This is a genomic window from Acinetobacter sp. TR11 (genome assembly GCF_027105035.1).
Classification (GTDB): domain Bacteria; phylum Pseudomonadota; class Gammaproteobacteria; order Pseudomonadales; family Moraxellaceae; genus Acinetobacter.
The window spans coordinates 3,054,517-3,169,859 of sequence record NZ_CP114256.1; the positions used below are offsets into that span (position 1 = coordinate 3,054,517).

The following is a 115,343-nucleotide window of genomic DNA, read 5'->3' on the forward strand; positions in this document are numbered from 1 at the left end:
CAAGAATGGTTAAAACACCAAACCACGCTTATTAATGAAAAACGACTCAATGTATTCGAACCCGATGCGAAGAAGTTTCTTGAAGAGCAACGTGAGAAGTTCTTCAACAATGACGAAAGTGTTGAAAAAGCAGAAGGTTGGACGGAACAAAAGTAAATCATTTCAACTAACACTACTGAATAAAAGAGAGCTGAATATAGCTCTCTTTTTACGTGACATTTACATAAGCAATAAAGGATTACAGAGTATACACAGTTGTCTACATGACAGATCGACACTCTCCGCTTATATTGAATAACAGAAACACAAAGAGATAGTTAGATGTCTCAGGCAACACATGATATTTCTCTCCCAGACTTTCCCCCGAAGTCTGGGATTTTTTTATTTGTATGATATAAATTTATATTCGCGATTATATTGGGACAATACTTTGCCTCAGCAACGTTGTTCAAATTACGCCTATCCTACAATAAAAATACCTTAGGATTTTGAGAAATTATTGAATGACTACTCTTGAAATTTACCTAATGATTACTTCATTTCCGATGACTTTATGCAACGTATCGGGATAAAAAAAGCTGCTCATTATGTAGCAGCTTTAAATCTTTATTTGGTGATTATTTTTGATTCACTTTTTGTTCAATTTCTTCAATACTGGTATGACGTACATCCATACCTTTTGCCATATAAATCACTTGCTCTGAAATATTACGGGCATGATCGCCAATTCGCTCTAACGAACGTAGCACCCACATTACATTAATCACACGTGAAATATGGCGTGGATCTTCAATCATATAGGTCATTAAAGTGCGCGTTGCCGACTGATATTCACGATCAATGTCTACATCCGCCATCACCACTTTTAAAGCCTGATCAACATCTAAACGCGCGAAAGCATCTAAAGCATCATGAATCATAACGCGCACTTGGTTACCAATATGGCGTGTTTCCATATAACCGCGTGGTGACTGACCTTCTTCACATAAATTTTGCGCAATACGAGCAATCTTTGCCGCTTCATCACCAATACGCTCTAAATCGGTATTGGCTTTACTCATGGCGATTACCATACGTAAATCAATTGCAGCTGGATGACGACGAGCTAAAATTAAAGTTAAGCCTTCATCAATATCACGCTCATATTGATTAACAACGTTATCTTTAAATTGCACATCAATCGCCAAATTTTCATCCGTGTCTAATAAAGCATGAATTGCATTCGCAACCTGTTGCTCTACCAAACCACCCATGGTCATAAATTTAGTATGTACATCTTGTAAGTCTTCATTAAATTGTGAAGAAATATGGTGACTTAAGACAGGATTGCTTGGACTCACAGTATGCCTCCACTAGACACATGGGAAAATGATTGGTGATTAAAACACAGCAATGATGAAACTTTTATGACAATAACACAGCTGAGTCAAAAGTCGATTGGTGTGAATTGATAAAACAAAAATCTAAAAATCTGTTAGTCTAAATATATAGCTTGACGGAGCGCAGTTAATTAACTGCTGAGATTATCTTAATCGCAAGATTTAAAGATGAGTACCGTTGAACCTGATCAGGTTAACACCTGCGTAGGAATCAAGCCCAACAAAAGCCTCGCCTTTATTTATCAAAGAGATAAATTCGCTATCGTTTTTGCTCGTGCTTGATTCGTTAATGTAATACATAAGGATCATGCCATGAACCAATTAACGAATCTTCCCTCTGCTGATATTTCCGCTCAACATGAGCAAGATGCTAAAGATTTAACCCGTATTTTACCTGCTTCACGCAAGGTTTATGTTGAAGGTTCTCGCCCCGATATCCAAGTTCCATTTCGCGAAATTAGCTTGACAGAAACACCGACAGGTTTAGGGGGTGAATATAATCCTCCTGTTATGGTTTATGACACATCAGGTGTTTATACCGATCCTGATGTACAAATTGATTTAAATCAAGGTTTACCTTCTGTCCGCCAAACTTGGATTGAAGAACGTGATGATACCGATGTACTCTCAAGTTTAAGTTCTGATTTTGGTCAAGCCCGCTTAAAAGATATTCGTACGGCTGACATTCGTTTTGCTCATATTCAAAACCCTCGTCGAGCTAAGGCAGGGAAAAATGTTACGCAAATGCATTATGCGAAACAGGGCATAATTACGCCTGAAATGGAATATATTGCAATTCGTGAAAATCAACGCCAAGGTGACGGCGTAGACATGCGTCAGCATGCAGGACAAAACTTCGGTGCGCAAAATCTAAGAGAAATTACGCCTGAATTTGTGCGTCAAGAAGTTGCCGCAGGTCGTGCGATTATTCCTGCCAACATTAATCATCCTGAAATTGAACCAATGATCATTGGTCGTAATTTCTTGGTTAAAATTAATGCCAATATTGGTAACTCTGCACTTGGTTCTTCGATTGATGAAGAAGTCGCTAAGATGACATGGGCAACCCGTTGGGGCGCTGACACCATCATGGACTTATCGACAGGTAAGAATATCCATGAAACCCGTGAATGGATTATCCGTAACTCGCCTGTTCCAATCGGTACTGTGCCTATTTACCAAGCTTTAGAAAAGGTGGATGGCGTTGCCGAAGATTTAACTTGGGAAATCTTTAAAGACACTTTGATTGAGCAAGCTGAACAAGGTGTTGATTATTTCACCATTCATGCAGGTGTATTACTACGCTATGTCCCAATGACCGCAAACCGCTTAACAGGAATCGTATCTCGCGGCGGTTCAATCATGGCGCAGTGGTGTCTAGCCCATCATGAAGAAAATTTCTTGTATACACACTTTGATGAAATCTGTGAAATCATGAAAGCCTATGACGTATCATTTAGTTTAGGCGATGGTTTACGTCCAGGTTGTATTCAAGATGCCAATGATGAGGCTCAATTTAGCGAGCTTAAAACCTTAGGTGAACTCACACATCGTGCTTGGGAACATGATGTACAGGTCATGATTGAAGGTCCCGGTCATGTGCCTATGCATATGATTAAAGAAAATATGGATCTACAACTTGAAGTATGTAAAGAAGCACCATTCTACACACTTGGCCCACTCACCACGGATATCGCACCAGGTTATGATCATATTACTTCTGCAATTGGTGCTGCAATGATTGGATGGTATGGCACAGCAATGCTCTGTTATGTCACACCGAAAGAGCACTTAGGTTTACCAAATAAGAAAGATGTTAAGGATGGCATTATCACTTATAAGATTGCAGCACATGCAGCAGACTTAGCCAAAGGTCATCCGGGTGCTCAAGTTCGTGATAATGCATTGTCGAAAGCACGTTTCGAATTCCGATGGGATGACCAGTTCAACCTCAGCTTAGACCCTGATACAGCACGTAGCATGCACGATGAGACTTTACCCAAAGAAGCACACAAATCTGCACATTTCTGTTCTATGTGCGGACCAAAATTTTGCTCGATGAAAATCACGCAGAATGTGCGAGATTATGCCCAAAATCAGCACAATGCCAAACAATCAAATGATGCTGGAACAGATGTTGAAGCAGGTCTCAATGCGATGAAAACCGCTTATCAGGAACATGGTCAAAAATTGTACCACAAACTGTAAATCGACTAAAAAAAGATTTGCCCACGAATCATTCTCGGTTAGGATGAGATATGTACAATCTCATCCTGATTGAAGATGAATATTCTTGACCACGCCAGCTATTCAGCATCCGACGTTACGATAGAATCTCGAGAGTTTTTATTCCGAGGATTCATTCAAGTTGAGAAAGTGAATCTTACGCACCGACTATTTCATCGATCTGAATATTCACGAGTTATTCAGCGTGAACTTATACATCGTCCAGAAGCTGCTGGCGTTTTACTTTATAACAATCAGCAACAACGTTTCGCACTGATTGAACAATTTCGTGTTGGTGCATTAAATGACTCCGAGTCAGCATGGCAACTTGAGATTATTGCTGGTGTACTGGATGGAAATGAATCTCCAGAAACCTGTATTCGTCGTGAAAGTCTAGAAGAATCAGGCTGCGAAATTAATGAATTGCAGCATTTATTTAGTTTTTATCCTTCTGCTGGCGCATGCGCTGAGTTTTTTCATTTATATGCTGCAGAAGTTGATTTACCAAGCAGTGGGGGCATCTTTGGCATTCCAGATGAAGGAGAAGATATTCAACTCCATTTGTTTGATTACGCTGAAATCACGATGTTATTCAAAAATAATCGCTTGAAGAATGCCCCTGTCATCATGGCATTACAATGGCTTAGTCAACATATACAACGACAATAAATCTGAAAGGGGTAAGACGGTGACTTTTCAAGTCTCAAAATTATCACAAAAAGATTTTGTGATTATACAAATTACTGATACTCATCTATTGGAGTATCCGCATTTAGAGTTTGTCGGGATGCACCCTGAACAAAGCTTTCATGCAGTAATTGACTTGATGCGCCAACAACATCCGCAGATCGATATGATTGTACATACTGGGGATTTAGCACAAAACCCAACAACTGTGACTTATGATCGCTATCTTAAGCATATGCAGAGTATAGGTATTCCCTTTTTTCAGACGCCTGGCAATCATGATGATGTATCTCACTTCCCTTTTCATGGAGCAGATCCACATCAACCTACTGTGGTAGAAATTGGCGATTGGTGCATTATTTTACTTAATAGCGCACAGCCAACAAGAATTGATGGCAAAATTGCAGTGGCTGGCCTTGAACAATTAACAGAATTATTAAAAAAACATCATGATCGGCATATTATGATTGCCTGCCATCACCATCCTTTTGCGATGGAATCTGCTTGGATTGATCAACATAAACTAAAGAACTCATCTGATTTACTCGAAACGATTCGACCTTTTTCAAATATCAAAGCCATTATCTGTGGTCATGTCCACCAAGACTCTATTAACACATGGCAAGATATTCAATTTTTATCAACGCCATCAACCTGCATACAGTTCAAACCTAAAAGTGATAAGTTTGCACTTGATGAAGAACATCCCGGTTACCGCTTTATTAAACTCAAAGCAAACGGAGAAATCGAAACTCAGGTCTATCGTTTATCAACTTCACAGCGAATGAATAGCTCTGAAGTCTTGGGATATGACTAAACTTTTGATTACAAAATACATTATCGTTTTCTCACAAAATCTGGACGGGAATGACTACCATCTTGCTGAAAAACTCTATATGATGTCGACCCTTGATGGAAAAAACCATCTTAGGTTTCTATAAAAACACTTGCATATCACCATATTTTTTGCGTATAGATAGTACGTGTAAGATGAGGAATGCCCTATATGGCGAATGACAACCAAAATCAAGTCTTGGACGAACAGACAGAAGTGATCGACGATCAAAAATCGGCTGTGAAACGCGTACGTAAAACCAAATCAAAAGCTTCAGAAGGTGGTACAACTGCAAGCTTATTTGGAATTGCACCTTATCAGCCGAAGAAAAATGAAGAATATATGTCTGAAGGACAACTTGAGCATTTCCGCCAAATTTTGAATGCATGGAAAGCTGAGTTAATGTCTGAAGTTGATCGTACATTGAACACAATGCAAGATGAATCAAGCGCACTTCCTGATGTCAACGACCGAGCAACGCAAGAGGAAGAGTTTGCGATTGAATTACGCACACGTGACCGTGAACGCAAACTCATTCGCAAAATCGAACAATCACTTGAAACAATTCAAAACGAAGATTACGGTTTCTGTGAAACATGTGGTATCGAAATTGGCTTGCGTCGTTTAGAAGCACGTCCAACAGCGACTTTATGTATCGATTGCAAGACTTTGGCTGAAATCAAAGAAAAGCAAAATAACGGTTAATAATCCCTCCCAACCTCCCTTTGAAAAGGGAGGAATACTACGAATTGAAAGATTTATGATATTCGAGTATTTCCCTTCCTTTATAGGAGGGACTGGAGAAGGATTGAAATACACAACCATAAAATCTTTATGCCTTACATCGGACGATTTGCCCCCTCTCCAACTGGCCCATTGCATTTTGGCTCCCTACTCACCGCAGTCGCAAGTTACTGTGATGCCAAAGCCAACCACGGCAAATGGCTAGTTCGAATTGAAGATACCGATATTCCTCGTATCTATCCCAATAGTGAAAACCATATCCGATCTTGTATTGATGCCTTTCAGTTTGAACCCGATGCAGAAATTATTTGCCAAAAAGATCGTTTAGATATTTATGCACAAGTTCTTGAGCAGTTAAAACACTTAGATGCGATCTATGCCTGTCAATGTACCCGTAAAATGCTCGGTTCAAATCATATTTATGTTGGTACTTGCCGCGATTTACATCTGGATTTCAATGATCAAGCTATTCGCTTGAAAGTTGCTGATCAATTGATTTGTTTTGAGGATCGCTTACAAGGTCAGCAATCTTCCAACTTAAAACATGATCTAGGTGATTTCGTACTGAAGCGCCGTGATGGCATTATGAGCTATCAATTGGCTGTGGTCGTAGATGACGATCTACAGGGCATTACTCATGTGGTACGTGGCGCAGATCTATTGGATAACACCGCTCGACAAATCTGGTTGGGTTCTTTACTCAATTATCCTAGTCTCAGCTATATGCATTTACCGCTTGCAATAAATGATCAAGGGCAAAAACTGTCTAAACAAAATCTGGCACAAGCACTAGATATCAGCAAAGCATCAAACCTATTACAGCAAGCCATTTTAGCTTTAGGGCAACCGTTGGTTGAACTTGACCAGCCACGTATCATGCTGCAACAAGCTGTTCAACAATGGGATATCAATTTAATTCCTAGAGGCATCCATCTCACAGGTACTTTCTTATAAGCCATAAAAAAGCCCTACTTAAAGTAGAGCTTTTTATTTTCGATACGATTAGAAATTTGATTCTTCTTTAACTGGATTGAGTTCTTGCGTTGATGCATCAATTTTCAGGATTAGACTAATCATTGCAGCACACATCATTAAAGATGTTCCCCCATAACTAATGAAGGGTAAAGTCAGACCTTTGGTTGGCATCAAGCCCATATTCATCCCCGCATTTACCAAAATCTGCATGAGAAAAATAATACTGATACCGTATGCCAAATAGCCTGCACGCAAGTAATTATGTTGCAAAGCACGATGTCCTATTCGAATACAGCATGCCAGCATAGTAAAGGACAGAACCATCACCAAGGTCACACCAACAAAACCAAACTCTTCACCAAGGACAGCCAACATAAAGTCCGTATGTGCTTCAGGAAGATAGGAAAGTTTTTGCACACTATGACCTAAGCCTGTTCCAGTCCACTCTCCCCGCCCAAATGCCATCAAAGCATTTGATAACTGATAACCGACTCCTAATGGGTCTGCCCAAGGGTTTGTAAAAGAAATTAATCGCTGGAAACGGAAAGGCTCAAATAAAATAAGTGCTGTAATCCCTGCAAGAATTGCTCCTAACATAATTAGGAATTGTGTTGCGGGTGCGCCTGCCAAGAAAAACACACCAACCATCATGAGTACAATTACAACTGTTGCCCCTAAGTCTGGTTCTGCGACAATAAATCCAACCGTTAATGCCATTACTCCACTCAAACGCAATAAACCTTTCCAATGCGTTCGAACTTCTTTAGCACGGCGAACCACATAATCTGCGGTAAAAATTGCCATCACAATTTTAGCAATCTCTGTTGGCTGCAATGTAAAACCACCAACCTTAATCCAACGGTGAGCACCATTCACTTCTGAGCCAACAACCAGTACAGCCAACAACAAGACCATCGTTACTAGCCATAAAGGAAAAGCATTCTTGAACCATAAATTCAAAGAAACTCTATAAGTTAAAAATGCAACGATGGAGGCAACAACAATCGAAATACCATGACGAACCAAGAAATAAAATGGGTTCTCATGAATATATTCGGCATATGGCATCGATGCGGATGCCACCATGACCGAACCGAAACACAGCAAAGAAATGACGCAAAAAATGAGAATATTACGTGCTGTCATTTCTGCAGGAAGCTTGGGCAACCGATTCAATAATTGCGAAATCTTTTGTACCGTATTTTGGGCTAAATCAGCCATAAATCTGTTCCTAATTTTTATTTTCATTCAGGGCATGTACACATGCCACAAATTGCTGTCCGCGATCATTATAGCTTTTAAACATATCAAAGCTCGCACAGGCAGGTGATAATAAAACCACATCTTCAGCTTGTGTGCCATTCTGAGCGAGTGCAACGGCTTCTTTTAAACTTGCTGCATGTTGAATCAAGGTTGTACCTTGAATTGCTTGTTCAATTACAGCGGCATCTTCGCCAATTAAAATCACTGATTTAACATATTTTTGAATTGCACCACGTAAAGCTTTGAAGTCTTGCCCTTTGCCTTGCCCACCCAAAATCAATGCCAGTTTGCCTTTTTTCACCTCAATTGCAGCACCTAGACCATCAATTGCAGCAAGAGTCGCACCGACATTGGTTCCTTTAGAATCATTGTAATAACGTACCCCTGCAACTGTTTTGACGTATTCGCAACGATGTTCCAAACCTTTAAAGTGTTTAAGTGTTTCTAACATAGATGCCGTTGCTAAACCAATCGCCTCACCGAGTGCCAAACATGCAAGCGCATTGGCAACGTTATGCATGCCTTGAATGTACATTTCAGAGGTTTGAATCAAACGCTCTCTGCCACGCGCTAACCACATCGTGCCATCTGCATCACGCAACACACCATATTGATTTAAATCAGGCGCATTCAGACCAAAACTTTGCATTGGTGTAACATCAGGTACAAGCGGACGACTCAAATTGTCATCACGATTATAAACAACCTTTTTTACACCTTGGAAAATTCGATGTTTGGCTTTGTGATAGCCAAACATATCACCGTGACGATCCAAATGATCTTCACTCATATTCAACAAAACAGCCACTTCTGCATTTAAATGTGAAGTTGTTTCCAACTGAAAGCTCGATAGCTCTAAAACAATCAACTCAGGCTGATCTTTGAGTAAATCCAATGCTGGACGTCCAAGATTGCCTCCAACCGCCACTTTTTTACCTGCATCCTGCGCCATCAGCCCAATGAGAGTGGTGACGGTACTTTTTGCATTTGAGCCTGTAATTGCGACAATGGGTACTTCTGTAGCACGGCGTAGCAGTTGAATATCACCAACAACTGGAATACCTTTTTCTATCGCCTGTTGAATTTCAGGCAACTGAGGTGCAAGCCCTGGACTAAGAATAATTTCTTCTGCTTGTAATAAAAGTTCTGTATCTAATTTCCCAAAACTGGTACGCACACCTGTAGGGATTTGATCATGCCCTGGCGGTGTTTCCCGAGAATCCGTTACTGCAACTTGGTAGCCTTGTTCATGTAGGAAGTTGACTGCTGAAACACCCGAAATTCCCAAACCAGCCACAACTTTTAATCCACCACGTTGTATTAACATTTTTGCCCCATTTTTTGCAGATTACAGAATGGCAAAAATGTTAGCACTTTACTGTTTTAAATGCTTTTTCAGTTTTCGTTTTATTCAGGCTTTTTTGTGTCAGTGCGTAAAAGTGAATCTATATCGTGTATAGGGAATTGTTCACATTCAACAGATGTTTGCAATATGAACCGTATAGCGCAAAATTTTTAGATAAAAATACGTTTCGTGAGATTTAGTCATTCTGAATGAAGAAAGATAACGCAGTGACAACAACAATGGTTCTCTGTAGGGCTGTGACTAAAATGCTCACCATTCCCAATTAATCAGGGATAAAATAAGAAAATACCCATAAGATGATCGCAACATACATTATCCCATCAATTTTCTTGGCTGTGGCATTTCGTAGCTGAAAATGAATAATCTCAGGTCTTAACCTTGACATCCTCCCCGACCTGAGAAGCGACTAAAGCTTCGCAAGACTGGGGATTCCTCCTCCGAGACGCTCATGTCCGAGCGCAAGAATATTCAGTGCCGAGTTTATATCTCGATCATGGAGTGTACCGCACTCCATGCACTGCCATTCTCTTATTCCAAGTCCTACTCTACCTTTCGGACTACTGGAGCGTGAGCCACAGCACGAACAAGTTTGGGTGGTATAGGCTTCATTGACTTCTTCAAACCATACCCCTGCGTTCTCGCATTTATACTTGAGCATGGTTCTTAGTGTTGTCCAACTCGCATCTAATACAGACTTGGCTAATTTTGTCTGTGCTAGTGCTTTGGCATTCACATTGCCAACGAAGATGGCTGCATGTTCATTTACCAGTTTATGGCTGAATTGATGCAGCATATTTTGACGTATATTTTTAATCTTGGCGTGGATTGCTTTGACACGCTTTTTATTTCTTGCACGCTGTGCAATTCCTAGTTTTTGTTCATATTGTCGATAGATTTTAGGAGCTTTAAGTTTTACGCCATCTGAACAAGTGGCTAAATCTTTTAAGCCTAAATCTATGCCTATTGAGGTTTTAGCAGTGGTTTTTTCTGTTTTGACGGCATCAACCACAAGACATACATACCAATGCCCACGACTATCCTCTACAAACGAGCCTGTTTTGACATTGTATTTTGATAGTCCGTAACTATCCCATAGTTTGAATTGATGCTTGCCATATTGAACATAACCATCAGCATACTTCACAGCAACTTTTTTGAAAGGTATCCAACCAAGTGAGCATCTTGCTGATTTCTTATTGCTGACACGCCATTTTAATTTAGCTTTTTTAAACTGCTTACGCCTTGTGATGAGTTCTTCTGTCACTGCCTGTATGGTTTGGCTATGCAAGTTACATTCTTTTGATGTGCCTTTGGTGTATTGAGCAATATCGTATGCTGAAAAGAATTGTTGTTTACGCTGTAGGTGCTTGAAACACAAATCATTGACATAGTTCCAGACAAAATTAACTTCGGATGCTAGTTGGTCTAGCATCTTGCAATGTTTGTCTTTTATGCGGAATTTAAGTGTTTTCATAACGTTATTTTAGCAATTATTGTACTAAATCATCAATCTAAAACACACTAATACGACACCAGTTGACGTGTTAACACAGACACCGCATTAGCAATCCTCTTGCGGAACTTTAATCGTTCCTCACCCTCACAAGGGGGACTAGCGGATTGCAGCCTTATATCCCCGCCCTGAAGGGCGAGGTTTTACGGCTATTTGGATAAAATTGCTTTTAAATGATGAGTTTCCGACCAATTTAGAATAGCAAAAATATTCAGCAACACGATGAAACCGAACAAAATTAACTTATGTTTAAGGCTTAATACTTTTGTTTCTATATTTTCTAGTTGATTCATTCGATGACTCTTTATTTTAATTCTTAGGTCATTAAAAAATTGCCCATACCCTAGAATATGAGCACTCATTATCTTTTAACGCCATTTGACCGCTTGAATGGTTTCTTGTTTCTTGGGTTCATTATTATCATCGACAGCACAGCCGCAACCTCCGCCACAACCCACCACGATTTTAGGCTTTAACCACATTGCCAAACGGTGCCAACCCAAACGCTGACAGAGATTCGATAAGGCAAGAAAGCTTGAACTTGCGGTTTTAGGGAACACTTTTTTAAAGACAACAAGCGCGCTCCACAGCACCAATACAGCAATAATCAAGTATTCAAACATAAACCACTCTCCAATCATTAGCTCCCGTTTTAAAGGGATGAGCTACCGTTATGGCAACTCACGGTGAGATTGCTTGCTTAACCCCAAATGCGTGATGCAATTTGGTAAGTAAAGAAAGACATTAAATACGCTAAACCAAATAAATAAGTCGTCATCACTGCAACATGTTTCCATGAACCCGTCTCACGGCGTACCGTTGCTAAGGTTGCCAAACAATGTGGCGCATAAATAAACCAAACCAATAAAGATAAACCCGTTGCCAGCGACCAACCTGTACCATCCATACTGATCAGATGTGATAAGCCTTGTGCCACTGCATCATCATCAGCGCCAGATAAAGCATAGACTGTACCTAATGCTGCAACGACTACTTCACGTGCTGCCATTGCTGGAATCAATGCAATACAAATCTGCCAGTTGAAACCAATTGGGGCAAAAATTGGTTGTATCAAGTGACCTAACATTCCCGCAAAACTATAATCAATTGCAGGTTGTGTCGCACCCTCTGGCGCTTGTGGGAACGTACATAAAAACCAAAGTAAAATCGAAAGGGCAAAAATAATCCCACCCACACGTTTTAAAAAGATTTTGGCACGATCAAGTAAACCAATCCCAACGCTCTTTAAATCTGGAATACGATAACTTGGTAACTCAAGTAATAGCGCATGTTGTGATTTATCTTTTTGTAGAAATTTCATCACAATCGAAACACACAATGCACTTACGATCCCTGACATATATAAGCCAAAGAGTACCAAGCCTTGTAGATTAAAAATCCCCCATACCATTTGACTTGGAATGAAAGCAGCAATCAATAAAGCATAGACGGGTAATCGTGCTGAACAAGTCATTAATGGTGCAACCATAATCGTGGTAAAACGATCACGCGGATCACTAATACTACGTGTTGCCATAATGCCCGGCACTGCACACGCAAAGCTTGAAAGTAACGGAATAAACGCACGACCACTGAGGCCTGCTTTAAACATTAATTTGTCGAGCAAAAAAGCTGCGCGTGGTAAATACCCAGACTCTTCCAACACTAAAATAAAGAAGAACAGAATCAAAATTTGGGGCAAGAACACAACAACGCCACCTGCACCCGCAATAATCCCGTCAACAACTAAACTATGGAGTAAAGGCTGTGAAATATGGGCACCAAGTGTCGTACCTAACCATCCAAAAAGACTTTCAATCCCATCCATAAATGGAGCTGCCCAAGCAAATACAGCTTGGAACACAATAAACATCATCACAGCAAGGCTTAATAAGCCCAATACAGGATGCAAAAATATTTTGTCGAGAAAATCAGTACGCTTATCTTCCTGATCAACAAAGTGAACGACATCTTTAAAAATAACTTGAATTTTCTGATGATGCTCGCCCGTTAATCCGCTGAGTTCGGTATGCGGCACTGTATATTTTTGTTGATCTAATGCGTGCAGTAAGTTCTCAATACCTGAGTTACGCACAGCGACTGTCTCGACCACGGGAACGCCCAATCGCTCTGATAATTTTTGAGTATTGATTTGAATTCCACGACGACGTGCTTCATCCATCATGTTTAACACGACAAGGATGGGACGACCTAACTCAATAATTTCTAGCACCAATCCGAGATGAAGCTTTAAATTAGTCGCATCAATGACACATAAAAATGCATCTTGCTGCCCTTCTTCAGCAATCTTGCCTTGACACACATCACGGGTAATTTCTTCGTCAGGGCTTGTTGCCTGTAAACTATAAGTGCCTGGCAAATCCAGCACACGTACAGCTTTTCCAGAAGGGAGTTGAAAATGCCCGACCTTACGCTCAACCGTAACGCCTGCATAATTGGCAACTTTCTGACGTGTTCCTGTCAGATGATTAAATAAAGAGGTCTTACCACAGTTTGGATTTCCCACAAGGGCAACACGTAACGCATCACTCATGCAGGCGCTCCTTCACGTTGAATTTCAATTTTATCGGCTTCAGCTTTACGCAATGCAAAACGAGTAAAACCAATCTGGATTAGAATCGGGTCACCACCAAAAATACCTTTGGTAATCACCTGTACTTGTGTACCAGGCACAAAGCCTAAACTCTCTAAACGAATAGCCACAAGGTCTGGCTGTTCGGCATCATCTACTAAGCGATTCACTTTAGTAATCATCGCCGTTTGCTTGACTTTTAATGCTGACAATCGCACCGCTTCTAACCCTAAACTCTTTTCTCCTAGAGTATACAGACAAATGAGAATAATTACCAAAAACAATCTCAATGGCATTCGCTTCTGTGACAGATCGACAACAATTCATTTTTCTTTTACAGTGCAGTTGAATGAAGGACTTTTCTGATTATGTTAAATAAAAAACCTCGTATTCCAACTGCAGTCACAATTCCAGAACATCTCAGTTTTTTACACGGTTTCCGTGATTATTTAGTGGCGCAAACCGTGAGTCCACATACACGTAATGCCTATCTATCAGATCTTATTCAATGTGCTGAGTTACATCCAAATGTGACATTAACGCAATGGTCGAGTGATGATATTGCTGATGTATTAATTGCACTCACTAAAGCAGGCAAAAGCCCACGCTCCATTGCACGCTGCTTATCTGCTTTACGTCAATTTTATAAATTTCTGAGAGAACAGAAACTCAGAGATGATAATCCCGTTGCAAACCATCGTTCTCCTAAAATTGGACGTGCTTTACCCAAAGATTTATCAGAACAAGATGTAGAAGCATTAATCAATGCACCCGATGTCAATACAGCGCTAGGTCTACGCGATCGTGCGATGTTCGAAGTGTTATATGCCTGTGGCTTACGTGTGACAGAGTTACTGAATTTACGTTTAGAACTGATTAATCTAAAACAAGGTTTTTTACGGGTTACGGGTAAAGGCAATAAAGAACGGCTTGTCCCACTTGGACAACATGCTTGCGACTGGATCGAAAAATATTTAACTGAATCACGTCCACAACTCTATAAAAGTAGTACGGATTATTTATTTTTGACGCAACATGGCGGCATCATGAGTCGGCAAAATTTTTGGTATGCGATTAAACGTTATGCACTACAAGCCAATATTCTTGCAGAGTTATCACCCCATACCTTACGCCATGCTTTTGCAACCCATTTACTCAATCATGGTGCTGATTTACGTGTTGTGCAAATGTTACTTGGTCATAGTGATTTATCAACTACTCAAATTTACACGCATGTTGCTCAGCATCGGATGCAAGAACTACATAACAAATACCATCCAAGAGGATAAAACTACCTTTTATCAATCAACATGATTTCATTCACATGGCATCAGCAAGATTTAACGAACTCAATTTAAATTTTTGGTATGCTTGGTCAAACTTATAAATACAGTATGAAAGGTTGTTTATGTTGTTTACTCGGTCTCAGTTGTTTATTGCATGTGCATTAACTTCAACACTCTTGATCAGTGCTTGTTCAAAAGAAAATTCAGCACAAAAGCCTGATGCTCTGACAGCGAGTGCGCCAGCTACTGGTGAAGCATCAACGTTAAATGAACGTAATACGCAACAACGTCTAGTTTCTACTTTAGAAAAAAATTTTAAAACCGCCAATATCAACGCCAAAATTCTTGCCATTAAAAAAACTGAGGTTCCAAATTTATTTTGGGTCAGCCTAGAAGGTATGGGATCGGTTTATGCGACCAGTGATGGGCAATATATTATTCAGGGCGATGTCATTCATCTTGGAGAAAAACAATTACGTAATGTGAGTGAAAGCTTACAAGCGGGTGAAAATAAAAAGCACTTAGCTACCCTTAAAACTGAGGACCTTATCGTTTACCCAGCACAAGGGGGTAAAGCGAAACACGTCATTTATGTATTCACCGATTCAAGCTGCCCTTATTGTCACAAACTACATGAACATCTTGCTGAAATTAATGCAAAAGGCATTGAAGTCCGTTACATAGCATGGCCACGCGGAGAGCAATTTATGCCAACCATGCAAGCGATTTGGTGTAGTCAAGATCGTAAAGCTGCATTCGATCAAGCTGCGCAAGGCTTACCAGTTGCATCAGCAGAATGTAAAAATCCAGTTCGTGATCAATATCAATTAGGCTTAAATATGGGCGTGAATGGCACACCTGCAATTTATAATGTTGAAGGTGTGTATTTAGGTGGGTACATGACTCCAGATGAAATCATTAAACACCTAGAAAAATAAAACATTCTCTACACCGTCTCACCACGACTCGGGCGACAGATTAAAGATGATCTTAGCCCTAGTGTCTGCGCACTTTTTTAGCTATGATCAAGCTTCATTAAAATGATTGAATAAAATGGAGTGTGACGTGAAACCAGTTCGTCTGGCGATACTCGGTCTTGGTACTGTAGGTGGTGGAGCCCTTAAATTATTACAAGAAAATGCTGCTGAAATTAAACGCCGTACCGGTCGCGAAATTCAAATTACACATGTAGGCACACGCCGTCCACGTCCAGATTTACAACTCGAAGGGATCAAACAAAGTGATGATCTCATGGACATCGTACGTCAACCTGATGTTGATGTCGTAGTCGAAGTGATGGGCGGTATTCATCCTGCCTATGAAGTTATCATGGAAGCCATCAAACATGGCAAGCAAGTTGTCACTGCCAATAAAGCACTACTTGCAGAACATGGTAATGAGTTGTTTAAAGCAGCTGAAGATAATGCTGTTCAAATCGCTTATGAAGCAGCGGTTGCTGGTGGTATTCCAATTATTAAAGTCATTCGTGAAGGTCTAGCTGCAAACCATATTCAATGGCTTGCAGGTATCATTAATGGTACAGGTAACTTCATTCTGACTGAAATGCGCGAAAAAGGCCGTGCATTTGATGATGTGCTCAAAGAAGCTCAAGAACTCGGTTATGCTGAAGCAGATCCAACTTTTGATGTAGAAGGCATTGATGCTGCGCACAAACTCACTATCTTGGCGTCATGTGCTTTTGGTATCCCATTACAGTTTGATAAGGTCTACACAGAAGGCATTAGCAAAATTACAGCACAAGATGTGAAATATGCTGAAGAACTTGGCTTCCGTATCAAACATTTGGGTATTGCACGTCGTGCAAGTAATGGTATTGAGTTACGTGTTCATCCTACACTGATTCCAGCAGAACAACTGATTGCCAATGTGAACGGTGTTAAAAATGCAGTATTGGTACAAGCACATGCCGTAGGCCCAACACTTTACTATGGTGCTGGTGCAGGTGCTGGTCCAACGGCTTCTGCAGTTGTTGCTGATGTGATTGATATCGTACGTGATATTTCTTATACCGAAGATGGTGCAGGAACGATTCCACAATTGGCATTTGAAGCACTAACAAACATGCCAATTCTCAGTCGCGAAGAAATGACGACTGGATATTACATCCGTTTAAATGCTGAAGACCAAACGGGTGTACTCGCTGATGTAACCACCATTCTCAGCCGTGCTGGTATCAGTATTGATGCGATCATGCAGCAATCTCGCTTGAAAGATTTGATTCCTATCGTGATTTTAACAGATCCAATTGTTGAATCAAAAATGGATGAAGCACTTGCTCAAATTCAAGCATTACCAGCTATTCGTGGCGAAATCGTAAGAATTCGTTTAGAATCGCTCGATAGTTAATCAGTTTAAATCTCCCCTCACCCCTCTTTATAAAAGAGGGGGAACTCCTCCCTTTGGAAAAGGGAGGTTGGGAGGGATTTTCTCTCTACCTCATATTGGAACACCATCATGTCGAATGCCAATCGTTATACTGGTCTTGTAGATCGTTATCGTGACCGTTTACCTGTGTCTGCAACTACACGTGCAATTTCTCTAGGTGAAGGAAATACTCCTCTTATTAAACTTGAGAATATTCCACGTATTATTGGCAAAAACGTTGAAATCTATGTGAAATACGAAGGTCTTAACCCAACAGGTTCATTTAAAGACCGTGGTATGACGATGGCTGTAACAAAAGCTGTTGAAGAAGGTTCAAAAGCGATTATCTGTGCATCTACTGGAAATACTTCAGCAGCAGCAGCAGCATATGCAGCACGTGCAGGTATTAAAGCGTTCGTATTAATCCCAGAAGGCAAAATCGCAATGGGTAAAATGGCGCAAGCGATGATGTATGGTGCGATCACCATGCAAATCCGCGGTAACTTTGATGATGGTATGCGCCTCGTAAAAGAAGTTGCAGATCAAGCGCCTGTGACGATCGTAAACTCAATCAACCCTTACCGTTTGCAAGGCCAAAAAACGATTGCTTATGAAATCGTAGAAGCATTGGGTCGCGCACCTGACTATCACTGCTTACCAGTTGGTAATGCAGGTAATATCACGGCTCACTGGATGGGTTATACCGAAGCAGTTGCAAATCAACCTGCTGATCAGTTTGAATCTGTTATCTATGATGCTGCAACAGATCAATTCACAGGTCCTAAACCAGAAGGTTTACCGACGATGGTCGGTTATCAAGCTTCTGGCGCAGCGCCATTCTTACGTGGTGCTCCAGTCGAAAGCCCAGAAACGATCGCAACGGCAATTCGTATTGGTAACCCACAAAGCTGGAACCATGCAAAAGCAGTCGTACGCGATTCAAAAGGTTGGTTTGATGAACTTCAAGATAGTGAAATTCTTGAAGCACAACGCTTACTTTCTATGTATGAAGGTGTGTTTGTAGAACCTGCTTCAGCAGCGTCTATTGGCGGTGCAATTCGCGATATTAAAGCGGGTAAAATTGCTGAAGGTTCTGTAATTGTATGCACAGTAACAGGTAATGGCTTAAAAGATCCAGATACTGCAATCAAGCAATGCGCTGATGCCGTGATGCTGTCAATTGATGCAACAATGGCTCAAGTGAAAGATTCAATTCTTTCAAATATGTAAGCATAAATTTTTACAATATAAAAAACCAGTTGCCCGCAACTGGTTTTTTTATTGACTAAAGTACAAACTTATTCTTCATCATAGCCATATTGCTCCGCCAATTCTTTTTCAATCGTCTGAATTTCATCTAAACTAATTTCTTTGATTTCAAATAAAGGCTGTTTTAATAAAGGATTAACCGCATACAACCCCTCCTCTTCCCAGCCTTGCATAATAATTAATGTTTGACTTTTATTGTTATATTTTAACGCTTTATTATTTTTTATTAAGGCTTGTAATAATACAGGTTGTTCCGATAAATCTTCGAATGAACCTTTCAATTCAATATCATCATAATCGTAATCTGCAAAAATAGTTCCGACATTCGTTTTTAATTGTTCAGGTTGATCTGCATACACTAAACCTGCAAAAAACTCATCATGCTCTTCCACCCATGCTTGTTTTTTCACTGACCATAAACCATAGAACTTAATGTCTTGATCAAAATGAATTAATTGATAACTTTGCATGTTAGCAAGCTGAATAAACTCAAAAGTATCTTCATCATTTAAGCTTTCAGGCAAGGTTTCTCGAGAAACCTCTCCCTCCTGATAAATATGTTCACCACAACGTGAAAAGACAAAATCATCTAATTGTTTTAATAATGCCTCATCTGCATCAACTAATGATTCAACTTCATATAAAAAAAAGTTACGTGCAGCTTTAATTTCAAGTTGTTTATAGACCACTTCGGCTTGCTGTTTATCATCAAACACATTGCTCATACGATGTCCAATTACATAAAAAAACTCATCGTTATAACCAAAGCTTTTTTCACGAATAACATATTTTTTCATTTTAATTTCCCAATTTCAGTGTGTGATTTTTAAATATTAAGAATGATAATTTAACAAAAATTGCTCAAAATAGAAGTGATAAAGCATTTTTCACGTCATAAAATGTCGTTCCATTATATAAAAAAGCTCCTCAGTTGAGGAGCTTTACGTTCATAAGCAATTAAATTCTTCTCGGTAAAGTACTCAGCCAAATTAATAGGTTGGTTGCATCATTGGTACGTGCCTGAGAAGTTGAAGCTCCGAGCAATACGACAACAGCTGGACGAGAATTCACTGTGGTATGCATCACTACACAACGCCCAGCCTCACCGATATATCCTGTTTTAGATAGATTAATATTCCAACCACCATTACGTACCAAGGCATTGGTATTATTTGACTTAAGCACACGATGACCTAAATTAAAATCATAGGTCGGGGTCGTAGAAAATTGACGAATCAGTCCATACTGCGAAGCTTCACTCACCAAAATCCCTAAATCTCGTGCAGATGATACATTGTGTGGGTCTAAACCTGTTGATTCTGCATAATGCGTAGATGCCATACCAAGTTTTTTAGCTTTAGCATTCATTGCTGCAATAAAAGCAGGACGACCACCTGGATAAGTGCGTGCTAATGCTGCCGCTGCAGGATTTTCCGATTTCATCAAAGCGAATAACAACAGTTCCGCACGATTCATCGTATACCCTTCTTTCAAGGTCGAGCTTGAATTCTTCCCACCTGCACCCGCAAAGTCAATTTTCTGTAGCGTAATTTCTTCTGACATATTCAGCCGTGCATCTGCGGTAATCACAGCCGTCATCAATTTGGTAATTGAGGCAATTGGTACAGACATATTACTGTTTTTACTAAACAGTACTTCGCCCGTTTGTGCATCCATCACCAAGGCTGCACGTGCATTTACAGCGGGTTGGCTACCGAAATGAGAGGTATCTCGAATCTGTATGCTTTTTTGTGGCGTTGTAGATGAACTAATACTTGCGGAACCACCACTTCGTAAGGTGGTCGTAACCGAAGTTGACCCTTGCGGGCTGATCTCTAATGAATCATCATCTTCCATCAATTGGCTTGCATCACTTGCAGACCAATTTAACGAAGCTGAAGAACTATTCGCATTTGTAGAGACTGGATTGTTATTTACAACCAGCTCAGCATAACTTGTTGAACTAAGCGCCAACAAAATAGACATGCTCAAGGCATGCATGATAGATTTTTTAGAATTTCTCACGACACAATACTCAACTCGGGACGCTGCACATTTGCGCTTAATAACATTATGCCTTACATTTGAACAAATCGGGTAAAGCTTTTATAGACACAATTGTGTACAACTATTCTCTAAACATGGAGAATAGGATTGCTAATTTTGTCGTTTGATTGCAAGCTCATTTTTCTTTATGTAACAAAAAAATCGTTTTTTTAAAAAAAGGAGGTCTTCTTGATCACTGTTCTCGTTGTTGATGATCATGAACTCGTACGTACAGGCATTTGTCGTATGCTGGAAGACCATCCAGATGTAGAAGTCATTGGACAAGCTGAATCTGGAGAAGAAGCGATTGCTTTAGTTCGATTAAAGCATCCTCAAGTTGTATTATTAGATGTCAATATGCCGGGAATTGGTGGCGTAGAAACAACACGTCGTCTTTTACAAACAGCACCTGAGACTAAAGTGATTGCTGTTAGTGGTTTAGCGGAAGAACCCTACCCATCGTTGTTATTAAAAGCAGGGGCAAAAGGCTATATCACAAAAGGTGCGCCTATTTCAGAAATGGTACGTGCAATCAATAAAGTGATGCAAGGTGGTAAATATTTCAGTGCAGATATTGCCGAACAGCTTGCGAGTTCTTATCTTTCAGATACGCAACAATCCCCTTTTGACGCACTTTCTGAGCGTGAAATGCAAGTCGCAATGATGGTGGTTAATTGTATTAGTGCTCAAGAAATCGCCGACAAATTATTTGTTAGCGTTAAAACTGTAAATACTTATCGCTACCGTATTTTCGAAAAACTAGCAATTGATAGTGATGTAAAATTAACCCATCTCGCCATTCGTTATGGACTCATTAAACCTTAATCATATTAAGTGATCGCTTATGTTGGGAAAAATTGCGTCATCAGTGTCCCAAACCGTTTATCGGCTCGGAATTTGGTATAGTGGATATCGACTGATTATTTCAATCAGTCTAATTCTTATTTACTTACTCACTGCGGAACAGCTTTCCACCAACTACGATTACCCTTTTTTATATTTCTATACGTTAGTCTGCTATATCTGTATCAACATTTTTCAACTCTTCATACTCAAGCTCATTCCATTACATGTTACGAAACAACTCATTTTCGTCTTTATTGTGGATATTGCCTGCTTGAGTATCATTACCTTCTCTGCGGGAGGACCCAACTTACAACTCAGTTTGCTGTATGTGATTATTATTTTCTCATCTGCAATTCTATTAAATGCCCACCTATCTCTCATCGTGACGCTTTTTGCTGTTATTATGGTGGTTTACCAGCGTTTCCTTGGCAATTTCTTCGATTACAATAATTTAAATAACTTAGGCAATAGCGCATTTCTTGCCTTTTTATTTTTTGTGGTTCATGCAATTGGTCGTATTGCCGTTCAAAGATTTAAGATTTTAGAAACACTCACTTTTCATCAGTCTATTGAAATTCATCAGCTGCAAAATATTAACCGCTATATTTTGGAGCAAATCGAAGATGGCTATTTGGTATTAGATCATAGCAACCATATTGTGTTGAGTAACCCAGCAGCCAACACATTATTAGGCATTCAAATCCCTGTTTCTCCAGAAAAAACTCCTCTGCTCAAATGGCAACCTGATTTATTTGAACTGATTAAATTTAGTGATTTAGAAGATGGTGAAGAATTTAGTTTTGAATCACAACAAAGTCCTTATACGATCAATGTCCGTGTTAAACACCTAATCGTCCCCGAACAATCATTAATTTTACTTATCTTGAAAGATGCACAAAAACTCACGCAACAAGTTCAACAATTAAAACTGGCCGCGCTTGGTCAACTCTCTGCAAGTATTGCACATGAAATTCGCAACCCTTTAGCGGCGATTGTGCAGGCCAATGAATTATTTAAAGAAAGTGATAGTCATCAACAAGAAATGCTCTGTCGTATGATCAGCAAACAAGCTAGACGTATTGATAATATTGTACAAGACACATTAGGCATGGCACGCAACAAACCAACTGAGCCACAAGTCATTCAACTTGCTGATTTTTTTGAAAGCCTATTGAATGAAGATCTAGTCGATGCGAAACATATGATTAAACTCAATCTTGCAGAACGAATTAATATTCTTTTTGATGAGAAACAATTACGTCAAGTTTTAATTAATCTGATTCGAAATGCCCTGCGGCACAATGCAGCTGATGCTCAATTTATTGAAGTGAATGTAGACTTAAAAGATGGCAGAACATGTATTGATGTGATTGATTTTGGTACAGGGGTCGCAAAACGAGATATTTCTCAGCTATTCAAACCATTTTTTAGTACCGAAATTAAAGGAACTGGTTTAGGATTGTATTTGTCTCATACTTTTTGTGAGGCAAATCATGCAAAGCTCACTTACGTAGAGCGACAACAAGGAGCATGTTTCAGGATTGAATGCTCAAAAATTCATTGATTAGATTAGGTTTTTCGGGGAAATGGCAATTAAACAACCACTCGTCTTACTCGTAGACGATGAAGAAGACTTATGTCTTTTAATGCAAATGACGCTCGCACGAATGGGCATTAAAACTCATCTTGCCTATCGCGTAGAGCAAGCAAAAAAATTCTTTACCGAGTTTCAGTACGATGCTTGTTTAACAGATTTGAATCTCCCAGATGGCAACGGTCTGGACTTGGTTAAACATGTCACACAAAACTATCCCAACACACCGATTGCAGTATTAACAGCGTATGGCAATATGGATATTGCAATTGCTGCATTAAAAGCAGGTGCTTTTGATTTTGTCAGTAAACCTGTCAATCAAACTCACCTAGATCAATTGATTCAAAAAGCATTGAATCGACCACAGCCTGAACAAGAAGCTGCTGAGAGTGCACTAGAAAATAAACTTCTGATTGGTCGTTCTACGCCTATTCAACAATTACGAATTGCTTTAAAGAAAATTGCTCGATCTCAAGCCCCTGTCTTTATTACCGGTGAATCAGGGACAGGAAAAGAAGTTGTTGCCAATTTAGTTCATCGTCTGAGTAATCGTAGCGAAGGACCTTTTATTGCGATCAACTGTGGTGCTATTCCAACAGAGTTAATGGAAAGTGAATTATTTGGTCATAAAAAAGGCAGCTTCACAGGCGCAACCCAAGACAAACAAGGTCTCATTCTTTCCGCACATGGGGGTAGTTTATTCTTAGATGAGATCGCTGAATTACCCTTAAGTATGCAGGTAAAACTGCTTCGTGCTGTACAAGAAAAGAAAATTCGCCCTGTTGGCTCAGATCAAGAAATTGATGTTGATTTCCGTGTCATCAGTGCAAGTCATCAAGATCTCGAATTACTAGTACAACAAGGTCGCTTCAGACAAGATTTATTTTTCCGTATACATGTAATGGATATTGTGCTTCCACCATTACGCGAACGTGGACAAGATATTTTACTACTTGCAAGCCACTTTATTCAAAAGATCAGCCAAGAATGGGAAGTATCGGTTAAAACCCTCTCTTCTCGCGCAGAACAGTTCTTATTGCAGCAATATTTCCCAGGTAATGTTCGTGAACTTCGCAACATTATTGAACGTGCAATTACGCTCAGTGATGATGAAACTATTGATCTAGCCCATCTTCAAACAGCTCCTCTACGTAGCCCTATTGCAACGCCAATAGTCTCATTTTCAACACAAGATGAAAATAATGATCATGCGGTAAGCACTAGCCCTATGGGTTCTAAAAAGCTACCACCTGAAGGACTGGAGCTCTATTTAGAAAATATTGAAAAAGAAATTCTTCTCAATGCACTAAATTTAACCCATTGGAATCGAACATTAGCGGCTAAAAAATTAGGAATGACCTTCCGTTCTTTACGCTATCGTTTGAAGAAGTTTGGTTTAGATACCGAAGATGATGAATAAGCGTTAACAATAAAGCCCCTAAATAGGGGCTTTATTTTTTAATTAAATCTTACTTTTTATAACCAAATCTGTGACATGTTCCAAATAACTATCTTCTTTCATTTCAGGTAACAACGGATAAGTTTGATTCGGTTGAATTCCTTGCCCTTCAATCATATTACCATTCGGCGTGTAATAATGTGACACCGTCATTTGCAGTGCAGCACCACTCGGTAATGGAAATAATTTTTGTACTACACCTTTTCCATAGCTATTTTCACCTACAACCCATGCACGTTTATGTTCTTTTAATGCTGCGGTGAATACTTCAGCTGCCGAGGCTGAACGATGGTTAATTAAGATACCTAATTTTATATTCTGAAATTCATTTGAGGGTAAAGCCTGAAATTGTTGATCTCCTTCTGAACGACTCTTTGTCGTTACAATCAATCCTTGATTTAGGAATAAGTCTGTCGATTCAACAGCCGAAGACAATAAACCACCTGGATTATTGCGTAGATCAATAACCACCGCTTTTAGTTTAGTTGAACTATATTCTTCAATTAAACGTTTAATCTCATTGGCTGTATCTTGTTGAAAAACCCTAATTTTCAGCACAAGTACCTGATTATGTAGTAAAACAGGTTCAATATCTGTCTCAACTTTTTTATTTCGAACCAAAATCACCGTACTATTATTATTTTCTGGTTGTATTTGTACGGTACTGCCTATCGAGCCATAAAGCAGACCTTGCACTTGATCCTGATTTAAACTCTTTAATTCTTGATTATCGACTTTGAGTATGACCTGCCCATTACGCAATCCCAACTTACTAGAATCAGATCCTGATTTTAGGTCTTGAATTTGCCATAAACGAGTATGAGCATCGTAATTTAAATTAAAATCAACAGAAGCAAGATCACCTTCAGTGTATTGTATAAGCTGGCGGTATTCTTCAGCCGATAAATAACGAGAATAACGATCTAAACCACTCACCAACCCTTTGATTGCTTGCTGAAAGAGTGCATCGTCTGTTTTTTTATCAACGTAGTTATCTTTCACAATCCCATAAATCTGTACAAATTGCTGAATAGATTCAAGTGGCACTTCAGCATTCCGACTTGTAGTCTCTTCCCCCCATCCTGAGGCATGTGTAATAGGTGCAGATAACGTATGCGATCCCCAACACATCAACAAACTCGCAAAGAACCCTCGATAAATGTTGTTGTGTTGGGTCATAAGTTCACCTTATTTTAAAGTAATTAAATTCTTGCCTTGCATATCGGAAGGTACAGGAATATTCATCAAATGAAGTAATGTTGGTGCCACATCAGCCAATACACCACCCTCTGCAATCGTTGCTTGAGTTGGGCCCACATAAATAAATGGCACCAATTCAGTGGTATGTTGTGTATGAACTTGTCCACTGTCGTAGTCTTGCATTTGCTCTACATTACCATGATCCGCTGTAATTAACATATGACCTTTGTTTGCCATAACTGCCTCATAGACACGCCCCAAACAAGTATCAACGGTTTCCACGGCTTTCACCGCAGCATCAAATACGCCTGTATGTCCAACCATGTCACCATTGGCGTAATTGACAACTAGAAGGTCAAACTCACCCGAATTAATAGCATTTACTAATTCATCGGTGACTTCATAAGCACTCATTTCTGGTTTTAGATCATAGGTTGCGACATTTGGAGAGGGAATCAAAATACGCTTCTCTCCCAGGTATTCATCTTCACGACCACCGCTGAAGAAGAATGTCACATGTGCATATTTCTCTGTTTCAGCAATACGCAATTGGGTTTTGCCCAAACCAGATAAATATTCACCAATGGAATTTTTAAGCTCTTCTGGCATGTATGCAACTGGTGCATCAATACTTGCCTGATAGCGTGTTAACATCACAAATTTAGATAAACTTGGAACGACTTTACGCGTGAACCCAGTAAAATCTTTCTCAACAAAGGCACGGGTGATTTCACGCGCACGATCAGCACGGAAGTTCATGAAAACCACACTATCGCCATCTTGGATTTTGGCAATTTCACCAATACGTGTTGCTTGAACAAACTCATCATTTTCTTCTGCTGCATAGGCTTGCTCCAAGCCCTCAACTGCTGAATTTACAACACGTGCCGCCTCACCTTCTGTCATTAAACGATAAGCGAGTTCAACACGATTCCAGCGGTTATCACGATCCATTGCAAAATAACGGCCAATCATCGAAACGATACGACCTTGATTTGGATACTGGGCAAATAAAGCATCGAATTTTTCTAATGAAGGCTTTGCGCTACGTGGAGGGGTATCACGACCATCAAGGAAAGCGTGTAGATATACGGTTGCACCACGTTTTAATGCCAACTCACACATCGCCACAATATGATCTTCATGCGAATGCACACCACCTTGTGATAACAACCCCATGACATGAACGGCACCATTCTCTGCTTTGGCTTTTTCAACCGCATCAACTAACACTTCATGCTCAAAAAAAGCACCTGTGCGAATATCTTTAGTAATCCGTGTAAAGTCCTGATATAAAACACGACCTGCACCTAAGTTCATATGACCAACTTCAGAGTTGCCCATTTGTCCATCAGGTAGGCCTACATCTTCGCCAGAACCTGAAATCAAACTATTTGGATGCTTTGCTTTCATCGCAGTCAGATTTGGTGTTTTTGCTGCTAAATATGCATTATCTTCAACTGCTTCACGATGTCCTACACCATCCATAATTACAAGAACGTGAGGAATTTTGCCAGCATTTGCATCCGTCATAATGGACTCTCTGTTTGTCTATCATTTGATCGGCGTATTTTACCCAAATTTACTGTAATTCTCTATGGCGTTACTGATGGCTTTCATCAATCAAAAGCATCGGGAATCATCTTTATATTCAAGTTTGGGGCTGATATTGATTAATTATTTTATTGAGCATCTGCGTGATGACTTGTTGGGTATAACTATGTGCCTGAGGCAAACTCGCCCCTTTGGGACCTGCGACATTTAAAGTAGTAATATTATTCTGATGACAAAATAAATAGATCCGCTCTGCTGCTCGCTCAATCGGAACCTCATTTCCATCAATAAGCAAATATGCTTTGGACTGCTTGATACATTCTAATAACGTAAGCTCTGTACCACCTTTGGGATAAATATAATCGAAATAGATAATGACCGTTGCATCACTATCTCGAACATTCTGCTTAGTGCGCTTTCGATAGCCACTCTCTGCTAAAATAATTAAAGGATACTTGTCTGGAATTCTTCCATCTTCTGCCATTCGATCCTCGGGACACCAACCACCACACGGCCCTCTAAATCTAATGCGGCATCTAAAGCACCTCTATCAACTCCGGTTTGTCCACCAGATATAATTTTAATGTGCATAGAAATCTAATTTTCTACCTTGCTCGATACAATAAGTAACTACCAACCATGAACATCAATACCACTGGTAATAATACAAACCAAGCAGGTGACGGTGCATAAACTAAGCTTGCATAACCTAAAAAGTCTTGTAAATAGAAGAACCCTAACCCAGTGAAAAGCGCAATAACCAAGCGAAAGCCCATCGACTGCTGACGCAATGGGCCAAAAATAAATGAACAAGCAATCAAAACCAAAGTAATTAAAGCGAATGGTGCTGTGACCTTTTGCCAAAAAGCCAATTCATAGGTTTTTGGGACTTGGCTATATTCCGCTAAGTACTGCATAAAACTGATCAGTTGACTTGGAGATAAATCGTCTGGATCCAAAGTCACCATATGTACATATTTAGGTTGTAAAGCCAATCCTAACGCTTGTTGCTCGTGGTCCGTTTTAATCGCATTGCCTTGAGCAAGTAAATCAACCTGATGTGATTTCTCTAAAGTCCACTGACCATCTTTTAAAAATTGGCCTTTTTCAGCAGTGACAAAGGACTGCAATCGATAGTTCTGATCAAAATCAATCGCTTGAATATTGCGCAATTGACCTTGGGAATTCGCATAATCAATATAGATAAAACGTTGACCTTCACGCGACCAATAGCCTTTTACCTCACCCAGTGCAGCAACACTACGTTGATTTTTTATACTTTGTGCTTTTTCATTGGTATAAGGAATCACCCATTCACTCAATACAAAAGACAATAAAATTAAAAGTAAAGCTGAGCGCATCACCCAACCCACTATACGCCACAAGCTGATACCAACCGAACGCATGACGATCAGTTCACTATTCGAGGCAAGAGCACCTAAACCTAAAACAGAACCAATTAACGCTGCAACAGGTAAAATATCATACAAATAACTCGGTGCGCCCCATATCACATAAAGAAATGCTTGCCACGCAGTATAAGTTGGTTTCAGCGAGCCTAATTCACCTAAGTAAGTGAATAATATTTGTAAAAAAGATAACACGAGCGTTGTGCCCAGCATTGCAAGGACTGTAGTTTTTGTCACATGTTTGGCGACTATTCGACGTGCTAACATTACAACCCCACTCGCTGAATACTTTTCTTAAGTTTTGGTGCTAACTTTTGTTTCCGTGCAAAAATTGCCGCCGCAATGGCATAAATCATTAATGCGACAGGATAAGCCCAGATGTCTAACTCACCTTTACTAATTCGCGTTTTAATCGCGATCATCAACACAATTAAACTCGCGAAAATAAAGATTGCAGGAAGCAAACGGTAATATCGACCTTGACGAGGATTGACCTCTGATAAAGCCACCGCGAGCATTAATGCAATGATAATTACAAATGGACCAAAAATACGCCAACCAAGTTCACTTCGAATCACAGCATCATCGCGCTTCTGCCATAGCTTAGACATGGGTAAAGCTTCAACATCATCGCTTTCAAATTTTACATCTTTATCATTTTCCAAACGTAAACGATAAGATTGAAATTCTGCTTGAGTATATCGTGGCTGGTTTGGATAAATTTCGTAACGACGACCTTGAACTAAATCAACAACATTCGCAGTATCATTTGCCATTTCGACACGTGTCGCTTCTTTGGCTAAAATCATGACATCTGGTTTATCTTCACGATCGGCTTTCTGATAATAAAAAATATCTTTTAAATTTTTTCTATCTTCAGAAAGTGAACCTGCGTAAATGGTATAAGGACCTGAAGAAATAAATTCTTTAGGTCGGACCAAATCAAAACCTGCTCGCACTGCTTGTGTTTGCATCAAGCTTTCGTAAGCACGAATTCCAGATGATGAACCCCAAAACATTAATATTGCTTGGACGATCAAAAAAACAAATGTCATCGGCAATAAAAGTTTGGCTAATTGATTACGGCTAACACCACTGCCATTTAAAACCGCCATTTCATGGTCAACATATAGACGACCAAAAACCAGCATGAGTCCAATAAAGAAACCCAATGGCAAAATTAAAGTTAGAAACTCTGGCAAACGATAAGCAATGATACTCAGCAACACACTAGCGTCTAAACGACCCTGTGCAGCTCGCCCAAAAATCTTGATTAACTGCCCACCCATAATAATTAAAGTGAGCAAAGCAGTCACAACCAAAGAGGTGGAGACCACTTGTTTGACGAGATAACGCCGAATAATCAAAGTAATGCTTCCAAAAATAGACCAATCGAGGGGTAGTGCTAGTTTACCCGAATGTTAAAAATATAAAACCTATCGCTTGTTGCGGATTGCAACCTCATATCCGAAAGTGTTTAATGGACTTATCTTTCTTTTTTGCTGCTTAGGTTCTATACAAACAATGAAATTTACCCTTCATACCGCATTCCCAACACAGTCGTCTAGTGAATCTTTGTGGATTTTGGTTGATTCAGAACAATTACAACAGAACTTAAATAGTTATCAAATCAACCATCTAGAAGATGTTCTGAATGCCACACAATTCAAAGCTGGTTTTAATGAAAATATTGCACTGATTACCAATATCGCTGTGCAAGCCAATGCACATTTACTCGGTTTAGGCAAAAGTGCAGAATTGAAAGCGACAAAATTAGCAAAACTCGCACAAACGATTATCAAATCATCACAAAATAAATTTAGACAAATCACTGTAGATCTCAGCGCATTACCAACTGATTTACATTATTTATTTGCCTTAAGTTTAACCCAAGCTGCCTATGCTTATGATGAGTTTAAATCAAAAAAAAATGAGTTCATCTTAGAAACCATTAATCTGGTTGCAAATAAAACTACACTTGATGATGCTCAATTAAATTTAATTCACGCAGTTCAATCTGGACAAAACTATGCTCGAGATTTAGGCAATCGTCCAGGAAATATTTGCTTCCCTGAATACCTTGCAGATCAGGCGATTGCTCTTGCAGCACAATACCCTGACCTATTAAAAGTCACCATCCTGAATGAACAGCAAATGGCTGATTTAGGGATGAATGCTTTTCTTGCTGTCAGCAAAGGTTCTGATCGTCCTGGTCGAATTATTACCCTTGAATACAACACCCAAATTGATCAAGCACCTGTCGTATTGGTCGGTAAAGGTGTGACCTTTGATACAGGGGGTATTTCATTAAAACCGGGCTTAGGCATGGATGAAATGAAATTCGATATGTGTGGTGCTGCTTCAGTGTTAGGTACTATGCAAGCACTTTGTGAAGCTCGCCTGCCAATCCATGTGGTTGGCGCAATTGCTGCGGCAGAAAATATGCCTTCCGGCCATGCAACTCGTCCGGGTGATATTGTGACGACCATGAGTGGTCAAACTGTAGAAATTTTGAATACGGATGCAGAAGGTCGTTTGGTTCTATGTGACACCCTCACTTATATCAAACGTTTTAATCCTGCGCTTGTGATTGATATTGCGACACTTACAGGTGCATGTGTTGTTGCGCTAGGCAAAGTCGTCAGTGGGCTATTCTCTCCAGATGATGAACTTGTACAAGAGCTACAACAAGCAGGTGAGCAATCGCTTGACCGTGTATGGCGTATGCCTGTGATGGAAGAATATCAAGAATTACTTGATTCACCTTTTGCCGATATTGCCAATATTGGTGGTCCTTACGGCGGTGCAATTACCGCAGCATGTTTCCTTGAGCGTTTCACGCGTGATTATCGTTGGGCGCATCTTGATGTGGCTGGGACAGCATGGTTATCTGGTGCAGCCAAAGGTGCAACAGGTCGTCCAGTACCGTTACTTATGCAGTTTTTAGCTAATCGCACAGAATCGAATAACTAACACATGACACAAGTTAGTTTTTATCTGTTTGAAAATAGCATAGAACGGCAAGTCGAAAGTGCTTGCCGTTTATGTCGAAAAATTTTGAATCAGCACCCACAGATTTGGTGGTATTGTGTTGATTCAAATTTACAAAATGAGTTGGATGACAAGCTATGGAGTTTTGATCCAAGTAGCTTTATTCCTCATGGAATTGATCAGTTGAATAGTCCAGTATGTATTTCAGCTGAATTACCTCCATCCAAGGATTGGATTGTGTTTAATTTTAACAATCATGCACTTGAACAAACTCAAGATTTTCGCCACATTATCGAAATTATTGAAAATAATGAAACTGCAAAACAGATCGGGCGAGAGAAATTTAAGATGTATCGTCGTTTAGGCATTGAGCCACGCACATTTAAATTATAAGTCTGTAAACAATAGCATCATGTAAGGAGTGTCGTGTGGCATTAAATGTAGGACAGGATTTTAAAAAGCGTTGGTTAAATACACCTGAAACGGTACGTCAGACCTATCAGGAAGATTTAGCTCGTATCTGTGATCTACTATTACCACAAACACAAATTCAGACATGGGTACATCACGAAGAAAAAGCTCAACAACGCTCTCAACAACGCATTGATCAAGCCTATGCCAATCTAAAAGCTGAGTTGATTGAACAAGCACGTATCCGTAAACAATTGGCTTTGGAAAAAGCCTTGGAAGAAAAACGTGCTGCCCAAGCTGCTTATGCCGCGCAACTGCAAGCAGATGAGTTAAATCAGTTCGAACAACAAACAGAAAATCTTGTTGCCCTTCGACAGCACATTGATCAAGAAATTGCACAACAAACTGAGCGTTATCAAGCGAATCCTGAACAGCCAAGCATTGATTATGCGCAGGCTCAACGTGTTCGAATTGATGACCAACAAATCTTGTCTGAACTCGAAAGTGTGCGTGTTCGCTTAGAACTAGAAGCGGAAAGCTTGATAGAACAAGCCGTAACCGTATTCCGAGCAAAACTACATGCACTTGCCCAAGATGAAATTGATTACATTCTAAAGGACAGCAAATTTTCAGACGAGAAATAATAAACCAAACTCGTTGAATTCTCAGCCATAGACTTATATATCTGAATTCGAAGCTGAACCCAGTTGTTTAACTCATGAAATATTGAACAACTTTTATCAACCAACCCGAAATCAACAAAAATACTCCAATTTGACCTAAAGTATGAGCAAAAATGCCTAGAGGTGATAGATATATTTTTTGTTCAGAAGTTATAAAGTTTCTTAAAGTGACCTTTGCACTCAGTTGTTCATAGGTCATCAATACACCCATCGAAACACAGCTAAAAAATAATCCTATTTGTTCAAGTAACCATAGCCATTCAAATGGTTGATTGAGTATTTCACGTAAAATATTGATTAAAATTATGCTCGCGAATAAAAGGCAAAAATATTTAAAATATTGTTCTAATTTCATTCATTAATCAAAAAATAAGTAGCTTATAGGATTGTATAACCTTCATTCCTACTTCGCAACAATTCATCTAAGTCCCACAACCACTCTGACATTACCCCCTTTAAGTTAGATGGTAATGTCAAATAGAATAAGACTTAAATCGGGTAATTATCTTAAAAAACCATTCTCAGCTAAAAATGCCATACTGATGTTTGACTCAGTTTTTTGTTCCGCTGCTCTATCACCCAACAATAAGCGCTCGATATAACGTGCCAGCACATCAACCTCTAAATTAACTTTTGTACCAACTTGCCATGTGCCAATATTGGTACGCTCAGCAGTATGAGGGATGAGATTCAAACTTAGAATATTGCCACGTAGATGGTTAATAGTCAGACTAATTCCATCGACAGTTACAGAACCTTTTTCAGCTAGATATTTTGCCAACTCAACAGGCGCTGTCACCTCAAAATACAACGAACGTGCGTCTTGTCGAACGACTGTAATTTCTCCAAGACCATCGACATGCCCACTCACAATATGCCCACCAAAACGAGTTGTTGGCAACATTGCTTTTTCGACATTGACGGATTGACCCACTTTCCATTGACCTAAAGTCGTTCGATTTAAGCTTTCACGAGACACATCTGCAGCATACCAATTGCTTCCCCACTCGATCACTGTGAGACAAATTCCATTGGTGGCAATTGAATCACCTAAATGCACATCAGACATATCCAAATCAGTTTGAATACGTAGACGTACATCACCGCCTACACTTTGTAAGCTCTCAACCTTACCTAAACTTTCAATAATGCCTGTAAACATGGGAGTTCTAACCTAATCTTATGCAATATATGCCATAGTGAATCGAATACCTTAAAGCAAAGCCCTAGAGATAACAAGGGACTCCAAGTTCAAATACCTGCAATAAAAAAGGCGATCGATTGATCACCCTTTGATTATTTTCAATCTTAAATTACTGCATTTCAGAGACACGTTTATTGGCTGTCTGTTTAAGCTCAACCGTATTATTTAACAAGAAATGGCTAAAAAATAATTTATAGCCTAATACACCTAAGCAAGCGCCAACAATCGGCGCAAAGATAGGCACAATAAAATAAGGAATATCACGACCGCCAGTAAAAGCAATTGAACCCCAGCCCGAAAAATAGGCCACAACTTTTGGACCAAAATCACGTGCAGGATTCATCGCAAAGCCTGTTAATGGACCAAAAGAAGCGCCAATCACAGCAACTAATAAACCCACTAAAATTGGTGCTAAAGCACCACGTGGCAAACCATTATGATCATCACCAATCGCCATGATGAGCCAAAGCAATAACATAGTGATAAACATTTCCACCATAAACGCCTGTCCAATAGACAATAAATGATGTGGATAGGTTGAGAAAATTCCAGCCAACTCCAAACTCTCTACACTCCCCCGTACCATATGGTGTGTTTGCTCATAATCCATAAATAGATTGCTATACAAACCATAGACCAATAGTGCGCCTAAAGCAGCACCAGAAACTTGAGAAATAATATAGAAAGGAACTTTACGTTTATCGAAACCAGCAAACAGCGCTAATGCGATCGTAACGGCAGGATTGAGATGAGCTCCAGAAATACCTGCCGATAAATAAACAGCCAATGCTACAGCCAAGCCCCATACAAGACTGATTTCCCACAACCCTAAACTTGCTCCTGCAAGTTTAAGCGCAGCCACAACACCAATACCAAAAGATAAAAAAACTGCGGTAGCAAAAAATTCAGCTATACATTGTCCCAACAAGCTGGGTTCCGAGCGACTCATCACAACCTCTCTTGGTCAGTGCTGCGTATAGGCATGACCTGAAATAAAGCTCGGCAAAATATATTCATTTTCGAAAATGATCAATATTCTTCTGATAGTTTTTCAACCAAATAGTAAAATATTTTTTGTAAATAAAAAAGATTAAGTCACACAACAAAATATATAAGTAATTGTTTTTAATTAATTTAAAGGTAAATGATTATTCAGAAAGACTTATTTAAATTCAATGACAATTCATGTAAAAACAATCATTTATTTTATAAAATTATATGTATTAGCAAGAAAGTGAAAAAAATAGAAAATTGTGAATAGACACCACTTTATCCAAAAATGGTGTCTACTTGAATTTACCAAAGTGCAAGCTGAGTACTATTGCCTGTCGTATCAACACCACCCAACTCAGCAAAATGATATAACTGCCCTAAAAGTTGTCGTAATGGAGGGCCAGACTTCGCATGGGTATCCGTAATCACAATAAACTCAAGAACACGTGCACGTTCTGATTGACGCTGTTTACTCACTCGATAACGCGGTACATCTTGAGTTAACAAAGTCACTTTACCGCGCTTTAAATTAGCAGTAAGCAAATCTTTAGGCTCAATATTTCCATCAGTCGAATAACTAGTCAAAATATAGCGAGCATTAATGGTTTCCAATAACTTTTCATAAGCTTCTTTCGCATACTTAGAAGAGTTATAAGGACTTGGGCGTTCTTTACGCCATGCTCGATCAATTCCACTCTTAAAGCCTTTGGTATCAGGTGATGGTAAATCCACTTGATCCCATAAAGTCAGAGCATTTAAAACATGGTAGTTACTGCTGTAGGCATGCTGATTATAAGGTGGATCAAGATAGGCAACATCGACTTCAAAACCACTCATTTGATTGGCTAAATGCTGTGCATCGACACACCACATTTCCGCCGCAGGACGTTTGGGATCACCAATCTCACAGAAACGACTCGGTGTAAGCCATATTAATGACTCGATTCTTTCTAGCGCTGTTTGAGTTCGACCGCCCCAACCCTGATGAAAGCTCTTAAATACACCACTGGTATTACTCACAAAACTTGCCGAATATAAAAGTGGTGCCAATAGAGCACTCATTTCCACATCATTGATTGCACCTTGTGCTTGCCAAGTTGCGATCTGTTGACGAATTGCATCAATACGCATCCCATTGCGGCGTTTGAAAAACAAACGGTCACGAGCAGGATCATACACATCATCATTACGTGGACAAAGATTATGTGTCACCCAGCCTTTGACTTCTGGCAATCGATTCAAATAGTCGATCGCTTTTTGATAGCCACCTAACTCTTTAAATGCGGGTGCATCAACACAGGCTAAAATCGCATTGTTCAATGCATGGCTATACGGTTCCCAGTCATTTGCAATGACACGATAGCCGTTTTGACGTGCTAAACGTGAGACCACGCCACTCCCTGCAAAGAAATCAGCAAAAATCGGTGGATTCTTTTTTTTACTATTCAGTGTGCCCGTAATCTCAAGTGCTTCCAAAATGAGATGAAGCAGTCGACGCTTATTGCCTAAATAAGGTACTAACTGATGAAAAAGATATTCGTCAGTCGTACGTGCTGCATGACGACGCTTGTGATAAACCGATGGTTCTGGATTCATATCATCTCTTGGATAGGGAGCAATCTTAGGCGAATATCTTGCCCAAGTTGGGTTACATCGACTAAATCAAAACGCAATTGTTCTGCCATTGTACTAAATTCAGCATTAAACATTGCACGAGCAGATTGACCAAGTAAAGTCGGTGCAACATAACTGATCATTTCATCAACTAAACCCTGCTGTAAAAAAGCCGTTGATAAAGTTGCGCCTGCTTCAACCAACACATCATAAATTTGATGCTGTTGAGTTAAGGTCTGCAATAAGTGACTTAAGGGTTGCGGCGCCAATTGTATCACGCCTAAATCAGCAAGTTCTTGACGAAATGGTGTCATCACCATCACTGTTTCAGGATTTTTCAAAATCTTAGCTGAAAGTGGTAACTGTCCTTGGCGATCCAATACAATACGCTTCGGCTGAACCACGGTACTTAGCTCAATACCGTCCAATTCACGTACATTCAGCTCACAATCATCGGCTAAAACGGTTTGAATACCAGTAATCACAGCACCCGAAATTGCACGCCAATGTTGTACATCTTGTCTAGCGATTGCTCCAGTAATCCATTTTGATTCTCCTGAAGCCATTGCAGTACGTCCATCTAAACTTGATGCAATTTTCAAACGCACATACGGCGAACCCGTAGACATCGCTTTTAAAAAGCCCAAATTGAGCGTTTTCGCAGTTTCTACACAAGTTCCTGTTTCAACTTCAATACCCGCTGCTTGTAAAATTTGAACGCCTTTTCCCGCGACTAATGGGTTTGGGTCTGAACAAGCGACCACGACTTTCTTCACCTGAGCTTTAACCAATGCTTCTGCACAAGGCGGCGTTCTACCATAATGTGCGCATGGTTCCAAAGTCACGTAAGCTGTCGCACCTTTAGCATGTTCGCCCGCTTGGCGAAGTGCAAAAACTTCTGCGTGAGGTTGACCCGCTTTAGGGTGATAGCCCTCTCCAATCAACTGCCCATCTTTGACAATAACGCAACCCACATTAGGATTCGGCTTGGTTGAATATTGCCCTAGTCGAGCCAACTCAATTGCTTGCTGCATCCAATATTGATCTTGGGATAAATGATTTTGCGTGAACTCAGACATGATTTCTCTAACTTATGCTTCATTTTCACGTTGTTGCATTTGCTCAATCTGACGACGAAATGCTTCAACATCTTGGAAATCTTGATAAACAGAGGCAAAACGAACATAGGCTACATGATCAAGTGCGAATAAAGCCTGCATTACAATCTCACCAATTGTTCTAGACTTTACATCTCGCTCACCTAAACGTCGAATTTGTGATTGTATATCACTTAAAACCGTTTCAATTTGCTCTTGGGTTACTGGGCGTTTCTGTAAAGCATGCATCAATGAGCGGCGCAATTTTGCTTCGTCAAATGGTTCGCTTTTTGAATCAGATTTAATGACCCGCGGCATTACCATTTCATAACTTTCAAAGGTGGTAAACCTTTCACAACAAATCGTGCATTCTCGACGACGACGGATTTGACAACCCTCAGCCGCAAGGCGAGAGTCGATGACTTTACTATCAGCAGCGTTACAAAATGGACAATGCATAATTGTGCGATTATTTACTCACTTTGCTTAAGTGTAGCAAAGTTTCTGCAATTGCAGAACTAGCACACGAAAGGCATAAAAAAACAGCCTTATTCGGCTGTTTTTTAAACTTCAAAGAATAATGAATTATTCGATACGTTCGCCATGTTGGCTAAGGTCAAGACCCATGCGCTCATCATCAGCACTTACGCGGATACCAATCACAAGATCAATCACTTTAAGGATAATGAAAGTCACTACTGCGCTATATACCATCGTTGCGAGTACACCTTCAACTTGCACCCATAATTGACCTGCAAATGTTGGAGCAAGCGCAACGTTAGCAGCTTTAATGATTTCATTACTGTAGAACACACCCGTAAGAACCGCACCAACGATACCACCAACTGCGTGTAGACCGAAAGCATCCAATGCATCATCTGCTTTAAGGAGACGTTTAAGTGCTGTAATACCCCAGAAGCACACTACACCACCGATTAAGCCCATGATTAATGCACCACCTACACCAACAAAACCAGCAGCAGGAGTGATTACAACCAAACCAGCAACCGCACCTGATGCACCACCAAGTACTGAAGCCTTACCACGAACGAGACGTTCAACAATCAACCAAGAGAATGCAGCGGCAGCAGCAGCAACTTGAGTTACAAGAATTGCCATACTTGCACGAGCACCAGCACCTAAAGCACTACCACCGTTAAAGCCAAACCAACCTACCCAAATTAAGCTTGCGCCAATCACAGTCAGAGTAAGGTTGTGCGGTGCCATTGATTCGCGACCTAGACCAGCACGTTTACCAAGCATATATGCAGCAACTAAACCAGCTACACCTGCGTTGATATGTACAACTGTACCGCCTGCAAAATCTAAAGCACCAGCTTTGAATAACCAACCATCAGCAGCCCAAACCCAGTGAGTAATTGGTGCATAAACCAAGACGATCCAAACTGCAATAAACGCCATGAATGCTGAATATTTCATACGATCAGCAATCGAGCCGCTAATAATTGCAACAGTGATGATGGCAAATGTCATTTGGAAAATAACAAACAAGCTTTCTGGAATAGTTCCACTTAAGGCATCAAATGCCACGCCATTTAACATGACCTTCGCAAAATCACCAACGTAAGCACCTGACCCAGAGAATGCAAGTGAATAACCCGCAATGACCCAAATCAAGCTGACTAAAATCGCCGCAGAAAGGCTAAACATCATGGTGCTGAGTACGTTTTTCTTACGAACCATACCACCATAGAATAAAGCCAAACCAGGAATAGTCATCAACAGAACCAGTGCTGTTGAAACGAGAATCCAAGCTGTATCGCCTGTATCAACTTTTGCAACTGGTGCAGGAGCTGGAGCAGCTTCTACAGGAGCAGGAGCTTCTGCTGCGACAGTCACAGTTGATGCAGCCACCGTATCAGACGCTGCTACAGTTTGTTCAGCAACGGGTGTTGATGCAGCATCTTCTGCCCAAACCATCGCTGAACCACCTAAGAGTGCGCCAGATAGACTGAGCGCCATAAGCATTTTTTTCATTCGTGTCCCCCAACCTTATTTTGTGAGCTATTTCTCTTAGTTCTAACTCAGCAAACTTTGTGCCAATTTAGACAGCATCTGGTCCAGTTTCACCAGTACGAATACGGATGACTTGTTCCAAATTCGTGACAAAGATTTTACCGTCACCAATTTTTCCAGTGCTTGCGACACGAGTGATAGATTCAATAACCGCATCGACCATTTCATCGCTAATCGCAATTTCAATCTTTACTTTCGGTAAAAAATCAACGACATACTCTGCACCACGATACAGTTCAGTATGACCTTTTTGACGACCAAAACCTTTTACTTCAGTTACGGTAATCCCTTGAACACCAATATCAGAGAGTGCTTCACGCACATCATCGAGTTTGAATGGTTTTACAATTGCAGTTACAAGCTTCATGTGTGTTTTCCTTCGGCTTATTTTCACCAGTAAGGTTTTATGTTCAATTTTCATGCCAATATTTAAAGGTTGGGGATTTTCAAACCATCAGCAAGAGCTTTCTTTATAACCTATTTGGACGTCAAGATGTAGATATTCAATCGAAAATAAGTTTCATTTGCTCCTGTTTAACTGAATTTAGATATCGGTGACATCAATGCGTTGAACAGGGCTATGGGATTACTACAAGCAATGGTACACTTGCCTACAAATACATATAACCTATTGAGTGCTTCATGATTGAAACTCTTTTACAAGCCATTCTTGAACAAGTTGATCAACCTAAAAAAGATTTAGAAAAAAATTTACGTGCTTTGCTCAATGAAAGCGTCGAAAAATTAGAGTTAGTCTCTAAACAAGAGCTGGAGCGCCAGAAAATAGCGCTAAATTTGGCAAACCAACGCCTCGCTGCGTTACAACAGCAAATGAGCACTCTAGAAAAAATGGTGCAAGATCAAAAATAAGCACCAGTTTAGCGCAGAAATCAACAAAAATGATTAAAAATAAAGCACCATGATGGAACAATAATAAAATGTCTTTCGCAAAAATTTACACGAGGGGTTTATTAGGTTTACATGCCCCTCAAATCGAAGTTGAAGTTCATATCAGTTCAGGACTCCCCTCCTTAACCATTGTAGGTTTAGCAGAAGCCGCTGTAAGGGAAAGTAAAGATCGTGTTCGATCAGCAATTATCAACAGTGGTTTCTTGTTTCCAACCAAACGTTTAACGATTAATTTAGCACCTGCAGATCTTCCTAAAGATGGCTCCCGCCTAGATTTACCGATCGCACTAGGAATTTTAATTGCTTCAGGTCAACTTCCTGAAAATTGTACTGACGGCTTTGAATTTATTGGTGAACTTGCATTAGATGGACATTTACGCCCTGTTACTGGAATATTGCCAATTGCGATGACTTGCCAACAAGCCCAACACCGCTTATTGGTTCCTACTAAAAATCTAGAAGAAGCCAATCAACTTCCGCAGTTTGAAGTTTATGCTGCCAATCATTTACAAGATGTATGTGCACACTTTTTGGGCACTTCTCATTTATCAACTGCACCCAAACAAGAAAATTTAAACACTACTCAGTATCAATTTGATCTTGCAGATGTCAAAGGTCAATTACGTCCTCGTCGTGCACTAGAAATAGCAGCAGCGGGCGGACATTCTTTACTTTTCAAAGGTCCACCTGGTACAGGTAAAACATTACTGGCTTCTCGGCTACCTTCTATTTTGCCACCACTCAATGCCCAAGAAAATTTAGAAGTCGCAAGTATTTATTCGGTTGCAAATGCTCAACATACTTTTGGACAACGCCCCTTCCGCGCACCACACCATACTGCGTCAGCGATTGCATTAGTTGGAGGCGGTTCACAACCTAAACCAGGCGAAATTACACTTGCACATTTAGGCGTATTATTTTTAGACGAATTACCTGAATTTGACCGCAAAGTTTTGGAGGTTCTCAGACAACCGCTAGAGTCGAAAGAGATCGTCATCTCCCGTGCGGCAAGACAAATGACATTCCCAGCGAATTTTCAATTTATTGCAGCAATGAATCCATGTCCTTGTGGTTACGCATTTAACCAAGATAGTCGCTGCCAGTGCTCAGCAGAAAATATTCAACGCTATCAAAATCGTATCTCAGGTCCATTACTAGATCGTATTGATTTACATATTGATGTGCCACCTTTGCAGACCAAAGAACTACAAGATCAAAGTCCGACAGAAAGTTCTACAATTGTGCGGCAACGCGTGATGAAAGCTTATGATAAACAAATGTTAAGACAGCAATGTTTGAATCAGGCACTTTCTCCAAATTTGCTAGAACAATATGCTCAATTAGATGAAAATTCAGCCAAAATCATCGAAATGGCTCAACAGCGACTTAATCTCTCAGCACGCGCCTATCATCGTGTACTTCGTGTTGCACGAACCATCGCCGACTTGGCCGAAAGCGATATCATTTTAACAACCCATTTAACAGAAGCCTTGTCTTATCGAGGCTAGATAGAAAATTACATGAATCAAAAATTGCCTTTATTAAAACTAAAACCTAGCGACATTAAACATGGAATAAAAGTCGTCAATCGTACGAAACGTTTTATTGTTTTTGTTCCTGCCTTATTACATGGCGGCGAAGCACTGATTTTTCCATCGCAAAGTCGTTACTCAGGTCAACAAATTAAGCAAGGGAGAGGTATTGTTTTTTATAATGGGGTTGACTCTGCATGGCAAGCAGCTCTCGGTAATGGTGAAGACTGTATTATTATTAATGACATTACTACATCACAAGCATCGTTATTACTCGAAAAATATCATGCTCTTTTAGGACAAAATAAAAATCTGAACTTACAAAGTATTAAGACGCTTTTATCATACGCCAAACAAGAATTGAACATTATTGATTTTTATAATAAACGTGCATCCAGTGTATTAAGGGATACTAAAATTATTGATGAAAACAATCCATTCTTTATGGAAGTAACCAAACAAGAAATTCACAAAGCATTATATATTCCACATGGATTTATATTTGATGGTCCCGTCCAACAAGTATACCCTCAAGGAGCAGTGATGGTGAGTGATAAGAAAAGATGCTGGGGTGTAGGAACAGATGTATTTCTAAGAGGTTATCGAAAAATAGAAAATGGCAAAGAATACAATTTAATAAGTATTGAAAATGATTTTGGAGAAAGGTTTACTTTCTCCAAATAATCAAACCCATATAAAAAGGCTGAGATATTGCTCAACCTTTTTATTAAATAAAATGTCTTTAAAAAGCGTAACCTAAACCCAAAACAACTTTATTTTTTTGCTTTGTCTCATCACGAGTATAGCCACCAAAGATATAATCTAGGCTCCAAGTTGCACCAGTATTTCCTAAAGGATGTGACAATCCAAGAGTTGCGTGACGGAAAGCAAAATCAGTTTTGGTGACATCTCCTGCTTTAGCTTGATAAGCTAAATACTCATCATCATCACCATAATAATAGGCTGCTAATTGAGCTTTACCCGTAAAGCCACCAGCTAATTTTGGTGCGTAGGTTGCTAGGAAATAAGTATCACCTTTATTTCCAAAAGTGACATTATTTAATAAAGTTTGGGCTGTAATACTCAAATCTTTATAACTTAAGCCGACAATGGTTTCATATCCTGTTGATTCCCAACCTGGATAATAGTAATAAACCGTACCGCCAATTTGATAACCAAGATCATCTGTAATCTTACCTTTATAACCAGCATATAAATCATTTTCAAATGACTTCTTATCTTCGTTTACATAAGTCGGTGAGGTATTTAAATCTGCATATGCAGCAGTTAAGGTCGAAAACCAATATCCCAAATACAATCCACTATCATGCGTATAATCAAGTCCACCTTGTACTGCAGGTGTATCACTTTCAGGTGAATTTGTCATACCACGTAGATTATAACTAGATACTACGTTTACATTGCCTGTAATCGTTCCTGGAAATGGTAGCTTTGTTTCTTCAGCCAAACTTAAAGTTGATGTTGTAAATACCATCGCTAGAACTGTAGCTTTGCATGCAAATTTCATCATATTGATTTCCCCCATGATTTAGATATTCAACTGATTTATGTTCTAAATTGCATCATGATGAAATTTGCAAATGCTGTGCCAAAAGTAAGAACTAAGTTAAAATTAAGTATAAACTGTTGATTATAATCATTTTTAAAAAAATTATTTTATTATTCTATTAATCAATCAATCTCCCACGATAAGAGTGCGATAATAAAATGCATCTTTAAATATAGAGGCGCACATAATTAGCACCTATTCTGAATATAAAGTTTTCGCTTTTCTTTTCTAAAAATAAATAAAAAAAGCCAGCATATACGCTGGCTTTTTAAAGGTTTATAAGTGTTTTTTAAATTAGAATGTTTTAGTCAAACTAAATAAAACACCTGTGTCATAAGGTTTTTTGTCATTATCACTCATATCTGAAGTACTTACATTTGTTCCAACAACATCAACTTCAGCGAGGATACCTAAGAAGTTATAATTTACACCAACTTTGTAGTCGATATAATTATCATCTTTTCCAGGACCACCAGCAACAATACTTAAAGAATCTTTATTTTTTAATTTATTGTACCCTACTGAAGCTAAACCTGTTAAACCAGTGCTTGCAATTGGCGCTGAGTAACCTAAGTTAAAATACCAAAAATCATCAGTTCTCCCCCAGTAATCAGGTGAATAATTCACACCTACACTTAGAGCATCGCCTGCTAATAATGTTTCAGGGAAAGTTAACTTACCAAATACTTCTGTAAAAGCTAAACCTTTCTTATCATTATATTTATTCACAGCATTAGATTTGGAACCTATATATCCATAATGAATTACACCTACATCATAGATTGGTTTAATTTTATCTGTTAAAGCAAAACTATTAGTAAAACCTAATGTAGCATCAGTTTCAGTTGAAACACCAGGAATACTAAAGTCAACACTTGAACCCCAAAGTGCTAAATATGCACCCGACGTATGTGAAAATGTAAATCCACCTTGAATCGCAGGATTATTCGAAGATTGTGTCACACCACGAAAACGATAATCTGTTACAGCTGAAACATTGCCCGATGCAGTAATCCCATATAATGAAGGTTTATCTTCTGCCATAGCAAAAGTCGAAGTCACAGCAAAAATACTTAACGCGATCGCCTTACATGCAAATTTCATCATATTGATCTCCCCCATGATGGATATTCGACTGAATTTATGTTTTAAGTTGCATCATTATGTGAATAGCAAATGCTATGCCAACTTCTTTAAAGCACTATAAAACCTAGGTTTGATGTCATATCTTTGTCATGAAATATATAAAGAGAATAAAAAAGGGCTATTTAAGCGTTTTAAACTGGATTTTTTGATCCATTTTTAAGCAAAAAATAAGATTAGTAATTAAACCGCACAAAAATAATGCAACAATACTGCTCGACAATCGATCATTGTTAAACATTTAAAGTATTGGCTTAAAAAGCGAGGAAAATTCGCACAACATAAGTGCAACTTCTAAAAAACGAGCGCTTTTTGATACAAAAATCTTACCACTCATCGGGATGTCATTTTTTGCAAATCAACTCAATCATTTTTTAATCAATTACAAAATAACTCATTAAATTTGAAAAGAAATTATCAATATAGTCACATATTTTAAAAAGAAAATATCAAAAAATAATCAATTTTAATTACAGGAATTATATTATATTTTTTATATAAAAAATAATTATTTAAGTTTAATTTATCTATTTTTTATACAAGAATAAAAACAAAAAATCTTATCCTATTTTTGTGTAAATTTAATTAAAATATTTTAATAAAAATCTATCTTTTTTATGCATAACTTATACAATTGGTCAAAATTTCGATTCTGACCGAAATTGATCTTATTTATTATGAGGCTACCTATGCCAAAGGCAAAAAAACTAACATTAGCGGTTTTGATTAATGCCGCATTGATCTCCTCAACATACGCAAGCGAACAAAGCGAAGCAAAAGGTTTTGTTGAAGATGCAAATGGTTCAGTATTGTTCCGCACAGGCTTTTTAAATCGTGATAAAAAAGACGGTTTAACAAATGATACAAGCTCAACAGCGCAAACTGCCATTTTTGATCTTCAATCAGGCTTTACAAAGGGTGTTGTTGGCTTTGGTGTTGGCGTAGTAGGTGATGCATCTTTCAAGCTTGGTGCGAATAAGAATACAGGTAATCAAATGATTCCTGTAGATGATCGTGGATTTGCTTATGATCATTGGGCTCGTGGTGGTGCCAATGTGAAAGCACGTATTTCCAACACAACCGTGACTTATGGTACACAGGTGTCAACACTTCCTGTCATGGCAAGTAATCAAGCCCGTTTAGTGCCTGAGTATTACACAGGTGTTTTCATTGAAAGTAATGAAATTCCAAATCTAAATGTGGTTGCAGGTAAATTCACAAAAAACCAAATGTCAAACCAAATTAGTACCGATAAAGATGTGACAGGTCAAGGGCTTGATCGTGCAGTAGTTTGGGGTGCTAAATATAAATTTAATGATCAACTCAATTCATCGTATTATGGCTTAGATGTTCAAGATAAGTTAGAACGTCATTATGCTAATGTAAACTTTACCCAAGGCTTAAAAGACAAGAGTACCTTAACACTTGATGCCATGGGTTATCATACAAAATGGGATAAAGATGCGCTCACTGATTCACATACCACAGATGATCTAGCAAACCGTAAAAACTCGATTTGGGCTGTTTCAGTGGGCTATGGCAAAGATGTACATAATGTCATGCTTTCTTATCAAGATAACACAGGTAATACTGGATATGACTATGGCTATAATGCTGATGGTTTACAAAGTATCTATGTCCCTAATTCCTATTTAGGTGACTTTAATGGTAATGATGAAAAATCTGTCGGGCTACAATATAACTACAACTTTAAAAATCACGGTTTACCTGGTCTAAACTGGACAACTGCATTTGTTTATGGTTGGGATATTGATATCGCTAAAATAACAGATCGCTCAAAAATCATTGACCAAGCCGAAGAACATGAGCTCTTTAACCAAGTCAAATATACAGTTCAAACAGGTACATTGAAAGATGCAAGCCTACGTGTTCGCTATTCTTACTTACGTTCAAGTGATACCTATAATAATGTTTCTGGTCAATATGTCAGCAATGTCATTGGCTCAACCAACGAATGGCGTATTTGGCTTGATATTCCTGTGAAATTCTTCTAATTCACAGCTTTATTTAAGTCATAAAAAAACCTCCATTCAATTGAATGGAGGTTTTTTTATCAGCTAGACTTTAAATCATAAAATCTAGCTGAATCTATTCAGAAAATTACTTCTTAGCAGCTTCGATTGCTTTTAATACTTCAGCTTTCGCAACGTCAGCACCTTCCCAACCACTGATTTTTACCCATTTACCAGGCTCTAAATCTTTATAGTGAGCAAAGAAGTGCTCAACTTGGCTAATCAATAAAGGTGGAAGATCTGTATATTCTTTCACATCTTTATAGAGAGGAGATAACTTCTCATGTGGAACTGCGATGAGTTTCGCATCGATACCACCATCATCTTCCATTTTTAATTTACCCACTGGGCGGCAACGGATGACTGAACCCGCAGCAACAGGATGTGGAGTTACAACAAGTACGTCTAATGGGTCGCCATCTTCAGATAATGTATTTGGTACATAACCATAGTTAGCTGGGTAGAACATTGCTGTACCCATAAAACGGTCTACAAATAACGCATCAGAATCTTTATCGATTTCGTATTTGATTGGCGCTGCATTTGCAGGAATCTCAATGATGACATAGATGTCATTTGGTGCGTCTTTACCCGCAGGAATATTGCTATAACTCATATCAACACTCGTTTATCTTGTGAACTTAGATGTAAATCCGACAGATTATAGCGTGAATACTATAAAAATGATGCTAGATATGCTGAGCGTTAATGAATTTTATACTCAACATCGATTTAGGTCAGTTTAATCGTAATCACAAACAGTAAAATTGGACAAAATATTGAAAAAAACCAAATAATCGAACGTAAAGTAGCTAGATTCGCTAAATAACAGATGCCATAAATAATGCGAAATATAATATACGCCCAGCCTAAGCTCAGAATAAATTTCTCAGGCACAACCATATATTCAGCCATTAAAATTGCAGCGATAAATAAGGGTAAACTTTCAAAACTATTCTGTTGTACTGCATTGGCTCTTGCAGCTAGACCTGTCGTTTTCGCCAAAAAATCACGCGGATTCTGATTATCCTTTGCTTGGAAGCCACCTTTTGCTTTTGCAATTAAGGTAAAAACATATGGCAATAAACACGCAACGATAAGAATCAATATAATGCCGCTAATACCTTGCATGCTGATATCCATCATTTGAAGTTCTTGTGATCATGCTATCATAACTTATAATTTATCAAACTTTCATTTGTGCTTGTTCAACAAGCACTGCTTTTATATATTCTGCTAGTTTTAAAAGTAGTTTTCTTTGATTCAATCTCAAGGTCATGTTATGCCAGCTCAAGATCAAAACAAATTGTTTGATGTTCTTGCTCAACAACGACAGCATCAGCTTTTAGTTGACCGCGTTCTCAAAGTAGTGTTGCCCATCATCGCATTTCTACTCAGCGTGATTTGTGCAAACCTCAATTGGCAATCAACTTTGGGGACTTTCGCGATTCTCACACTTGCATTTTATGCGGTTGGAATTAAAAGGCTCACACTTTGGTATTGGCTAACGATAGTTGTTCTCTACGTTTTTGCGGACAATTACTTCAGCTTTAATGGAATTGACCCAATTCGGTTACGTTTTCAACTTGCGACCATGCTTGTATTTGTCGGCATTGTCGGTATTGGACGGCCTTATATTGATCGTTGGTTGATGAAATCAAATAATACTCAATAAGCCCAAATAAAAAAAACGCCACAATTGTGGCGTTTTTTTATTTCCAATAGCTCCCTTATTTTAAACGGAGGCTAAGTGGGATTCTTAAGCTGGTTTACGTAAATCTTTACGTAAGATCTTACCTACGTTCGATTTTGGTAGATCATCCATAAACTCAACATAACGTGGGCATTTATAGCCTGTTAAGTTTTGTTTTGCATAAGCAATAATTTCTTCAGTTGTTAATGAAGGATCTTTTTTCACGATGAATAATTTAGGCACTTCACCTGATTTTTCATCTGGCACACCAATCGCAGCAACTTCCAATACTTTTGGATGCTTCGCAATCACTTCTTCAATTTCACTCGGGTAAACGTTAAAGCCTGAAACCAAGATCATATCTTTTTTACGGTCTACAATTTTGAAATAACCGCGTGAATCCATGACACCAACATCACCCGTACGGAAGAAACCGTCTTTGGTCATGACTTTCTCAGTTTCATCAGGACGATTCCAGTAGCCTTTCATTACCTGTGGGCCACGAATCGAAATTTCACCCTGCTCACCAAATGCCACTTCGTTACCATCATCATCAAGTAAAGCAACTTCAGTCAATGGTAATGGGATACCAATCGTGCCGCTAAACTCAGTCGTTGCAGGAGGGTTTGCTGTTGCAACTGGTGAAGTCTCAGACAAGCCATAACCTTCAATGATGATGGTGCCTGTTACTTTTTTCCACGCTTCAGCAGTCGATGGCAATACCGCCATACCACCACCCATTGCCATCTTCAATTTGCTATGGTCAAGCTGTTTGAATTCTTCGTTGTTCACTAAGGCATTAAACAAGGTGTTTACTGCTGGGAAGAAAGAAGGTTGGTATTTACGCAATTCGCCAACGACTGCTGGTAGGTCACGTGGGTTCGGAATCAAGATATTCGCTTGACCTTTATACATACCGTAAAGCGCGCACACCATGAATGCAAAGATGTGATAAAGCGGTAACGCACAGACGATACGCTCATCTTTTGAACCATCACCTTCACCAAACTTGCTTGAGAAGATGGCTTCACATTGCAAAAGGTTTGACACAAGGTTACGGTGCGTCAGTTCAGCACCTTTAGAAACACCTGTCGTACCGCCCGTATATTGCAGTACAGCCGTGTCACTTAAAGTCAGGCTTGGACGTTTGTAGTTGCTTGGGCTCACCTTGTTCAACGCAGTATTGAACTTCACATGGCCAGGGATGCTCCATGCTGGAATTTGTTTACGTACTTTGCGTAAAACGAAGTTTACAATTGTACCTTTCAGTGTACCGAGCATGTCACCGACAGAAGCAACCACAACATGCTTCACTGGTGTTTTACCAATAATACTTTGATAAACACTAGCAAAGTTTTCGATGATTACAAGAGCTTCTGCACCTGAGTCATTTAACTGATGCTCAAGCTCACGTGAAGTATAAAGTGGGTTTACATTGACCAATACTAAGCCTGCACGGAATACGCCGAGAGCAACTACTGGATATTGAAATACGTTCGGCATCATCACCGCAACGCGTGTCCCTTTAGCCAAACCAAGGCCTTGTAAATAAGTCGCAAACTTACGACTAGCGACTTCTAATTCATTGTACGTTAAAACTTTATCCATGAAGATAAAGGCATCACGTGAACCAAATTTTTGGAAATTGCGTTCAAAAATATCAACAAGTGAGGTGTTTTCAGCAGGCAGCGCAACTGTTTCTGGAATTCCTGTCTTTTGGTATTCTGCAAACCAAATCTTTTCCATAATGCCATTATCTCCGAGTAGTAATCCTTAAAAATGTAACGACGTTACTTTCCATGACAAAACTTTTTTTTAACTTTTGAAATTGCCCTGTCAATCTATTCAAATAATATGAATACCTTGTCATATATAACGTATTTTTATCACAGAATACTAGCCTTATCTCTGAATGAGGAGTCTATTTGCTTTTTGATATCCCCGTGGTAAAAGTTGCCCCTTTGTTGCTCTTTTTCCTATATATTTTTGGAGATCATCCCCTTTCAGTTTAAGGTGTTGTTGTCCTGCAGCGACTTGGATTATTTCATCTAAACTAAGTGTTGTCATGGATAAAATTTGCTCTTTTTCATCAAGTTGTATCAACTTGTTACCTTTTCCTTTATTTAGAATCGGTAATTCAGCTAAATCAATAATCAATAACCGCCCTGATGAACTCAGGATTGCAACATGTGTGGCTTGTTGAATTGGCAATAAAGGTAAAGCTGTTGCCTGATCTGCGACTGTCAAAAAGGCTTTACCTGCTTTAGCATTCGTATCTAACTGCGCCGCTTGCGTTTTAAATCCATATCCATTTGAACTGACAGCAAGTAACTCATTACTGTCTTCATCAACAAATACTTGAATAAATGACACGCCGCTAGCTGGTGCAAGTTTCGAACTCAATGGCTCGCCTAAGCCACGTGCAGAAGGGAGACTACTAATCGGCAGCGCATAACTCCGCCCTGTTTCATCTAAAAAGTAGACACGTTGATTGGTTTTTCCGACTGCATGACTCAAATATTGATCACCTGCACGGAAATTTAGATTTGCTGCATCAACATCACCACCTTTGGCAGCTCTCACCCAACCTGCTTCTGATAAGACCACAGTTACCGTTTCCGCAGGCATTAAATCTTGTTCTTTGATTTGTACCGCATCTGCACGAGTAACAATCGGTGAACGGCGATCATCGCCAAACTTTTTCGCGTCTTCTTTTAACTCACCAATAATTAAATTCTTCAATGATTCAGGATTTGCAAGTTGCTCGCGAATAATGGCAGCTTTTGCTTCCAGTTCTTCTTGTTCACGGCGGATTTCCATTTCTTCAAGTTTAGCCAAATGACGAAGCTTGAGCTCCAAAATCGCTTCAGCCTGAATATCATCTATCGCAAAGTGCTGTATCAAAACAGGTTTTGGCTGATCTTCTTCACGAATAATCCGAATTACAGTATCAATATCTAAATAAGCAATTAAAAGACCTGCCAAAATGTGCAAACGCTTTTCGATTTTAGTTAAATGGTATTGCAAACGGCGCGTTACGGTTTGCTTACGGATCTCAATCCATTCCAACAAAATACGGCGAATCGATTTGACTTGCGGACGACCATCTGCACCAATCATGTTTAGATTGACACGATAGCTTGATTCTAAATCAGTGGTTGCAAATAAATGGCTCATCACAGTTTCAGCATCTACACGATTAGAACGTAATACAATGACTAAGCGTGTTGGATTTTTATGATCTGATTCATCACGAATATCTGCCACCAAAGGTAACTTTTTCGCAATCATCTGATCCGCAATTTGCGTGACGACTTTTGAACCTGAAACTTGATAAGGTAGTTCAGTAATCACAATCTCATTTTTTTCGACCGTATACACTGCACGCGCACGATAGCTACCACGCCCTGTGGTTTGGATTTTTAGTAATTCTTCTGGTGGTGTAATGATTTCAGCTTTGGTCGGTAAATCGGGGGCTGGAATATATTCTGCTAATTTTTCATCAGTGGTTTCAGGATTTCGAATCAGTGCAATCGTGCCTTTGACCACTTCACGTAAGTTATGCGGTGGAATATCGGTTGCCATCCCTACCGCAATACCCGTAGTACCGTTCAGTAGAATATTGGGAATACGTGCAGGCAAAGTAATCGGTTCTTTCATCGAACCATCAAAGTTATCTTGCCATTCACTAGTACCCTGTCCAAGTTCGCTCAGTAATAATTCACTATAAGCAGACAGTTTGGCTTCGGTATAACGCATTGCAGCAAATGACTTAGGGTCATCAGGTGAACCCCAGTTGCCTTGACCTTCAATCAATGGATAACGGTAGCTGAATGGCTGTGCCATTAACACCATCGCTTCATAACAGGCTAAGTCACCATGCGGATGATATTTACCGAGTACATCACCAACAGTACGTGCTGATTTCTTGGGCTTACCAGTGGATTTTAAGCCCAGCTCACTCATTGCATAGACAATACGACGTTGTACAGGTTTTAAACCATCGCTGATATGCGGCAGTGCACGATCCATAATCACGTACATGGCATAATTTAAGTAAGCTTGTTCTGTGAATTCGGCTACGGAGCGGTTTTCGGTTGCATGATGTGCAAGGCTGGTCATTTCAGCAAGTCATCCAAAATCATTGTTATCGTCAATGTTTTGTATGCTATGTGGATGAAAGCATTGTGACAAGTGCTTGTTGTTGTTTAAACGTCAAATGGTGTCTTAACAAGATTATTTTAAAACCAGATTCGTTATGATTAGAAAAAATGTACAGATTGCAAAAGGTATATACAGTTTTCGATGTTCTTGAGTTTCTTCTTTGAATAGGAGCATTAGCCCCATAATCACACCAAAGAGACTCACATCATGTAGAATATTAAAAAAATCGAATTTAAATCTATAATTGGTATTTGCATAAATAATCAGCAATAAAATAAAAATTCTTCTTTCGTACATAAAACCTTCTTATCAAAATCATTGTAAATTATAAGTTTCCATAAAAGACCAAATATTCAGCATCTTTTAATTGTTGCTCTAACCAAGTTATAACCTCTTGCAAAAAATTTTTGAGAGGTTGATCATAAGTCTCAATTTCTTTGATTTTTTTAATAATAATTTGACAATTCAGACAATCAATAAAGTTATGTCCACAAATATCGAAACTTTGATCTTCAGTATAAATTGGATTTTCTAAAGGGAATACACCATTAAATATATCCAATAAATGCTTAAAATCATCTAAAGGAATAAATGCTCGTTGTTCTCTTTGATCTATCGGTTTAGGCTCTTTCCAAACAAAAATTCCAATCTCACCACTGATCTTTTGTTTATTCACACCTGTTGTAAAAATCACTGTACTTGGTTCACGTTGTATGGAATGAATCCTGCTTAATGCCTTTTCAAGGTTACAAGCAAATGCCTGATATTGTGTTTGCGCAAGTATTGGTTCGCATTGGGTCATCTCAACCAATTTTTCAATATTATCTTTATGGAAATTAATTATTGCGGCAGGTACATCATTTTGGTTTTCTTTTAAAAGCTTTATCGCATATGTAAGTGGAATAGAGAGTTCTTTTCTTATTTGCTCAATTTTCTCTCTATCCATTTTAGTCTCAATGCTCATCTGTTGAAGAAGCAGATTCCGCATCATCTTCTTTATAAATAAATTTCGGCATTTCCAAACCAAAATAAATGGCAATTACACGTAAAGTAAAACCAAATACTAAGGTGAAAATCACGGTAAGATCGTGCTGCAATCCAATCTCTAAACAGACCCAATAACAGATCACTGCAACAAAAGAAATACTAGCGTACAACTCACGGCGGAACACTAAAGGCACATCGTTACACAAAATATCACGCAAAATACCGCCCGATACCCCTGTTAACACGCCTGCCACCGCAGAAACTACAAAACCATGACCCATCGACAATGCAATTTGACAGCCGATGATGGTAAAACCAATTAAGCCCATAGCATCAAGCAATAGAAACACGCTACGTAAATGTTTCATCCATTTGGCAATAATAATCGTGACAAATGCAGCACAACACGTCAGAACCAAATACTCAGGATGCTTCACCCAAGTTAAAGGATAATGTCCTAATAAAACATCTCGAACTGAACCACCACCCAATGCTGTTACACAGGCAATCAGTGTCACACCGAACCAATCCATACTACGGCGACCTGCTGATAACGCCCCTGTCATCGCTTCCGCAGTAATGGCTATAATATAAATCACGGTGAGTAACATCTGCCGACATCCCTAAATCAGGCATCAAAGTGTGCGCTATTTTAAGGTAAACTTAGATGAATTGTGCACAACATTGTTTAAATTTTTTCCCTGAACCACAAATACAGGACTGTTTCATGGTGATTTGCATATCCAAGGTTGGATCAAGAAAGTACCAGTGTTGTTGATGCAAAACAAAATGTGAAATTTCATGATGAATATGCGCCTGTTTGTCACCCTGATTTTTATCACAGTAATGCGCTTTGAACTCTACCAAGGCATGGGTTTTATCTAGTTTTGGCTGGTGCTGCACGACTTCTAATTTTAGCCACTGATTGGATTGACTCCAATCTGCAATTGCATCTCGATCCAAAGCAGCTTGCTGCCCCAAAGCGGTGGTTTGCAAAATATAATCAATCTGTTGTAAAGCAAAAGCACTGTAACGCGAACGCATTAATTGCTCTGCATTTTGAGCAAATTGTTGTTTCAAATGCAAAGGCTGGCAGCATGTTACATATAGTCCATTTCCACATGGGCAATTGTCTGTCGATGTCATTTCAATACTCAAATAAAAATAGCCTTGAGCAAAACGACCGCAATCACGATCGTAAAACTCAGAGGCTATTTAAAATAAACTTAATTATTTATCGGCTAACTTTTCTTTGGCAATAATACGCACTTTTTCAATCTTGTGCCCATCCATTGTAACAACTTCAAAGCGATAGCCATCAGCTTCGACCATTTCCCCATTTTCAGGTAAACGACCTAAATGGAATAACACATAACCAGATAAAGTTGAATACTCTTCACTTTCATCAACCAGATCTTTACCTAATAACAGTGATACATGGCGAATGTCAGTTGAACCTTCTAATAACATTGAACCATCATCCAAACTGGCAGCCACAGCTTCCAATTCATCTTCGTCAGGGAATTCACCTGCGATAGCTTCTAACACATCAATCGGTGTGGCAATTCCTTCAATTGAACCATATTCATTCAGTACAATTGCCAACTGCAATGGTGCTTGACGTAATTGTTCCATCACCATCAAGACTTGCGCATTTTCATGCACAATAACGGGTTCACGTAGGTGTTTGCTGAAATCAATTGATCCAGTTTCAATGTATTCATTGAGTACTTTATGAGTTAATACAATACCTTCAATATTATCTAACTCACCACGCGCAATAATCAACCGCGAATGGGTCATTGCCATTAAACGTTCTTTCAATTCTGCTGGATCAGCGTCTAGGTCTAACCATTCTAATTCAGGACGTGGTGTCATTACCGACTTTACAGGTCGTTCAGATAATCCTAAAACCCCTTGTACGAGTACACTGTGGTAAACACCGTTGTCTTCATCAAACACTTCGTTGGCATAGGCTTGAGTTGCGAGAACATCACCCACTTCTTTATTTTGCCCTTCTGAACTGCCATTACCTTTGTTTCCAAGCATACGCAATACTGCTGATGCGGTACGGTAACGTAGATCTGTCGTCGTGACTAATTTCTCTTGATTACGACGCATGGTCTGGTTGACCATTTCAACTAATACAGAGAAACCAATCGCAGCGTATAAGTAGCCTTTCGGAATATGGAAACCAAAGCCTTCAACCACCAATGAGAAACCAATCATCATCAAGAAGCCAAGACACAGAATGACCACTGTTGGATGCTTATTGACGAAGTCCATGAGAGGTTTTGCTGCCAACAGCATAATACCTACAGCAATAATCATGGCGAGCATCATGACACTTTGGTGCTTCACCATACCAACCGCAGTAATCACACTATCTAAAGAGAAAACTGCATCCAAAACGACAATCTGAACAATAACCATCCAGAAAGTCGCATGTACAGGATTTTCTTCTTTATGCGTTTGATGACCCTCAATTCGCTCATGCAGCTCCATGGTTCCCTTAAATAATAAGAACACACCACCGAATAATAGAATCAGGTCTCGTCCAGAGAAAGCATGATCGAACACATAAAATAATGGTTCAGTCAGCGTTACCACCCATGCAATGGCAGCGAGTAATCCCAAACGCATTAATAAAGCGAGAATCAAGCCGACTCTACGAGCAGTATCACGTTGTTCTGGCGGGAGCTTTTCTGCTAAAATTGCAATAAAAACAAGGTTATCAATACCCAGTACAATTTCTAGTACCACTAACGTTGCTAAACCTACCCATGCAGAAGGGTCAGACATCCATTCGAACATCATTAAAATGACTCCTCTGCAAAATCAGCAATATCGTTATTAAATTGAACATTTAAAAGATCGGCACAAACAGCCAAAACATTTTTTTTAGGAAATAAGATCAAAGCGGAGCGACAACAACCACTACTCATAGAGGGACATAAATTAATAAAAGGATTTTCAGTATAGGCAAGATTTCATCGAAATTCATCTATTTTATGTGGATGATGTTTTCAAATTCTTTCTAAAGTTTGTAAAAGCACATTGTATGTAAAGTGTGCATTAAACTGTCATAAAAGTCATTTAGCCTAGACAAGCACAATGAAAATGATAAGGTGAAAATAAACCAAATGAATAGCGTATTTAGAATGACAGATAAAAAAACCATTTCTTCTACTCCCAGAAAAACCACTCAATCTCTGATTGCTTTATATTGCGGTTCTCGTACAGGCAACAAACCCATTTATCGAGATAAAGCCATCGAACTTGCTCAACATATCGCAAATCAAGGTTTTGGAATTGTCTATGGCGGTGCCAGTATTGGTTTAATGGGACAAGTTGCAGATACTGTATTGGAACATAGCGGTGAAGTTGTCGGTGTGATTCCTGAATTTATGTTGGACTACGAAATTGCGCACAATAAATTAACGGAGTTGCATGTCGTCCAAACCATGCATGAGCGTAAAGCTTTAATGGCTGAACGTGCCAGTGCTTTTATTGCTTTACCTGGTGGTTTAGGTACTTTTGAAGAGATTTTAGAAATAGCGACTTGGGGACAACTCAATCAGCATCAAAAACCGATCATCATTTATAACGTTAATCATTTCTATGATGCACTGATTGCACAACTGGATCATGCGGTAGAAGAAGGTTTTTTACCTCCGCAACATCGTGCCAAAGTGATTATTTGTCAAAGTCTAGATGAAATTTTCAACGTTATTCAAAACCTAAAAACACCAAAACAATTTGTGATTTAACTCTAAATTTTGTTGAAACGGATCAGTCTGATCCGCTCTCTTTAATGTCCGCCTATTGTGTATTGACTGGGCAAACTGTGGTTGAACCACCTAACTTATTAGCCACGACTAATTTTTATGGATCTTTGACAGCTTCAAAGTAAATCACAGTGGCATTGAATTTGCCTGTAGAGAACGTCATATTAACGGTATAGAATCCTTTTCGGGCTATGCGAAAAAATGGCTCAGCAAGTTTAATGGAATTGACAAGAAGATGTTTTATTTGCATCTTAAAGAGACGGAGTATCGCTTCAATCATCGGCATGATACTTTATCCTCGATTTGCTTAAATGACTCCGTAACAACCCTCTTTCACGTCCTAACCCCCAATTTTATTCGTAACTAGTATTGTTAAATACCATACTCTGGTTATTTGAAGGATAAAATGAAAAAACTATTATTATTAAGCGTGATATTATTAGCAGCTTGTAATAAACAAGATGAGCCTAGTGTTGAGCCATCAAAAGCCACCATCATTCCTTATGTAAAAAAGCACCATGCTAAATCTGACCCACCAGCCCAGCTTGATTTCCTTCAAGTTGTCATTAGCAGTTTTCCAAATGCGCAAGCAAGCTATAACAGCAATGCGACAGAGCTAAGACTTTTATCTAAGCATATCCCTTCTGATAGTAAATTTAAGACCTATGAGAACTGGTATAGTATTAAAATTACGAGAAATATAGACTCAGAAAATTGGAGTAATTTTCTTGTTGAAATACGAGATAATCAAAGTTATGAACAATCAAAAACTGATGCTTTTAATGCCTGCAAAGATGTTTGGCGAAATATAGATCACCGTGTACCGACTGTGATTAATGAGTTGGCAAGTAGAATTAATAAATATGGAAAAAATAGTTCTTCCGCAACGGCTCAGCATATTATCCGCTATGGTTATCTTTTTAATTTAGATGCAAGTCATTTTAATGATGGTTATCCTGTATCTTGTTCTATTTCATACAATAACAAATAAACGGAAGCCTTTCCATATGACATCATCATTTGATGATGTTTTAGTTATGGGCAAAAATACATTTTATCTGGACTCAGTCTAAGCCGCGTGGTTGGACTTCAAGCAAGGAGTGCAGCAATCGTAAAGCGTGCAATCGAGATCATTAAACAAGATTTTATAGTCATTAAAAGTGTGCATTCAAAATAGCAATCCTTTCTTAACTACAGCAATTGAAAAACGAATTTATCTCGGTGCACATCAATATAACGAAGTACTCTAATCTTTGAACTCAATGACACTTTAATGTCAGTTCCATGACCACTCTTTGACAATTTTGGTCTTTATTTCCAATAGGGTTGCATTAAACTAGAACCGATTTCTTATGTGTCAGAACTCATGACAACGACAACACACCAAGCTGTACAGCCCGAATTTCGATGGTTGGTCATATTGGTTTCGATTGGCTTTTTTATGCAAGCCCTAGACACCACCATCGTCAACACGGCAATACCAGCCATGGCTGTTCAGCTTCATGAAAATCCATTACAAATGCACAGCGTAATTGTCGCTTATGTATTATCTGTTGCAGCCTGTATTCCCTTGAGTGGCTGGTTAGCCGATCGTTTTGGGATTCGTAATATTTATCTCAGCTCTATGGTGATTTTCAGCTTGGCATCATTAGGATGCGGCTTGTCTCAAAATCTAGAACAACTCCTGTTTTTCCGTGTGATTCAAGGCATCGGTGGTGCATTGCTGATGCCTGTAGGCCGTTTGGCTTTATTAAAGCTAATTCCACGCTCCCAATTTCTTTCAGCCATGAGTCTCATGAGTCTTGCGGGTCTCATTGGCCCACTGATGGGCCCTACTTTAGGAGGCTGGTTGGTTGAGGTGGCCACATGGCATTGGATTTTTCTGATTAATCTTCCGATGGGTATTCTTGGTATGATCATGACATTGAAAATCATGCCGAATCAGAAAGAGCCAACGGTCAAAGCATTCGATTTAAGCGGTTTTATTTTACTCATGGTGGCAATGGTGGGGCTGTCTTTAGGGATTGAAAATATTGCTGCATCACAATATTCAAATCTTGTGAGTATCAGCTTATTGTTGATTGGTATAATTGCCACAGTTAGCTATGCCTATCATGCGCATACCCATCAAATTGCGCTATTTCATGGGCGTCTATTCCGTTACAAAATCTTCTCGATCGGTGTATTAGGTAATTTCTTTGCGCGTTTAGGCAGCAACGCAATTCCGTTTATTTTACCCCTCATGCTGCAAGTTGCTTTTGGCTTCGAACCGTTCGTTACAGGATTGATGATGATTCCGATGGTACTCGGTTCATTATTTTCCAAGCCCATTATTCGCCCATTGATTCAACGTGTGGGGTATCGTCGTTTTCTACTCACCAATACCGTTTTAGTCGGACTGTGTATCGCCAGTTTCTCGTTAATGACCGCAATAACGCCACTTTGGCTGAAAGTCTTGCATCTGTTTCTCTTTGGTACGTTGAACTCACTACAATTTGTGGGCATGAATACCCTGACTCTGAAAGATTTGCCACAACACGATGCAAGTAGTGGTAATAGCTTTTTATCAATGATTATGATGCTGTCTATGAGTATTGGTGTCGCAATGGCAGGCACATTGATTAATCTATTCAGTCAGCATTTTCCAACAACATCAATCACGACCGCTTTCCATGCCACCTTGATTACACTGGGTTGTATGAACATCATTACTGCAATCATCTTTTGGCAGATCCCGAAAGAAACTACGGATGAGTCTCCATAACAGAATGTCTAGGATTACTCTCAATACATCATGTAAATTTGTGGAACAATTGAGCCATCAGATGATCAATCTAAAAGCTAAACCGAGTACAATCAATGTATGATCCATACTGTAAATCTAGCACTCAACTCGATATTGCATAGTACAAAACCTCATTATGGCAAAGAAAATACCAAAGTATCCACTCTCTCAGTATTATCCAGCACTGACTAGTATTGCTTTAACAGTGATGCTTGGGCTTGTGAGTTATTTCGGTGTGTTCTATCAACAAAAAGCCGTAGCACAAGATTATTCAATCCGTGGATTTGATGTTTCACATCATCAAGGTGAGATTAACTGGAAAAAAATCTCTCCGATGCAATATCAATTCGTGTATCTCAAAGCCACTGAAGGCGGTGATTTTAAGGATCGTAACTTTCAGCAAAACTGGCTTAAAGCACGTGAAAGAGGTTTACATGTCGGTGCGTATCACTTCTACCGTCTCTGCCGTGATGGCACCGTTCAGGCTGAAAATTTTATCGCTACTGTGCCAAAGAAAGCAGATGCCTTACCGCCTGTGATTGATCTTGAATATGACAGTAATTGCATTAATACCTATACCAAAGAACAGTTACTCAAAGAAATTCAGATCATGAATGATCAACTCCATAAACATTATGGCAAACAACCTATCTTTTATATTTCTAAGACTTTTTATCACATTGTACTCATGGGTAGTTTTAGCAATACCCCGTTATGGGTGAGAGATTATGAGGGTAAACCTGAACTCAAAGATGGACGACAATGGCTATTTTGGCAGCATAGCCAAAGTGGAAAGATAGATGGGATTCCCAAACCTGTCGATCTGAATGTCTATGCAGAATCGCCAAAACAGTGGCGAATCTTTTTAAAACAACAAGGCATCGTAGATGCCAAATGAGCTGCGCAAAATCATCCATATTGATATGGATGCCTTTTATGCATCGGTTGAACTCAGAGAACGCCCTGATCTCAACGGCTTACCTGTGGTGATTTCATCTCATCATCCGCGTGCGGTGATTGCAGCAGCATCGTACCCCGCTCGTGTCTTTGGTCTACGCTCTGCCATGTCGATGGGGCAAGCTAAAAAGCTCTGCCCACAAGTTATGGTGATTGAGCCTAATTTTGAAAAATATCGTGAAGTCTCAGCACAAATTCATCAAATTTTCCAACAATATACCCCCCTGATTGAGCCCTTATCTTTAGATGAAGCTTATTTGGATGTCACTGAAAATTTAAAGAATATTCCTAGTGCGACTGAAGTCGCGGCAGAAATTCGCGCTGATATTTTTGCGGTGACAGGACTCACTGCATCCGCTGGTGTAGCACCCAATAAATTTTTGGCAAAGATTGCCTCTGATTGGAACAAACCCAACGGTTTATTTGTGATTAAGCCCCATCAGGTACTCAATTTTATTCAGGATTTAGCCCTCAATAAAATTCCAGGAGTCGGTAAAGTCACACACGAAAAATTGAATCAGTTGAATTTACATACGCTCGGTGATCTACAAAAGATCGAAGAAAATGTCCTGATTCATCATTTTGGAAAATACGGCAAACAACTATATTTATATGCTCAAGGGATTGATCATCGTCCCGTCAAAGCAGAGCGAGAACGCCAACAAATTTCAAAAGAGATTACCTTTGACGATGATTACACACTTGAGCAATGTCGTCACACATGGCAGCCCCTAGCTGAACAAGTATGGCGAAGTTTGAATAAGAAACAACTCACGGCTCGCGGTGTGAGCGTCAAACTAAAATTAAAAAATTTTCAGGTCTTACAGCACAGTAAAAGCTTCAAGCAGGCATTACAATCTGAACAAGACTTAGCACAAGTGGTTTTGCAATTGCTCAATGAAATGCATATTGACCCTACGTTTCAATTCCGTTTAGTCGGCGTAGGCGTCTATCAATTACAACCCTTGCAGCAAGAATCACAGCTTTCTTTATGGTAGTGTCGTTTTTTTACACAAAAGCACGATTCAGACTAAAATTTATGTTTGCTTTTTATTCGGTTTTCAGTACTCTAAGCGGCGCAGTAACTTTATCCTTGTTGCTTGCCCTTGCTAAAGAAATCCTCGCTTTTAGCATTTGCTCCTGTGGTTGGCGTGACGATCAAATCCGAATATTACAGGGCACTTCAGGTGTCCTTTTCTTATTTGTCTTTTATAAAAATTCTGAATACGGCTTTCCTCTTTCCTGACTTCAGTTAAACTAACAACATAAAATTAGAAAATATTGATTACTGATCATTATGAATCAAAAACAAATTCTCTGTATTGAAGACGAAGCCGCAATTGTGTTGCCACTACGTTATGCGCTTGAACGTGAAGGTTGGAGTGTCAGTTGGGCAAGTACAGGAACGCAAGCACTCGAATTACTTGCGCAACAGACTTTTGATTTTATTATTTTAGATGTGGGTTTACCTGATCTCAATGGTTTTGAAGTCTGCAAACAACTGCGTCAAAAATATCAAACACCTTTATTATTTTTAACCGCGCGTGATGATGAAATTGATCGTGTGGTCGGTTTAGAAATCGGGGCTGATGATTATTGTACTAAGCCTTTTAGCGCACGAGAAATTGTGGCAAGAATTAAAGCAATATGGCGCAGAATGGAAGTACAAACGCAAAATATTCCACCACAACCACCAATCATTCAAACAGAAATTACGCTACACTCTGCCACTTGGATGTGTAATCCACAATCTCTACAAATTCAATATCATGGGCAAATGCTGCAACTGACACGATATGAATATCGTTTGTTGTTTTTACTCATTCAGCATCCAGAACAAGTGTTTAGTCGTCAGCAACTCATGGATCATATTTGGGAACATCCTGAGCATAGTTTAGAACGGACGGTAGATACACATATCAAAAGTTTAAGGCAAAAGCTTAAACAGATTACCCCCGATGATCCGATTCGGACACATCGAGGGTTTGGGTATAGTTTAAAAAATAATTAATTATGGATTAGCAAATGAATAAAACTATAATTCAAAACCCATCAAATTTATTCACTCTATGGCAACATGACAAGAAGCTAGCTTTAATCACATTTTTACTTTTTCATATTGTTTTTTTAGGCTTTTGTTTAAGAGAATATTTAACAAATTCACATGAACGTTATTATCCAATTTCTAGTAATATTGGACGTTTTGTATATTACCCAAACTTTTCTCTAAATTGGTCAATCATTCTATTTTTAGCGGTATTCTTTTTATTTTGTCCAACACGCATCTTTAACAAGATTTCATTCTGCTTTTATAGCATTGCTTTTATTTACTTTATGGGATTTTTTCTCTTTTTTGTTGGATCATTCTTTGGCATAAGCTTCTTTACATTTTACAGTCTATTATCCATTCCTTCGCAGAAAGAAACCGCTTAAATGTCCATCTTTATTCGCATTTGGTTTTTCTTTAGCTTGGTGGTGGTACTGAGTCTCAGCTTTATTGCCTATACCCTGACCCAACAAGTCAAACCCAATGTACGACAAGTGGTTGAAGATACACTGGCTGAAAATGCCAATATTATTGCGCAACTGATTGCCGAAGATGTACATCAACAACAGGTCAATACCCCTGAGTTCGATCAGAAGATTCAAGCTGCTTTATCACGTCAACTTGATGCGACGATTTGGCAACATAAAAAAGATGAAATTAACCAACAACTATATATTACCAATCAACAGGGGATTGTCATCTACGATTCCGAAGGACAAGCTGTTGGGCAAGATTATTCTAAATGGAATGATGTTTACCTAACGCTACGTGGCAAATACGGCGCACGCTCTACTGCAACCGATCCTAATGATCGAAGTAGCAGCGTCATGCACATTGCTGCACCCATTATCTATAAACAACAATTGCTCGGTGTGGTGAGTATCGGGAAACCAAATCAATCCGTACAACCTTATATTGAACGTGCCGAACAACAACTCATTCATCAAGCCTTATGGATTGCAGCGCTCAGCTTATTACTTGCCAGTATGGTGGCTTATTGGCTCAAACATAGTATCGACCGAGTACGACGCTATGCCCAAGCGCTCGCGCCTGTGAATCAAGCACCGTTTTTCTATTCAGCCAAAGAACTGAATCAAGTGACACAAGCCCTCAGTGACATGCGAGAAAAACTGGAAGATCGTGCTTACGTCGAAAACTATGTCAATACACTCACTCATGAGCTAAAAAGCCCACTGACTGCCATTCAAGCCAGTGCAGAATTATTACAGGATGATCTACCTTTAGAAGATCAACAGCAGTTTGCAACACATATTGTGCAACAAGGTCAGCGTCTACAATCATTAATCGAACGCATGCTATTACTGACGCGGCTCGAAAAAAATCAGCATGTTTTAGAATTTCAAATGCTCGATCTAAGCACGCTGATTCAACAATGTTTTCAGCAACAACAAAGCGCATTACAGCGTAAAAAAATACAGGTGCAACTTGACCTTCCTGAGCATTGCTCAATCTATGCTGATCCATTTTGGCTAAAGCAAGCCCTCAACAATCTATTGGATAATGCGAGAGATTTCTGCCCTGAACAAGGCTTGATTGCAGTTCAAGTGAAAGAACATAGCGTTACGAACAGTATTGAAATTTCCTTATTTAATGAAGCTGAAGCGATTCCTGAATACGCCTTAAAGCGTGTTTTTGAGACTTATTTTTCGCTGCCACGCCCGCATAATCAACAACGAAGTACAGGAATTGGTCTTAGCATCGTGCAGCAAATTATTCAGCAACATCAAGGCAAAATTAGCATTCAAAATATCTCAAAAAATACTCTCGATTTCTTAGGAAATCATAGTTCTGGCGTACTGGTCACACTGACACTTCATACAAACTTCACATAAGCTTCAAGCGGAACTCATCCGAAGCGCATCTCAATTCAGGATACTTGTCATATCACAATGACAATGGATTCCACCATGCGCCGTAATTTTATTAACCTCAAAATAGGAGCAATTCTGTTTCTGATTTTGGTCTTTTATATTGGTCTTTTCTTTATTTCCAACTTGGTGACTGAACGCCAAAGCTATCAACAACAAGTCATCAAAGATATTGCCAATGAACAAATCCGACCACAGCAAGTCATTGCACCTTATTTAAAACTTCCTTATCAAATGCAAACCAAATGTACCAATGAAGAAAAGAAGACTTATGATTGTACTCAAACCGTTTTTGTTACTTTAGGAGCAGAAACAGCAGACTGGACAGCACAATTTGACGTATCAGACAGCACTTACAAGCGTAATATTTATAAAGCCATCAGCTATCAAAATACGATGTCTGGTAAGGGAGTATTTAAAGCGGTCGGCAATGAATCTCAACGCAACTATCTCTGGGATCAGGCTGAAATTATTTTCCCGATACAGGATGCACGTGGGTTAAATGCCAAACCCATGTTTAATATTGATGGTAAAGCCTATAAATTCGACTTTGCTGAACAAAGCCAAGGTCAACAAGGCTTTGATCTGATGCATATCACAGCAAAACAATATCCTGAGTTAGTCCAAAAATTTCAACAAGGGTTTAAATTCAATCTGCAATTCAAGCTAGAAGGACTGAATAAATTTACATTTCTTCCCACTAGTAATGAAATGACCTATCAAGCCGCAGGTAACTGGGGCGATGTCAAATATGATGGACAAAGTTTGCCGTTTCAAAAGCCCCGTAAAAAACAACAATTTCAAGCGAACTGGAAGAATATCGCTTTAGGCAAACGTAATTTAGACAGCATTTCCATGTGTGAAAACAGCCAGTGCTTTTATCAACTTCTAAACAATCAAAGCTACCCTGTCAGTGCTGTAGATGCTGCCTATGCTGCTAAAGATACATCTACAACCAATGTTTCAGGGATTTCTACTCAATTTATAGAACCTGTAAATATCTATACCCAAACTGATCGCGCGATTAAATATGGCATCATGATCATTATTATTACCTTTGGGTGCTTCTTCTTATTCGAGGTTTTAAAAAGCCTTAAAATTCACCCTATCCAATATGCGTTAGTCGCTATGGCTCAAGGCGTGTTCTTTGTATTATTACTTTCAATCAGTGAATATTATGCGTTTGCATGGGCTTATCTAGTCGCTGCAATTGCCTGTATCAGTTTAATTACATGGTATTTGTACTTTGTTGTTCAAGGTTATAAAGCAGCATTACTATTTGGTCTTTTGCTGAGTACGCTATACGGCATGATGTATCTACTTCTGCAATCTAGCGGTAAAACCTTTTTATTTGGTTCTATTCTTTCCTTCATTCTTATCGCCTGCGTCATGTTTATTACTCGTCATGTCAATTGGTATCAATCAGAACAACAAACCATATAAATCGAATTGGGCGAAATTCTCATCTCGCCCAAGCACTGAATCATATTGATAGGAATAAAATGATGTACCAAACTACTTATTCAGCATTAAGCCAAATAAAACAACTCTGCCCAATGCACAGTTCTATCGCAACTTGTCTAAATCGGCTACGCCAAGCCAAAATCCAATTTCTTAACCTCGGTAATATGATTATTTGTCCACAACAACATTGTATTTTGTTTTTTCAACAGCGTAATTTAATGGAAATAGAAACTTATTGAGTTTGGTTTAAACAAAATTACACAGCGACAAAATGTCATCAAGTACAATTCTAGTTATCCATTTTAATTAGGTAATTCTTTATGACTGTGCAAAGACTGCATGTCACTTCACGTTATTGCGAAGTCGCAATTTCAGGAAATTTAGTTCATTTGGCAGGTCAACTGGCAGATGATACCAGTACCGATGTTACTGCACAGACACAACAAACTTTAGATAATATCGATCGTTTACTCGCAGAAGCAGGTACAGACAAAACAAATATTTTATCTGTCCTTATTTTTCTAAAAGACATTGAACAAGATTATGCAGCAATGAATGCGGTTTGGGATGCATGGATTGCTGAAAGTCATCCCCCAGCACGTACCTGCGTAGAATCTAAACTGTATACACCAGATGTTTTAGTCGAAATGACCGTAACAGCAGTACGTCCATAATCAATTAAGATGATTTTGCTGCTAGAACATTATATTTCATAACCCGTTCCGTTTGCGGCATTGTGGTTGCTGTAATTGAAACAGGCATGATCGGTTCAAATAGATCAGGAACTAAGTTCTCACGTAACTCCTGCTCCGTTGGAATACTGCTATAGCGCAATACTCGATAACCCGCTAATTCTAATAAGCTGTCTTGATAATGCTTTTGATGTAGACGATTCACATATGACTCGTCTGCAATCTCAATAATTGCAAGCACTTGGTGTTGCTGATCGAGTACGACAAAATCAGCAACTAAACCTTGATATTTACGGCGCGTATGCGCAAATTTTGTTGTTAATAGCGCATCAAAAGAAACATGCGCCAAAATCGTATGACGAGGTAATACAGCTTGTAAACGCATCAAAGTAATTTGCTCAGAAATATTGAGAATACCACGGCGTTTTAATGGACTATCTTGACGCCGATTAGGATGTAGGCGTCGAAACACAAGTGCTGTAATCAACAGCAATCCAACTATTGTTATGAAATAATACATTTCTAACGAATCCCTTTAGATTTTTTATAATCATTTTGGCTTTGAGCCATTTTTTTAATCAGTAATAACGATAGTTAAAGTCATTTTAGCAGTGTAACTTAAATTTTTTTAATCGCGTTTCCCTCGTCGACCAAAGTCGTAAAAGCATCCTGCATCTATATTTATAATCATCAGTAGGCAAATATTCAAGCGGATATTGTCAGTATATGTTTCGATAAATTGTACTTTTATAACCAGATTGTGACTCCCCTACCATTTATGTATAAAAAAGAAGGCATCATGATTGATGCCTTCTATTTATCCATTTAACGCTTTGGTTTCACTTTAGGTTTTGCTTTTCCTGAGAATGGTTTTTTGTCACCTGTTTCACGTGGCGGTAAACCTGTATGTTGCGTTAAAATCTGCCCTTTTTGTGGACGTTTCTGACCTGATTGTGGCTGAGATTGCGCTTGACCACGTTTCGCTGAATCACCTGCAACAGTTGAGTTCTTTTTACGTGCCGATTTATATTCACCTTCAGCCGTACCTTGTGGCTGATAGGTTGGGATCAGATGCTGCTTCGAATTACCAATTAAATCAGAACGCCCCATCTCTTTCAATGCTTCACGTAACAAAGGCCAGTTATTTGGATCATGGTAACGCAAGAATGCTTTATGCAGACGACGGCGCTTTTCACCTTTCACGATATCAACATTTTCAGTATAACGTGCCACTTTAGACAATGGATTTTTGCCCGTGTAGTACATCGTGGTCGCAGTGGCCATTGGTGATGGGTAGAAGGTTTGTACCTGATCGGCACGGAAACCATTCTTTTTCAACCAAATCGCCAAGTTCATCATGTCATAGTCGGTCGTACCTGGATGCGCCGCAATAAAGTAAGGAATTAAATATTGTTCCTTCCCTGCTTCCTTACTGAAACGCTCAAACATTTGTTTAAAACGATCATACGTACCAATTCCCGGTTTCATCATCTTCGACAATGGACCTTGTTCGGTATGTTCAGGTGCAATTTTTAAATAGCCACCGACATGATGCTGTACCAGCTCTTTCACATATTCAGGGTTCAATACCGCAAGGTCATAACGAAGACCCGAACCAATCAAAATTTTCTTCACACCTTTGATTTCACGCGCTTTACGATAAAGCTGAACAAGAGGCGCATGATCGGTGTGTAGGTTTTGACAAACACCTGGATAGACACAAGATGGCTTACGACAGTTCTTTTCAATCTCAGGATCATTACAGTGCAAACGATACATGTTTGCAGTTGGGCCACCTAAGTCCGAAATAATGCCTGTAAATTGAGGTGCCGTATCACGAATTTTTTCGATTTCACGCAAAATCGAATCTTCAGAACGGTTTTGAATAATACGACCCTCATGTTCAGTAATTGAACAGAAGGTACATCCACCAAAACAACCACGCATGATATTGACCGAGAACTTGATCATATCAAAGGCTGGGAAACGTGCATTTCCATAAGAAGGATGCGGTAAACGTGCATAGGGTAAATCAAACACATAGTCCATTTCCTCAGTGGTCAGAGGAATTGGTGGTGGGTTGATCCAGACGTCCCGCTCACCATGACGCTGAACCAAGGCACGTGCATTGCCCGGATTGGTTTCAAGATGCAAGATACGGTTGGCATGGGCATACAACACATGATCGTCGGCCACTGCTTCAAAAGAAGGTAAACGAATCACGGCCAATTCACGTGGAGGTAATTTATGTTTAATCGCTTTTGATGGTGCAGGCTTTAACTGCACAATCTGTGTATCTGGATCGAGTTGGTCGCCTTCACGCACGATTGGATTGGCAACGATTTCTTTTTGGAAGTTTTGATACTGCGCTAATGAGTTACCTTTTTCTTTTTCAACTTCACAGCCATCAATATCTTCAGTCATAACATAAGGATTAATAATTGGATCAACACGTCCAATGGTATCCACGTCATTACTGGCAATTTCAACGAATTTCGCTTTAGATGCTTTATTATGCTTATTAATAATAAATGCTGTACCACGAACATCAGTAATCTCGTGGATTTTCTCACCTTTGGCTAAACGATGCATCACATCGATAATCGCACGCTCGCCATTACCATACATCAATAGATCAGCTTTTGAGTCCATCAAAATAGAGCGGCGAACTTTGTCAGACCAATAATCATAATGTGCAATACGGCGCAAGCTGCCTTCAATACCACCGAGTAAGACCGGAACGTCAGGAAAAGCTTCACGGCAACGCTGACAGTAAACTGTTGCTGCACGGTCTGGGCGCTTATTTGCTTCATTGTTTGGCGAATAGGCATCATCGGAACGAATTTTACGATCTGCCGTATAACGGTTGATCATTGAATCCATGTTCCCTGCAGTCACACCCCATGCAATGGTTGGCTTGCCTAGAACACGAAAGCTCTCTGCATTGGTCCAGTCTGGCTGTGCAATGATCCCGACACGGAAACCTTGTGCCTCAAGTACACGCCCAATTACACCCGAAACAAAAGACGGATGGTCAATATAGGCATCACCACAGACCAAAATAAAGTCACACGCATCCCAGCCGAGTTGATCCATCTCTTCTCGTGACATCGGCAAAAATGGTGCGGGTTCAAAACACGACGCCCAATATTTGTCGTAATCAAACAACGCTTTGGGCGCGGTCTGCATGGTATAGGCAGTAGACATGGCTTGCGAATCTCGGCTAGCTGAAATGCTGGGATAGCATCAAAGATGAAAGCCGATCATTTTAACATGAATTCAATTCATTTTTATAGGTTAAAAAACAAACAGAAGCATTTCCCCAAAAGTATTTGTAACTTATGGAGGAAATAGCATCATAAGATGTTGATAATTACTCTTCTTCGTTCAAGAAGCCTTCTTTAATTCCAGAAGGTAAATCTTGATGCCACCATGTATAAATAGAAGCTTTAATTTCTTCATCTTCATCAGGATCATTCAATGGTTCATCATCTTCACGGATAAGCTCATCGCCATCAAATTTGAACCAAAACTCCCATGGATCATCATCACCACAGCCCCAAGCTTGAGCATGAATATCAGGTAATAATCCTTTTAAAAATAATAAAATATTTTCAATGTTTTCATCACCATTTGAGCCATGGGTAAAATCGAGTACAGCAAACCCATCAATATAGTGTAATGTTTCTGGCGCAAGATCATGTTCAATCGAATCAATCAAATCAACTAGCTCTTGAGTAATCTCATCCGCTTGCGGATTAATGAGTAAAGCTGTCTGAATGAACTTTTCTTCATCTCCATGATGTGTCGTAAATAGGACCTCTAATTGTCCCATGATTGTTGAGTCAGGATGTTTATAATAAACTCGACTATGTAATTCCATCTTATCTCCCCCAATTTTAATATTATCTCTACACCCAAATAGGTGCTTATTTAAATTACTAAATTTTCAGGACTTTTATCAAGTTTATGCGACTTTATTTGTCGTTTTAGTTTCGTTTTTTCATTAAGTGTATCGCGAGCGCAAAACCAATCACTAAGACCACTCCGACACTCAAATTAATTCCAATCCATCCAAAATGCTCCCAGACCAAACCACCACTACTCCCAAGCAAACTTGAGCCGATGTAATAGCAAAATAAATACAGCGAAGAAGCAACTGCCCGATATTGCACAGCTTGCACTGAGACCCAACTACTTGCAGTTGAATGTGCCGCAAAAAATGAAAAAGTGAAAATCGTCAATCCCAGTAAAATTGCCCAAAGCGAAGGAATAAGCGTAATGAACAGGCCAACCATCATGCTAAATAATAAAAAAGGCAGCACTTTTGCTCGACCATATTGATACCCCCATTGCGCAGCTTTCGGTGAACTATAAATTCCAGCAAGATAAGCAATCGAAATCAAACCAATCCAAGTTTGTGATAAATGAAATGGCGCTTCTAATAAGTGATAACTAATATAGTTAAAAACTGTGACTAGACAGCCCATTAAAATAAAGCCTTGGGCAAATAAAATTCGTAGTTTCGAGTCTTTTAAATTTTGCTCAAACGCTGCTTTAAAACGGGAAAATCGGAACGGATATGGTTTGAAATGCTCTGATTTGGGCAACAATAAATAAAATAAACAGGCAATAATAAAATTTAGAAAACCAATGATATAGGTTGCAGATTGCCATGAAATAAAGTCAACCAATACCCCTGCAATTAAACGTCCACCCATGCCGCCAATCGCTGTGCCAGAGATATACAATCCCATCGCAAAACCGATATCTTTCTGCGCAATTTCTTCGCCGATATAAGTCATTGCAACAGCAGCCACACCACTCACGGCTAAACCAATAAAAATACGGGTGCTAAGAAAAATTTCCCAAACTGGAAATGAGGCACTGATTAACAATAAAATCGAAACGAGGAATAAGGCACAAACCATAATTGATTTACGCCCAAAGCGATCAGAAATAAAGCCTGTAAACAGCAGTCCTATCGCCAAAGCAACGGTTGAAAAAGATAATGGAAAACTACTATGCGTCGGCGTGACCTGAAAGAATTTTGCAAAAATTGGCATCATCGGTTGTACACAATACAACGATGAAAAGGATGCAAAACCAGCAAAGAACAAAGACCATAAAATCGCAGTAAACGATTTCGAACCATATTCAATATGGGTTGGGCGTAGCACTGACTCAGACATTCGGACTCCTTATGCCTGATCAGTATACGCTTTCAGCCAAAATGCGGAATGATCATTTCGGCTATTTTTACCGTCAACTTAAAATAACGCTTTCGGCAAACGAATCTGAATGATTTCATTATCATCAGCTTGCTTCGAATTACGTCCTGATGATCCAGGGAAGTTATTGTCATTCAATACAGTCAACGTTGTACCATTTTCAATAATCACATCTTCAATGGTTTCAAATGGGAAAGCAAATACAGAACCTGTACCAATATCTCCTTCTCGTACTGTACCAAAAAGAGCATTAGGATTAGATATTTTGATTAAATCGACGAGATCTTCACGTGCAACCGCTTGTTTCGGTTCGTTAAATTTCACACGAATCAACTTCTTATAACCGCCTAAATTATTTTGACTTGCATCACGTTCAATGATGATGCCTTCTTTGTCATTAAAAAGTTGAAAATCTCCAATATTGGTCGCTTTACTATCAAGCACAAACCAATAGTACAGTCCCGTATAGGCTTTTTTCTGGAGATCGAACTGAGAAATCAACAATTTCCCCGTCGAATCATTCACCAAGGGTTTTTCAAGCAATGGATATAAATATTTACCATCAGGTGAAATCGCCATACCTTCAAAACCACCACTTCGTTGGACTAAAGGTTCAACATAATTGATCTTGGCTTTATTGAACTGGTTTTGTGGTGAACGCAATTCTTGTGTTGAATTCAATGGATTTGGGAGCGGAATAGGTGCATCTAACAATATTCCCTCTGCTGAGAAATGTAACAGATACGGACCAAACTCATCCCCAATCCAATACGTTCCATCTGCCGCGCGTTGCATCGATTCAGGATCAAAATCCGCTCCCGTCAATAAGCGGTCTGCGGTATTTCCATTCACGATCTCAAAAGAAATACGTTTATTAGGATCACGTAACTGAATAAAGCTTTGTACAGTGACCTGTCCTGTACCTTTCGCTTTGGTTTTAAAGTCAGGTTTTAATTTATAAATCCGAAGTAAGAAATCAGCCGAGTTATCTTGTGTACCAAAACCATTATCCGCCATCGCCATATAGCTGCCATCTTCATTTTTTAAAGCAGCAGAGAAACCTTGTACAGGCTGTCCTTTAAACGGTGGATAGATGCCATTCGCACCACTCACGGCTTTACCAGAATCAGGACCTACCGCATAAGTTGCCACAGGAAGTTTGGCAAAAGAAATAAGTGTTGGTTCTGTCACGGTGTCTGTCGATGTAGTTTGCTCTTGATTATCATCATTACAAGCGGTCAGACCCAAAGCGGTACAGCAGAAAAGCATCACTAAAGTTGTCTTGTTCATAATTTTATACGTTTGGTAAAAATTAGAATAAATTTAAACAAGCTTTGATGACGTTTTTACTGCAATAAAATGAAGTCTTTATGGCGAAAAGATGACAACCCAAAACCGTGATATATCACATCACTACAAAGTAGCGAGTAGAAGTCACCTCTCCATGTAATAAAATTTTGTACGCAAAAACGTACACCGCTTGCGGTGATTGACGAATATACAGCAATACATTAAATGTCTAATATATAAATCATAGAGAGACAGGATGTCTCATTCAGAACAACAAGAAACACAGGATGTGGTCGTTGACAGGAGTTAACGGCAAGAAACCAAATATGAGAAAGCCTCGACAGGATGTCGGGGCTTTTTTATTAATCAATTATCATATTCACATATCATAAAATAACTGTTATTGACTCATCTATGTGCTGTTAATACCATCCATTTAACTTAACGCTAACGGTTCATTATTTTGCAACTCATCTCCATTCACACTGATCAACAACGATCTATAAAAAAATTAAAAAGGCTGATTCTTCAAATAAGTTTGATCGTGATTGCAATCAGTATGGCTGCGTGTAGTAGTTTAAGTGGATCATTTGCCAATCGCTCTAATCAATTGTCATCAGGACTACAAAATGCCTATTCTGTTTCTCCAAATACAGCAAATCGTTTATCCCCAATGATCGTGCAAAACGCAGAGCGTTATGACGTATCACCCACTTTACTCGCTGCACTCATTCGCCAAGAATCAAATTATAATAGTTCAGCACGCTCCCCTACAGGTGCGATCGGTTTAACTCAAATAGTTTCGACTCATTGGCGCCAGTCTTGTCCTGGCAATCTTTATGATGAAAATACTAATATTAATTGCGGTGCATATATCCTATCGACCTATTATAAATCAGCTGGCAGTTGGTCAAAAGCCGTGGCGTATTATAATGTTGGGCCATCAGGTTATGAACGGAGTTTTTGGACACGCCATAAAGGTAAAAAGTATGCTCGTTCAGTAAAACGTCATGAAAAAATCTTAAAAAAAGCCCTATAAAATAAAGAGTAAATAAAAAACCATGCTCTTAAGCATGGTTTTTATTGGCTGAATAATGAAATTACGCTTCGTCAAACAAACCTTCAAATAACACCGAAGACAAATAACGTTCACCGCTATCAGGTAAAATTACTACAATCGTTTTGCCTGCATTTTCAGGGCGTTCAGCAATTTGTGCCGCCGCCGCCAATGCTGCACCGCTTGAAATACCCACTAAAATTCCTTCTTGCGTTGCACATTTTCTTGCCCACTCAATCGCATCCGCACTATTCACTGGCAACACTTCATCGACCAAGTCTAGGTCTAGGTTTTTAGGAATAAAATTCGCACCAATCCCCTGAATTTTATGCGGTGCAGGTGTGATGCTTTCACCATTTTTAGTTTGAGTGATAATTGGAGATTCTGCTGGTTCAACCGCAACTGAATAAAGAGGTTTATTCTGGACTTGCTCAAAATAACGTGAAATTCCTGTAATTGTTCCACCAGTACCAACACCCGCCACAAGAATGTCCACTTGACCATTGGTTGCCTGCCAGATTTCAGGACCAGTCGTATCGACATGAATTTGAGGATTGGCTGGATTCTCAAATTGTTGTGGTAGGAAATAAAGCTCTGGATTTTCAGTCGCTAAACGGACAGCCTCATCAACTGCACCTTTCATACCTTTTGCTGGCTCGGTCAGAACAAGATTTGCGCCTAAAGCTTTCAGTACTTTTCTACGCTCTAAGCTCATACTTGCTGGCATGGTTAACGTAATTGGATAACCTTTTGCTGCTGCAACAAATGCTAAAGCAATCCCTGTATTACCGCTAGTCGGTTCCACAATATGCATACCTGTTTTAAGTACACCACGTTTTTCCGCATCCGCAATCAACGCTGCACCAATACGGCATTTTACTGAAAATGCAGGATTACGGCTTTCCACTTTTGCCAATACTGTAGCATCTGATTTAATCAAACGATTGATACGAACTAAAGGTGTATTGCCTATCGCTTCTGCATTGTTTGCATAAACTGCGATACCAAGGTTGGCAGGCGTTGGAAATTGTTGATCGGTCGACATGTTATTTCCTTATTAGATTTGGAATGCTTCTTAAGCATTATAGGCTTGTCAGCCAAGGAGGAAAGTAGAAAACGTTAAGATTTATGAAAAGTTTTTCCCATATTTATAGTTTTCTTCGCCGGTTATGCACCCGTAAACCATGAGAAAAACACATACTCATCGGAAGTTTCATAAAATATCTCTACCTCATTCCAATCTGCTGTTAATCCTAATGCTAATTTTATATCTGAAGAAATAGGTAAAGTAAAACTTTCAACTGGAGTAACCTCCACATCGTTATGATAAATTCCCCAACGATCAGAGTATTTTAGATTTTTCGCATTCTGATTTTTCTTTATTAATTTTTGGATAGAATACACTATCCATTGTGTTTGTTCTTGTACTTCCAGTTCAGTTAGTTTTTTAAAATTAGCTTTCTCTAATATAGGTAATAACCAAATATCAAAAATATTTTTTAAATCTGTTGTAGTTGTTTCAAGAATATCCCATTCTTCATGAAAATGAAGTTCATGAATAACCAGTGTTATAAATGCTTCTAATGGATTTAAACCTTGTGATTTTTTACAAATAAAATAGACAGCATCACACATCCCTTCATCGAAAGTCCTATATTCAGCTCGATCAATGTGTACACGGGTAGAATTAGATAGTATATTTTCTACTTGTTTAAAATTTGATTTAATTTTTTCTAATGAGATTCCATCCATAACATCTTCTTAATCAACAACAATCATATAATTAAAATAAATGTAACATAAAAAACACCCCCAACTGTTAGGTTGGGGGTGTTTATTATTTAAAAGCTGGCGATGACTTACTCTCACATGGCAAACGCCACACTACCATCAGCGCTAAGAGGTTTCACTTCTGAGTTCGGGAAGGGATCAGGTGGTTCACTCTTGCTATTGTCGCCAGCAAACTGTTTATGGATACTTGCTTTGGTCTTATCTATGCCAAGGCTTTTTCCAAATGAGTTATTAACGGATTAGATATTGAGTCTAACTTTGTGTTCAGCATTTTAACTAGTTTTCACACTAAATCAAGTTATGTATTGAATTTATCTTGAATACAACAACTGTTTGGGTGTTGTATAGTCAAGCCTCACGAGCAATTAGTATTGGTCAGCTTCACACGTCACCGTGCTTCCACACCCAACCTATCAACGTCCTAGTCTCGAACGGCTCTTTAGAGGAATAAATTCCTAGGGAAATCTTATCTTGAGGTAGGCTTCCCGCTTAGATGCTTTCAGCGGTTATCCCTTCCGAACATAGCTACCCGGCGATGCGACTGGCGTCACAACCGGTACACCAGAGGTTCGTCCACTCTGGTCCTCTCGTACTAGGAGCAGATCCTCTCAAATTTCCAGCGCCCACGGTAGATAGGGACCGAACTGTCTCACGACGTTCTAAACCCAGCTCGCGTACCTCTTTAAATGGCGAACAGCCATACCCTTGGGACCTGCTTCAGCCCCAGGATGAGATGAGCCGACATCGAGGTGCCAAACACCGCCGTCGATATGAACTCTTGGGCGGTATCAGCCTGTTATCCCCAGAGTACCTTTTATCCGTTGAGCGATGGCCCTTCCATACAGAACCACCGGATCACTAAGACCTACTTTCGTACCTGCTCGACTTGTGGGTCTCGCAGTTAAGCGCGCTTTTGCCTTTATACTCTACGCGTGATTTCCGACCACGCTGAGCGCACCTTCGTACTCCTCCGTTACTCTTTAGGAGGAGACCGCCCCAGTCAAACTACCCACCAGACATGGTCCTCGCCCCGGATTACGGGGCAGAGTTAGAACCTCAACATTACCAGGGTGGTATTTCAAGGACGGCTCCATTGGAACTAGCGTTCCAACTTCAAAGCCTCCCACCTATCCTACACAAGTAAGGTCAAAGTTCAATGTCAAGCTGCAGTAAAGGTTCACGGGGTCTTTCCGTCTAGCCGCGGGTACACTGCATCTTCACAGCGATTTCGATTTCACTGAGCCTCTGCTGGAGACAGCGCCGCCATCATTATGCCATTCGTGCAGGTCGGAACTTACCCGACAAGGAATTTCGCTACCTTAGGACCGTTATAGTTACGGCCGCCGTTTACTGGGGCTTCGATCAAGAGCTTCGCTTACGCTAACCCCATCAATTAACCTTCCAGCACCGGGCAGGCATCACACCCTATACGTCCACTTTCGTGTTTGCAGAGTGCTATGTTTTTAATAAACAGTTGCAGCGGCCTGGTTTCTGTGGCTGCCAATAGCTCAGGGAGCAAGTCCCATCACCGTCAGCAGCGTACCTTCTCCCGAAGTTACGGTACCATTTTGCCTAGTTCCTTCAGCAGAGTTCTCTCAAGCGCTTTGGTCTACTCGACCTGACCACCTGTGTCGGTTTCGGGTACGATTCCTGTGTAACTGAAGCTTAGAGACTTTTCCTGGAAGCATGGTATCAGCCACTTCACTGTACAAGTACAGCTTGCTATCAGTTCTCAGCATAGAGTACCCCGGATTTGCCTAAGATACATGCCTACAACCTTCCACCTGGACAACCAACGCCAGGCTGACTTAACCTTCTCCGTCCTCTCATCGCATTACACAGAAGTATTGGAATATTAACCAATTTCCCATCGACTACGCCTCTCGGCCTCGCCTTAGGGGTCGACTCACCCAGCCCCGATTAACGTTGGACTGGAACCCTTGGTCTTTCAGCGAACGGGTTTTTCACCCGTTTTGTCGTTACTCACGTCAGCATTCGCACTTCTGATACCTCCAGCATACTTCTCAATACACCTTCATCGGCTTACAGAACGCTCCCCTACCACTTGACTATTGTCAAATCCGCAGCTTCGGCACATAGTTTTAGCCCCGTTACATCTTCCGCGCAGGCCGACTCGACTAGTGAGCTATTACGCTTTCTTTAAAGGGTGGCTGCTTCTAAGCCAACCTCCTAGCTGTCTATGCCTTCCCACATCGTTTCCCACTTAACTATGATTTTGGGGCCTTAGCTGGCGGTCTGGATTGTTTTCCTCTTGACTACGGACGTTAGCACCCGCAGTCTGTCTCCCGGATAGTACTCATTGGTATTCGGAGTTTGCATCGGTTTGGTAAGTCGGGATGACCCCCTAGCCGAAACAGTGCTCTACCCCCAATGGTATTCGTCCGAGGCGCTACCTAAATAGCTTTCGGGGAGAACCAGCTATCACCAGGCTTGATTAGCCTTTCACCCCTATCCACAAGTCATCCCCTGGCTTTTCAACGACAGTGGGTTCGGTCCTCCAGTTAGTGTTACCCAACCTTCAACCTGCTCATGGATAGATCGCCTGGTTTCGGGTCTATACCCAGCAACTAAACGCCCTATTAAGACTCGATTTCTCTACGGCTCCCCTATACGGTTAACCTCGCTACTGAATATAAGTCGCTGACCCATTATACAAAAGGTACGCAGTCACCGAACAAGTCGGCTCCCACTGCTTGTATGCATGCGGTTTCAGGATCTATTTCACTCCCCTCACAGGGGTTCTTTTCGCCTTTCCCTCACGGTACTGGTTCACTATCGGTCAGTCAGGAGTATTTAGCCTTGGAGGATGGTCCCCCCATATTCAGACAAGGTTTCACGTGCCTCGCCCTACTCGTCATCATTGTGTGTGCCCTTTCGTGTACGGGAATATCACCCTCTACGTTCGCACTTCCCAGAGCGTTCCACTAGAACACACACAACTTAATGGGCTACTCCCCGTTCGCTCGCCGCTACTAAGGGAATCTCAATTGATTTCTTTTCCTAAGGGTACTGAGATGTTTCACTTCCCCTCGTTCGCTTCATAAGCCTATGTATTCAGCTTATGATACCCGCCTTATAGCGGGTGGGTTCCCCCATTCAGAAATCTCCGGATCAAAGGATATTTGCCGCCTCCCCGGAGCTTATCGCAGGCTATTACGTCTTTCATCGCCTCTGACTGCCAAGGCATCCACCACATGCACTTAATTACTTGACTATACAACCCCAAACAGTCGTTAACACATACAAGTCAGTGTTAGCGTTGCAAACTTAATTGCTACTATTCGTTGTCTGTGAACTTAATCACCATACAGCTTCAATCTAAATTCATATACCAAAACGCTTGATTCAGTGTTTTTGCTAGTTCTCAGATTAAATATTAATTTAACAATTACTTGTTATCTTCCTATTTAATCGAGTTTGAACAATTTATTTCAGACTCAAATTCTAATCTGTTAATGATTAACTACAGCCTCGTCAGCTTGCAGTAAACTGTGATAAATCACAGAGATTAATAAACCAGTCAAATTAGACTGTATTCACTAAACTCTATAATCTTCTTAGCTTTGAATTAATTTTGTTTTAAAAACTCTTTTAATTCATGGTGGAGACTAGGAGAGTCGAACTCCTGACCTCCTGCGTGCAAAGCAGGCGCTCTACCAACTAAGCTAAGTCCCCAGCTTATCACTTAATGAACGATATATCTTTCAGATTTGGTGGGTCTGACAAGACTTGAACTTGTGACCCCACGCTTATCAAGCGTGTGCTCTAACCAACTGAGCTACAGACCCTCAGATACATCTTCGAAGAACAACTTGTTGTGGATTCTTACCGATCGTCAATCTTTCGTTAAGGAGGTGATCCAGCCGCAGGTTCCCCTACGGCTACCTTGTTACGACTTCACCCCAGTCATCGGCCACACCGTGGTAAGCGTCCTCCTTGCGGTTAGACTACCTACTTCTGGTGCAACAAACTCCCATGGTGTGACGGGCGGTGTGTACAAGGCCCGGGAACGTATTCACCGCGGCATTCTGATCCGCGATTACTAGCGATTCCGACTTCATGGAGTCGAGTTGCAGACTCCAATCCGGACTACGATCGGCTTTTTGAGATTAGCATCCTATCGCTAGGTAGCAACCCTTTGTACCGACCATTGTAGCACGTGTGTAGCCCTGGCCGTAAGGGCCATGATGACTTGACGTCGTCCCCGCCTTCCTCCAGTTTGTCACTGGCAGTATCCTTAAAGTTCCCGACATTACTCGCTGGCAAATAAGGAAAAGGGTTGCGCTCGTTGCGGGACTTAACCCAACATCTCACGACACGAGCTGACGACAGCCATGCAGCACCTGTATCTAGATTCCCGAAGGCACCAATCCATCTCTGGAAAGTTTCTAGTATGTCAAGGCCAGGTAAGGTTCTTCGCGTTGCATCGAATTAAACCACATGCTCCACCGCTTGTGCGGGCCCCCGTCAATTCATTTGAGTTTTAGTCTTGCGACCGTACTCCCCAGGCGGTCTACTTATCGCGTTAGCTGCGCCACTAAAGCCTCAAAGGCCCCAACGGCTAGTAGACATCGTTTACGGCATGGACTACCAGGGTATCTAATCCTGTTTGCTCCCCATGCTTTCGTACCTCAGCGTCAGTATTAGGCCAGATGGCTGCCTTCGCCATCGGTATTCCTCCAGATCTCTACGCATTTCACCGCTACACCTGGAATTCTACCATCCTCTCCCATACTCTAGCTGACCAGTATCGAATGCAATTCCTAAGTTAAGCTCAGGGATTTCACATCCGACTTAATCAGCCGCCTACGCACGCTTTACGCCCAGTAAATCCGATTAACGCTCGCACCCTCTGTATTACCGCGGCTGCTGGCACAGAGTTAGCCGGTGCTTATTCTGCGAGTAACGTCCACTATCCCAGAGTATTAATCTAGGTAGCCTCCTCCTCGCTTAAAGTGCTTTACAACCAAAAGGCCTTCTTCACACACGCGGCATGGCTGGATCAGGCTTCCGCCCATTGTCCAATATTCCCCACTGCTGCCTCCCGTAGGAGTCTGGGCCGTGTCTCAGTCCCAGTGTGGCGGATCATCCTCTCAGACCCGCTACAGATCGTCGCCTTGGTAGGCCTTTACCCCACCAACTAGCTAATCCGACTTAGGCTCATCATTTAGCGCAAGGTCCGAAGATCCCCTGCTTTCTCCCGTAGGACGTATGCGGTATTAGCATTCCTTTCGGAATGTTGTCCCCCACTAAATGGCAGATTCCTAAGCATTACTCACCCGTCCGCCGCTAGGATCAGTACCGAAGCACCTCACCCCGCTCGACTTGCATGTGTTAAGCCTGCCGCCAGCGTTCAATCTGAGCCATGATCAAACTCTTCAGTTTAAAATCATTAGTAGCTTATGGCTACAAATCTTGGCTCATCAATTTTCTGACTAAAAATTCGCTCAAATAAACTTCGAGAAATTTCTACCTTTCAATCAATGAAATATTTTCGATCGATCAACCAGTAAAAATCCACACAAGTTGTTCTTCTATTCTCTTAATGATCTTCTCGATGATTCGTCATCATCAAGCTAGGTCGGCTATGTTACTCTAATCTAAACTAAAGTCAACAGGTAATTTCGATATTTTTAAACCCACTAATCAATCCAAGAATCTAACCCTTCTAGCCAAATCCTTGTTTCTCAACAAGTTTTTATCTGCATCACCGCCGATGGATGTGCATTCTACAGCATTTCACTACCAACGCAACACCTTTTAAAAATTAAATGAATCGGTTGTTTTTTTTTTAAACTTTAACTTACCTAATTTACTGATTTATATAATTTAAAATTTATTAATTATCTTAAAAGTGAATTTAAACAAACTAACTAACTGAAATTTAAACATTTTATTAAAAATCTGTTTTTATTATCAGCAATAATGCAGCTTTATTTTTATATTTGGCTTTTATTTTAACCACCTTACTCCATGCAAAAATCTGTCTCTTATTCGATTGATGTTTGAAATTTCACCATCCAAAATAAAAACAACGGCTTTGATCGCTCAAAACCGTTGTTTTCAGTATTGCAATAAGTACTTTCTCTTAAGAAGTACTCCCTCTCACAATATTCAAGAAGTATAGATGACGTTCATATTGATCAATAATGTCTTGGATTAAATCTTCTTGCGTCCAATCCATTACATCATAGTTTTGTCCACCCTCTCTTAAAAAGACTTCTGCTTGGAAGTAATTGGCCTCATCTTCCTCTGCTCGTCCCAACATGAAGCTTGGTGGAACAGTAGAATGTGAGATCACTTTATAAGTGAAGTTAATTTCATGATGATGATCGACATGCAGTTGCAGACCATTTTCGATTTCACGAATCCCCACTTCCAAGTGACGGCGTTTGAATTCACGCTGAATACTTTCAAAAGCCATACGAACTTGTGTGTCGATATAGTGCTGAACTTCAGTTTCAGTATGCGGATAATGCATGATTAAACCTAAACGCTGTTGCCAACTGCGTGGATTATTGATGGCACGTGGCGTAATACGCGCCTCTTGAATGGCATTCATTTTGGTGACATCCAATTTTAAGGCTTTGAGCAAACCCCAACTCATAAATAACATGACCAATGTAAATGGCAATGCACTCATAATAATAGAGGATTGCAATGCAGACAGACCACCAACCAATAGCAGGATAATGGCCAAGGCTGCCATCAATACGGTCCAAAATAGTCTTTGCCATGTTGGAGAGTTTTCAGTCTTAGCTGTGAGATAATCGGTAACCAAAGCACCCGAATCCGCAGATGTTACGAAAAAGAGCATCACCAATACGGTTGCCAGCAAACTCATCACACCCGAAAATGGCAAATGATTTAAAAACTCAAATAAAGCGACTGATGAATCGTGCTGTACTGCTTGAATTAAGGCAACATTATGCTCTTGCATAATGCTAAACAGTGCTGCATTCCCTAAAAACCCCATCCAGATGATGGTAAAACCTGTTGGAATCAGTAACACACCCACAATAAACTCACGGATGGTTCGACCTCGTGACACGCGCGCAATAAACATACCCACAAACGGCGACCATGAAATCCACCATGCCCAATAAAGAATCGTCCAACCGCCAATCCAGCCATTAGGTTGATAGGCATATAGGTTGAAAGTCATGCTAAATAAATTCGAAATATACGATCCTGTATTTTGAATCGTCGTTTGCAGCAAGTAGATACTTGGGCCCGCAATAAATACAAAGGCGAGCAATACTAAAGCCAAGATTAAATTCAGTTCTGAGAGACGTTTTACACCTTTATCAAGTCCTAAAAAAACAGATAAAGATGCTAAAACACTGACAAAAATAATCAGGATTACCTGAACATTGCTGCTTTGCTCAACCCCAAATAGATAATGCAGACCTGAATTGATTTGCGTCACACCAAAACCTAAAGAGGTCGCAACCCCGAAAACCGTACCAATGGTCGCAAAGGTATCAATCCCATCCCCCCAAGGACCATAAATTTTCTTACCAATAATGGGATATAAGGCGGAACGGGTTTTTAACGGCAGATTATGACGATAAGCAAAATAGGCCAAGGCCAATCCAACCATGGCGTAAATTGCCCATGCATGTAAGCCCCAATGGAAAAAGGTAATCCTTAAGGCTTGTTGCGCAGATGCAATACTTTCAGAATCTCCACTCGGTGGGCTGACATAATGCATCACAGGTTCAGCAACACCAAAGAACATCAGACCAATTCCCATTCCTGCGGTAAATAACATGGCAAACCATGAACCATTACTATAATCAGGTTGGCTATGATCGGGTCCTAATTTGATTTTTCCACTGGCAGAACAGGCAATATAAATGAGTAAAATCAGAAAAATAGCGACAGATAAAACATAAAACCAGCTAAAGGAATCTGTAATCCATTGTTTTAACTGTTGGGTGAGAAATTCAAATGAACTGGGTGCGATAATGACAATTGCGATAAAAATCGCAATGATAATCACCGTGCTTAAAAACACGTTTGGATTCACATTCGCAAACTGCGAAGATGGCTTGGAAGGCATAATTCCCCCATATTTTTTTAATGATAACGACAGACCCTAAGGGTCAAATAAGACATTCACAATGTGAACAAAAGCGAGTTTAAATTTTGCAAAAACTCGATATAAATTATAAAAAATGTGAAAAATAAAGCAGTTGTAATGCTGTAACTGTATTTATTCTTTATCGCTCGATTGCTTAGGTAAATGGGCAATATATTGCAATGCAATTAATCGAGAAACTACGACAGCGAGATACATCACCCCACCAAACATTTGTAGCATGGTTAATACTCTAGCGGCTGGGCTAATTGGCATCAAATCAGATAAACCCGTTGCTGATTGCAGACTAAAACTCAGAAATAATAAATCGAGCCAAACTTGTAAATCTTGTGGCTGATTTGGGTTTTGAAAACTATTGGGTAAAAGCAACTGGCAAATACTATATAAAAAGGCGAATGCCCAAGCGATGAGAGTAAAAACTGCACCTGCAGCAAATAATTCATCTTTGGTGAGATAACGATCTGCAAACATATAGCGTAATAATCCATAAGCCGCATAAAAATACGCTAATGCTTCAAAACTATAAGCGATGATTTGGATTGTCGAATTGTCATAGCCAATAAAAATTAAAATTGAAAACAGAAAAGCGCCACTGACAAAGATTAAGCCCCAAAATGTGAATACTGGTGTTTGGCGAATGACCTTAGCAATAATTAAGAGAGCTAAAACACCTAGTGACCAAGTTAAAGCACGATATTCACTATCTCCATAAGTCAACATCGCCATAACTAATAATGCCAATTGCACCAACAACAACCACGCAGAAGGTAATAAACGAAAACCACCCCAAAATTGTTTTAAGCTTTGCATGTTGTTTTCCTTGTGATTGTTATGATTTTCATTAAGTTAATGGCATCACACCGTATCTAAAAAGGCAACAATCATTTTAGAGAGTTCTTGTTGCAAACGTTGTTCTTCAATTAAAAAGGTATTTTTACTGGCATAACGCATCATGGTAAATAAAGTACTGTTAATAATCACAAAAGACTTGTGTTTTAAAGTCTCAAAATCCCAATGGGGGTAGTAACGTCCAAATAAGTACATCCCCACTTCCAAGAAATGCTGCTCCAATACTTGTGCCGCTTCTGAATCACTATAGGTATGCCAATTTTTTAAGATTTCGATAAAAAAACCATGATCTGATTTCAATGATTCAAAACCAAAAGTGATACTTAATGTGATGATGTCTTGAATAGCTGTTTGTTGTTGGAGCATCACTAACTGCTTTAGTGCTTGCCCTAAATTTTCGCTTTTACGTAACAATAGTTCAGCAACAATCTGTTCTTTATTTTCAAAATATTGATAAATTGATCCGACACTTACCCCTGATTTTTCAGAAATTTTAGGTGTAGTTAATTGTAATACACCATATTCAGAAATACATTTTTGCGTTCCCTCCAGAATACTTTCGACGATCATTTTTGCACGTTGCTGCTGGGGTCTTTTTCTCATGTTCAGCCTTTATTAAAACGCGAATTGAATACGAATATTTATTCATATTAAGCTTTGATTAAATAACAATCAAAGGCTTTCTACAATGCAAAGCATCGTTAAACCTAAACGCTTAGCAGCGTTTGAAGACATGATTCAATCGAATATTAAAACCAAAATTCTTGGTTATATGACGCATCAACAAATTCAACCGAATTATCAAGAATATCTCGCCTTGAACACAGCCTTGCAAAGTGGTGATGCACCAATGGATCAACTGCTACTTTGGATACTTCAAAATCCCAAACAGCATCGAAAATATTTTGAAACGGCGCTGTATGAAGGTTTAGATAAGCTGCCGCTTGAAATTCCTGAACTGACTGCCTTCTTCCAGTTGGTGGGACAAAAACCTGATTGGTATGAGCAAACCAAAGTCGATGAAGCACTTAAATTTACCTATCGCCTAGGCATCAATAACGGACTGATCCTACGAGATCTATCGCTAATGACAGGTTATTTGTACCCTGGTTTTAATCAGCCATTGGTTCTTACGGGGGCATTAAAGAAACAGGCGGGAACACGCTTAGCCGAAACAACTAAATGGTGGGTCGATATCACCGAACAAGATGGGTTTGAACGTTTTAGTAAAGGCTTTACCTCCACGATCTTTGTGCGTTTTATTCACTCACTGGTACGCCATCAATTACAAAAATCGGAGAAATGGGATGCCGAGACTTGGGGGCTACCTATTAACCAATATGATCAGGCCATGACCAATATTGCCTTTAGTGGCGTGGTATTGATTGGTATAAGGGCATTGGGGATTTTTCCTAGCGCACAAGAAGTTGATAGTTTTTTACATTTTTGGAAATATGCGGGTTGGTTGATGGGCGTTGAAGAAAAATGGTTAGTGGATAATGAAACTGACGGCTGGAAACTCATGTACTGGATGCAGTTTTCACATCCTCAATCTGATGAGAGCAGTATTTCTTTGGGATCTAGTCTTTCAAAAGAACCCTTTGAACGGAAATATCGTTACTTACGCTCTTTTCAGCAAAAACTAGCCTATAAGCAACACCTCGAAATTACCCAGTTCTTTATTGGTCGCAAGAAAATGCAGAAATTGGGTTTAGCACCTCAGTCAGCCTCATGGTTTGCTTATTATTTAATTGGTCGAAATCTAGCACTTTATACAGGTGCGAAACATATTCCAAAATTAAATCAACTGCTTGAAGAAAAAGGGCGGCATTTGCAACGAATCGGTTTGTCACTCTATCATAATCAAGCTCAACAACTGGCCAGTATGCATCAATAATAGAAAAAGCCCTCAAAATTGAGGGCTGTAATTTTTAGGATTCGATCTATTTAGTGATCAGATGCACCAGAGATACCAATACCTGTTTGTGAACGAACAAACTGAGCATCGAACGCTTTACGCTCTTTCTCTGCACGTGCAGTTTTATCAGTTACTGAGAAGAACCAGCAGCAAAGGAAAGATAATGGCATCGCGAAAATTGCAGGGCCATTGAATGGATTCACTGGAGTATCTGAAAGTTTCAAGGTGTCAACCCAAACCGCTTTAGACAGAATGATTAGGGTTACAGCAGTCACTAGACCAACAACACCACCGATCACCGCACCGCGTGTCGTTAAACCTTTCCAGAACATAGACAATACAAGTACTGGGAAGTTTGCACAACATGCAACAGAGAATGCTAAACCAACCATGAACGCAACGTTTTGTTTTTCGAACAAAATCCCTAGAATCATGGCAAAGATTGCTAAACCTAAAGTCGCAATTTTTGACATACGTAATTCAGATTGAGGCGTTGTTTGACCTTTTTTGAATACGTTTGCATATAAGTCATGTGAAATCGCAGATGCGCCTGAAAGTGTTAAGCCTGCAACTACAGCGAGAATCGTTGCGAATGCAACCGCTGAGATGAAGCCCATGAACAAGTCACCACCGACTGCATCACTTAAGTGAACCGCAGCCATGTTGTTACCACCAACCAACTCTAATTTACCTGTTACCGCTGCTTTCGCAACATCAAGGAATTGAGGGTTGTTTGAAACGAATAAGATCGCACCGAAACCAATGATGAAAGTTAATAGATAGAAGTAACCAATAAAGCCTGTTGCAACAACAACTGATTTACGTGCTTCTTTAGCATCTTTAACCGTAAAGAAACGCATTAAGATATGTGGTAAGCCCGCAGTACCAAACATTAATGCAAGACCAAGTGATAAAGCATCAATCGGGTTTGCAGCCAATTTACCAGGCCCCATGATTTTTGCAGCTTCATCCCAGCTAATGCTGTGAGATTGGCTATACACACCAATCGCTTGATTGAACATGTTTGAAAAACTAAAGCCAACAGCTTTCATCACCATGAATGCCATGAATGTTGCACCACTGAGTAACATTACGGCTTTAATGATTTGTACCCAAGTGGTTGCTAACATACCACCAAAAATTACGTATGCCATCATCAACAAACCGACGATTACAACCGCAATATTATAGTTCAAACCAAAAAGTAATTTGATTAACTGACCTGCTCCTACCATTTGAGCAATCAGATAAAATGCAACCACAACTAAAGAACTTAATGCAGCTAAGGTACGAACTGGTTTTTCTTCCAAACGGAAAGAAACTACATCAGAAAGATTATATTTACCTAAGTTACGTAAACGTTCAGCAACAAGGAAAAGTACGATTGGCCAACCGACCATGAAACCAAGTGAATAGAGCAAACCATCAAAGCCTGAACTGAACACAAGTGCTGAAATACCGAGGAACGATGCGGCTGACATATAGTCACCTGCAATCGCTAAACCATTTTGGAAGCCACTAATTCCACCACCTGCGGTATAGAAATCAGCTGTATTCGTGGTTTGTTTTGCTGCCCACTTAGTAATAAACAAAGTGAAACCAACAAAAATGGTGAACATGATGATTGCATGCCAGTTTGTTGCCTGTTGCTCTGCTGCACCTAAATCAGGGCTAGCAAATGCAACGTGAGAACAACATAGGCTTGCAAGCGCGAACAGTTTCGCTTTGAATGACGTCCCTTTCATCTCAGTGCATCCCTTTTTCATGTGTGATTGCCTCAACTTCCTTGAGAGCCTCTTCATTCAACTGATCAAGTGTATTATTGGCGATGTATGAATAGACACCACACAATAAAAATGACAGTACGATAATGCCTAAACCGAGGGGCATGCCCCATGTTGTTACACCACCACTAAAAGAACTTGCTAGGAACTCTTTGTTATAGCCAACTAAAAGCATAAATCCGACATAGATAAACAACATGATTGCTGTTAATGTCCAACTTAATGTACGTTTTTTGCTGACCATTTCTTGAAACTTTGGATTGTGTAGAATGCGTTCTACCTGTGAGTCATCCATCATTAACTCCTTATTTTTGTGTCCAGCCGTGGACCCCTTTTTACTAGGGATTTTTCATTATTTAAATTAACAAGATTATGCTTGACTCGTAACTTAGACTTTGGTCTCTAAATACAAATCTCTGCTCATAACCCTTTTGATGCTTCGGGTATGATAGAAAATGGAGTTTGATCACGTGAGCAATATGAACAATTGGCTTATTATTGGGGTACTTGCCCTATATATCGTGCTGTTATTTGGCTGTGCTTTTTTTGGAGAAAAACATGCCAGTCGCTTAAGCACACGTGGTCGTATGTTGATGTTCAGCTTAACTTTAGGCGTATATTGTTCATCTTGGACATTTTACGGCGCAACAGGTGCAGCAGTCCGTGAAGGTATTATTTTCCTCCCGATCTATCTAGGTCCGTTGCTATTTATTTGGTTTGGTTACGATATTTGGAAACGTTTGGGTCGGATTCGACAGCATCATGCGATTTCGTCAATTGCCGATTTCGTTGCTGCTCGCTATGGCAAAAGTGGCAGCTTAGCGGCACTAGTCACCATTCTTGCAGTGATTGCAATTATCCCTTATCTCGCTTTGCAATTAAGAGCGATTGCATTGAGTGCCTCCGTTGTACTCGAACAGAATGCACATGTTCATACCACCACAAATAGTGTGTTATTACTTACAGCAGTACTTGCGATTTTGGCTATGATTTTTGGCACTCGGCATATTGCACATACCGAACAACACGGCGGCTTAATGCTTGCAGTCGCTTTTGAATCTTTTGTGAAACTGTTTGCGTTACTCAGTGTTGCAGTTTTTTTCTTATTCCAATCCCCCGAAAATATCAAACAAGTCAGCAATGATATCACTCAACATTTTCAAGATTTGCAACAATTAGGGGTTCCTGAAACCTTCTGGGTACAAACCTTACTCGCTGCGCTAGCTATGATCTGTTTACCGCGACAGTTTCATGTTGCCGTAGTCGAATTGCGTGATGAAAAACATATTCGTGGCGCAAGACGTTGGTTTGCAGCGTATTTGATTTTGACCATCATGGCGATTATTCCTATCGCCAGTTGGGCCTTACACTCCCTTCCTGATACATTAGGTACACCTGATATTGCGGTATTGGCCTTACCACTCAGCTATCAACAAGATTGGTTGGCATTACTCGCTTTTTTAGGTGGTTTCTCTGCTTCAACAGGTATGTTACTGGTTGCCTCAGTCGCACTTTCTATCATGCTCAGTAATGATTTAATTATGCCTGCTTTATGGCACTTTAAGATTATCTCTCGACACGACCAACAATTACCCAAAGTACTCAAACTGACTCGAAGAATTAGTATTATCAGTGTGATGTTACTGGGTTTTTTATTCTTCCACTTTTTTAATGACATTAATCAATTATCAGTATTTGGCCTATTGGCTTTTAGCGCAGTTGCGCAATTTTCGCCAGCCCTCATCGGTGGTTTATATTGGCGTGGTGCAAGCCGTCAAGGTGTCTATGTCGGTCTGATCATAGGCTTCATAATGTGGAGCTACACACTATTATTTCCTACTTTGTTGCGTAGCCTCCCAGAACAATATCAAGCGTTCGCACAACATTTATTATTGTTTGGGCCTTTCGATATTAATAGCTTACGTCCAGAAGCTTTACTTGGTTTTGAATCTTTTGCACCATTGACCCATGGTGTCATGTGGTCTTTGGGACTGAATATTATTTGCTATATTTGGGGTTCTCGTTTGTATCGCCCAAGTGTTGCGGAACAGATTCAGGCTGAAAGCTTTTTCTACTATGAAAGCAAACCTTTACCCTCTACCCAGACAAACCTTGATTTAACCGATTTACCGCAAAATGCAGCGCGGCTCAAAGTTGGCGATCTATTGGCTTTGGCTAAACGTATTACAGGTGATCGCCCTACAACACAAGCGTTCCAGCAATTTTGTGAACAAAATCATGTCGTACTCAATGAAAATCATGTTGCAAATGGCATGTGGTGGCGCTTCACTGAACAATACTTGGCAGGCATTATTGGTGCTGCATCAGCACGTACTTTGCTCACCACTGCCATGATCAATAATGGATTAGCACTGGGGCAAGTCGCGAATATTCTCGATCAAGCTTCACAATGGCAACGCTTTAACCAAAACCTTTTGATGACCATGATCGACCACATGACTCAAGGGGTGAGTGTTGTTGATAAAAATATGTGTTTGGTTGCATGGAACAATCAATATCTTACCTTATTTGATTATCCTAAAGACCTTGTTTATGTCGGTTGTCCAATTGCAGATTTAATTCGATATAACGCAGAACGTGGAGAATGTGGACCCGGTTCAGTTGAAGAACATGTCCGTAAACGAATTCACTGGATGAAAGTCGGTAGCGCCCATGAATTTGAACGTATTCGTAAAGATGGCTTGGTCATTCAAATGCGCGGTAATCCTATTGAGGGTGGAGGATTCGTCACAACCTTCGCCGATATTACTGCGTTCCGCGAGAATGAAGCGATTCTTGAAGAAAGAGTGAGTGATCGAACTCAACAGCTTGCAAATGCACTAACTGAACAGCAACTTGCCCGTGAACAAGCCGATAAAGCCAATCAATCTAAAAGTCGATTTTTGGCAGCGGCCAGTCACGATTTACTGCAACCGATGCATGCAGCACGTTTGTTCAGTACAGCATTAGAACAGAGTGTCAGCTCAACTGAAGATCAACAAACCTTACAACAACTTGATCGCGCACTGTATGGTGCTGAAAGCATGCTCTCTGCCCTACTCGATATTGCCCGTTTAGAAGGTGGAACCATCCAACCAAAACGCCAAGCCTATTCATTACATGACCTCTTAAATGATCTTGAATTGCAATTTAAATCAATTGCAGCGCAGCGTAATATTCAACTGTCTGTACACGATACTCAATTCTGGGTTGATACCGATCCACAATGGATGCGACGAATTATTCAGAATTTCGTTAGTAATGCATTGCGTTATACAGCACAAGGTCGTGTCGTTATTGGTGTATTACGTTCTGCACAAAGACCAAACCATATTCGAATCGGTGTTTGGGATACAGGACCTGGCATCAATGAACAACAACGGGTGAAATTATTCCAAGAATTTGAGCGTTGCGGGCATACCTCACCTTGGGGTGAACAAGGACTTGGTCTTGGTCTTGCGATTGTTCAACGTATGACGAGCCTGCTCGATTTTCCAGTGCATGTCTATTCAGAATTAGGCAAAGGTTCTTGCTTTATGATCGAAGTACCGCTAGCCGAAGCACCAAAAATTCAAGTGACTACAGCGCATGTGACCGCACTGCAACATACTGCATATAAAGTGCTTTGTTTAGACAATGATGAAACTATTTTACAAGGTATGCAGACTTTATTAAGCAAATGGGGCTATCAAATTTTTACAGCAACTGAGCCATCGGAAGCACTAAAAATAATTGAACAAGAAGATATTCAAGTGTGGTTAATCGATCAGCATTTAAATCATGATCAACGGGGATTAGATTTTATTGAACAATATCGACCTGCACATATTCCAGTTGCATTAATTACAGCAGATTCTGATCCTGAGTTGCCTCAATATTTGAAACAGCAAAATATTGTTCTATTGAAAAAACCGCTCAAACCAGCGGGATTACGTGCTTGGCTTTCTGGTTTAAAAATTATGCCGATGAGCTAAATGGCAAAATATTTTGAAACATAGGCAAAAACCATCAAAAAAAGAGTGCTGAAATGACAAAAAATTGACCAAAGTGCTCAAAAGCTTATTGGCTATGGCAAAAACGTTCACTTACACTAGTGAACGTTTGTACACTTACTTACAATTAATTAAGATATTGTTTTTATTAATAAATATTACCACAAAAACCACATCTACAACTTTAGTCGTATTCTAGTTGTTTTCTGAATAACGCATAAATTGATCAAAATGATAGGAACCTATGTCTTTGCTGTTTTAGGTTTCTAACACAATCGCCATAAAGGACATGATCATGAATAGCAATCAAGCCACTTCAGAACATAACGAGTTACAGTTTTATCGCCAATACAGTGCAAATGCATTATTACCAGAGCTCAACTGGCAGGATATTTTTGTACAGAGCAACTTAGATGATACTCATCTAAAAGCATTGAATACACTTTATCAAGCAGCCGTCCCCCTTGCCCTCAATGTATTCCATGAGCTGAATTTTGATGTATTTGCACCAGCAGCTTATCAGCCACAAGGTCTAGGACTATTTGAAAAACTAGCGTTGCAAGAACAAAAATTCTTGGATGTATTAGAAACAGAATCCGCTCATTTAGATCATGAAACACGTCATCAAATGTGGAGTATGCTACTTCGTGGTGGTGCCGTGTTAGTCTTTAAAGCATGGTTAGGTCATGTCAAAGATGGCGAAAATCAACTGGATAAAAGTCAGTTCGATGAACTATCAGATTTATTATTTATTAAAACTCGCCCAGAGCAATTAGCACAGCGTTTAAACGTAGATGCCAATGCAGAACTGACACACATTTTTTTGATGCATGAAAACGATGTATTTTTAGATCATTTCAATAGCTTGGAAACAGCGGCTTTATTTGTAGATTTAGGTGTGTATGACGCTGCTTTCTTAAGTTTACGTGATGATCGCGTCGCAGAATATCTCATCGCAAAAAACTATGTAACTCAAGAACAAATTGATGATTTGCAGTGTGCATTAAATCCATTGTATTGCGATAGTTTGATGCCTAAGCAAGACTGTTTGGCTTAACTTAAAAATAAAAACAAGGTGGAAAACCCACCTTGTTTTTTGTTAATTAGAACTTCATGCTCATACGCATCCAGTAATTTCGACCCGTATTATTGAATTGCTCTTCACTGGCAAAACCAAAACCCGAACTACCGGCTTTATTGAGGTGCTCGGTATAGGTCTTATCCAAAACGTTATCTATTCCTACAGAAAGATCGACATTTTTATTAAGACTATAACTACCATTCAATGAAATCGTTGAGAAACCTGCACTTGGTTTCAAGTCATAACCGACGATGTTACCTTGATGCAAACTAATGCGATTTTGCTGATCCACCACGCGCCACAACATACCGAGCGTATATTTATCAGCGACATAACGTAGATTTACACGCCCTTCTAAGGGTGCAATTTGTGGCAACGGAGTATTATCCGTGGTATTTTTCCCCCACGCATACATCGCACTTACATCCGCTTGAATGTGATCAGTAAATTGATAACCAATCCCTACCTCAGCACCCGCAATGGTTGCATCCACATTCTTCGCGCCAGCAGTAATGTCACTGCTACCATGCCCGCCATGTCCACCTGCATGCATATGGCTATGATCGTGATAATTCATCAGAATATAGTCATCAATCAGCCCTGCGTATGCCGACACCCATGAGTTAAATGCCCCCTGCTGCTGAGTGAAACCCAGATCTAACTGCAAGGTTTTCTCTGGGCGTACCCCATTAAAGGTATTGCTTGAACCAGCATTACCATGCTCAGGACTGAATAACTCCCAATAATCTGGCATACGTTCGACATAGCCCAAACCCACATAACTGTTCAAGCCATGCTCGACATTTTGATTTTCCAAACGAACAAAAGCACTTGGTAAAGTTTTTTCAAGCTGGGTATTGAAGCCCTTATTTTTAGAATCAGCACGCTCATCATCAACAGTGACTTGGTCTACGCGAGCACCTGTCACGATCTTATTCTGCGGATTCAATTGATAAGTCAACTCACTAAAAGCACCATAAGACTGGAAGCGCATATCCTGACGGAAGGGTACATTCATCGATGGCATGGTCGGCGAGAACATACTGCCGCCATGTTTATTAAACTGAGAATCGACCCCAGTCATTAAACTCCATTGATTCCATTCAGAAGTCATGGCCAAACGCGAGTTCAAGGTACGGCGTGTCACTTGCATGGCCATCGGGTTTGGCATCAACATGCTGTGTCCACCATGTTGCATTTCAACCAATGGTGGTGTGCGCAAACTATAATTATCCATGATATGGTCGTTATAGCTGTAATTCACCTGAGCTTCAATTTTCTTGATTATATCAGTGACATTCTTCTTTTCAAAACGCAGACCTAAACTTTCACGGGCGAATTGTGCACCATCCATTCCACGCCCAGCATATTCAGCCTCACCATCCGCTTTACCACCTGTCAACTCAAGCCAAGTGTTTTCATCTGGTGTCCAGCCCAATGCAACATCGGCATTCCAGCGTTCCCATGAAGAAGGTATGGTGTTGCCATCCCCATCTCGATAACTATTCGATTCAGAACGGTTGGCATTTAAGCGGATATATTTTTTCTCGTCACCAATCGCCGCTTCAACATTCTGATCTAAACGCCCAAATGACCCCCACAATACACTCGCCTGTCCACGATATGGTTTTTCTTGCGTGAGTTTTTCAGGTTCACGTTCAAAAATCACTGTTGCTGCTGAACCAGTATTAGCATATTGAACCGTTTGTGGCCCTTTAATCACTGAAATCCGATCATAGCTTTCAGGAGAAATATAAGAGGTCGGTGCATCCATACGTGCAGGACATGCACCAAGATTCTCCGTACCATCGGTTAAAATCTTGATGCGGGAGCCAAACATACCGCGGAAAGTCACATCTCCATTGGTACCACCGCTTTGTATTGAGTTAAACCCCATAATACTTTGTAGATAGTCGGCACCATCTGTCGCAGGGATGGGTTGAATCGGTTTCTTAGGATCGGCTTGCACCACTAAACCATTGCTCTCATTCGGTTGTTGTGCAGTGACCACAATCGGTGCCAGTGAGACATGTGCCTGCTCATGCTGAACAGGTTCTGCCCACGTCATTGCGGTATTTGAAGCAGCAAGAATCGCAAGTACTAGTGGTTGTAATAAAAATTTAGGTTGAGCCATGATCGGTCTCTCTTAAAACATAAGTAAAACTAGGCTAGAGTTTTGAAAACCCTAATAAAATTGACGTTTTAATTTATGCAAAGAGTGGCGGTGCTCGCCCTTGAGGCAATAAAAACAGCCGTTGCAGTGCAAAATAAACATGCTTAAATGCCTGTTGATACGCAACTAAACGGATTTGGATTCGAACTAAAACCTCTTTCACGCCGAATTCAGGCGGTAATACCAAATTGGCATACACCGTACAGTATTGACACTGGTGATTTGGATCGTGATGGTCATGTTTCGACATCAAGCTTTGATGTTGTTCAAGCTGATGTGAATGATGATGCATATTGTGCGATACAGACTGCTGTTCAGATTTTAATTTAGGCAACAATAACGCTTGGGTAATCGTTTCACAGACAGGTGCAATCTGATATTGCTTCGGAAGCAGTGGCTGCAAAAACACCGCAATCTGTAAACAGACTGCGGTGAATGCAAGCATTAAACCACTACGAAGCAATAAAGGCATTTAAACAGACCTAATATAATTTCTTAACGTTTAACCGCAACTTTTTCTTTATCGCGTTGACGTACAACTTTTTCAACTTTCTCACGTGCACGTTGACGTTTCAATGGCGATAAATAGTCTACAAACAGTTTTCCATTTAAGTGATCCATTTCATGTTGGATACAAACTGCGAGAAGTTCGTCAGCTTCTAATTCAAATGGTTGACCTTCAAGGTTAATTGCCTCGATTTTTACACGTGACGGACGCGCAACTTTATCGTATATTTGAGGCACAGAGAGACAGCCTTCTTCGTACGGCTGCGTCTCTACGGTCAGTGGAGTGACTTTGGGGTTAATGAACACCATCGGTTGGTTTTTCTCTTCAGAGATGTCCATAACAATAAGCTGAATATGATGATCAACCTGAGATGCCGCTAAACCTATACCCGGTGCCTCATACATGGTTTCAAACATATCTGCTGCAAGCTGACGAATATCATCAGTGACTTCTTCGACTGGCTTAGCAATGGTTCGAAGACGGGGATCAGGAAAACTTAAAATAGGTAATAAGGCCATACCGTTCCTCATTTATGCCATTGATCAGAAAACCAACTGAAGGGAATGCTTGATCAAAAAATTGTGTGTAAGGTCGTTATTATAACGCAACTACACACATAATTTTTAGGAATTATGATAATGAAAAAGGTTTTAAACGGCATACCATCATTTCATGCCTTGGGGTTAAAAAAACAACTGATTGCTGCTGCAATTTGTGCAGGATTAGGCATGAGCATAAACCTTACTCATGCGGCAAGCCCTAATGCAAACCCACCATCCGTAAAAGCGGGTGCACCACATGTCTATGTGGTGAAAAAAGGGGATACGCTTTGGGATATTTCAGGCAAATTTTTAAGCAAGCCTTGGCGCTGGCCTGAAATTTGGGCAAGCAATAAACATGTCAAGAATCCACATTGGATTTATCCTGATGATCGCTTACTACTTTGTAGTTTGAACGGTAAGCCACTCATTGGTAAAGATGAAGGCGATGGTTGTGATGGTATCATTCGCCGTTACTCTGGCAGTGGATCTACTTTACGTCCAAAAGTTCGTATTGAGGCGCTCAATAATAGTGTTCCTGTAATTCCACTGGCACATATTCAACAATGGTTAGAACGTACCTCTATTCTTCCAGCGAATTCGATTGCAAATACCCCATATGTATTGGGTACAGCAGATAATCGTGTGTTGGCTGGTAAAGGTCAGAACATTTATGTTCGTGGTCAAGGTATCGAAAATGGTCAACGTTATGGCGTATACCGTGAAGGCGAACCGTATATCGTGCTTGATGAAAAAGGGAAGAAACAGAATCTAGGTGTTGAGCTCACGCAAGTCGCTTCTGGTGTTGCGATTACCAATGAAAAAGACATTACTACCTTTGAATTAACTGATAGTTATAATGGTGAAGTACGTCGTGGCGACCGCATCATGCTTGAACAAGATGCGATGTTACCTACTTTATTCTATCCAACTGAACCAAATCAGGTGAAAGATGGTGGTAAAGTCATCCGCGTGATGGGATCTCTGGGTACAGCAGCAAAAAATGGTGTTGTCACCGTTGATCGTGGTACAACGGATGGGATTGAAATCGGACAAGTCTTTAGTGCTTACCAAGATGGCGAAACTGTACGTGATCCAAAAACCAAAGAAAATGTGAAATTACCAGGGCAATATGTTGGTAGCATCATGATCTTCAAGAGTTTTGACCGCATCAGTTACGCTTATGTATTAGAGAGCGAATTACCAATTAAACTTGGTTCAAATATCAAGCCGCCTCGTCTTGATAACTAAACGCTAGTTAGAAATGTTGAATCAGTTACTACCCCATCATTATCATACTGTGTTGGTGTGGTATCTGGTTCAACACTCGCTTTCTAGTTTTCAAAAAATTCGAAACTATTTCGGTAGTTGTACGGAAGCAGTCCAAACACATCGCCTTTCTGAATGGCAACAGCTCGGTTTACACAAAAATCATTTAAAACGTCTAGAAGAATTCCAAACCCCACATGGGAAACAGCAATTTGACCACATGGTTCAATTGATTTGTCAGCATACTGATTTTATTTTAACCCCTGAAGATATCGACTACCCTACTCAACTTTTACCTTATTCAGATCATCCTCCAATTTTATTTGGTCAAGGTCAAGCTCAAGCATTATTACAACCCCAAATTTCCATGGTTGGCAGTCGTAAACCGAGTCCTCACGGGAGACAGGTTGCCTATGATTTTGCTTATTATTTAAGTGAAAAAGGATTTTACATCAGCAGTGGTTTAGCGCATGGAATTGATGAAGCAGCCCATCGTGGTGGCTTAGCCCATCATCGAACAATCGCTGTGACAGGAACAGGCTTAGATACAGTTTATCCTTCGCAGAACATCAAACTTGCACAACAGATTACTCAATCAGGTGCGATTGTCACCGAGTTTCTCCCGACGACAATGCCTTTGCAACAGCATTTTCCACGTCGTAATCGTATTGTTAGTGGTTTAAGTCTTGGTGTGGTGGTTGTAGAAGCGGCATTAAAGAGTGGCTCACTCATAACTGCAAATGAGGCAGCAAATCAAGGAAAAATGGTATTTGCTATTCCAGGGCACATTTATAGTGAGCATCATCAAGGCTGTCATCAATTAATTCGTGAAGGTGCAACCTTGGTCGATCATCCTGAACAAGTCATTGAAGACTTAGCTTTACCTACACAATGGCAAGTACAACAACAAATTTCCGAAGAACCTGTAACCATCACGCCAAGCTTACCAACACATTTGATTGCTCTTTATCAAAGTCTTGACTGGGTTGGACAAGACTTGGATGAACTTTCTCAACGTCATCCAATTCCGATTGCAGAACTCACAGCCCAATTAATGGAATTAGAATTACTCGGTTTCTGTATACAACAGGGCGGTCGCTATTTACGTTGTCGTCCAATTCATTAAAATAATCTATCTTTGTCGCTAAATATAATCCCATGATTACCTCATCAATTTCGGAAGCAGCACAGCTTTTGAAGCAAGGACAAGTTCTTGCTTATCCAACAGAAGCAGTTTGGGGCTTAGGCTGCGATCCATTCAATCAACAAGCTTTTCAAAACATTCTTGAGCTAAAACATCGCCCAATTGAAAAAGGAGTCATTTTATTAGCAGGTCACTTAGGGCAAGTTGAGCATTTATTACAAAGCTTAGCCCCAAAGATACGTAAGCAAGTGATTGATAGTTGGACGGATCGTGTAGCAACTGAAAGAGCAACTACGTGGTTACTCCCCGCTGATGAGCACATTCCTACTTGGATTAAAGGTCAACATCCATTGGTTGCTGTACGTGTAACCACGCATCCTTTGTGCGTCGAACTCTGTAATGCTTTTGGCGGCTTTATTGTATCGACCAGTGCCAATCCCGCGGGACTAAATCCAGCACAAAATTTAGAACAAGCTCAAGGTTATTTTGGTCCATCCCTGAATTATTTAGAGGGTGATTTAGGACTTAGCCAAGAACCTAGTCGAATTCTCAACGCTTTAACTGGTGAAATCATTCGCGCTTGATTATGTAAATAGCGGACAAAAAAAAGCTCAGTTATATAGGGATAACTGAGCATAAAAAGGATGTGTATAATCACATCCAGAGGGTCTGCAAATTGGTTGAGTATATTCATCATTAAAAATGAATCTAGCTACTCTGAAAGCTATTATGGATCAATCATTTGATTTATACAAATATATTATTTCTCTAACAAAAAATGTGAAAAGCGTACCATTTTTGTCAGTTTTAAAATTTCAATAAAATTATATTTCTATTTTTATTGAAATTTTTTTGATCACAAACTTGATAAATATCTAAAATATATTTGAAAATCATATAGAAAGAATCTTCATTAAATAAAAATTTTGATGTGTTTGTCGCTATTTCAAACAATTTTATACCATCATTTCATATTTAAGTGGAGCTTTCAATCCATTCTACAGGTGCTTTCTCCGTTTTCTTTTGCGCTAAAATGATACCGACCAAAATCGTCACACCGCCTAAGGTATGGTAGATCGTCCAATGCTCAGATAGCCATACACTTGCAATAATTGCAGTAAATACAGGCATCAAATTCATAAAAATACTAGTACGGTTTGGACCAATGGATTGAACAGCAACCATCCATAATAAAGGTGCAATCAGCGATGGAAACACGCCTGCATACAATACACTTGCTGCATTATTTACATTAATTGCATCTAAGCCCAACCAAAGTAGAAATGGAAGATGGTATAGCAATGCAAAGGCGATTTGGGTATAGAGACTGGTCATCAATGGCAATTGTACTTGCCATTTTTTTAGAAAGACGCCATAAAATGCATAAAATCCTACAGCCAAGACCATGACAGCATCTCCCCAATGGCCTCCTTGATCAAATAAGCGAGAGAAATGCCCTTGGCTCATCACATAAAGTAGGCCGAAAAATGATAAGAAACTGCCAAAGATTGCAAATCGATTTGGTTTATCTTTTAAAATAATATAAGAGATAAAAATGGTAAAAACTGGAACAAAGGCATTTACAATACCCATATTTGTTGCAGTGGTATAATGTGCTGCTGTATAAGAAAGCCCTTGATACAACACCATTCCAAAAGCGCTCAGAACTGCTAATTTAGGAATATATGGGCGAATCAAAGCTCGCTGTTTCCATACTTTAGGCAACATAAATGGTGTCAAAATGAGAAAGGCAACAAACCAGCGATAAAAACTAATACTGACGGGTGAAATATAGTCCGCAACATAACGAGTCACTGCAATATTTAACGACCAAATTAAGACTGCTATCAATGGCAGTACAAATGCCCATTTTTGGTATCTACTTAACTGAGTCATCAGCCATCTCACAATATTTCTAGATTAGGAATATTCTGAAAGATGTCTAAAATAATTGAAATATCGTATTTCAGACATTTATACCGCTATGTCGACATTAAATCTAAAAGCAGATCCAAATTTACAACTTGAGACTTATACGCTTGATCATTTCAATAAAAATATCTTAATTTATGCTGTAATCAGCTTTATTACCTTCGTCTGCATCCATCTTTTCACTTTAGTAAAAGGCTTGAATACTCCTCAAATCAGTTTTGAAAACTCAATGAGATCCCTAAATGAAACCTGATGATATTGAGCAATTCCCTCTTTTAAATGGCATAGAAGTACATGAGTTTCTCTACCAAAAAGATGATATTGTCAGCCCTCATTCTTCACTTTGGGGTGATTTTAATTTTAGTTTAAATGGCACTTTAGAATTTGATATTGAAGGAAAATATTATCTATCACCACCCAGTTATGGACTTTGGTTACCTCCACGCACTGAACACCAATCGCTCCCCGTTGCACATGAAATTCATTATATTTGTATTCGCTTACATCCTAGATACGAAGATTTTTTAGGGGATACGTGCCGCTGCTTCAGTATTGAGCCATTTTTTCGTGCTTTGGTCGTTCAAATCTTAGCGCAACAAAAACAGAATGCTTCACCTGAATATCTCGAGCATTTACTGCAAGTTTTATTTGACCAATTGAAGCAAACGCCAGCACATTCTCACTATTTACCTCAAAGCAACCACCCAATCTTAGCACCGATCTTAGGAAAACTTGCGGATCCTGAACAATTCAATATGAGCCTACAACAAGTGTTGTATAACTTTAAGGTCAGTGAGCGCCATGTGTTACGGCTGAGCCAACAAGAACTCCAACTTTCTTTATCAGAATGGCGGAATCGAGCCAAAATCATCTTTGCGATCAATCAAATTCGTCAAGGGATGACCATTAAACAACTGGCATACGTTTTAGGCTATCACCATAGCTCTAGCTTTATTGAATTCTTCAAACGCTATACGGGACAAACCCCAATCCAACTTAAAAATGCCTCAATATAAAGGTCATGCCTACTTTTACGCATAATTTGTATGGATTCATCTCAAGAGCATTGCACTCCACTAAATTAGCAGTTAAAACAAACAAGTATTTTCACAACAACAAATTAGGACGTAACCAATGAGCCAATCGGTTTATCACATTCCAGTGAAAGATATTAAAGGTCAAGAGGTTGATCTTGATCAATACCAAAGTAAGGTTTTACTGATTGTTAACGTTGCATCTAAATGTGGCTTAACGCCACAGTACGAAGGTTTAGAAAAACTTTACCAAGCGAAAAAAGATCAAGGTTTAGAAATTTTAGGCTTCCCTGCGAATAATTTCTTAGAGCAGGAGCCAGGCACAAATGATGAAATCGAACAATTTTGTTCACTCAACTATGATGTACATTTCCCTTTATTTGCAAAAATCTCTGTTGCAGGTGAAGACAAACATCCTTTATATCAAACACTCACACAAGCGATCCCAGAACGTCTTGGTGAAGGACCTTGGTGGAAAGACCTCGTTGATTATGGCTTAACACCAAACAATCCACCTGAAGTATTATGGAATTTTGAAAAATTCTTAGTCAATAAAAATGGGGAAATCGTAGCGCGTTTTGCACCTGACATTACCGCAGATGATGAACGTATCGTGACTGCGATTGAAGCTGAACTAGCCAAATAATTTTTATAAGTTTATAGAAAAGAATATCTTACCTATTCTTTTCTTTTAAATAACTATTATAATTTTAGTTTAATTCATGATATTTAAAATAAAACTGGAGTTCTATGTCAAGGTTTCTGAATACAAGCGCAACTAATTTTTATCTAGAAGAATTAATTAAGAATGCTAAAGAAAGATTAATTTTAATCAGCCCATTCCTAAAGCTTAATGATCGTATTAAAGAACTTTTAGAGGATAAAAATCGCTTAAAAATAGATATTCGTATTATTTATGGTAAAAGTGATTTACATCCAGATGAAATCAAATGGATGCAAAAACTCGAGTATATTAGAGTTAGCTTCTGTAAGAATTTACATGCAAAATGTTATATCAATGAGTCGACCTGTATTATTTCAAGTTTAAATCTTTATGAATTTAGCCAAGTAAATAACAATGAAATGGGTATCCTAATTACAAAAGATCAGGATGAATCCGTATTTAAAGATGCTTATGAAGAAGCTCAACGGATTATCCGTATAAGTGATGAAGTTCGTATTTCATTAGATGAAGTTAAAGAAGTTGAAATTGTTCAAGAAAATAATGAACAAGAAGATCTCAGTAAGCTAACGACATCAAAATTAGCCGCAAAACATAAAATCAAAACGAATGAGCTTTTAGAGCAATTCGTACATAAAGGCTTTTTGATCTTAAATGATAAAGGTAAACACCAGCTTACTGAGCAAGGAAAAACTATTGGTGGCGAATTCAAATTCAATAGTTATGGTGGATATTTCCTTTGGCTTGCTGATATGAACATCTAAAGCAAATGATCTAAGTCCAAATACAACACAAAATATTTGGGCTTAACCTTCAAATAAGTCTTTCCATGACGTTCTTTCATTAAAATGTTGGTGAATTGCAACAATCATTTTTTCTTCATTTTTATCATTATAGTGCTCGCTTCTCATAGGCTAGTATCTTTTTGCCATGATGGAAAATTTATCTATCAAAGCCACTCTCTCATCCATAACACTTTTGGCAGCATCGTTTTTATTTACAGCTTGCGATCAGACTCCACCAGAAAATAGCTATAGTAAAACTGTTTAATTATTCATACATTTGTTGAAAAATAACCGAAATAATTGATCAATTGAATCAACCAACCACTCTTTACGCTTGCGTTTAACCCATGCCCACATCTTTTCTATAGGATTTAAATCAGGACTGTATGCAGGAAGCCAAAGTATCTGATGCCCTTGTTGTTCCACGCTCTTTTATACGGTTGATTTGCATACTGCAAACGAAATGCTAGGCACTGTTCAAACCATGCAAAATGATGAGCATGTTGCTTATATTTAGGAATAAAAGTACGAATAATTAGCTCGATCAAGCGTAATGAACATACAATCTCATCAGTTGTATGATGCTGAAAATGCCATGTTTTGGGTAAAGTCAGCTGAAGCAGTGGGAATAAAAGCCTGCTGTTAATTCTGGCTGAGCTAATGTAACAAGCTTCAGTTGATTTCTAACTGATAAATGATGCCCTTGTTGCTCAATGCGATCTAAACGCAACTTTAAGACATTACTTGCTAACATACGCTTCCCAAACCTATTTCTTCTATCAGATTGATGAGTTTCTATTCTGGATTTAAACTAGTAACCCAATCCTCATAAATCTTTCGACAATCTGGTGGTGTTTCAAAATGTATGCTGATCATTTTAACATCACTATACAAAACCGTGGTTAATGTAAAAGAATCCAAGATTAAAAGCTTTTACATGATTCAATACCTTCTTCGAAAAACAGCATGTTCTTCTTACTGCTCGCCTTATGCGGTGTCTTAATCGGCAGTTGTTTCCTTCTATCCCGACTGTATAATATTTCCCTTCTTGGTCCGGCTTAAAAATTTTGATGAAACTTTCCCAATGATCACTCGATATACAATCATAAGTAATACCCAGTTCTTCTAAACGGTTTTTTAGCCTTTGTGCTGTATGAGCATCTCTTCCTCCCCATACAAAAGCCACTATTTCTCCGCTACTTCTATCATAGACGTACTGTAGCCAATGCTTATCTTTCTTGTTGCCTACAAATGTCCAAAATTCATCAACTTCCAAGCATTTATAATGAGTTCTTTGAGGAATTATTTCATGATTTGATTGTGTAAGCGTTTTAAGTATCTTGCCAATACTAAACCTCGTAATCTTTGCAATATCCCGAATGCCACAACATCGCACAAGCATAAGCAAAATCAATTTGACCGCTTTTGAATGACAGCCTAAATACGTCAAATTATGGTCACCCACAAACTGCCTATTACATTCTTTACAACGATAGTTTTGCTTACCATCGTGTTTAATGCCATTCTTCTTTATACTTGTACTCTGGCATCGAGGACAATGAAGTTCTATTTCGATTTTCACACATTTAAATATAGCTGAATTGTTCCTCGTTGCCTCCTTTTCTTATGAGCATACTTTTTAGAACACCACCGACAATCTTTGTCCTTAAATATATCCTTAATTCGAGTATCTCGCACATAGAACCAAATAAAAAACTTTAAGTGGCCAAACTCTTGAATTTGCTTTTTTTTGGGTTGATGGTCTTTATAACGAGTATCTTTTTCTTCTACTAATCTTGTTGTGCCCTCAATAAAAAACCACGTTTCTTCTGTATTTTTACGTTTAACTCTTATCTTATACATATCGATAGAACGATAATAACTCTCTCCTGTACTAACTGCCGAATAGCCATGAACTAATTGAACCCCTCCCAAATATTCACCTGTTTGCTTTATTACAACCTGATTCTTTGATTTCTTAAAAAGTTTCTTCAATTGCTCAATAGATACTGCAATACTAAAACAAGGACATCCTTCATCAACTAATCCATTATCATGTATATATACAATAGACAGCCCTCTCTCATTCCAATATGGTAACATACGATAAGGTTTTAATAATCGCGCAGTACCTAAGTTCCCCTCAATTTCAACATGACCGTCAATATAATAATAATTTTCGTATTTCATTATTGTTTTCTCAAGTTTATCAATAAAAAAGCCACCATTCGGTGGCTTTCTCAATCTTAAACCTGCAATTACATTGCACGATTCTTGATTTTACGGATGGTTTCAAGCTGAGCCGCAGTTTCTGCAAGCGCAGCAAGAGCAGCAGCCGAGTCCAAATCACTCTTTTGATTTGCTAACAATTGTTCAGCTTGTTTACGAGCTTCCATAATTGCAGCTTCATCTAAGTTGTCAGCACGGATTGCAGTATCTGCAAGCACCGTAACAACATGAGGTTGAACTTCTAACACACCGCCTGATACATACACGATTTCTTCTGTACCATTTTCCAACTGAACACGGATCGGTCCCGGTTGGAGTAAAGTTACAAGTGGTGCATGCCCTGGTAAAATACCTAGCTCACCACCCGCACCTTTTGCGATTAACATCGTAACTTGTCCAGAGTAAATAGACTCTTTAACACTTACGACATCACATTGCATAGTCGCCATGAGATGATCTCCTTAAATTAGAGTTTCTCAGCTTTAGCAATCACTTCGTCAATACCACCAACCATATAGAACGCTTGTTCTGGGATGTGATCGTATTCACCAGCTAATAGACCTTTAAAGCCACGAATCGTTTCTTTAAGTGGTACTAATTTACCAGGAGCACCAGTAAACACTTCAGCTACGTGGAATGGTTGAGAGAAGAAACGTTGGATTTTACGCGCACGGTAAACAACCAATTTATCTTCTTCTGCTAACTCATCCATACCCAAGATTGCGATGATGTCTTTAAGCTCTTTATAACGCTGCAATACGTTCTGTACAGAACGTGCAATTTCATAATGCTCAGTACCAACAACCAATGGGTCTAACTGACGTGAAGTTGAGTCAAGTGGATCGATCGCTGGGTAAATACCAGAAGATGCGATGTCACGGCTCAATACTACTGTTGCATCTAAGTGAGCAAACGTTGTTGCAGGTGATGGGTCAGTCAAGTCATCCGCAGGTACGTATACAGCTTGGATCGATGTGATCGAACCAGACTTAGTAGACGTAATACGCTCTTGAAGAACACCCATTTCTTCTGCAAGTGTCGGTTGGTAACCTACCGCAGATGGCATACGACCTAACAATGCTGATACTTCAGTACCTGCAAGTGTATAACGGTAGATGTTGTCGACGAATAATAATACGTCACGACCTTTACCATTTTCGTCTTTTTCATCACGGAAGTATTCAGCCATAGTCAAACCAGTTAACGCTACGCGTAAACGGTTACCTGGTGGCTCGTTCATCTGACCGTAGACCATTGCTACTTTGTCAAGAACGTTAGAATCTTTCATTTCGTGATAGAAGTCGTTACCTTCACGAGTACGCTCACCAACACCAGCAAACACAGATAAACCTGAGTGTGCTTTCGCGATGTTATTGATCAACTCCATCATGTTAACGGTTTTACCAACACCCGCACCACCGAATAAACCAACTTTACCACCTTTCGCAAACGGGCAAAGTAAGTCGATGACTTTAATACCTGTTTCTAAAAGATCAGTAGAAGCTGCTTGTTCAGCATAAGAAGGCGCTTGACGGTGAATTGGCAAACGCGCTTCAGTCGCTACAGGACCTGCTTCATCAATAGGGCGACCTAAAACGTCCATGATACGACCAAGCGTAGCTGGGCCAACTGGAACAGAAATCGGTGCATTTGTACTGGTTACATTAAGACCACGTTTAAGACCTTCTGTAGAACCCATTGCGATGGTACGAACAACACCATCGCCAAGCTGTTGCTGAACTTCTAATGTAGTTTCAGTACCGTCAACTTGGAGAGCGTCATAGATCTTAGGAACGCTATTGCGCTCAAACTCGACGTCGATAACCGCGCCGATGATCTGAATGATACGACCGCTACTCATTGCTGTCTCCTCAATTCAAACTTAATAATGTTAAACGGCAGCGGCACCGCCAACGATCTCGGAAATTTCCTGAGTAATCGCGGCTTGACGCAGCTTGTTGTAAATGAGTTGTAGGTCTTTAATCAATTGTCCTGCGTTGTCCGTCGCTGCTTTCATCGCGACCATACGAGCAGATTGCTCACATGCAACGTTTTCAATCACACCTTGATAAACCATAGACTCGATATAGCGAACCAACAAACCATTTAACAATTCTTCTGCTTCTGGTTCGTAGATATAGTCCCAACCATAAGTACGGTTGAGATCATCGCCTGCTTGCGCTGGTGCTAAAGGAACAAGTTGTTCTACTTTAGGCTGTTGAGTCATTGCATTGACGAAACCATTTGATACGAGATAGATACGATCTAATTCGCCTTTATCAAATGCATCAAGCATTACTTGTACAGAGCCAGTTAACTGTTCCAAACTCGGCGCATCGCCAAGTTGGGTCGTTGCACCAAGCACTTTACCGCCGTAATTCTTAAAAAACGAAACCGCTTTTTGACCAATCAAAGCAAATTCAACTTCAATTGACTGCTGTTGTTGTGCTTTGACATGCTGCACAACTTTCTTGAACAAGTTAATGTTCAAGCCACCCGCCAAGCCACGATCTGAAGACACTACGATATAGCCAACACGCTTAACTGGGCGGTCAACCATATAACGGTGTTTGTATTCAGGGTTTGCTTGAACTAAGTGAGCAATTACACGGCGCATATTATCGGCATACGGACGGCCCTGAGCCATGCGCTCTTGCGCACGACGCATTTTAGAAGCAGCTACCATTTGCATCGCGCGAGTAATCTTTTGCGTGCTCTTGATACTAGCTACTTTGGCGCGAATTTCTTTTAAATTTGCCATACGCTTAACCTAGTATTCGAAAGCCCTTTCGAGCTTTCGAAGGTTGATCCGTGAACCAAACTTAACTAAAGGTAAACTTAGTAAGTTTGAGTCGCTTTGAAGCTCTCAATACCTGATTTGATTGCTGCTTCGATGTCTTTGTTATAATCACCAGTTTCATCGATCTGTTGCATTAACGCAGCATATTCAGAACGGAAGTAAGAAATTAACGCAGTATCAAAGTCTACGATTTTCTTCACTTCTACGTCAGCCATATAGCCTTCGTTAGATGCATAAACAGAAACAGCTTGGTCAGCAATTGAGTAAGGAGCATATTGTTTTTGCTTCATTAACTCAGTTACACGTTGACCATGCTCAAGTTGCTTACGAGTTGCTTCATCAAGATCAGAAGCGAACTGAGCAAACGCAGCCAATTCACGGTATTGTGCTAAAGCAGTACGGATACCACCAGACAATTTTTTGATGATCTTAGTTTGAGCAGAACCACCAACACGCGATACAGAGATACCCGCGTTCACAGCAGGACGAATACCTGCGTTGAATAATGATGTTTCTAAGAAGATCTGACCGTCAGTAATCGAAATTACGTTGGTTGGTACGAATGCAGATACATCACCCGCTTGAGTTTCAATAATCGGTAATGCAGTTAAAGAACCAGTTTGACCAGTTACTGCACCGTTAGTGAATTTCTCAACGTAATCAGCTGAAACGCGCGAAGCACGTTCAAGAAGACGTGAGTGAAGATAGAATACGTCACCTGGATACGCTTCACGACCTGGTGGACGACGTAATAACAATGAAATTTGACGGTAAGCAACAGCTTGCTTAGACAAATCATCATAAATAATTAACGCATCTTCACCACGATCACGGAAGTATTCACCCATTGTACAACCAGAGTACGGAGCCAAATACTGCATTGCTGCAGGATCAGCGGCCGCAGCTGCGACAACAGTTGTATACGCCATAGCGCCAGTTTCTTCTAGCTTGCGTACCACGTTTGCAATTGTTGATTGTTTTTGACCAATCGCAACGTATACACATTTAATGCCAGAGTTTTTCTGAGCGATGATCGCATCGATCGCCATTGCTGTTTTACCAGTTTGACGGTCACCAATAATCAACTCACGCTGACCACGACCTACAGGGATCATGGTATCAACTGATTTATAACCAGTTTGAACAGGTTCGTCGACAGACTGACGCCAAATTACACCTGGTGCTACTTTTTCAACAGCATCAGTTAATTTCGCATCAATTGGGCCTTTACCATCAATTGGATTACCTAAAGCATCTACGACACGGCCTAGAAGTTCTGGACCAACCGGAACTTCTAATACACGACCTGTACAACGAGCTTTTTGACCTTCTTGCAGGCTTAGGTAGTTACCTAAAACAACGGCACCCACTGAATCCTGTTCTAGGTTCAGTGCCATACCAAATAAGCCGCCGTCGAATTCGATCATTTCACCGTACATTGCATCCGCAAGACCGTGAATACGCACGATACCGTCAGATACCATGACGATGGTACCTTCATTCTTCGCGGTCGCGCTGGTGTCCAGATCGCCGATACGCTGTTTAATGAGCGCACTGATCTCGGATGGATTCAGTTGTTGCATTGCGCTATTCCTCAATCTTTTTTAAGTTCAGTCTTTTTGCTATTACGCAAGAAGACGAGTCCGCATTTTTTCAAGCTTGTTAAGCGCAGAGTCATCTATCACTTGGTCGCCTGCATGAATCACAACACCTGCGATTAACGCTGGATTAACGCTAACAGTCACATGAACAGTTCTGTTAAAACGTTTTTCAAGCGCATGAGCTAAAATATGCTCTTGTGTCGCATCTAATGGAAAAGCAGATTCAATCTCTACTTCCAAAGTGTTGTTGTTCTGCGATTTAAGTAATTCGTATTCTGCTGCAATTTCAGGCAATAAAACTAAACGATCATTATCTGCAAGTAATGTCAAAAAGTTCGACACAGCTTGTGATTGATCTTCACCTAAAACTTTCGCAAAAAGACTTACCTGCTCCGCAGGAGTCAACTCAGGGCGATTTAAATAAGCGGAAAATGCTTCATCTTGCACCGCAGCACTGAGCAGTTGTAATGCATTTGACCAAGAGTCAGTTGCATTTTGCTCAGATGCATAAGCAAATGCTGCCTTAGCGTATGGGCGTGCCAACGTCAAGAGTTCAGCCATATTTCGCCTCGCTTAAAGTTTAGCAGCCAGCTGAGTCAGCATGGCATTATGAGCTTCTGCGTCAACTTGTTGGTTCAGAATTTTTTCTGCGCCAGCAACTGCCAAAGCAGCAACTTGTTGACGTAATTCTTCGCGAGCAGCATTGATGTCTTGATCAACAGTTTCTTTCGCCTGTTGACGAATACGCTCACCTTCAGCAGATGCTTGGGTACGCGCTTCTTCTACCAATTGTGCTGCACGACGGTTCGCTTGTTCGATCAATTGAGCCGCTTGTGCTTTTGCTGCGTCTAATTCTGCCTTAACTTGTGCTTGCGCATCAGCAAGGTCAGCTTTTGCTTTTTCAGCAGCATTTAAGCCATCAGCAATTTTACGCTGACGCTCACTAATCGCATTGATTAGTGGTGGCCAAACGAATTTCATACAAAATGCGACAAAAATCGCAAATGATATCGCCTGACCAATCAATGTGAGGTTGATATTCATTTCGCTATTCCTCAATATGTGGATTTAGGAATTAAGCTATTAACCTACAAATGGATTAGCGAAGATGAAGAACAAGCCAATACCAACACCGATCATAGGCACAGCATCAAGAAGACCCGCAATTAAGAACATACGAGTTTGAAGTTGTGGAGCCAATTCTGGTTGACGAGCAACAGCTTCTAAGAAGCGGCCACCTAAAAGACCGAAGCCAATCGCAGTACCTAAAGCACCAAAAGCGATCAAGATAGCAGATGCAATTGCAACTAGACCTAAAGTGAGTTCCATGAAAAATTCCTCAGAGGTTAGGTTATTACCAAATTAAACTAAAATTTAAGCCTAACCATCGATTGATAATTAGGCAATACCATTAATGCTTTTCGCTTGCCATGCTCAAGTAAACGATGGTTAGCATCATAAAGATGAATGCTTGCAACGTGATTACAAGAATGTGGAAAATAGCCCAAGGCACAGATAACGCCCATTGAATCCAGAACGGTAATAACGCGATTAAGATGAAGATTAACTCACCCGCATACATGTTACCGAACAGTCGTAGAGCCAACGAAACTGGTCGAGCAAGAAAAGTTACTAATTCCAAAATCAAGTTCACTGGAATCAATAACGCTTTTGCAACTGGGTTACTTGGGTTAAATGGGTTAAGTGCCAACTCGCCAACGAATCCACCAATACCCTTTTCTCGGATACTGTAGAACAAGATTAAAACAAATACTGACAATGACATACCTAAGGTAATGTTTGGATCAGTAGATGGAACAACCTTGAAATAAACGTGGTGAGGGTCCATACCAAATACGCTTGCGCCGATGTGTTGAGCGATGAAAGGAATCCAGTCAACAGGGATCAAATCCATTGTATTCATGAGGAAAATCCACACGAAAATCGTCAATGAAAGTGGAGCAATTAAGCGTGATTTGCCATGAAAAGTATCACGGACACTTGAGTCCACAAACTCGATAATCATTTCAATTGCAGATTGGAATTTAGTTGGAACGCCAGCATTTGCAGCTTTCGCAACTGTCCAAAATAACAAACAGAAAATAACACCAAGTCCGATAGACCAACCCATTGAATCCAAGTGAATTGCAGTGAACCCCATCGAATGAGCTTCTTCAGCAGTCTCAGCCAACTTCCATGAACCATCTGGCATTTTGCCATAGGTCATATTGGTCAAGTGATGCTTGATATACTCGGTCGAAGTCAGGGCATGTTCTTCAGCAGCCATAAATCACACCTGGTCAATGTCAATCATTAAAAAGAAGCGAAACAAATCATGCGAACTGCAACGATCTCGTTTCTACTTCCAAAAATCTCAAAATGTGTCTTACACTCGTTTCTGTAATCGTGATGCCCAAAAAGGTGCAACCCACGTCATTGCCTGAACAAGTATAAATCCACCAAACAATGCAACCGGTGACAGTGGCTTAACATTGCTTAAAATTAAAATAAAACCCACAATCACAATTGCAAACTTGCCGAGCATCCCTCGATACATATTGAGCATGACTTGTTTTGATGCTCTTGCGCCTGCCGTTCTAAACGACTGCCAAGCAAAATAACAATGTGCTAACCAACAGACCAAAGCCCCAAGTGCAGCACTCAAAGCAGCAGTTGTGTCTTTCATCATCCACGCAAGCAAAGCTGCAACTGGAATCATACACGCTTGTAAGAAGACCAAAGCTTTTGCTAATCGTCGGTCAATCATGCGACTAGTTTGGCTCATTTTTTATCCACTCACAACATAACTGCTTGACAAGTTTTATTGATGATCGTTTCGAATCGCAGGCATTATAGAGTTACACCCCTGAACATGCAATCTTTTCTCGACCTAAGTCGGTTTTTTTCGTTAGCATATTTTCTGACGATAGAGTCAACTCATTTTTATTTTTTTCATCATTTTTGCGTACTTAATATGCATTTATCGGTTTTTGAAGCCAATTTTTTCCATGCAGTAACAAAATTATCTTCACCACGCATACTTTCATCTACAGCTTGAAACTCTACTGGATTCAACTTTTGATATTGACTACGACTTGCTGACACTTCAGCCAATAGACACATTTGTGCTTTAGGTCGATTATCTTTTAAAAATTTAATTTGGGTAACAGTAGGTGCAATATGCGGATCATCTGTTAAAGCACCTGCAAATTTTAAATTGAGCGCTCGCTCTAAGTATTGATAAGCATCATGATACGACCAATAAGGTTTGGCTTTATTCGAGCTTTCATATTGCTGTGAAGCCTGTAGCATTTGTTGCGAAAACTCTTTCGCATTTGCCATGTACTTGGCTTTATTTTCTGGATATTGTTGTGAACGTAAAGTTGCAATAAAGAAAGCGATTCGCACTGCATTATTTGGCTCTAACCACACATGGCTATCTACAGTGTTTGCTAATGCAGCACCACGTAAACTTCTTTGTGGCAAGATCGTCAAAATACCTGAATCTAAAAGTGCAATTGCTTTAGGATTTTTATTAAGTAACTTTTCTAAAGGTGCTTCATGCACTTTACCTAACCATAACACCAATGAAGCGTCTTGAATTGCCTTACGATGAGCAGGTGTGAGTTGTACATCATGTCCGCTTTGATCACCAAGTAACAGAATAGGTTCTTCCACACCTGCTGTAATCTCTTTAGCAATTAAATAAATCGGATGTGTTGAGACCACCAAACTTTGAGTCCATCCCCATGTACTTAACATCGAAAAGAAAACAAAAACAAAAAGGCGTAACATCTCAACAGTACTCAATTCAGCAGAACACGTTATAATATAACAAAAGTTAAAAAATGCCTATGGCTATTTTAAGATTCATTACTCTATCCGCCACGCGCTTAACTTATATATAGCTCGTTATCCTGAATTGCATGTTATGATAGCGAGTCTATTGAAACGTCAATAAAAGCTACGGCTTATGAACAATCAATAGATTCTACAAAAATAATGGGGTCAACTTATGGGTTCTTGTTCTCATGAACATGACAATGCTTTACATGGTGTCCACGGTCATCACGATATTAAAGCTCGACTTGCTGAAGCAGAAAGTTTATGTGCTGCGGTTGGCGCTCGCCTAACCCCTTTGCGTAAAGAAGTGCTTGAACTCATTCTAAATGCTTCTGCACCGATGGGGGCTTATGATTTATTGGCTAAAATTAAAG

103 protein-coding genes, 2 tRNA genes, 3 rRNA genes, 3 pseudogenes and 1 riboswitch (2 of these 112 only partly in view) are annotated in these 115,343 nt (G+C 39.8%); of the genes and pseudogenes, 44 read left to right on the forward strand and 67 right to left on the reverse strand.

Annotated elements, in window-relative coordinates:
• Positions 1-156: the 3' portion of an oxidative damage protection protein gene (locus O1450_RS14815; RefSeq protein WP_004659388.1), read on the forward strand. The gene continues 117 nt to the left of window position 1, outside the view; the window shows 156 of its 273 coding nt (coding positions 118-273); the start codon falls outside the window, past its left edge; its stop codon occupies positions 154-156.
• Positions 157-617: 461 nt separating this feature from the next.
• On the opposite strand, the gene phoU is transcribed toward O1450_RS14815, so the two are convergent.
• Entirely contained in the window at positions 618-1,340 is a 723-nt protein-coding gene (gene phoU, locus O1450_RS14820) for a phosphate signaling complex protein PhoU (protein WP_269229035.1), read from the reverse strand.
• A gap of 146 nt (positions 1,341-1,486) precedes the next feature.
• A riboswitch (TPP riboswitch) is annotated at positions 1,487-1,607 on the forward strand.
• 84 nt (positions 1,608-1,691) lie between these two features.
• Between phoU and thiC the strand changes: the two genes are divergently transcribed.
• The 5 genes from thiC (at position 1,692) to gluQRS (ending at position 6,825) form a co-directional block, all read left to right on the forward strand.
• Entirely contained in the window at positions 1,692-3,587 is a 1,896-nt protein-coding gene (gene thiC, locus O1450_RS14825) for a phosphomethylpyrimidine synthase ThiC (RefSeq protein ID WP_269229036.1), read from the forward strand.
• Between the two features lie 75 nt (positions 3,588-3,662).
• A complete protein-coding gene (locus O1450_RS14830) occupies positions 3,663-4,274 on the forward strand; it encodes an NUDIX domain-containing protein (RefSeq protein WP_269229037.1) in 612 nt (203 codons plus the stop codon).
• Between the two features lie 19 nt (positions 4,275-4,293).
• A complete protein-coding gene (cpdA, locus tag O1450_RS14835; protein WP_269229038.1) occupies positions 4,294-5,109 on the forward strand; it encodes a 3',5'-cyclic-AMP phosphodiesterase in 816 nt (271 codons plus the stop codon).
• Positions 5,110-5,298: 189 nt separating this feature from the next.
• Positions 5,299-5,832 (forward strand): RNA polymerase-binding protein DksA, encoded by a 534-nt coding sequence (dksA, locus tag O1450_RS14840; RefSeq protein WP_269229039.1) that lies wholly within the window; start codon positions 5,299-5,301, stop codon positions 5,830-5,832.
• A 129-nt stretch (positions 5,833-5,961) separates the two neighbouring features.
• Positions 5,962-6,825, forward strand: a complete 864-nt coding sequence (gluQRS, locus tag O1450_RS14845) for a tRNA glutamyl-Q(34) synthetase GluQRS (RefSeq protein ID WP_269229040.1) — start codon at positions 5,962-5,964, stop codon at positions 6,823-6,825.
• Positions 6,826-6,873: 48 nt separating this feature from the next.
• Here gluQRS and ftsW read toward each other — a convergent pair whose 3' ends face one another.
• The 6 genes from ftsW to O1450_RS14875 all read right to left on the reverse strand — a co-directional run bounded on the left by ftsW (position 6,874) and on the right by O1450_RS14875 (position 13,799).
• Positions 6,874-8,067 carry a putative lipid II flippase FtsW gene (gene ftsW / locus O1450_RS14850; protein ID WP_269229041.1) on the reverse strand — a complete coding sequence of 398 codons (1,194 nt, stop codon included), beginning with the start codon at positions 8,065-8,067 and terminating at the stop codon, positions 6,874-6,876.
• A 10-nt stretch (positions 8,068-8,077) separates the two neighbouring features.
• Complete coding sequence (gene murD / locus O1450_RS14855) at positions 8,078-9,436, reverse strand: UDP-N-acetylmuramoyl-L-alanine--D-glutamate ligase (RefSeq protein WP_269229042.1); 1,359 nt, start codon at positions 9,434-9,436, stop codon at positions 8,078-8,080.
• 445 nt (positions 9,437-9,881) lie between these two features.
• The gene (locus O1450_RS14860) at positions 9,882-10,949 is read right to left on the reverse strand and encodes an RNA-guided endonuclease InsQ/TnpB family protein (RefSeq protein ID WP_269229043.1); all 1,068 of its coding nucleotides are present in this window, start codon (positions 10,947-10,949) and stop codon (positions 9,882-9,884) included.
• 407 nt (positions 10,950-11,356) lie between these two features.
• On the reverse strand, positions 11,357-11,611 hold the full coding sequence (locus tag O1450_RS14865) for a DUF6587 family protein (protein ID WP_269229044.1): 255 nt from the start codon (positions 11,609-11,611) through the stop codon (positions 11,357-11,359).
• A 77-nt stretch (positions 11,612-11,688) separates the two neighbouring features.
• Positions 11,689-13,542 (reverse strand): ferrous iron transporter B, encoded by a 1,854-nt coding sequence (gene feoB / locus O1450_RS14870; RefSeq protein ID WP_269229045.1) that lies wholly within the window; start codon positions 13,540-13,542, stop codon positions 11,689-11,691.
• Complete coding sequence (locus O1450_RS14875; RefSeq protein ID WP_018679148.1) at positions 13,539-13,799, reverse strand: FeoA family protein; 261 nt, start codon at positions 13,797-13,799, stop codon at positions 13,539-13,541. The genes feoB and O1450_RS14875 overlap by 4 nt, the downstream gene beginning before the upstream one ends.
• Before the next feature lie 150 nt (positions 13,800-13,949).
• Here O1450_RS14875 and xerD point away from each other — a divergent pair, with 150 nt between their 5' ends.
• The 4 genes from xerD (at position 13,950) to thrC (ending at position 18,482) form a co-directional block, all read left to right on the forward strand.
• The gene (gene xerD, locus O1450_RS14880; protein WP_269229046.1) at positions 13,950-14,870 is read left to right on the forward strand and encodes a site-specific tyrosine recombinase XerD; all 921 of its coding nucleotides are present in this window, start codon (positions 13,950-13,952) and stop codon (positions 14,868-14,870) included.
• A gap of 119 nt (positions 14,871-14,989) precedes the next feature.
• Positions 14,990-15,805: a DsbC family protein gene (locus O1450_RS14885; RefSeq protein ID WP_269229047.1), complete on the forward strand. Its 816-nt coding sequence runs from the start codon at positions 14,990-14,992 to the stop codon at positions 15,803-15,805.
• 127 nt (positions 15,806-15,932) lie between these two features.
• On the forward strand, positions 15,933-17,234 hold the full coding sequence (locus O1450_RS14890; RefSeq protein ID WP_004659413.1) for a homoserine dehydrogenase: 1,302 nt from the start codon (positions 15,933-15,935) through the stop codon (positions 17,232-17,234).
• A gap of 108 nt (positions 17,235-17,342) precedes the next feature.
• A complete protein-coding gene (gene thrC, locus O1450_RS14895) occupies positions 17,343-18,482 on the forward strand; it encodes a threonine synthase (protein WP_004659414.1) in 1,140 nt (379 codons plus the stop codon).
• A 68-nt stretch (positions 18,483-18,550) separates the two neighbouring features.
• Here the strand turns inward: thrC and O1450_RS14900 are convergent, their stop codons facing one another.
• Entirely contained in the window at positions 18,551-19,318 is a 768-nt protein-coding gene (locus tag O1450_RS14900; RefSeq protein ID WP_269229048.1) for a hypothetical protein, read from the reverse strand.
• A 160-nt stretch (positions 19,319-19,478) separates the two neighbouring features.
• Positions 19,479-20,546 carry a D-alanyl-D-alanine endopeptidase PBP7/8 gene (pbpG, locus tag O1450_RS14905; RefSeq protein WP_269229049.1) on the reverse strand — a complete coding sequence of 356 codons (1,068 nt, stop codon included), beginning with the start codon at positions 20,544-20,546 and terminating at the stop codon, positions 19,479-19,481.
• Between the two features lie 210 nt (positions 20,547-20,756).
• Here pbpG and gacA point away from each other — a divergent pair, with 210 nt between their 5' ends.
• Genes gacA through O1450_RS14920 form a run of 3 tightly spaced genes read left to right on the forward strand, consistent with a single transcriptional unit; the run spans position 20,757 to position 24,427 of the window.
• Positions 20,757-21,392, forward strand: coding sequence for a response regulator transcription factor GacA (gene gacA, locus O1450_RS14910; protein ID WP_005163158.1), 636 nt, complete (start codon positions 20,757-20,759; stop codon positions 21,390-21,392).
• Positions 21,393-21,411: 19 nt separating this feature from the next.
• Positions 21,412-22,977, forward strand: coding sequence for a sensor histidine kinase (locus O1450_RS14915; RefSeq protein WP_269229050.1), 1,566 nt, complete (start codon positions 21,412-21,414; stop codon positions 22,975-22,977).
• Positions 22,978-22,999: 22 nt separating this feature from the next.
• Positions 23,000-24,427 carry a sigma-54-dependent transcriptional regulator gene (locus O1450_RS14920; RefSeq protein WP_269229051.1) on the forward strand — a complete coding sequence of 476 codons (1,428 nt, stop codon included), beginning with the start codon at positions 23,000-23,002 and terminating at the stop codon, positions 24,425-24,427.
• A 42-nt stretch (positions 24,428-24,469) separates the two neighbouring features.
• On the opposite strand, the gene O1450_RS14925 is transcribed toward O1450_RS14920, so the two are convergent.
• The 5 genes and pseudogenes from O1450_RS14925 to lptF all read right to left on the reverse strand — a co-directional run bounded on the left by O1450_RS14925 (position 24,470) and on the right by lptF (position 29,996).
• A complete protein-coding gene (locus O1450_RS14925; RefSeq protein WP_269229052.1) occupies positions 24,470-25,645 on the reverse strand; it encodes a S41 family peptidase in 1,176 nt (391 codons plus the stop codon).
• Positions 25,646-25,654: 9 nt separating this feature from the next.
• Positions 25,655-27,199 carry a 2,3-bisphosphoglycerate-independent phosphoglycerate mutase gene (gpmI, locus tag O1450_RS14930; protein ID WP_269229053.1) on the reverse strand — a complete coding sequence of 515 codons (1,545 nt, stop codon included), beginning with the start codon at positions 27,197-27,199 and terminating at the stop codon, positions 25,655-25,657.
• A 118-nt stretch (positions 27,200-27,317) separates the two neighbouring features.
• Positions 27,318-27,811 (reverse strand): annotated as a pseudogene (locus O1450_RS14935) (putative molybdenum carrier protein).
• A 14-nt stretch (positions 27,812-27,825) separates the two neighbouring features.
• A complete protein-coding gene (gene lptG / locus O1450_RS14940) occupies positions 27,826-28,896 on the reverse strand; it encodes an LPS export ABC transporter permease LptG (RefSeq protein ID WP_269229055.1) in 1,071 nt (356 codons plus the stop codon).
• Entirely contained in the window at positions 28,896-29,996 is a 1,101-nt protein-coding gene (gene lptF / locus O1450_RS14945; RefSeq protein WP_269229056.1) for an LPS export ABC transporter permease LptF, read from the reverse strand. Before lptF ends, lptG begins: the two co-directional genes overlap by 1 nt.
• 157 nt (positions 29,997-30,153) lie before the next feature.
• Here lptF and O1450_RS14950 point away from each other — a divergent pair, with 157 nt between their 5' ends.
• The 3 genes from O1450_RS14950 to blhA are packed head-to-tail and all read left to right on the forward strand — an operon-like array spanning position 30,154 to position 32,675.
• Positions 30,154-31,602, forward strand: coding sequence for a leucyl aminopeptidase (locus O1450_RS14950; protein WP_269229057.1), 1,449 nt, complete (start codon positions 30,154-30,156; stop codon positions 31,600-31,602).
• A 3-nt stretch (positions 31,603-31,605) separates the two neighbouring features.
• Positions 31,606-32,013, forward strand: a complete 408-nt coding sequence (locus O1450_RS14955; RefSeq protein ID WP_269229058.1) for a DNA polymerase III subunit chi — start codon at positions 31,606-31,608, stop codon at positions 32,011-32,013.
• 35 nt (positions 32,014-32,048) lie between these two features.
• Complete coding sequence (gene blhA, locus O1450_RS14960; RefSeq protein WP_269229059.1) at positions 32,049-32,675, forward strand: cell division protein BlhA; 627 nt, start codon at positions 32,049-32,051, stop codon at positions 32,673-32,675.
• A 67-nt stretch (positions 32,676-32,742) separates the two neighbouring features.
• Here blhA and O1450_RS14965 read toward each other — a convergent pair whose 3' ends face one another.
• From O1450_RS14965 to glnK, 8 genes are all read right to left on the reverse strand, one after another.
• Positions 32,743-33,069: a hypothetical protein gene (locus tag O1450_RS14965; protein WP_269229060.1), complete on the reverse strand. Its 327-nt coding sequence runs from the start codon at positions 33,067-33,069 to the stop codon at positions 32,743-32,745.
• Between the two features lie 147 nt (positions 33,070-33,216).
• Positions 33,217-33,876, reverse strand: a complete 660-nt coding sequence (locus tag O1450_RS14970; RefSeq protein ID WP_005218744.1) for a riboflavin synthase — start codon at positions 33,874-33,876, stop codon at positions 33,217-33,219.
• 151 nt (positions 33,877-34,027) lie between these two features.
• Positions 34,028-34,867 (reverse strand): MIP/aquaporin family protein, encoded by an 840-nt coding sequence (locus tag O1450_RS14975; RefSeq protein WP_005163178.1) that lies wholly within the window; start codon positions 34,865-34,867, stop codon positions 34,028-34,030.
• 347 nt (positions 34,868-35,214) lie between these two features.
• Entirely contained in the window at positions 35,215-36,507 is a 1,293-nt protein-coding gene (locus O1450_RS14980) for a DNA adenine methylase (RefSeq protein ID WP_004659442.1), read from the reverse strand.
• Positions 36,504-37,604, reverse strand: coding sequence for a bifunctional diaminohydroxyphosphoribosylaminopyrimidine deaminase/5-amino-6-(5-phosphoribosylamino)uracil reductase RibD (ribD, locus tag O1450_RS14985; RefSeq protein WP_269229061.1), 1,101 nt, complete (start codon positions 37,602-37,604; stop codon positions 36,504-36,506). Before ribD ends, O1450_RS14980 begins: the two co-directional genes overlap by 4 nt.
• Positions 37,605-37,616: 12 nt before the next feature.
• Positions 37,617-38,081, reverse strand: coding sequence for a transcriptional regulator NrdR (gene nrdR / locus O1450_RS14990; protein ID WP_269229062.1), 465 nt, complete (start codon positions 38,079-38,081; stop codon positions 37,617-37,619).
• 126 nt (positions 38,082-38,207) lie between these two features.
• Positions 38,208-39,620, reverse strand: a complete 1,413-nt coding sequence (locus O1450_RS14995; protein WP_269229063.1) for an ammonium transporter — start codon at positions 39,618-39,620, stop codon at positions 38,208-38,210.
• Between the two features lie 67 nt (positions 39,621-39,687).
• Complete coding sequence (gene glnK, locus O1450_RS15000; protein ID WP_000780326.1) at positions 39,688-40,026, reverse strand: P-II family nitrogen regulator; 339 nt, start codon at positions 40,024-40,026, stop codon at positions 39,688-39,690.
• Positions 40,027-40,301: 275 nt separating this feature from the next.
• Here glnK and O1450_RS15005 point away from each other — a divergent pair, with 275 nt between their 5' ends.
• The 3 genes from O1450_RS15005 to O1450_RS15015 all read left to right on the forward strand — a co-directional run bounded on the left by O1450_RS15005 (position 40,302) and on the right by O1450_RS15015 (position 42,784).
• On the forward strand, positions 40,302-40,529 hold the full coding sequence (locus O1450_RS15005) for an accessory factor UbiK family protein (protein WP_269229064.1): 228 nt from the start codon (positions 40,302-40,304) through the stop codon (positions 40,527-40,529).
• Positions 40,530-40,597: 68 nt separating this feature from the next.
• A complete protein-coding gene (locus O1450_RS15010; protein WP_269229065.1) occupies positions 40,598-42,076 on the forward strand; it encodes a YifB family Mg chelatase-like AAA ATPase in 1,479 nt (492 codons plus the stop codon).
• A 12-nt stretch (positions 42,077-42,088) separates the two neighbouring features.
• Positions 42,089-42,784, forward strand: a complete 696-nt coding sequence (locus O1450_RS15015) for a hypothetical protein (protein WP_269229066.1) — start codon at positions 42,089-42,091, stop codon at positions 42,782-42,784.
• 58 nt (positions 42,785-42,842) lie between these two features.
• Here O1450_RS15015 and O1450_RS15020 read toward each other — a convergent pair whose 3' ends face one another.
• Positions 42,843-43,631 carry a TorF family putative porin gene (locus tag O1450_RS15020; RefSeq protein ID WP_269229067.1) on the reverse strand — a complete coding sequence of 263 codons (789 nt, stop codon included), beginning with the start codon at positions 43,629-43,631 and terminating at the stop codon, positions 42,843-42,845.
• A 333-nt stretch (positions 43,632-43,964) separates the two neighbouring features.
• Positions 43,965-44,777 carry a TorF family putative porin gene (locus tag O1450_RS15025; RefSeq protein ID WP_269229068.1) on the reverse strand — a complete coding sequence of 271 codons (813 nt, stop codon included), beginning with the start codon at positions 44,775-44,777 and terminating at the stop codon, positions 43,965-43,967.
• 725 nt (positions 44,778-45,502) lie between these two features.
• Here O1450_RS15025 and O1450_RS15030 point away from each other — a divergent pair.
• On the forward strand, positions 45,503-46,828 hold the full coding sequence (locus O1450_RS15030; protein WP_269229069.1) for an OprD family outer membrane porin: 1,326 nt from the start codon (positions 45,503-45,505) through the stop codon (positions 46,826-46,828).
• A gap of 106 nt (positions 46,829-46,934) precedes the next feature.
• On the opposite strand, the gene ppa is transcribed toward O1450_RS15030, so the two are convergent.
• Positions 46,935-47,462, reverse strand: a complete 528-nt coding sequence (gene ppa / locus O1450_RS15035; RefSeq protein WP_046737873.1) for an inorganic diphosphatase — start codon at positions 47,460-47,462, stop codon at positions 46,935-46,937.
• 116 nt (positions 47,463-47,578) lie between these two features.
• Positions 47,579-47,977: an MAPEG family protein gene (locus tag O1450_RS15040; protein WP_087536524.1), complete on the reverse strand. Its 399-nt coding sequence runs from the start codon at positions 47,975-47,977 to the stop codon at positions 47,579-47,581.
• Positions 47,978-48,128: 151 nt separating this feature from the next.
• On the opposite strand from O1450_RS15040, the gene O1450_RS15045 reads away from it, so the two are divergent.
• On the forward strand, positions 48,129-48,521 hold the full coding sequence (locus O1450_RS15045; RefSeq protein WP_269230480.1) for a hypothetical protein: 393 nt from the start codon (positions 48,129-48,131) through the stop codon (positions 48,519-48,521).
• A gap of 84 nt (positions 48,522-48,605) precedes the next feature.
• On the opposite strand, the gene O1450_RS15050 is transcribed toward O1450_RS15045, so the two are convergent.
• The 6 genes from O1450_RS15050 to O1450_RS15075 all read right to left on the reverse strand — a co-directional run bounded on the left by O1450_RS15050 (position 48,606) and on the right by O1450_RS15075 (position 56,507).
• Complete coding sequence (locus tag O1450_RS15050) at positions 48,606-50,285, reverse strand: AMP-binding protein (protein WP_269229070.1); 1,680 nt, start codon at positions 50,283-50,285, stop codon at positions 48,606-48,608.
• Between the two features lie 156 nt (positions 50,286-50,441).
• A complete protein-coding gene (gene parC / locus O1450_RS15055) occupies positions 50,442-52,661 on the reverse strand; it encodes a DNA topoisomerase IV subunit A (RefSeq protein WP_269229071.1) in 2,220 nt (739 codons plus the stop codon).
• Positions 52,662-53,028: 367 nt separating this feature from the next.
• Positions 53,029-53,649: a hypothetical protein gene (locus O1450_RS15060; RefSeq protein WP_269229072.1), complete on the reverse strand. Its 621-nt coding sequence runs from the start codon at positions 53,647-53,649 to the stop codon at positions 53,029-53,031.
• Between the two features lie 7 nt (positions 53,650-53,656).
• Positions 53,657-54,301: a trimeric intracellular cation channel family protein gene (locus O1450_RS15065; RefSeq protein ID WP_087545102.1), complete on the reverse strand. Its 645-nt coding sequence runs from the start codon at positions 54,299-54,301 to the stop codon at positions 53,657-53,659.
• A gap of 52 nt (positions 54,302-54,353) precedes the next feature.
• The gene (locus tag O1450_RS15070; RefSeq protein WP_269229073.1) at positions 54,354-54,836 is read right to left on the reverse strand and encodes a YchJ family protein; all 483 of its coding nucleotides are present in this window, start codon (positions 54,834-54,836) and stop codon (positions 54,354-54,356) included.
• Positions 54,837-54,920: 84 nt separating this feature from the next.
• Complete coding sequence (locus O1450_RS15075) at positions 54,921-56,507, reverse strand: TerC family protein (protein ID WP_269229074.1); 1,587 nt, start codon at positions 56,505-56,507, stop codon at positions 54,921-54,923.
• A 326-nt stretch (positions 56,508-56,833) separates the two neighbouring features.
• Between O1450_RS15075 and O1450_RS15080 the strand changes: the two genes are divergently transcribed.
• The 12 genes and pseudogenes from O1450_RS15080 (at position 56,834) to O1450_RS15135 (ending at position 67,294) form a co-directional block, all read left to right on the forward strand.
• Entirely contained in the window at positions 56,834-57,460 is a 627-nt protein-coding gene (locus O1450_RS15080) for a TIGR00730 family Rossman fold protein (protein WP_269229075.1), read from the forward strand.
• Positions 57,461-57,605: 145 nt separating this feature from the next.
• Positions 57,606-57,841 (forward strand): annotated as a pseudogene (locus tag O1450_RS15085) (hypothetical protein); the annotation flags it as partial.
• Between the two features lie 43 nt (positions 57,842-57,884).
• Positions 57,885-58,469 carry a hypothetical protein gene (locus O1450_RS15090; protein ID WP_269229076.1) on the forward strand — a complete coding sequence of 195 codons (585 nt, stop codon included), beginning with the start codon at positions 57,885-57,887 and terminating at the stop codon, positions 58,467-58,469.
• Positions 58,470-58,844: 375 nt separating this feature from the next.
• Positions 58,845-60,242, forward strand: coding sequence for a multidrug transporter subunit MdtD (gene mdtD / locus O1450_RS15095; RefSeq protein WP_269229077.1), 1,398 nt, complete (start codon positions 58,845-58,847; stop codon positions 60,240-60,242).
• 157 nt (positions 60,243-60,399) lie between these two features.
• Positions 60,400-61,161 (forward strand): glycoside hydrolase family 25 protein, encoded by a 762-nt coding sequence (locus O1450_RS15100; RefSeq protein ID WP_269229078.1) that lies wholly within the window; start codon positions 60,400-60,402, stop codon positions 61,159-61,161.
• Position 61,162: 1 nt separating this feature from the next.
• Positions 61,163-62,218 (forward strand): DNA polymerase IV, encoded by a 1,056-nt coding sequence (dinB, locus tag O1450_RS15105; protein WP_269230481.1) that lies wholly within the window; start codon positions 61,163-61,165, stop codon positions 62,216-62,218.
• Positions 62,219-62,514: 296 nt separating this feature from the next.
• Positions 62,515-63,231, forward strand: coding sequence for a two-component system response regulator CreB (creB, locus tag O1450_RS15110; RefSeq protein ID WP_269230482.1), 717 nt, complete (start codon positions 62,515-62,517; stop codon positions 63,229-63,231).
• Between the two features lie 14 nt (positions 63,232-63,245).
• The gene (locus tag O1450_RS15115; protein WP_269229079.1) at positions 63,246-63,653 is read left to right on the forward strand and encodes a hypothetical protein; all 408 of its coding nucleotides are present in this window, start codon (positions 63,246-63,248) and stop codon (positions 63,651-63,653) included.
• A 39-nt stretch (positions 63,654-63,692) separates the two neighbouring features.
• Complete coding sequence (gene creC, locus O1450_RS15120) at positions 63,693-65,120, forward strand: two-component system sensor histidine kinase CreC (protein ID WP_269230483.1); 1,428 nt, start codon at positions 63,693-63,695, stop codon at positions 65,118-65,120.
• A gap of 75 nt (positions 65,121-65,195) precedes the next feature.
• The gene (gene creD, locus O1450_RS15125; RefSeq protein ID WP_269229080.1) at positions 65,196-66,599 is read left to right on the forward strand and encodes a cell envelope integrity protein CreD; all 1,404 of its coding nucleotides are present in this window, start codon (positions 65,196-65,198) and stop codon (positions 66,597-66,599) included.
• Positions 66,600-66,661: 62 nt separating this feature from the next.
• Positions 66,662-66,859, forward strand: a complete 198-nt coding sequence (locus tag O1450_RS15130) for a hypothetical protein (protein ID WP_034600758.1) — start codon at positions 66,662-66,664, stop codon at positions 66,857-66,859.
• A gap of 81 nt (positions 66,860-66,940) precedes the next feature.
• Complete coding sequence (locus tag O1450_RS15135) at positions 66,941-67,294, forward strand: RidA family protein (protein WP_269229081.1); 354 nt, start codon at positions 66,941-66,943, stop codon at positions 67,292-67,294.
• A 4-nt stretch (positions 67,295-67,298) separates the two neighbouring features.
• Here the strand turns inward: O1450_RS15135 and O1450_RS15140 are convergent, their stop codons facing one another.
• From O1450_RS15140 to O1450_RS15160, 5 genes are all read right to left on the reverse strand, one after another.
• A complete protein-coding gene (locus O1450_RS15140; protein ID WP_005218803.1) occupies positions 67,299-67,832 on the reverse strand; it encodes a DUF2726 domain-containing protein in 534 nt (177 codons plus the stop codon).
• Between the two features lie 305 nt (positions 67,833-68,137).
• On the reverse strand, positions 68,138-70,519 hold the full coding sequence (locus O1450_RS15145; RefSeq protein WP_250753850.1) for a YgiQ family radical SAM protein: 2,382 nt from the start codon (positions 70,517-70,519) through the stop codon (positions 68,138-68,140).
• A gap of 166 nt (positions 70,520-70,685) precedes the next feature.
• Entirely contained in the window at positions 70,686-71,195 is a 510-nt protein-coding gene (locus tag O1450_RS15150; protein WP_087545085.1) for a hypothetical protein, read from the reverse strand.
• Positions 71,196-71,301: 106 nt separating this feature from the next.
• Positions 71,302-72,504: an MFS transporter gene (locus O1450_RS15155; RefSeq protein ID WP_269229082.1), complete on the reverse strand. Its 1,203-nt coding sequence runs from the start codon at positions 72,502-72,504 to the stop codon at positions 71,302-71,304.
• Positions 72,505-72,582: 78 nt separating this feature from the next.
• A complete protein-coding gene (locus tag O1450_RS15160; protein WP_269229083.1) occupies positions 72,583-73,833 on the reverse strand; it encodes an esterase-like activity of phytase family protein in 1,251 nt (416 codons plus the stop codon).
• A gap of 559 nt (positions 73,834-74,392) precedes the next feature.
• Between O1450_RS15160 and O1450_RS15165 the strand changes: the two genes are divergently transcribed.
• On the forward strand, positions 74,393-74,872 hold the full coding sequence (locus tag O1450_RS15165) for a lytic transglycosylase domain-containing protein (RefSeq protein WP_269230484.1): 480 nt from the start codon (positions 74,393-74,395) through the stop codon (positions 74,870-74,872).
• 61 nt (positions 74,873-74,933) lie between these two features.
• On the opposite strand, the gene cysK is transcribed toward O1450_RS15165, so the two are convergent.
• The 10 genes from cysK to O1450_RS15215 all read right to left on the reverse strand — a co-directional run bounded on the left by cysK (position 74,934) and on the right by O1450_RS15215 (position 86,258).
• Complete coding sequence (gene cysK, locus O1450_RS15170; RefSeq protein WP_269229084.1) at positions 74,934-75,935, reverse strand: cysteine synthase A; 1,002 nt, start codon at positions 75,933-75,935, stop codon at positions 74,934-74,936.
• 122 nt (positions 75,936-76,057) lie between these two features.
• On the reverse strand, positions 76,058-76,642 hold the full coding sequence (locus O1450_RS15175; protein ID WP_269229085.1) for a hypothetical protein: 585 nt from the start codon (positions 76,640-76,642) through the stop codon (positions 76,058-76,060).
• 94 nt (positions 76,643-76,736) lie between these two features.
• Positions 76,737-76,851 (reverse strand): 5S ribosomal RNA (rrf, locus tag O1450_RS15180).
• 174 nt (positions 76,852-77,025) lie between these two features.
• Positions 77,026-79,916 (reverse strand): 23S ribosomal RNA (locus tag O1450_RS15185).
• 385 nt (positions 79,917-80,301) lie between these two features.
• Positions 80,302-80,377 (reverse strand) — tRNA-Ala (locus O1450_RS15190).
• 36 nt (positions 80,378-80,413) lie between these two features.
• Positions 80,414-80,490: transfer RNA gene (locus O1450_RS15195), tRNA-Ile, on the reverse strand.
• Positions 80,491-80,549: 59 nt separating this feature from the next.
• A 16S ribosomal RNA gene (locus O1450_RS15200) occupies positions 80,550-82,087 on the reverse strand.
• The 16S, 23S and 5S rRNA genes sit together here with 2 tRNA genes alongside, the layout of an rRNA operon.
• A 703-nt stretch (positions 82,088-82,790) precedes the next feature.
• Positions 82,791-84,767, reverse strand: a complete 1,977-nt coding sequence (locus O1450_RS15205; RefSeq protein ID WP_269229086.1) for a BCCT family transporter — start codon at positions 84,765-84,767, stop codon at positions 82,791-82,793.
• Between the two features lie 153 nt (positions 84,768-84,920).
• Positions 84,921-85,616, reverse strand: coding sequence for an ion channel (locus O1450_RS15210; RefSeq protein ID WP_269229087.1), 696 nt, complete (start codon positions 85,614-85,616; stop codon positions 84,921-84,923).
• 45 nt (positions 85,617-85,661) lie between these two features.
• Positions 85,662-86,258, reverse strand: a complete 597-nt coding sequence (locus O1450_RS15215; protein ID WP_269229088.1) for a TetR/AcrR family transcriptional regulator — start codon at positions 86,256-86,258, stop codon at positions 85,662-85,664.
• A gap of 85 nt (positions 86,259-86,343) precedes the next feature.
• Here O1450_RS15215 and O1450_RS15220 point away from each other — a divergent pair, with 85 nt between their 5' ends.
• Positions 86,344-87,552, forward strand: a complete 1,209-nt coding sequence (locus O1450_RS15220; RefSeq protein WP_269229089.1) for an oxygenase MpaB family protein — start codon at positions 86,344-86,346, stop codon at positions 87,550-87,552.
• Between the two features lie 50 nt (positions 87,553-87,602).
• On the opposite strand, the gene O1450_RS15225 is transcribed toward O1450_RS15220, so the two are convergent.
• On the reverse strand, positions 87,603-89,318 hold the full coding sequence (locus O1450_RS15225) for a cation acetate symporter (RefSeq protein WP_269229090.1): 1,716 nt from the start codon (positions 89,316-89,318) through the stop codon (positions 87,603-87,605).
• Position 89,319: 1 nt separating this feature from the next.
• Positions 89,320-89,652 (reverse strand): DUF485 domain-containing protein, encoded by a 333-nt coding sequence (locus O1450_RS15230; RefSeq protein WP_050041932.1) that lies wholly within the window; start codon positions 89,650-89,652, stop codon positions 89,320-89,322.
• 184 nt (positions 89,653-89,836) lie between these two features.
• Here O1450_RS15230 and O1450_RS15235 point away from each other — a divergent pair, with 184 nt between their 5' ends.
• Positions 89,837-93,331 (forward strand): hybrid sensor histidine kinase/response regulator, encoded by a 3,495-nt coding sequence (locus O1450_RS15235; RefSeq protein ID WP_269230485.1) that lies wholly within the window; start codon positions 89,837-89,839, stop codon positions 93,329-93,331.
• A gap of 313 nt (positions 93,332-93,644) precedes the next feature.
• The gene (locus O1450_RS15240) at positions 93,645-94,406 is read left to right on the forward strand and encodes a hypothetical protein (protein WP_087544549.1); all 762 of its coding nucleotides are present in this window, start codon (positions 93,645-93,647) and stop codon (positions 94,404-94,406) included.
• A 46-nt stretch (positions 94,407-94,452) separates the two neighbouring features.
• Here the strand turns inward: O1450_RS15240 and O1450_RS15245 are convergent, their stop codons facing one another.
• The 3 genes from O1450_RS15245 to def form a co-directional block, all read right to left on the reverse strand.
• On the reverse strand, positions 94,453-96,564 hold the full coding sequence (locus O1450_RS15245) for a TonB-dependent copper receptor (protein ID WP_269229091.1): 2,112 nt from the start codon (positions 96,562-96,564) through the stop codon (positions 94,453-94,455).
• Between the two features lie 73 nt (positions 96,565-96,637).
• Positions 96,638-97,075, reverse strand: a complete 438-nt coding sequence (locus tag O1450_RS15250; protein WP_269229092.1) for a DUF2946 family protein — start codon at positions 97,073-97,075, stop codon at positions 96,638-96,640.
• A gap of 23 nt (positions 97,076-97,098) precedes the next feature.
• Entirely contained in the window at positions 97,099-97,629 is a 531-nt protein-coding gene (gene def / locus O1450_RS15255) for a peptide deformylase (RefSeq protein WP_269229093.1), read from the reverse strand.
• A 120-nt stretch (positions 97,630-97,749) separates the two neighbouring features.
• Here def and O1450_RS15260 point away from each other — a divergent pair, with 120 nt between their 5' ends.
• The 3 genes from O1450_RS15260 to O1450_RS15270 are packed head-to-tail and all read left to right on the forward strand — an operon-like array spanning position 97,750 to position 100,647.
• Positions 97,750-98,901 carry a LysM peptidoglycan-binding domain-containing protein gene (locus tag O1450_RS15260; protein ID WP_269229094.1) on the forward strand — a complete coding sequence of 384 codons (1,152 nt, stop codon included), beginning with the start codon at positions 97,750-97,752 and terminating at the stop codon, positions 98,899-98,901.
• 13 nt (positions 98,902-98,914) lie between these two features.
• Entirely contained in the window at positions 98,915-100,045 is a 1,131-nt protein-coding gene (gene dprA / locus O1450_RS15265; protein ID WP_269229095.1) for a DNA-processing protein DprA, read from the forward strand.
• A gap of 32 nt (positions 100,046-100,077) precedes the next feature.
• Positions 100,078-100,647 carry a Sua5/YciO/YrdC/YwlC family protein gene (locus O1450_RS15270; RefSeq protein ID WP_269229096.1) on the forward strand — a complete coding sequence of 190 codons (570 nt, stop codon included), beginning with the start codon at positions 100,078-100,080 and terminating at the stop codon, positions 100,645-100,647.
• Positions 100,648-101,038: 391 nt separating this feature from the next.
• On the opposite strand, the gene O1450_RS15275 is transcribed toward O1450_RS15270, so the two are convergent.
• Positions 101,039-101,959: a DMT family transporter gene (locus O1450_RS15275; RefSeq protein WP_269229097.1), complete on the reverse strand. Its 921-nt coding sequence runs from the start codon at positions 101,957-101,959 to the stop codon at positions 101,039-101,041.
• A gap of 278 nt (positions 101,960-102,237) precedes the next feature.
• On the opposite strand from O1450_RS15275, the gene O1450_RS15280 reads away from it, so the two are divergent.
• The 3 genes from O1450_RS15280 to O1450_RS15290 all read left to right on the forward strand — a co-directional run bounded on the left by O1450_RS15280 (position 102,238) and on the right by O1450_RS15290 (position 104,475).
• On the forward strand, positions 102,238-103,011 hold the full coding sequence (locus O1450_RS15280; RefSeq protein WP_269229098.1) for an AraC family transcriptional regulator: 774 nt from the start codon (positions 102,238-102,240) through the stop codon (positions 103,009-103,011).
• Positions 103,012-103,129: 118 nt separating this feature from the next.
• The gene (locus O1450_RS15285) at positions 103,130-103,675 is read left to right on the forward strand and encodes a glutathione peroxidase (RefSeq protein ID WP_269229099.1); all 546 of its coding nucleotides are present in this window, start codon (positions 103,130-103,132) and stop codon (positions 103,673-103,675) included.
• 104 nt (positions 103,676-103,779) lie between these two features.
• Positions 103,780-104,475, forward strand: a complete 696-nt coding sequence (locus tag O1450_RS15290) for a phospholipase D family protein (RefSeq protein ID WP_269229100.1) — start codon at positions 103,780-103,782, stop codon at positions 104,473-104,475.
• 282 nt (positions 104,476-104,757) lie between these two features.
• Here O1450_RS15290 and O1450_RS16580 read toward each other — a convergent pair whose 3' ends face one another.
• The 14 genes and pseudogenes from O1450_RS16580 to O1450_RS15355 all read right to left on the reverse strand — a co-directional run bounded on the left by O1450_RS16580 (position 104,758) and on the right by O1450_RS15355 (position 114,921).
• A complete protein-coding gene (locus O1450_RS16580) occupies positions 104,758-104,922 on the reverse strand; it encodes a transposase (RefSeq protein WP_442865328.1) in 165 nt (54 codons plus the stop codon).
• Between the two features lie 14 nt (positions 104,923-104,936).
• Positions 104,937-105,250, reverse strand: a pseudogene (locus O1450_RS16535) (hypothetical protein); the annotation flags it as partial.
• 132 nt (positions 105,251-105,382) lie between these two features.
• A complete protein-coding gene (locus tag O1450_RS15300; protein WP_269228537.1) occupies positions 105,383-106,078 on the reverse strand; it encodes an IS1 family transposase in 696 nt (231 codons plus the stop codon).
• Positions 106,075-106,740: a hypothetical protein gene (locus O1450_RS15305; RefSeq protein ID WP_269229102.1), complete on the reverse strand. Its 666-nt coding sequence runs from the start codon at positions 106,738-106,740 to the stop codon at positions 106,075-106,077. The genes O1450_RS15300 and O1450_RS15305 overlap by 4 nt, the downstream gene beginning before the upstream one ends.
• 14 nt (positions 106,741-106,754) lie before the next feature.
• Positions 106,755-107,174, reverse strand: coding sequence for a F0F1 ATP synthase subunit epsilon (locus O1450_RS15310; RefSeq protein WP_004665198.1), 420 nt, complete (start codon positions 107,172-107,174; stop codon positions 106,755-106,757).
• A 17-nt stretch (positions 107,175-107,191) separates the two neighbouring features.
• The gene (atpD, locus tag O1450_RS15315; RefSeq protein ID WP_004665200.1) at positions 107,192-108,586 is read right to left on the reverse strand and encodes a F0F1 ATP synthase subunit beta; all 1,395 of its coding nucleotides are present in this window, start codon (positions 108,584-108,586) and stop codon (positions 107,192-107,194) included.
• A 30-nt stretch (positions 108,587-108,616) separates the two neighbouring features.
• Positions 108,617-109,486 carry a F0F1 ATP synthase subunit gamma gene (gene atpG, locus O1450_RS15320; RefSeq protein ID WP_004665202.1) on the reverse strand — a complete coding sequence of 290 codons (870 nt, stop codon included), beginning with the start codon at positions 109,484-109,486 and terminating at the stop codon, positions 108,617-108,619.
• Between the two features lie 77 nt (positions 109,487-109,563).
• Complete coding sequence (atpA, locus tag O1450_RS15325; protein WP_004665204.1) at positions 109,564-111,108, reverse strand: F0F1 ATP synthase subunit alpha; 1,545 nt, start codon at positions 111,106-111,108, stop codon at positions 109,564-109,566.
• Positions 111,109-111,150: 42 nt separating this feature from the next.
• Positions 111,151-111,687 carry a F0F1 ATP synthase subunit delta gene (locus O1450_RS15330; protein WP_004665206.1) on the reverse strand — a complete coding sequence of 179 codons (537 nt, stop codon included), beginning with the start codon at positions 111,685-111,687 and terminating at the stop codon, positions 111,151-111,153.
• Positions 111,688-111,699: 12 nt separating this feature from the next.
• Positions 111,700-112,170, reverse strand: coding sequence for a F0F1 ATP synthase subunit B (locus O1450_RS15335; RefSeq protein ID WP_018678426.1), 471 nt, complete (start codon positions 112,168-112,170; stop codon positions 111,700-111,702).
• Positions 112,171-112,209: 39 nt separating this feature from the next.
• Positions 112,210-112,455: a F0F1 ATP synthase subunit C gene (atpE, locus tag O1450_RS15340; RefSeq protein ID WP_000424060.1), complete on the reverse strand. Its 246-nt coding sequence runs from the start codon at positions 112,453-112,455 to the stop codon at positions 112,210-112,212.
• Positions 112,456-112,537: 82 nt separating this feature from the next.
• Positions 112,538-113,413: a F0F1 ATP synthase subunit A gene (gene atpB, locus O1450_RS15345; RefSeq protein ID WP_269229103.1), complete on the reverse strand. Its 876-nt coding sequence runs from the start codon at positions 113,411-113,413 to the stop codon at positions 112,538-112,540.
• Between the two features lie 99 nt (positions 113,414-113,512).
• Positions 113,513-113,911 (reverse strand): ATP synthase subunit I, encoded by a 399-nt coding sequence (locus O1450_RS15350; protein ID WP_269229104.1) that lies wholly within the window; start codon positions 113,909-113,911, stop codon positions 113,513-113,515.
• 170 nt (positions 113,912-114,081) lie between these two features.
• Positions 114,082-114,921 (reverse strand): metal ABC transporter substrate-binding protein, encoded by an 840-nt coding sequence (locus tag O1450_RS15355; RefSeq protein ID WP_269229105.1) that lies wholly within the window; start codon positions 114,919-114,921, stop codon positions 114,082-114,084.
• A 220-nt stretch (positions 114,922-115,141) separates the two neighbouring features.
• On the opposite strand from O1450_RS15355, the gene O1450_RS15360 reads away from it, so the two are divergent.
• On the forward strand, positions 115,142-115,343 hold the beginning of the coding sequence (locus O1450_RS15360) for a transcriptional repressor (RefSeq protein ID WP_241336832.1). The gene runs 296 nt beyond the window's last position; 202 of the gene's 498 nt are visible here — the first part of the coding sequence; its start codon is at positions 115,142-115,144; its stop codon lies off the right edge, out of view.

Bases quoted from the DNA above. Each gene is read 5' to 3' on its own strand.
- thiC (WP_269229036.1), top strand. From the start codon at position 1,692: ATGAACCAATTAACGAATCTTCCCTCTGCTGATATTTCCGCTCAACAT.
- O1450_RS14830 (WP_269229037.1), top strand. From the start codon at position 3,663: ATGAATATTCTTGACCACGCCAGCTATTCAGCATCCGACGTTACGATA.
- dksA (WP_269229039.1), top strand. From the start codon at position 5,299: ATGGCGAATGACAACCAAAATCAAGTCTTGGACGAACAGACAGAAGTG.
- gluQRS (WP_269229040.1), top strand. From the start codon at position 5,962: ATGCCTTACATCGGACGATTTGCCCCCTCTCCAACTGGCCCATTGCAT.
- ftsW (WP_269229041.1), bottom strand. From the start codon at position 8,067: ATGGCTGATTTAGCCCAAAATACGGTACAAAAGATTTCGCAATTATTG.
- murD (WP_269229042.1), bottom strand. From the start codon at position 9,436: ATGTTAATACAACGTGGTGGATTAAAAGTTGTGGCTGGTTTGGGAATT.
- O1450_RS14860 (WP_269229043.1), bottom strand. From the start codon at position 10,949: ATGAAAACACTTAAATTCCGCATAAAAGACAAACATTGCAAGATGCTA.
- O1450_RS14865 (WP_269229044.1), bottom strand. From the start codon at position 11,611: ATGTTTGAATACTTGATTATTGCTGTATTGGTGCTGTGGAGCGCGCTT.
- feoB (WP_269229045.1), bottom strand. From the start codon at position 13,542: ATGAGTGATGCGTTACGTGTTGCCCTTGTGGGAAATCCAAACTGTGGT.
- xerD (WP_269229046.1), top strand. From the start codon at position 13,950: ATGTTAAATAAAAAACCTCGTATTCCAACTGCAGTCACAATTCCAGAA.
- O1450_RS14885 (WP_269229047.1), top strand. From the start codon at position 14,990: ATGTTGTTTACTCGGTCTCAGTTGTTTATTGCATGTGCATTAACTTCA.
- thrC (WP_004659414.1), top strand. From the start codon at position 17,343: ATGTCGAATGCCAATCGTTATACTGGTCTTGTAGATCGTTATCGTGAC.
- O1450_RS14900 (WP_269229048.1), bottom strand. From the start codon at position 19,318: ATGAAAAAATATGTTATTCGTGAAAAAAGCTTTGGTTATAACGATGAG.
- O1450_RS14915 (WP_269229050.1), top strand. From the start codon at position 21,412: ATGTTGGGAAAAATTGCGTCATCAGTGTCCCAAACCGTTTATCGGCTC.
- O1450_RS14920 (WP_269229051.1), top strand. From the start codon at position 23,000: ATGGCAATTAAACAACCACTCGTCTTACTCGTAGACGATGAAGAAGAC.
- O1450_RS14925 (WP_269229052.1), bottom strand. From the start codon at position 25,645: ATGACCCAACACAACAACATTTATCGAGGGTTCTTTGCGAGTTTGTTG.
- gpmI (WP_269229053.1), bottom strand. From the start codon at position 27,199: ATGACGGATGCAAATGCTGGCAAAATTCCTCACGTTCTTGTAATTATG.
- lptG (WP_269229055.1), bottom strand. From the start codon at position 28,896: ATGTTAGCACGTCGAATAGTCGCCAAACATGTGACAAAAACTACAGTC.
- O1450_RS14950 (WP_269229057.1), top strand. From the start codon at position 30,154: ATGAAATTTACCCTTCATACCGCATTCCCAACACAGTCGTCTAGTGAA.
- O1450_RS14955 (WP_269229058.1), top strand. From the start codon at position 31,606: ATGACACAAGTTAGTTTTTATCTGTTTGAAAATAGCATAGAACGGCAA.
- O1450_RS14965 (WP_269229060.1), bottom strand. From the start codon at position 33,069: ATGAAATTAGAACAATATTTTAAATATTTTTGCCTTTTATTCGCGAGC.
- O1450_RS14970 (WP_005218744.1), bottom strand. From the start codon at position 33,876: ATGTTTACAGGCATTATTGAAAGTTTAGGTAAGGTTGAGAGCTTACAA.
- O1450_RS14975 (WP_005163178.1), bottom strand. From the start codon at position 34,867: ATGAGTCGCTCGGAACCCAGCTTGTTGGGACAATGTATAGCTGAATTT.
- O1450_RS14980 (WP_004659442.1), bottom strand. From the start codon at position 36,507: ATGAATCCAGAACCATCGGTTTATCACAAGCGTCGTCATGCAGCACGT.
- ribD (WP_269229061.1), bottom strand. From the start codon at position 37,604: ATGTCTGAGTTCACGCAAAATCATTTATCCCAAGATCAATATTGGATG.
- nrdR (WP_269229062.1), bottom strand. From the start codon at position 38,081: ATGCATTGTCCATTTTGTAACGCTGCTGATAGTAAAGTCATCGACTCT.
- O1450_RS14995 (WP_269229063.1), bottom strand. From the start codon at position 39,620: ATGAAAAAAATGCTTATGGCGCTCAGTCTATCTGGCGCACTCTTAGGT.
- glnK (WP_000780326.1), bottom strand. From the start codon at position 40,026: ATGAAGCTTGTAACTGCAATTGTAAAACCATTCAAACTCGATGATGTG.
- O1450_RS15005 (WP_269229064.1), top strand. From the start codon at position 40,302: ATGATTGAAACTCTTTTACAAGCCATTCTTGAACAAGTTGATCAACCT.
- O1450_RS15010 (WP_269229065.1), top strand. From the start codon at position 40,598: ATGTCTTTCGCAAAAATTTACACGAGGGGTTTATTAGGTTTACATGCC.
- O1450_RS15015 (WP_269229066.1), top strand. From the start codon at position 42,089: ATGAATCAAAAATTGCCTTTATTAAAACTAAAACCTAGCGACATTAAA.
- O1450_RS15020 (WP_269229067.1), bottom strand. From the start codon at position 43,631: ATGATGAAATTTGCATGCAAAGCTACAGTTCTAGCGATGGTATTTACA.
- O1450_RS15025 (WP_269229068.1), bottom strand. From the start codon at position 44,777: ATGATGAAATTTGCATGTAAGGCGATCGCGTTAAGTATTTTTGCTGTG.
- O1450_RS15030 (WP_269229069.1), top strand. From the start codon at position 45,503: ATGCCAAAGGCAAAAAAACTAACATTAGCGGTTTTGATTAATGCCGCA.
- ppa (WP_046737873.1), bottom strand. From the start codon at position 47,462: ATGAGTTATAGCAATATTCCTGCGGGTAAAGACGCACCAAATGACATC.
- O1450_RS15040 (WP_087536524.1), bottom strand. From the start codon at position 47,977: ATGCAAGGTATTAGCGGCATTATATTGATTCTTATCGTTGCGTGTTTA.
- O1450_RS15045 (WP_269230480.1), top strand. From the start codon at position 48,129: ATGCCAGCTCAAGATCAAAACAAATTGTTTGATGTTCTTGCTCAACAA.
- O1450_RS15050 (WP_269229070.1), bottom strand. From the start codon at position 50,285: ATGGAAAAGATTTGGTTTGCAGAATACCAAAAGACAGGAATTCCAGAA.
- parC (WP_269229071.1), bottom strand. From the start codon at position 52,661: ATGACCAGCCTTGCACATCATGCAACCGAAAACCGCTCCGTAGCCGAA.
- O1450_RS15060 (WP_269229072.1), bottom strand. From the start codon at position 53,649: ATGGATAGAGAGAAAATTGAGCAAATAAGAAAAGAACTCTCTATTCCA.
- O1450_RS15065 (WP_087545102.1), bottom strand. From the start codon at position 54,301: ATGTTACTCACCGTGATTTATATTATAGCCATTACTGCGGAAGCGATG.
- O1450_RS15070 (WP_269229073.1), bottom strand. From the start codon at position 54,836: ATGACATCGACAGACAATTGCCCATGTGGAAATGGACTATATGTAACA.
- O1450_RS15075 (WP_269229074.1), bottom strand. From the start codon at position 56,507: ATGATGTTCGAATGGATGTCTGACCCTTCTGCATGGGTAGGTTTAGCA.
- O1450_RS15080 (WP_269229075.1), top strand. From the start codon at position 56,834: ATGAATAGCGTATTTAGAATGACAGATAAAAAAACCATTTCTTCTACT.
- O1450_RS15090 (WP_269229076.1), top strand. From the start codon at position 57,885: ATGAAAAAACTATTATTATTAAGCGTGATATTATTAGCAGCTTGTAAT.
- mdtD (WP_269229077.1), top strand. From the start codon at position 58,845: ATGACAACGACAACACACCAAGCTGTACAGCCCGAATTTCGATGGTTG.
- O1450_RS15100 (WP_269229078.1), top strand. From the start codon at position 60,400: ATGGCAAAGAAAATACCAAAGTATCCACTCTCTCAGTATTATCCAGCA.
- O1450_RS15115 (WP_269229079.1), top strand. From the start codon at position 63,246: ATGAATAAAACTATAATTCAAAACCCATCAAATTTATTCACTCTATGG.
- creD (WP_269229080.1), top strand. From the start codon at position 65,196: ATGCGCCGTAATTTTATTAACCTCAAAATAGGAGCAATTCTGTTTCTG.
- O1450_RS15130 (WP_034600758.1), top strand. From the start codon at position 66,662: ATGTACCAAACTACTTATTCAGCATTAAGCCAAATAAAACAACTCTGC.
- O1450_RS15135 (WP_269229081.1), top strand. From the start codon at position 66,941: ATGACTGTGCAAAGACTGCATGTCACTTCACGTTATTGCGAAGTCGCA.
- O1450_RS15140 (WP_005218803.1), bottom strand. From the start codon at position 67,832: ATGTATTATTTCATAACAATAGTTGGATTGCTGTTGATTACAGCACTT.
- O1450_RS15145 (WP_250753850.1), bottom strand. From the start codon at position 70,519: ATGTCTACTGCCTATACCATGCAGACCGCGCCCAAAGCGTTGTTTGAT.
- O1450_RS15150 (WP_087545085.1), bottom strand. From the start codon at position 71,195: ATGGAATTACATAGTCGAGTTTATTATAAACATCCTGACTCAACAATC.
- O1450_RS15155 (WP_269229082.1), bottom strand. From the start codon at position 72,504: ATGTCTGAGTCAGTGCTACGCCCAACCCATATTGAATATGGTTCGAAA.
- O1450_RS15160 (WP_269229083.1), bottom strand. From the start codon at position 73,833: ATGAACAAGACAACTTTAGTGATGCTTTTCTGCTGTACCGCTTTGGGT.
- O1450_RS15165 (WP_269230484.1), top strand. From the start codon at position 74,393: ATGGCTGCGTGTAGTAGTTTAAGTGGATCATTTGCCAATCGCTCTAAT.
- cysK (WP_269229084.1), bottom strand. From the start codon at position 75,935: ATGTCGACCGATCAACAATTTCCAACGCCTGCCAACCTTGGTATCGCA.
- O1450_RS15175 (WP_269229085.1), bottom strand. From the start codon at position 76,642: ATGGATGGAATCTCATTAGAAAAAATTAAATCAAATTTTAAACAAGTA.
- O1450_RS15205 (WP_269229086.1), bottom strand. From the start codon at position 84,767: ATGCCTTCCAAGCCATCTTCGCAGTTTGCGAATGTGAATCCAAACGTG.
- O1450_RS15210 (WP_269229087.1), bottom strand. From the start codon at position 85,616: ATGCAAAGCTTAAAACAATTTTGGGGTGGTTTTCGTTTATTACCTTCT.
- O1450_RS15215 (WP_269229088.1), bottom strand. From the start codon at position 86,258: ATGAGAAAAAGACCCCAGCAGCAACGTGCAAAAATGATCGTCGAAAGT.
- O1450_RS15220 (WP_269229089.1), top strand. From the start codon at position 86,344: ATGCAAAGCATCGTTAAACCTAAACGCTTAGCAGCGTTTGAAGACATG.
- O1450_RS15225 (WP_269229090.1), bottom strand. From the start codon at position 89,318: ATGAAAGGGACGTCATTCAAAGCGAAACTGTTCGCGCTTGCAAGCCTA.
- O1450_RS15230 (WP_050041932.1), bottom strand. From the start codon at position 89,652: ATGGATGACTCACAGGTAGAACGCATTCTACACAATCCAAAGTTTCAA.
- O1450_RS15235 (WP_269230485.1), top strand. From the start codon at position 89,837: ATGAACAATTGGCTTATTATTGGGGTACTTGCCCTATATATCGTGCTG.
- O1450_RS15240 (WP_087544549.1), top strand. From the start codon at position 93,645: ATGAATAGCAATCAAGCCACTTCAGAACATAACGAGTTACAGTTTTAT.
- O1450_RS15245 (WP_269229091.1), bottom strand. From the start codon at position 96,564: ATGGCTCAACCTAAATTTTTATTACAACCACTAGTACTTGCGATTCTT.
- O1450_RS15250 (WP_269229092.1), bottom strand. From the start codon at position 97,075: ATGCCTTTATTGCTTCGTAGTGGTTTAATGCTTGCATTCACCGCAGTC.
- def (WP_269229093.1), bottom strand. From the start codon at position 97,629: ATGGCCTTATTACCTATTTTAAGTTTTCCTGATCCCCGTCTTCGAACC.
- O1450_RS15260 (WP_269229094.1), top strand. From the start codon at position 97,750: ATGAAAAAGGTTTTAAACGGCATACCATCATTTCATGCCTTGGGGTTA.
- dprA (WP_269229095.1), top strand. From the start codon at position 98,915: ATGTTGAATCAGTTACTACCCCATCATTATCATACTGTGTTGGTGTGG.
- O1450_RS15270 (WP_269229096.1), top strand. From the start codon at position 100,078: ATGATTACCTCATCAATTTCGGAAGCAGCACAGCTTTTGAAGCAAGGA.
- O1450_RS15275 (WP_269229097.1), bottom strand. From the start codon at position 101,959: ATGACTCAGTTAAGTAGATACCAAAAATGGGCATTTGTACTGCCATTG.
- O1450_RS15280 (WP_269229098.1), top strand. From the start codon at position 102,238: ATGAAACCTGATGATATTGAGCAATTCCCTCTTTTAAATGGCATAGAA.
- O1450_RS15285 (WP_269229099.1), top strand. From the start codon at position 103,130: ATGAGCCAATCGGTTTATCACATTCCAGTGAAAGATATTAAAGGTCAA.
- O1450_RS15290 (WP_269229100.1), top strand. From the start codon at position 103,780: ATGTCAAGGTTTCTGAATACAAGCGCAACTAATTTTTATCTAGAAGAA.
- O1450_RS15310 (WP_004665198.1), bottom strand. From the start codon at position 107,174: ATGGCGACTATGCAATGTGATGTCGTAAGTGTTAAAGAGTCTATTTAC.
- atpD (WP_004665200.1), bottom strand. From the start codon at position 108,586: ATGAGTAGCGGTCGTATCATTCAGATCATCGGCGCGGTTATCGACGTC.
- atpG (WP_004665202.1), bottom strand. From the start codon at position 109,486: ATGGCAAATTTAAAAGAAATTCGCGCCAAAGTAGCTAGTATCAAGAGC.
- atpA (WP_004665204.1), bottom strand. From the start codon at position 111,108: ATGCAACAACTGAATCCATCCGAGATCAGTGCGCTCATTAAACAGCGT.
- O1450_RS15330 (WP_004665206.1), bottom strand. From the start codon at position 111,687: ATGGCTGAACTCTTGACGTTGGCACGCCCATACGCTAAGGCAGCATTT.
- O1450_RS15335 (WP_018678426.1), bottom strand. From the start codon at position 112,170: ATGAATATCAACCTCACATTGATTGGTCAGGCGATATCATTTGCGATT.
- atpE (WP_000424060.1), bottom strand. From the start codon at position 112,455: ATGGAACTCACTTTAGGTCTAGTTGCAATTGCATCTGCTATCTTGATC.
- atpB (WP_269229103.1), bottom strand. From the start codon at position 113,413: ATGGCTGCTGAAGAACATGCCCTGACTTCGACCGAGTATATCAAGCAT.
- O1450_RS15350 (WP_269229104.1), bottom strand. From the start codon at position 113,911: ATGAGCCAAACTAGTCGCATGATTGACCGACGATTAGCAAAAGCTTTG.
- O1450_RS15355 (WP_269229105.1), bottom strand. From the start codon at position 114,921: ATGTTACGCCTTTTTGTTTTTGTTTTCTTTTCGATGTTAAGTACATGG.